The 82,170-nt window shown below is 35.1% G+C and carries 85 protein-coding genes and 3 tRNA genes; 72 read left to right on the plus strand and 16 right to left on the minus strand.

What is annotated here, in order from left to right; translation table 11 throughout:
• Positions 1-312 precede the first annotated feature (312 nt).
• From ABFR62_00005 to ABFR62_00080, 16 genes are all read left to right on the plus strand, one after another.
• Positions 313-1,197, plus strand: a complete 885-nt coding sequence (locus ABFR62_00005; GenBank protein MEN8136800.1) for an NAD kinase — start codon at positions 313-315, stop codon at positions 1,195-1,197.
• A 233-nt stretch (positions 1,198-1,430) separates the two neighbouring features.
• Positions 1,431-2,078, plus strand: a complete 648-nt coding sequence (locus ABFR62_00010; protein ID MEN8136801.1) for a DUF6089 family protein — start codon at positions 1,431-1,433, stop codon at positions 2,076-2,078.
• A 29-nt stretch (positions 2,079-2,107) separates the two neighbouring features.
• Positions 2,108-2,845 carry an isoprenyl transferase gene (locus tag ABFR62_00015; protein ID MEN8136802.1) on the plus strand — a complete coding sequence of 246 codons (738 nt, stop codon included), beginning with the start codon at positions 2,108-2,110 and terminating at the stop codon, positions 2,843-2,845.
• Positions 2,846-2,930: 85 nt separating this feature from the next.
• On the plus strand, positions 2,931-5,426 hold the full coding sequence (bamA, locus tag ABFR62_00020; protein MEN8136803.1) for an outer membrane protein assembly factor BamA: 2,496 nt from the start codon (positions 2,931-2,933) through the stop codon (positions 5,424-5,426).
• A 64-nt stretch (positions 5,427-5,490) separates the two neighbouring features.
• Positions 5,491-6,006 carry an OmpH family outer membrane protein gene (locus tag ABFR62_00025; protein MEN8136804.1) on the plus strand — a complete coding sequence of 172 codons (516 nt, stop codon included), beginning with the start codon at positions 5,491-5,493 and terminating at the stop codon, positions 6,004-6,006.
• A 120-nt stretch (positions 6,007-6,126) separates the two neighbouring features.
• Positions 6,127-6,639 (plus strand): OmpH family outer membrane protein, encoded by a 513-nt coding sequence (locus ABFR62_00030; protein ID MEN8136805.1) that lies wholly within the window; start codon positions 6,127-6,129, stop codon positions 6,637-6,639.
• 268 nt (positions 6,640-6,907) lie between these two features.
• Complete coding sequence (locus tag ABFR62_00035) at positions 6,908-7,423, plus strand: OmpH family outer membrane protein (protein ID MEN8136806.1); 516 nt, start codon at positions 6,908-6,910, stop codon at positions 7,421-7,423.
• A 206-nt stretch (positions 7,424-7,629) separates the two neighbouring features.
• On the plus strand, positions 7,630-8,436 hold the full coding sequence (gene murI, locus ABFR62_00040; GenBank protein ID MEN8136807.1) for a glutamate racemase: 807 nt from the start codon (positions 7,630-7,632) through the stop codon (positions 8,434-8,436).
• 338 nt (positions 8,437-8,774) lie between these two features.
• Positions 8,775-9,119, plus strand: coding sequence for a phage holin family protein (locus ABFR62_00045; GenBank protein ID MEN8136808.1), 345 nt, complete (start codon positions 8,775-8,777; stop codon positions 9,117-9,119).
• A gap of 271 nt (positions 9,120-9,390) precedes the next feature.
• Complete coding sequence (gene tig, locus ABFR62_00050; GenBank protein ID MEN8136809.1) at positions 9,391-10,737, plus strand: trigger factor; 1,347 nt, start codon at positions 9,391-9,393, stop codon at positions 10,735-10,737.
• A 108-nt stretch (positions 10,738-10,845) separates the two neighbouring features.
• Positions 10,846-11,517 carry an ATP-dependent Clp endopeptidase proteolytic subunit ClpP gene (clpP, locus tag ABFR62_00055; GenBank protein MEN8136810.1) on the plus strand — a complete coding sequence of 224 codons (672 nt, stop codon included), beginning with the start codon at positions 10,846-10,848 and terminating at the stop codon, positions 11,515-11,517.
• A gap of 69 nt (positions 11,518-11,586) precedes the next feature.
• A complete protein-coding gene (gene clpX, locus ABFR62_00060; protein ID MEN8136811.1) occupies positions 11,587-12,813 on the plus strand; it encodes an ATP-dependent Clp protease ATP-binding subunit ClpX in 1,227 nt (408 codons plus the stop codon).
• Between the two features lie 178 nt (positions 12,814-12,991).
• On the plus strand, positions 12,992-14,080 hold the full coding sequence (gene mvaD, locus ABFR62_00065; protein MEN8136812.1) for a diphosphomevalonate decarboxylase: 1,089 nt from the start codon (positions 12,992-12,994) through the stop codon (positions 14,078-14,080).
• Positions 14,081-14,144: 64 nt separating this feature from the next.
• Positions 14,145-15,089, plus strand: coding sequence for a mevalonate kinase (locus ABFR62_00070; GenBank protein MEN8136813.1), 945 nt, complete (start codon positions 14,145-14,147; stop codon positions 15,087-15,089).
• A gap of 80 nt (positions 15,090-15,169) precedes the next feature.
• Positions 15,170-16,006, plus strand: coding sequence for a geranylgeranylglycerol-phosphate geranylgeranyltransferase (locus ABFR62_00075; GenBank protein MEN8136814.1), 837 nt, complete (start codon positions 15,170-15,172; stop codon positions 16,004-16,006).
• 220 nt (positions 16,007-16,226) lie between these two features.
• A complete protein-coding gene (locus tag ABFR62_00080) occupies positions 16,227-17,231 on the plus strand; it encodes a pseudouridine synthase (protein MEN8136815.1) in 1,005 nt (334 codons plus the stop codon).
• A gap of 243 nt (positions 17,232-17,474) precedes the next feature.
• Here ABFR62_00080 and pepF read toward each other — a convergent pair whose 3' ends face one another.
• The 4 genes from pepF to ABFR62_00100 all read right to left on the minus strand — a co-directional run bounded on the left by pepF (position 17,475) and on the right by ABFR62_00100 (position 19,967).
• Entirely contained in the window at positions 17,475-19,361 is a 1,887-nt protein-coding gene (gene pepF, locus ABFR62_00085; GenBank protein ID MEN8136816.1) for an oligoendopeptidase F, read from the minus strand.
• Between the two features lie 329 nt (positions 19,362-19,690).
• Positions 19,691-19,763 (minus strand) — tRNA-Phe (locus tag ABFR62_00090).
• A 24-nt stretch (positions 19,764-19,787) separates the two neighbouring features.
• Positions 19,788-19,860 (minus strand) — tRNA-Phe (locus ABFR62_00095).
• A gap of 34 nt (positions 19,861-19,894) precedes the next feature.
• Positions 19,895-19,967 (minus strand) — tRNA-Phe (locus ABFR62_00100).
• A gap of 199 nt (positions 19,968-20,166) precedes the next feature.
• Here ABFR62_00100 and ABFR62_00105 point away from each other — a divergent pair.
• From ABFR62_00105 to ABFR62_00130, 6 genes are all read left to right on the plus strand, one after another.
• Positions 20,167-20,898, plus strand: coding sequence for a type III pantothenate kinase (locus ABFR62_00105; GenBank protein MEN8136817.1), 732 nt, complete (start codon positions 20,167-20,169; stop codon positions 20,896-20,898).
• 97 nt (positions 20,899-20,995) lie between these two features.
• Complete coding sequence (locus ABFR62_00110) at positions 20,996-22,369, plus strand: hypothetical protein (protein ID MEN8136818.1); 1,374 nt, start codon at positions 20,996-20,998, stop codon at positions 22,367-22,369.
• A gap of 51 nt (positions 22,370-22,420) precedes the next feature.
• A complete protein-coding gene (locus ABFR62_00115; GenBank protein MEN8136819.1) occupies positions 22,421-23,836 on the plus strand; it encodes a hypothetical protein in 1,416 nt (471 codons plus the stop codon).
• A 2-nt stretch (positions 23,837-23,838) separates the two neighbouring features.
• Positions 23,839-24,414, plus strand: coding sequence for an LPS export ABC transporter periplasmic protein LptC (gene lptC, locus ABFR62_00120; GenBank protein ID MEN8136820.1), 576 nt, complete (start codon positions 23,839-23,841; stop codon positions 24,412-24,414).
• Positions 24,415-24,532: 118 nt separating this feature from the next.
• Positions 24,533-25,807, plus strand: a complete 1,275-nt coding sequence (locus ABFR62_00125) for a hemolysin family protein (GenBank protein MEN8136821.1) — start codon at positions 24,533-24,535, stop codon at positions 25,805-25,807.
• A 353-nt stretch (positions 25,808-26,160) separates the two neighbouring features.
• Entirely contained in the window at positions 26,161-28,314 is a 2,154-nt protein-coding gene (locus ABFR62_00130; protein ID MEN8136822.1) for a peptidylprolyl isomerase, read from the plus strand.
• A gap of 84 nt (positions 28,315-28,398) precedes the next feature.
• Here the strand turns inward: ABFR62_00130 and ABFR62_00135 are convergent, their stop codons facing one another.
• The 7 genes from ABFR62_00135 to purH all read right to left on the minus strand — a co-directional run bounded on the left by ABFR62_00135 (position 28,399) and on the right by purH (position 36,100).
• Positions 28,399-28,920, minus strand: coding sequence for a DUF4251 domain-containing protein (locus ABFR62_00135; GenBank protein MEN8136823.1), 522 nt, complete (start codon positions 28,918-28,920; stop codon positions 28,399-28,401).
• A 107-nt stretch (positions 28,921-29,027) separates the two neighbouring features.
• Positions 29,028-30,287: a rod shape-determining protein RodA gene (gene rodA / locus ABFR62_00140; GenBank protein MEN8136824.1), complete on the minus strand. Its 1,260-nt coding sequence runs from the start codon at positions 30,285-30,287 to the stop codon at positions 29,028-29,030.
• On the minus strand, positions 30,274-32,115 hold the full coding sequence (gene mrdA, locus ABFR62_00145) for a penicillin-binding protein 2 (protein MEN8136825.1): 1,842 nt from the start codon (positions 32,113-32,115) through the stop codon (positions 30,274-30,276). Before mrdA ends, rodA begins: the two co-directional genes overlap by 14 nt.
• Positions 32,116-32,149: 34 nt before the next feature.
• Positions 32,150-32,596 (minus strand): rod shape-determining protein MreD, encoded by a 447-nt coding sequence (locus tag ABFR62_00150; GenBank protein ID MEN8136826.1) that lies wholly within the window; start codon positions 32,594-32,596, stop codon positions 32,150-32,152.
• A gap of 59 nt (positions 32,597-32,655) precedes the next feature.
• The gene (gene mreC / locus ABFR62_00155; protein ID MEN8136827.1) at positions 32,656-33,495 is read right to left on the minus strand and encodes a rod shape-determining protein MreC; all 840 of its coding nucleotides are present in this window, start codon (positions 33,493-33,495) and stop codon (positions 32,656-32,658) included.
• Positions 33,496-33,519: 24 nt separating this feature from the next.
• The gene (locus ABFR62_00160; protein ID MEN8136828.1) at positions 33,520-34,545 is read right to left on the minus strand and encodes a rod shape-determining protein; all 1,026 of its coding nucleotides are present in this window, start codon (positions 34,543-34,545) and stop codon (positions 33,520-33,522) included.
• Positions 34,546-34,567: 22 nt separating this feature from the next.
• A complete protein-coding gene (purH, locus tag ABFR62_00165) occupies positions 34,568-36,100 on the minus strand; it encodes a bifunctional phosphoribosylaminoimidazolecarboxamide formyltransferase/IMP cyclohydrolase (GenBank protein MEN8136829.1) in 1,533 nt (510 codons plus the stop codon).
• 147 nt (positions 36,101-36,247) lie between these two features.
• Here purH and ABFR62_00170 point away from each other — a divergent pair, with 147 nt between their 5' ends.
• Entirely contained in the window at positions 36,248-37,495 is a 1,248-nt protein-coding gene (locus tag ABFR62_00170; protein ID MEN8136830.1) for an ABC transporter permease, read from the plus strand.
• On the opposite strand, the gene ABFR62_00175 is transcribed toward ABFR62_00170, so the two are convergent.
• On the minus strand, positions 37,476-37,967 hold the full coding sequence (locus ABFR62_00175; GenBank protein ID MEN8136831.1) for a GAF domain-containing protein: 492 nt from the start codon (positions 37,965-37,967) through the stop codon (positions 37,476-37,478). The genes ABFR62_00170 and ABFR62_00175 overlap by 20 nt on opposite strands.
• Positions 37,968-38,456: 489 nt before the next feature.
• Between ABFR62_00175 and ABFR62_00180 the strand changes: the two genes are divergently transcribed.
• The 3 genes from ABFR62_00180 (at position 38,457) to xrtF (ending at position 43,724) form a co-directional block, all read left to right on the plus strand.
• Positions 38,457-41,567, plus strand: coding sequence for a gliding motility-associated C-terminal domain-containing protein (locus tag ABFR62_00180; protein MEN8136832.1), 3,111 nt, complete (start codon positions 38,457-38,459; stop codon positions 41,565-41,567).
• A 59-nt stretch (positions 41,568-41,626) separates the two neighbouring features.
• Positions 41,627-43,039 carry a PorP/SprF family type IX secretion system membrane protein gene (locus ABFR62_00185; protein MEN8136833.1) on the plus strand — a complete coding sequence of 471 codons (1,413 nt, stop codon included), beginning with the start codon at positions 41,627-41,629 and terminating at the stop codon, positions 43,037-43,039.
• Positions 43,040-43,166: 127 nt separating this feature from the next.
• Positions 43,167-43,724 (plus strand): exosortase family protein XrtF, encoded by a 558-nt coding sequence (gene xrtF, locus ABFR62_00190; GenBank protein ID MEN8136834.1) that lies wholly within the window; start codon positions 43,167-43,169, stop codon positions 43,722-43,724.
• Between the two features lie 95 nt (positions 43,725-43,819).
• Here the strand turns inward: xrtF and ABFR62_00195 are convergent, their stop codons facing one another.
• Positions 43,820-45,181, minus strand: a complete 1,362-nt coding sequence (locus ABFR62_00195; GenBank protein ID MEN8136835.1) for a GWxTD domain-containing protein — start codon at positions 45,179-45,181, stop codon at positions 43,820-43,822.
• Positions 45,182-45,780: 599 nt separating this feature from the next.
• On the opposite strand from ABFR62_00195, the gene rpsL reads away from it, so the two are divergent.
• From rpsL to eno, 34 genes are all read left to right on the plus strand, one after another.
• The gene (gene rpsL / locus ABFR62_00200; protein ID MEN8136836.1) at positions 45,781-46,155 is read left to right on the plus strand and encodes a 30S ribosomal protein S12; all 375 of its coding nucleotides are present in this window, start codon (positions 45,781-45,783) and stop codon (positions 46,153-46,155) included.
• 42 nt (positions 46,156-46,197) lie between these two features.
• The gene (gene rpsG / locus ABFR62_00205) at positions 46,198-46,674 is read left to right on the plus strand and encodes a 30S ribosomal protein S7 (GenBank protein ID MEN8136837.1); all 477 of its coding nucleotides are present in this window, start codon (positions 46,198-46,200) and stop codon (positions 46,672-46,674) included.
• Positions 46,675-46,691: 17 nt separating this feature from the next.
• Positions 46,692-48,815 (plus strand): elongation factor G, encoded by a 2,124-nt coding sequence (gene fusA / locus ABFR62_00210; protein MEN8136838.1) that lies wholly within the window; start codon positions 46,692-46,694, stop codon positions 48,813-48,815.
• A gap of 18 nt (positions 48,816-48,833) precedes the next feature.
• Positions 48,834-49,139, plus strand: coding sequence for a 30S ribosomal protein S10 (gene rpsJ, locus ABFR62_00215; protein MEN8136839.1), 306 nt, complete (start codon positions 48,834-48,836; stop codon positions 49,137-49,139).
• A gap of 30 nt (positions 49,140-49,169) precedes the next feature.
• On the plus strand, positions 49,170-49,787 hold the full coding sequence (gene rplC / locus ABFR62_00220; protein ID MEN8136840.1) for a 50S ribosomal protein L3: 618 nt from the start codon (positions 49,170-49,172) through the stop codon (positions 49,785-49,787).
• Entirely contained in the window at positions 49,787-50,416 is a 630-nt protein-coding gene (gene rplD / locus ABFR62_00225; GenBank protein MEN8136841.1) for a 50S ribosomal protein L4, read from the plus strand. The genes rplC and rplD overlap by 1 nt, the downstream gene beginning before the upstream one ends.
• Positions 50,417-50,418: 2 nt before the next feature.
• The gene (rplW, locus tag ABFR62_00230) at positions 50,419-50,709 is read left to right on the plus strand and encodes a 50S ribosomal protein L23 (GenBank protein ID MEN8136842.1); all 291 of its coding nucleotides are present in this window, start codon (positions 50,419-50,421) and stop codon (positions 50,707-50,709) included.
• Between the two features lie 5 nt (positions 50,710-50,714).
• Complete coding sequence (gene rplB / locus ABFR62_00235; protein ID MEN8136843.1) at positions 50,715-51,542, plus strand: 50S ribosomal protein L2; 828 nt, start codon at positions 50,715-50,717, stop codon at positions 51,540-51,542.
• 6 nt (positions 51,543-51,548) lie between these two features.
• The gene (gene rpsS / locus ABFR62_00240) at positions 51,549-51,827 is read left to right on the plus strand and encodes a 30S ribosomal protein S19 (protein MEN8136844.1); all 279 of its coding nucleotides are present in this window, start codon (positions 51,549-51,551) and stop codon (positions 51,825-51,827) included.
• A 12-nt stretch (positions 51,828-51,839) separates the two neighbouring features.
• Complete coding sequence (rplV, locus tag ABFR62_00245) at positions 51,840-52,253, plus strand: 50S ribosomal protein L22 (protein MEN8136845.1); 414 nt, start codon at positions 51,840-51,842, stop codon at positions 52,251-52,253.
• A gap of 1 nt (position 52,254) precedes the next feature.
• The gene (rpsC, locus tag ABFR62_00250) at positions 52,255-52,983 is read left to right on the plus strand and encodes a 30S ribosomal protein S3 (protein MEN8136846.1); all 729 of its coding nucleotides are present in this window, start codon (positions 52,255-52,257) and stop codon (positions 52,981-52,983) included.
• Positions 52,984-53,011: 28 nt separating this feature from the next.
• Positions 53,012-53,434 carry a 50S ribosomal protein L16 gene (gene rplP / locus ABFR62_00255; protein ID MEN8136847.1) on the plus strand — a complete coding sequence of 141 codons (423 nt, stop codon included), beginning with the start codon at positions 53,012-53,014 and terminating at the stop codon, positions 53,432-53,434.
• 11 nt (positions 53,435-53,445) lie between these two features.
• Complete coding sequence (gene rpmC, locus ABFR62_00260) at positions 53,446-53,637, plus strand: 50S ribosomal protein L29 (protein ID MEN8136848.1); 192 nt, start codon at positions 53,446-53,448, stop codon at positions 53,635-53,637.
• A 23-nt stretch (positions 53,638-53,660) separates the two neighbouring features.
• Entirely contained in the window at positions 53,661-53,918 is a 258-nt protein-coding gene (gene rpsQ, locus ABFR62_00265) for a 30S ribosomal protein S17 (GenBank protein MEN8136849.1), read from the plus strand.
• 2 nt (positions 53,919-53,920) lie between these two features.
• Positions 53,921-54,289: a 50S ribosomal protein L14 gene (gene rplN, locus ABFR62_00270; GenBank protein MEN8136850.1), complete on the plus strand. Its 369-nt coding sequence runs from the start codon at positions 53,921-53,923 to the stop codon at positions 54,287-54,289.
• Positions 54,290-54,302: 13 nt separating this feature from the next.
• The gene (gene rplX, locus ABFR62_00275) at positions 54,303-54,620 is read left to right on the plus strand and encodes a 50S ribosomal protein L24 (GenBank protein ID MEN8136851.1); all 318 of its coding nucleotides are present in this window, start codon (positions 54,303-54,305) and stop codon (positions 54,618-54,620) included.
• Between the two features lies 1 nt (position 54,621).
• Entirely contained in the window at positions 54,622-55,173 is a 552-nt protein-coding gene (gene rplE, locus ABFR62_00280; protein MEN8136852.1) for a 50S ribosomal protein L5, read from the plus strand.
• A 2-nt stretch (positions 55,174-55,175) separates the two neighbouring features.
• Complete coding sequence (rpsN, locus tag ABFR62_00285) at positions 55,176-55,445, plus strand: 30S ribosomal protein S14 (GenBank protein ID MEN8136853.1); 270 nt, start codon at positions 55,176-55,178, stop codon at positions 55,443-55,445.
• A gap of 20 nt (positions 55,446-55,465) precedes the next feature.
• Entirely contained in the window at positions 55,466-55,867 is a 402-nt protein-coding gene (rpsH, locus tag ABFR62_00290; GenBank protein ID MEN8136854.1) for a 30S ribosomal protein S8, read from the plus strand.
• Positions 55,868-55,887: 20 nt separating this feature from the next.
• On the plus strand, positions 55,888-56,430 hold the full coding sequence (rplF, locus tag ABFR62_00295; protein ID MEN8136855.1) for a 50S ribosomal protein L6: 543 nt from the start codon (positions 55,888-55,890) through the stop codon (positions 56,428-56,430).
• Positions 56,431-56,442: 12 nt separating this feature from the next.
• A complete protein-coding gene (rplR, locus tag ABFR62_00300) occupies positions 56,443-56,793 on the plus strand; it encodes a 50S ribosomal protein L18 (protein ID MEN8136856.1) in 351 nt (116 codons plus the stop codon).
• A 5-nt stretch (positions 56,794-56,798) separates the two neighbouring features.
• Complete coding sequence (gene rpsE, locus ABFR62_00305; protein MEN8136857.1) at positions 56,799-57,323, plus strand: 30S ribosomal protein S5; 525 nt, start codon at positions 56,799-56,801, stop codon at positions 57,321-57,323.
• A 12-nt stretch (positions 57,324-57,335) separates the two neighbouring features.
• The gene (gene rpmD / locus ABFR62_00310; protein MEN8136858.1) at positions 57,336-57,515 is read left to right on the plus strand and encodes a 50S ribosomal protein L30; all 180 of its coding nucleotides are present in this window, start codon (positions 57,336-57,338) and stop codon (positions 57,513-57,515) included.
• Between the two features lie 4 nt (positions 57,516-57,519).
• Complete coding sequence (gene rplO / locus ABFR62_00315; protein MEN8136859.1) at positions 57,520-57,969, plus strand: 50S ribosomal protein L15; 450 nt, start codon at positions 57,520-57,522, stop codon at positions 57,967-57,969.
• 10 nt (positions 57,970-57,979) lie between these two features.
• Complete coding sequence (secY, locus tag ABFR62_00320; protein MEN8136860.1) at positions 57,980-59,329, plus strand: preprotein translocase subunit SecY; 1,350 nt, start codon at positions 57,980-57,982, stop codon at positions 59,327-59,329.
• Positions 59,330-59,342: 13 nt separating this feature from the next.
• Positions 59,343-59,558, plus strand: a complete 216-nt coding sequence (gene infA, locus ABFR62_00325; protein ID MEN8136861.1) for a translation initiation factor IF-1 — start codon at positions 59,343-59,345, stop codon at positions 59,556-59,558.
• A gap of 17 nt (positions 59,559-59,575) precedes the next feature.
• Positions 59,576-59,692, plus strand: coding sequence for a type B 50S ribosomal protein L36 (ykgO, locus tag ABFR62_00330; protein MEN8136862.1), 117 nt, complete (start codon positions 59,576-59,578; stop codon positions 59,690-59,692).
• Positions 59,693-59,714: 22 nt separating this feature from the next.
• On the plus strand, positions 59,715-60,092 hold the full coding sequence (gene rpsM / locus ABFR62_00335; protein ID MEN8136863.1) for a 30S ribosomal protein S13: 378 nt from the start codon (positions 59,715-59,717) through the stop codon (positions 60,090-60,092).
• Between the two features lie 10 nt (positions 60,093-60,102).
• Positions 60,103-60,492 (plus strand): 30S ribosomal protein S11, encoded by a 390-nt coding sequence (gene rpsK / locus ABFR62_00340; GenBank protein MEN8136864.1) that lies wholly within the window; start codon positions 60,103-60,105, stop codon positions 60,490-60,492.
• Positions 60,493-60,517: 25 nt separating this feature from the next.
• Entirely contained in the window at positions 60,518-61,123 is a 606-nt protein-coding gene (rpsD, locus tag ABFR62_00345) for a 30S ribosomal protein S4 (GenBank protein MEN8136865.1), read from the plus strand.
• Between the two features lie 32 nt (positions 61,124-61,155).
• Positions 61,156-62,148 (plus strand): DNA-directed RNA polymerase subunit alpha, encoded by a 993-nt coding sequence (locus ABFR62_00350; GenBank protein ID MEN8136866.1) that lies wholly within the window; start codon positions 61,156-61,158, stop codon positions 62,146-62,148.
• Positions 62,149-62,177: 29 nt separating this feature from the next.
• Positions 62,178-62,651 (plus strand): 50S ribosomal protein L17, encoded by a 474-nt coding sequence (rplQ, locus tag ABFR62_00355; GenBank protein MEN8136867.1) that lies wholly within the window; start codon positions 62,178-62,180, stop codon positions 62,649-62,651.
• A 98-nt stretch (positions 62,652-62,749) separates the two neighbouring features.
• Positions 62,750-63,859 (plus strand): glutamine-hydrolyzing carbamoyl-phosphate synthase small subunit, encoded by a 1,110-nt coding sequence (gene carA, locus ABFR62_00360; protein MEN8136868.1) that lies wholly within the window; start codon positions 62,750-62,752, stop codon positions 63,857-63,859.
• 4 nt (positions 63,860-63,863) lie between these two features.
• Positions 63,864-65,156 carry a phosphopyruvate hydratase gene (gene eno, locus ABFR62_00365; protein ID MEN8136869.1) on the plus strand — a complete coding sequence of 431 codons (1,293 nt, stop codon included), beginning with the start codon at positions 63,864-63,866 and terminating at the stop codon, positions 65,154-65,156.
• 170 nt (positions 65,157-65,326) lie between these two features.
• Here eno and ABFR62_00370 read toward each other — a convergent pair whose 3' ends face one another.
• Positions 65,327-66,733: a tetratricopeptide repeat protein gene (locus ABFR62_00370; protein ID MEN8136870.1), complete on the minus strand. Its 1,407-nt coding sequence runs from the start codon at positions 66,731-66,733 to the stop codon at positions 65,327-65,329.
• A 179-nt stretch (positions 66,734-66,912) separates the two neighbouring features.
• Here ABFR62_00370 and glmM point away from each other — a divergent pair, with 179 nt between their 5' ends.
• Positions 66,913-68,307 (plus strand): phosphoglucosamine mutase, encoded by a 1,395-nt coding sequence (gene glmM / locus ABFR62_00375; GenBank protein MEN8136871.1) that lies wholly within the window; start codon positions 66,913-66,915, stop codon positions 68,305-68,307.
• A gap of 43 nt (positions 68,308-68,350) precedes the next feature.
• Entirely contained in the window at positions 68,351-69,856 is a 1,506-nt protein-coding gene (locus tag ABFR62_00380) for an aminotransferase class V-fold PLP-dependent enzyme (GenBank protein MEN8136872.1), read from the plus strand.
• An 83-nt stretch (positions 69,857-69,939) separates the two neighbouring features.
• Here the strand turns inward: ABFR62_00380 and ABFR62_00385 are convergent, their stop codons facing one another.
• Positions 69,940-70,806 carry a hypothetical protein gene (locus tag ABFR62_00385; protein ID MEN8136873.1) on the minus strand — a complete coding sequence of 289 codons (867 nt, stop codon included), beginning with the start codon at positions 70,804-70,806 and terminating at the stop codon, positions 69,940-69,942.
• A 350-nt stretch (positions 70,807-71,156) separates the two neighbouring features.
• Between ABFR62_00385 and yaaA the strand changes: the two genes are divergently transcribed.
• Both yaaA and ABFR62_00395 read left to right on the plus strand, forming a co-directional pair.
• On the plus strand, positions 71,157-71,918 hold the full coding sequence (gene yaaA, locus ABFR62_00390) for a peroxide stress protein YaaA (GenBank protein ID MEN8136874.1): 762 nt from the start codon (positions 71,157-71,159) through the stop codon (positions 71,916-71,918).
• Positions 71,919-71,971: 53 nt separating this feature from the next.
• Positions 71,972-72,676: a hypothetical protein gene (locus ABFR62_00395; GenBank protein MEN8136875.1), complete on the plus strand. Its 705-nt coding sequence runs from the start codon at positions 71,972-71,974 to the stop codon at positions 72,674-72,676.
• A 59-nt stretch (positions 72,677-72,735) separates the two neighbouring features.
• Here ABFR62_00395 and ABFR62_00400 read toward each other — a convergent pair whose 3' ends face one another.
• The gene (locus tag ABFR62_00400; protein MEN8136876.1) at positions 72,736-72,870 is read right to left on the minus strand and encodes a 30S ribosomal protein THX; all 135 of its coding nucleotides are present in this window, start codon (positions 72,868-72,870) and stop codon (positions 72,736-72,738) included.
• Positions 72,871-73,375: 505 nt separating this feature from the next.
• On the opposite strand from ABFR62_00400, the gene bshB1 reads away from it, so the two are divergent.
• The 8 genes from bshB1 (at position 73,376) to ABFR62_00440 (ending at position 82,138) form a co-directional block, all read left to right on the plus strand.
• Positions 73,376-74,092 carry a bacillithiol biosynthesis deacetylase BshB1 gene (gene bshB1, locus ABFR62_00405; GenBank protein ID MEN8136877.1) on the plus strand — a complete coding sequence of 239 codons (717 nt, stop codon included), beginning with the start codon at positions 73,376-73,378 and terminating at the stop codon, positions 74,090-74,092.
• A gap of 62 nt (positions 74,093-74,154) precedes the next feature.
• Positions 74,155-75,402 (plus strand): O-antigen ligase family protein, encoded by a 1,248-nt coding sequence (locus tag ABFR62_00410; protein ID MEN8136878.1) that lies wholly within the window; start codon positions 74,155-74,157, stop codon positions 75,400-75,402.
• Positions 75,399-76,430, plus strand: a complete 1,032-nt coding sequence (locus tag ABFR62_00415; protein MEN8136879.1) for a glycosyltransferase — start codon at positions 75,399-75,401, stop codon at positions 76,428-76,430. Before ABFR62_00410 ends, ABFR62_00415 begins: the two co-directional genes overlap by 4 nt.
• A complete protein-coding gene (asnB, locus tag ABFR62_00420) occupies positions 76,430-78,274 on the plus strand; it encodes an asparagine synthase (glutamine-hydrolyzing) (GenBank protein ID MEN8136880.1) in 1,845 nt (614 codons plus the stop codon). The genes ABFR62_00415 and asnB overlap by 1 nt, the downstream gene beginning before the upstream one ends.
• A 113-nt stretch (positions 78,275-78,387) precedes the next feature.
• Positions 78,388-79,626, plus strand: coding sequence for an ATP-binding protein (locus ABFR62_00425; protein ID MEN8136881.1), 1,239 nt, complete (start codon positions 78,388-78,390; stop codon positions 79,624-79,626).
• Entirely contained in the window at positions 79,623-80,756 is a 1,134-nt protein-coding gene (locus ABFR62_00430; protein MEN8136882.1) for a glycosyltransferase, read from the plus strand. The genes ABFR62_00425 and ABFR62_00430 overlap by 4 nt, the downstream gene beginning before the upstream one ends.
• Positions 80,757-80,813: 57 nt before the next feature.
• Positions 80,814-81,368, plus strand: coding sequence for a WcaF family extracellular polysaccharide biosynthesis acetyltransferase (locus ABFR62_00435; GenBank protein ID MEN8136883.1), 555 nt, complete (start codon positions 80,814-80,816; stop codon positions 81,366-81,368).
• Positions 81,369-81,394: 26 nt separating this feature from the next.
• Positions 81,395-82,138 (plus strand): glycosyltransferase family 2 protein, encoded by a 744-nt coding sequence (locus ABFR62_00440; protein MEN8136884.1) that lies wholly within the window; start codon positions 81,395-81,397, stop codon positions 82,136-82,138.
• The last annotated feature ends 32 nt before the right edge of the window (positions 82,139-82,170 follow it).

An 82,170-nucleotide genomic window follows, 5' to 3' on the forward strand; every position in this document is an offset into this window, starting at 1 on the left:
CGCCGAAATATTTAACGCCCCGGATAGCAGCGATAGCTTTTGCTTGCTGTGATACGCGAACAAAGTTTTGTGGCGGCTTTTGCGATAGCGAAAGACCCCACAGAACTATTGTGAGCTGTCACAGCAAGCAAAACTAAAAGCGAAGAGCCGGAAAAGGCGCATAAAATTCATTAAATACACACATGGAAAACTTTGATTAAATATAGTTTTTAAGTTTTCTTGAATAATTCTATCATAAATATACCTTTGTATTGTATTAATATTACCAAAGTGTTATTGCTATTTTAACTTTGGTATAGTAACCTATTTTATATGAAGGTCGGTATTTTTGGGCAAACTCTAAGTGATAAGACAAAAGTTTACGCACGGAAACTTATTGAGTCATTAGAAAAGTATGAAGTGGAAATAATAGTTGAAGCAAATTTCAATAAGTTACTGCTTGATCTGGAGGTGATAAATTCCGAACTGGAATCTTTTACAGAGGATGCCGGGTTAGATTCTACTGTCGATCTGATGTTTACATTGGGTGGTGACGGTACAATATTGCGGGTTATTAGATATATAAAGGATGTTGAAATTCCGATTGTAGGTATAAATACCGGCAGGTTAGGCTTTATGGCAAATATTTCGAAAGAGGATATAGAAAATAAAGTAGATGCCATTATAAAAGGAGATTATAAAGTAGAAGATCGCAGTCTTCTGGAATTGAGTACTTCTGATAAGGTAGAAGGGTTGTTGTTTAATTTTGCACTAAACGAAATAGCCATAAACCGAAAAGAAACTACTTCAATGGTAACGGTTGACGCCTTTCTGGATGGTGAATTTCTTAATTCTTATTGGGGGGACGGAATTTTAATTGCGACCCCAACCGGTTCAACCGGATACTCATTAAGTTGTGGGGGGCCTATAATAATGCCGGGATCAAATAATCTTGTAATTACACCAATAGCACCACATAATTTATATGCAAGACCTTTCGTTATACCAGACCATACCGAAATAGAACTTCAAATTACGGGTAGAGCCGAAAGTTATTTGTTGACCTTAGATTCAACGGCTATTACTGTTCCGCATGGTATAAAGCTAAGAGTAAAAAAATCGGACGTTGCTGTTAAGATGGTTCGTTTCGAAGAATTAAGGTTTTTAAAAACGCTTCGAAAGAAAATGTTGTGGGGCGAAGATTATAGAAATGAATAACAGTTAACTTGTACAGGTTTAATATGTTAGGCTTTAATTGTTTCGTATAGTTGCCCTTTTCTTTGTACAAGTCATATTTGTTGATTGCTGCATCACAATAATCTACTTCCTTCGGTGTTATATAAAGTATCTGTTTATCTTTTATAGGATGAATAAATATTTATATTTGCAGGGTTTAAACAGAAAGATATATAGTCTCCAATTTTTTAAGTATTTAAGTAAAGAATTAATATATGAAGAGGACAATATTGCTTTTGGTATTGATGACACTTTTTAAAGTTTCATATTCCCAACGTTATGAAATCGGTGTTTTTGCCGGTGGAAATAATGTGATAGGAGATATTGGGAGTGATTATTATGTTAATCCGAACGGTATAACCGGAGGGGGGCTTTTTAAATGGAATGTAAACCCAAGGTTGGCTTTGCGGGCTAATATATTTTATTCTATATCAACAGGTAATTACATTGATTCGAACTATCCATATGATAGTTATAGTGATGAGTTTGCCGGTGATGGAGAAAGGTTTGAAAATCATATAGGTAATGGTGAGATTTTGGCCGAGTGGAATTTTTTGGAGTATGACTTAAGGACTGCCAAAAACCATACACCGTATATGTTTCTTGGAATAGGAGGATTGATTTTCGATGGTAGTTCATCAGGAAGAACAATACAAATTCCTTTTGGAGTTGGATATAAGTATGCTCTTTCGTATAAATGGGTTTTGGGGGCTGATTTAGGGTTTAGATATACATTTACAAATAATCTGGATGCCTCGGAAATTAAGTCTGTTGGAAATCTTAATTCGAATGATTGGTTTACAACATTAGGACTTACATTGACCTATGTTTTTGGAAGGGATCCATGTTGCCTGGGGCAATAGTTGGAGGTGGAGATTAGAAGATTTTAATAATGGATTTGATAGATAATATAGATAAAAATAATGTTCCAAAGCATATTGCCATAATAATGGATGGTAATGGCAGATGGGCAAAGAAGCAGGGGAAACTTCGTGTATTCGGACATCGTAATGGTGTTAAAGCCGTACGGGAAGCAGTTGAAGGAGCTGCTGAAATAGGTGTTGAATACCTTACTCTTTACGCTTTTTCTACCGAAAATTGGAATAGACCCAAGTTAGAGGTTGAGGCTTTAATGTCTCTGTTATTAAGCTCATTGAAAGATGAACTGGAAACTCTGACTAAAAATAATATCAGACTAAAAGTTATTGGGGATATAACAAAACTTCCATTAAAGAATCAAAAAGAGTTAGAGAGTGTTGTTGAGAAAACTAAAAACAACAACAGAATGACTTTGACTTTGGCTTTGAGCTACAGCTCTAAAGTTGAGATTATTGATGCAGTTAAGGCGATATCTCAAAAAGTAAAAGATGGAAAGTTGAAATCGTCAGAAATTGATGAAGGAATATTTAGCGATCATTTGTATACTTCTGGAGCACCCGATGTAGATTTGGTGATTCGCACAAGTGGCGAAAGTAGAATTTCAAATTTTTTACTATGGCAAATCGCATATGCAGAGTTATTCTTTCTGGATATTTTATGGCCTGATTTTAGAAAAAAAGATTTATATAACTCTATTTTAGATTATCAGAATAGGGAAAGAAGATTTGGAAAAACAAGCGAACAATTATAATTATAAGATTTTATAGAGATTAAAATCAATTGAAAGAAAGAGAAATTGAGATTTTAGTTTCTAACGATTTAGAATATATAACCACATGAAGAACCACATTTTACTCTACACTATCCTGTTATTATTTTCAGTAAATGTTTTTGGTCAGCTAAATATTAAAGAAGCTACATACGGAAACGAGCAAAAGTTTACTCTTGGAGGTATAACAGTTAAAGGTGCTTACCGATACGATCCTCAAACAATAGTTATGTTTACAGGGTTGAAAAAGGGAGCTAAAGTAGAGATACCGGGCGAAGAGATTTCTAATGCCATTAAAAAACTTTGGAAACAGCACTTGTTTAGTGATATTAACTTCGAAGTAGAAAAGATTGATGGGGATGTTATTTATTTAACATTAAATCTGGTAGAGGTTCCCAACCTGTCAAAAGTTAATATTACCGGGCTTAGCCGATCAAAAACTGAAGATATTGTAAAGGAGGCAAAGCTTACCAGAGGAAAAATGGTTACTGAAGACCTTATTATCAATACGCAAAACTACATAACCGGAAAATTTGTAGATAAAGGTTACCTTGAAACCAAAGTAACTATTAAAACAAAGAAAGATACCGCAGAGGCTAATGCCGTTTTTATGAACATTTTTGTAGATACCGGTGATAAAGTGAAAATCGATGATATCATTTTTATTGGAAATGATAATATTCCTGATTCTAAATTGCGTGGTGCAATGAAAGAGACTAAGCGTAAAAGTTTGTGGAATATTTTTAAGACATCCAAATATATAGAAGATGATTATGAGGCTGATTTGGATCTTGTAGTAGAGTACTATAAGGAGAGAGGGTATCGCGATGCAAGAGTTACAGGCGATTCAATAGCTATAGTGCCTGATAACAACAGAATTGCTTTGTATATAAATGTTGACGAAGGTAATGTATACAGGTTTGGTGAAATTAAATTCGTTGGTAATAGTAAGTTTACTACACAGCAATTAGAAAGTATTTTAACAATTAAAGAAGGGGATGTTTATAATGGCTCTCTTTTGGATCAGAAAATAGGTGCGGATCAAAACAATGCAGATGTGCGTTCGGCTTATATGGATAGCGGATATTTGTTTGCACAGGTTAATCCTGTAGAGGTTGGAGTGAATAATGATTCTATCGATCTGGAAATTAGAATTCATGAAGGTAAACCTGCGCATATAAATAAGATATTCGTAAAAGGGAATACCCGTACTAATGATCATGTAATATATCGTGAGATCAGAACAAAGCCCGGGCAGTTGTTCTCTAAATCTGAATTGATGAGAACTTACAGGGAACTTGCTCAGTTGCAGTTCTTCGATCCTGAAGCTATTGGAGTCGATCCTATACCTCATCCCGAAACAAATACTGTAGATATAAAATATACACTTCAGGAGAAATCAACCAGTCAGATTGAGCTCCAGGGTGGTTGGGGTGGAGGACAATTCATCGGAACTGTTGGGTTGTCGTTTAACAATTTTTCACTGAGAAATTTATTTAATGCCGAAGCATGGCATCCGCTTCCAACCGGTGACGGGCAAAGACTGTCTTTAAGAGCACAGGCTTCTTTCAATTATCAGAGTTATAGTTTCTCATTTACTGAGCCTTGGTGGGGTGGACGTCGTCCAATATCGTTATCAACAAGTTTCTACCATTCGCGTCAGTTTAATTATAACTATCTGACTTATGATGTTGATAAAAGTCAGATCTTAGCAATTACCGGGGCTAGTATAGGTATTACAAAACGTCTGTCATGGCCTGATGATTATTTTACTCTATCACAGGTGTTATCATTGCAACGCTATGATCTAACAAATTATCAGTGGTATTTGTTCGATTTTCAAAATGGTAACTCTAATAATGTTAGTTACGAGGTTACATTGGGTAGAAACTCTTCAGGTCCTAATCCAATTTACCCTATTAGAGGATCTAATTTCTCTGCTTCTTTGAAGTTAACTCCTCCTTTCTCTGCAATTTCAGGAAGAGATTTTACAGGAGAACCTGATAAGGTTAAGTTTAAGTGGTTGGAGTATTATAAAGTTAAATTCTCAGGAGACTGGTATACTGATCTTTGGAATGAAAAACTTGTATTAAGAACTTATGCTGCCTTTGGATTTATTGGAGCTTATAACGAAACCATTGGAGCACCACCTTTCGAGAGATTTTATGTTGGAGGTGATGGTATGGCCAATTTTACTATGGACGGTCGTGAAGTTATTGCTTTAAGAGGTTATGCTAATAATTCACTTTCTCCAAATAACGGAGGAGTGTTGTATAATAAGTTTACGATGGAACTTCGTTTTCCTATTACCCTTAATCCAAGTTCGAGTATCTACGCACTTGGTTTTGCCGAGGCAGGTGGTTCATGGGATGGATTCTCAAATGTTTCTCCATTCGAACTTAGAAGATCAGCAGGTGTAGGACTTAGAATTTTCATGCCTATGTTTGGTATGTTGGGTGTTGATTTCGGTTATGGATTCGATCCTTCCGGATTCCAACTTGATCTGGGGGTTCCAGAAGCGTCAGGATGGCAAACGCACTTTATCATAGGGCAACAATTTTAAACTATAAAATAAATTTTTAACATAGTTTTATTTAAATTGCGATTAAATAATTAGATAATATCTTATGACAGCAAGAAAAATTATTATCCTATTATCCTTTGTTTTTATTGGATTATCGGCCAATGCACAACGTTGGGCTTATGTGGATACAGAATATATTTTGCAAAAGTTACCTAAATATCGCGAAGCTCAAAGTCAGTTAGACAAGATGGCCCGTGATTGGCAAAAAGAAATAGATGCAGAAGTTCGTACCTTAAATAAATTAAAGATTAGTCTGGAGAACGAACGTGTTTTGCTTACAAAAGACCTTATCGAGGAAAGAGAAACCCAAATTGATGAAAAGGTACGGGAGATTGAAAAATTGCAGCAAAAAAGATTTGGGGCAGAGGGAGATTTGATAACTCAGCGAAAGCAATTGGTAAAGCCTATACAGGATCAGGTGTTTAATGCTGTTCAAAGCATAGCTAAAAAGAAACGTTATGATGCTGTGTTCGATAAGTCCAGCGACCTGATAATGTTATATTACAATAAGAAGTACGATATTAGTGATAAAGTTCTTGAGGTAATAAAGGGTATGTAATCATTTTAAACGGTCCTAAGGGGATATTTTTAATAGTTAAAAAGTATTTTTTTTTGATCTTTTTTCTACATGCCTGTCTGTTATAATCTAAAGACTGTTTAATGTAAAGTAAATTAAACTGTGAAAAAAAATGTTGTAAAGTATATTTCAATTGTGATATTGGTCTTTGCATTTAATTTTATAAATGCTCAAACTAATTTTGGATATATAAATACTGATCTCGTTTTATCTCAAATGACCGAGACAAAAGAGGTAGGTGATAGGTTGCAAATGCTTGGTGAGTCATACGATCAGGAGTTTAAAACTATTTACGAGGAGTACGATGCAAAGAAAAAAAAGTATGAATCTGAAGCATCGACAATTAGTGAATCAATAAATAGGGTTAGAGCTCAGGAACTGTTGAGTTTGGAGGAAGGTATGCAGCAGTTTCGACAGAATGCTTCTAACGATATGTCGCTAAAACAAAGGGAGTTTATGGCTCCTGTTATCGAAAAAATGAATAGAGCTATTGAAGAGGTGGCTAAATCAAAAAATATTGATTTTGTATTTGATACTTCACAGAGAAATCTTGCCTATTCAAATGAGGTATATAATTTAATTTCTGCCGTCAAAGAAAAATTAGGTATTAAATAAAATTTCGAAAAATTTCATTAAAAAAAATTTAAGCAATTCAAAACATCTTTTATATTTGCGACTCTCGTACATAGTTTGGTATAGATGTTGTATGTATAAGAACTAATAAATAAATTAATATAATAACTTACGAAGGAGATGTGTTGATCACATTGAATTCTGAAAGGTTAAAAACAAATTAACGAACCTGTGTATAATTATCAGAAATTTGACGTTATATTATGAGTGAGTTATGTTTGGAAATTAAAATAATAACAAAATTTAACAGATGAAAAGACAATTCAAAATTTTCGCATTAGTTGCCGTAATGTTTTTAGGATTTAGCGTAGTTTCTACAGCTCAAGTGAAATTAGGACACATTAATTCTGAACAGCTTATTAGATTAATGCCTGAGAGTGCAAAGATTGAAGGTGAACTTCAAGCACTAGGGAAAACTTTTGATGACGAGTTCAAGGCTATGTACACTGAATTTGAAACTAAAGGTAAAAAATACGAGGCCGAAGCTGCAACTAAAAGTGATGCAATAAACCAGTCACGTGCAAAAGAGATGCAGGATATGCAACAGCGTATGCAAACATATCAGCAAAATGCACAGCAGGAGCTTCAGAAGAAAAGATATGATTTATTACAACCAATCTTAGATAGAGCTCAAAAAGCTATCGATGAAGTTGCAAAAGAAAAAGGTCTTGATTATATCTTCGATGCTTCAAAAGGTCAATTGTTGTTTGCCAAAGAGTCTAAGGATATTTTATCTGAGGTAAAGAAAAAATTAGGTATCCAGTAAGAAAGGAATATCTTAAACAAAAAAAAGTCGCTCATCGAGCGACTTTTTTTTGTTTAAAACTTATCTTAATATATACTGGATCGATTTAGAATATGTTGTAATATTAACCAGAGTTCGACGAGAGAGATTTATACAGCTTTATGTGTGCTTTTCATGGACTACTCAGGTTGCTGGTTTCTTATCTTGATTTTAAATTATACATGCAAATGAATAAACCAATTGGTATTTTTGATTCCGGAATCGGCGGTCTAACGGTGGCCAGGGCGATTAAAAACGTTTTGCCTGATGAGCAAATTATTTACTTTGGAGATACTAAACATCTGCCATATGGCGATAAATCGAAAGAAACTCTGGTGTCTTATTCTTTGGAGATAGCCCGGTTTATGTTGCAACAAGGGGTAAAAGCTATTGTAATAGCCTGTAATTCCGCTTCAGCGATGGCTTATGATGAGGTTAAGGAGTTTGTTGGTGATACCCCCGTTTATAATGTAATAGATCCCGTTGTTGATCATTTGGCCGGGAAAAACACAAGGTCGAAGCATGTAGGTGTGATTGCAACGAAAGCAACTGTGAACTCAAGAGTATATGCTGATAAAATAGCAGGAAGAGATTTAGAAGCTAAAACATCTTCTCTGGCTACGCCATTACTCGTCCCTATGATTGAGGAGGGTTATCATGATGATAAAATTAGTCATGCCATTATAAAAAACTACTTATGCGATAATACACTAAAAGATATCGATACTTTAATCTTGGGATGTACACACTATCCGTTGATTGAAAAAGAGATTGACGGGTTTTACAACGGAGAAGTGAATATACTTAATTCAGCTGATATAGTAGCTGAAGAAGTAAAAAGCCTTTTGAAAAAATCTCACCTTTTAAATGAAAATGAATCTTTGGCTAAAGATCATTTCTATGTGTCTGATTTTACAGAATCTTTTGAGAAAACCGCAAAGATTATTTTTTGTGAAGATATTCATCTTGAAAAAATAGAACTAGGTGGAAAATAAAAAGTCCATCAAAAAAGGGGCGATGGACTTTTAAGTGCGTTGTTTAATGAAAAACTACTATTTGTTCAACAAATATATGATGAGTTTTTCTTTGTGGTTGAGTTTTAATGGAATAGTTTGGTTAAATATGACAAAGCTTTACATTTTAATGACAAACTCGATTTTTGTTTCTGAGAACTGGAGTAATGCAAATGCTTATGTTTGTTTTTGTTCTGTCATGTGTTATTTTTAATGCATGTGAGTTCTTTTGCTTTTCTTCTCCTGTTGAAAATAATATCAATACTCTCCTTTTAGATCAATGTTTGTTTATCTTTGTGTAGAAATAAATAATTATAACTATGAACTGGTTAGTTAAAGTAATTCTTTCGTCTGTAGCAGTGTTGGTTTCAGCCTATTTAATTCCCGGAGTTGAAGTTGATTCATTTTCTACTGCTCTTGTAGTAGCTATAGTCTTATCGGTTATTAATGTTTTTATTCGTCCGATATTCGTGTTTCTGACTATTCCGATAAGCGTAATTACATTTGGTTTGTTTTTATTGGCGATAAATGCATTTATGATAATGTTGGTTGGAAAGCTTGTTGATGATTTTTATGTATCGGGTTTTTGGGCAGCTTTATTCTTTAGTTTTGTATTGTCGCTATTGCAATCTATTTTTAATCAAACAGAGGAAGCCACAAAGTAGTTTTTCATCACTTAACTTTCATTTTTTAATAAATAGGTACAATTTACCGTGTTGTCTTAAGTAGATAATGCAGTTAATTCCTATAATAGTGATTATTAAATGATTATTAATTAGGTGAAAGCGTAAAATATTTATAATTTTGCACCGCTAAAAAAATAAGTAATTCTATTGTAGAAAAAGGCATATCAAATTAACATCAGGTAAAATTCGGATAATCGGGTTTTGAAATTAGTGTTGTTATTAATGTATTGCTTTTAAAAATTAATATTGTATGCAAGCCACAAGAGAGAATAAAGACGCATTAAATGCTGTATTGAATGTGCAAATCGTTGCTGATGATTATAAAGCACAAGTTGATAAAGTTTTAAAAGATTACCGTAAAAATGCAAATATCCCTGGTTTCCGTAAAGGATTAGTTCCAATGGGGTTAATTAAGAAGCAGTACGGTAAAGCAGTATTGATTGATGAAGTAAATAAAATTCTTCAGGATTCCGTTAACAAACATATCCAGGATGAAAAATTGGATATTTTAGGTAATCCACTTCCTGTTGCCCAGGACGATATTAACTGGGATGGTGAAGAGTTCAACTTTCAGTTTGAATTGGGAATAGCTCCCGAATTTACTGTAGGACTTGATAAACTTAAAGGATTAAATTCGTATAAAGTTATTGTTGATGAAGAGTTGGTTCAAAAGCAGGTAGAAGATTTTGCTACTCGTTACGGAAATGTTGTAGGTCAGGAAGAAGTTGTAGAGGCTTCTAATGTTGCCGGAACTATCGTAGAGTTAAACGAAGACGGTAAAACTGTAAAAGAAGGTGGTATTTCTAATGAGAGTACAATTTCTGTTTCCGGTTTAAAAGGAAAAAGAAATCCGAATAAATTAGTAGGAAAGAAAGTTGGTGATGTTGTAACATTCAAAACTAAAGGTCTTTACGAAGATGATGCAAATCTTGCTAGTGCCTTAGGTTTGAAAGTAGAAGAGGTTAAAGATCTTGATACTCAGATCCAATTTACTATCAGCGAAATATCAACAATCGATAACCATGAAATAAATCAGGAGTTGTTCGATAAAATATATGGTGCGGGTACAGTAGAAAATGAAGATGCATTCAGAGCCCGTATTAAGGAAGATGCTGAAAAAGTTTACATTGGAGAAACTGATCGTCATTTCCTGAATCAGGTTACTGATAAACTTATTGAAGAAACTGAAGTAGAGTTGCCAAAAGAATTTTTGACAAAATGGTTGAAGTCAGTTTCTGAAAATCCAATATCTGACGAAGATGCTGCTGCAGAGTACGAAAAATCAGAAAAAGGACTTAAGTATCAGCTTATCGAAGGTAAGGTATTCTCTGAAAGTGGTATTCAAATAACTTTTGAAGATGTTAAAAGTAATGCTGTTCAAATGATAAAAGCTCAAATGGCTCAGTTTGGTCAGGCAAATATGGAGGATAAAGAAGCTGAAGATATAGCTATGAGAGTCCTTCAGAATCAGGAAGAGTATACTAGAATTTCTGAGCAGGTTAAAATGGAAAAACTGTTAGCTGTTTACAAAGAGAAAGTTTCTGCAAAAGTTAAAGAGTTGACATTTGATAAATTTATCGCTGAAATATCTAAATAATTTTAGGATAAAATAGGGAGAGTAGAATCTTCTTGAAAAAATATAACTGGGAATTAAATTTTATTCATAAATTTAATTCCCTTTTCTATAATAAATAATTCTGATATGATGAACTTAGGAGACGAATTTAAAAAGTACGCAACCAAGCATTTAGGGATTTCGAGCATGACTATGCATCAGTTCGAGTCTGTATATAACAGTTATATTTCACCGACAATTATTGAGGAGCGTCAGATGAATGTTGCATCAATGGATGTATTTTCACGTTTGATGATGGATAGAATTATATTTCTGGGAACAGGAATCGATGATCATGTTTCAAATATAATTCAGGGGCAATTGTTATTTTTGGAATCAGTAGATGCTTCAAAAGATATTCAAATATATCTTAACTCGCCTGGAGGTAGTGTTTATGCCGGATTAGGTATTTACGATACTATGCAGCTTGTTCGTCCCGATGTGGCTACAATTTGTACAGGTATGGCTGCATCTATGGGAGCAGTATTGTTAACTGCCGGAGCAAAAGGAAAAAGATCGGCATTGAAGCATTCAAGAGTAATGATTCACCAGCCTTTGGGAGGTGCTCAGGGACAGGCTTCCGATATTGAAATTACGGCACGGGAGATTGCTAAGCTTAAAGAAGAGTTGTATCATATTATAGCTGATCACAGTGGTAAGCCATACAAAACTATTTGGGAAGATGGTGATCGTGATTATTGGATGACTTCGCAAGAAGCTGTTGATTATGGCATGATCGATGAGGTACTTATCAGAAAATAAAATGATTAAGGATATAAATAATTGATGAAGCTACAATAGCACTGTAGCTTTTTTGTGTATTTTTGCATCATGAGTAAACAAGAATTATCATGTTCGTTCTGTGGACGAAAGAAAAGTGAAACTAACTTGCTGATAGCAGGTATGGATGCCCATATCTGTGATAAATGTATTGAGCAGGCTCACGGAATAGTTTTAGAAGAGGTTGCTAATTCGCAGGTTCAGGAAGTAAGTTCAGAAATTACTTTAAAGAAACCCAAAGAAATTAAGGAATTCTTAGATCAGTATGTTATAGGTCAGGATGATGCTAAAAAAGTATTGTCAGTATCCGTATATAACCACTATAAAAGAGTTCTTCAGAAAGATTTTGATGACGATGTTGAGATAGAAAAATCAAATATCGTTATGGTAGGTCCTACAGGTACTGGTAAAACATTACTCGCACGTACTATTGCACGCATGCTTAATGTACCATTCACAATTGTGGATGCAACTGTGCTTACAGAGGCAGGCTATGTAGGTGAAGATGTTGAAAGTATACTTTCAAGATTGTTGCAGGCTGCTGATTATAATGTTCAGAAAGCTGAGCGTGGAATAGTGTTTATTGATGAGATAGATAAGATTGCACGTAAGAGCGATAATCCTTCTATAACACGCGATGTATCGGGTGAGGGAGTGCAACAGGCAATGCTTAAATTGCTTGAAGGTGCCGTAATCAATGTTCCGCCACAGGGAGGAAGAAAACATCCCGATCAAAAATTTGTTGAAGTAAATACAAAAAATATCCTATTTATTGCCGGAGGTGCATTTTCAGGTATCGAACGTAAAATAGGTGATAGATTGAATACTCGTTCTATAGGTTATCAAAAAGACTTTTTGGATCAGGTAGATGAAGAAAATATGTTACAATATGTTCTTCCTATGGATTTGAAGTCTTTCGGATTGATTCCTGAGTTAATTGGGCGTTTGCCTGTATTGACTCATCTGGATCCTTTAGATGAAGAGTCTTTGAGAATGATTCTTACCGAACCAAAAAATGCTATCGTAAAACAATATATTAAGTTGTTCGAAATTGATGGTGTTAAATTGGAGATTGAAGAATCAGCGATTAAGTTTATGGTTGATAAGGCAGTAGAGTTTAAGCTTGGAGCGCGTGGATTAAGATCAATTATAGAGGCAATCTTAACAGATGCTATGTTCGATGCTCCTTCAAATGGAGATGAGAAACTTGTTATCACACACGAATATGCCGAAAGTAAAATGAGTCAGTCAAAACTGAGGAGACTTAAAGCAGTGTAAATGATAAAATTCAAAAAGACTCTAAAAAGTCTATAAAAAACCGTCATTTCGACTAAGCGATAGCGCATGGAGAAATCTCATGATGATTGTAGTGTCATTCAACAGATCTCTCCACTCGTTTCACTCGGTCGGGATGACGTTTTTTTTTTTTTGATATTTTTACTAATTAACAATATAAATGAATACAAAAGTATTTATACCCAGAGACCTCCAAATGGATGGAATTGATGAACACATCGAAAAGTGGAGAAGTCCTTCAAATATTGCTTTAGTTAAATATTGGGGGAAAGTCGGACACCAAATCCCGGCAAACCCATCTATCAGTTTTACCCTGAAAAATAGCTATACCGAAACAGAAATTAAGTTTGTAAAGAAGCCGGTAGAGAGTGAAACTATTGATTTTGAGCTTCTTTTTGAAGGTGAAAAAAATGAATCATTTTCTGTTAAAGTTGCTTCATATCTCGAAAATATTAGGGTTTATACACCGTATTTGAAGTATTACAGACTCGAAATTAATACTTCAAATTCGTTTCCGCACTCAAGTGGAATTGCATCGTCAGCTTCCGGATTTAGTGCATTGTCGGCATGTTTGGTAGCGTTTGAAGAAAAAATAAACCCTGAAATAAAAAATAGAATTGCAAGACAAAAAGTTTCTTTCCTGTCTCGTTTAGGATCAGGAAGTGCTTGTCGTTCAGTAGAAGGGCCGGTAATGATCTGGGGGGAGCACGAAAAATATCGCCTGTCTGACAATGAAGTGGCTGTTGTTCCTGACTTGGAGTTGCATAGCAATTTTTATGAGTTTCAGGATACTATTTTACTTGTCGATAAGGGTAAGAAATCTGTGTCGAGTACAGTTGGTCATGCGTTGATGGAAGGACACCCGTTTGCAGATAAACGATTTGAGCAGGCAAATGAGAATATTACTGAAATAAAAGAAGTTCTTCAAAACGGAGATTTAAAGAGATTTGGAGAGATTGTCGAAAATGAAGCTTTGACACTTCATGCAATGATGATGACTTCAACACCTTCTTATATTTTGATGAAGCCTAATACTCTTTTAGTGCTTGAAGCAGTTAAGAGCTATAGGGAGGCTAGTGGTAATAATTTGTATTTTACTCTCGATGCAGGTGCTAACGTTCACTTGCTTTATCCAAAATCAGAGAAAAAGGAGATCATGTCTTTTGTTGAAAATGAGTTAGTTGTATATTGTGAAAATCAGCAGTATATTTGTGACGAACTCGGTTTAGGAGTTGAGAAAATAAATTAAGAAATAAAAGTGATGCTGATTTCATTGCCTAAAGTTGGCTGGTCAGTTTCCTATTTATAAATATATGGATAAAAAACCTTTATTTTTCGCGAAGGTATTATTGTTTGGAGAGTATGGAATCATTAGAGATTCTATGGGTTTGTCGGTACCTTATAATTTTTATCAGGGAGCGTTGAAACTTCCCGCTTCAGGCGAAATTAGTAGAGATGCGGATAATTCTAACTTTCATCTTCGCAATTATGTTTCTTATCTCGAAAAATTAAATTCTGATAAGGATTTTAATGTCAATTTCAATATCGACGCACTGTTATCTGATATAGATAATGGACTGTATTTTGATTCAAGTATACCACAAGGTTATGGTGTTGGCAGTTCAGGAGCTCTTGTTGCTGCGCTTTACGATAAATATGCCATTGATAAGATTGATACTAATTCTAAACTTTCCAAGGAGAATATTCAGGAGCTGAAAAGGATTTTTGGAGAGATGGAATCTCATTTTCACGGGAAAAGTTCAGGTATCGACCCTTTAATCTGTTATTTGAATATTCCATTGCTCATAAAGTCTAAAAATGAAATAGACCCTGTAGGTATACCTGATATGGTAGAAGGGAAGGGTGCAGTGTTTCTTATAGATTCGGGAATGCCTGGCGAAACGCAGCCTATGGTCAATATTTTCATGGAAAAATGCAAGCAGGAAGGCTTCCGTAATATGTTGAAGGAGCAGTTTGTTAAGTATAATGATGCTTGTATTAAATCGTTTGTGAAAGGTGAGTTTACAACTCTTTTCAAAAATATGAAGGACTTATCCTCGTTGGTTTTAGATAATTTTAAGCCGATGATACCCGACTCTTTTCATAATTTATGGCAAAAAGGGATTGATTCTGATGATTATTATATGAAGCTTTGCGGCTCCGGAGGTGGTGGTTATATTTTAGGTTTTGCCGAGGATTTCCAAAAAGCCGAAGAGTCATTAAAAGATCATAAACTGGAAGTTATTTATCGATTTTAAATTATACACCCCATACCTAATTAAGCTTGTAAATTATCAACTCAGTAACCCTTAAATATAATATCAGGAAAATTATCGGATTGTTATCTGTTGTTCGTGGTTATAATATTTTGGTTATTGTTTTGGCTCAGTACCTTACATCTATATATATTCTTTCGTACGACGATAATGTTTGGGATGTAATTCTAAATCCAACACTGTTCATTTTGGTTTTTAGTTCTTCACTGGTAATTGCTGCCGGATATATTATCAATGCATTTTACGATTTTGAGAAGGACAGAATAAATAAACCCTCTAAAACTGCACTGGATAATCTTGTGAGTCAGCGTACAAAGCTGGGAGTTTATGTGTTGTTTAATTCTGTTGCTATAATTATAAGTTTAGCAGTGTCGGTAAGGGCTGCTTTTTTTATGCTTTCTTACGCTTTTGGGATTTGGATGTATTCTCATAAACTTAAGAAAATAACTTTTATTGGAAATATTGTCGCTTCTTTACTTGCAATTACTCCTTTCTTTGCGATATTTCTCTATTACAGGCATATTTCGGAGTTGATAGTGTTGCATGCTACTTTTTTGTATCTGTTGATCCTGATCAGAGAGTTGGTGAAAGATCTTCTTAATTACAATGGAGATTTAATTTATGGTTATCAGACAATTCCTGTGCGATATACTCTAAATATCTCCCGCTATGTTATTTCTGTATTGGTGTTCCTGACCTTGATTCCAGGCTTTATGCTTACACGATTTTCGGAGGTAGGAGCTATGGAGGTGTATTTTTATTTTAGTATGGGGGTTTTGTTCGTGTTTGTAATTGGACTCTGGTACTTAAAAGGAGTAAAATGGTACTTACTTCAATATAATATTATTAAACTTCTGATACTCGCAGGAGTATTTTCTATTGCTCTTGTTCCTTATTAGTTTGAAATTCATATCTCCAAACTCCAAGTACTCATAATAAAGTTTGGAGTGCCTAGAGTTATAAGTGCCTAGAGTTAAAAGTGCTCATAACTCCAAGTACTCATAACTTCATATAAACGTTTGAATTGTAAATATTTGACTTTGTAAACTATTTCATTATAAGTAGTGCATTTTGTTTGAAATGTAGTACTTTTGCAAAAATTTTTTCGAAATATAATATATGGCAGTAGACAAAAAATCTTCTGGTAAAAGAGAAGGTAAATCAAGGGTTTCGAATACTGATAATAAAAAAGGTCACCGCTCCCAACGTCACAGCGACACAGACAAACGTCGTCGTGATAGAGAAAATAGTGCTGAAAATTTTAGTAAGGTCAGAGCTGAGAGAGCCGGATCGAAACTAAAAAAGAGTTCCGGAGGAAATTCTGAAAGAGATTTTAAGAATTCCAGAGCTAATAAGCCTTTTAAAAGCGGGAAGAAACATGAAACCCAGGCCAGTGTAGAAAAACGAATTGAGAAAGATGGAATCAGACTCAACAAGTTTATCGCAAATGCTGGTATTTGTTCTCGGCGTGATGCCGACAAGCACATTGTTGCTGGATTAGTTACCGTAAATGGTAAAGTTGTAGACTCGATGGGATATCGGGTTAAGAGTACTGATGAAGTTAAGTTTGACGGAACAAGCATACAGGCAGAAAAGAAATTGTATGTATTGTTGAATAAGCCTAAAAACTTTATTACTACTAGAGAAGATACTCACGGTCGTAGAACTGTAATGGATCTTATTAGTGGTATAGGTAATGTAAGGGTTTATCCGGTAGGAAGACTTGACAGAAATACTACAGGAGTACTTTTATTTTCAAATGATGGGGAAATGACAAAGCGTCTTACTCATCCAACTTTTGGAGTGAAAAAGATGTATCATGTTACACTTAATCAGAAGCTGAAACAGGTACACCTCGAGAAAATACTTGACGGGATGCATTTGGAAGATGGTTCGGTGTATGTTGATAGTGTTTCTTATGTAAATAATGCACCAAAAACAGAAGTTGGTATTGAGATCAGTTCAGGAAAAAACCGTATCGTTCGTCGTATTTTTGAATCTTTAGGTTATGAGGTTGTTAAGCTCGATAGAGTTATGTTTGCCGGACTGACTAAAAAGAACATTAAACGAGGGCAGTGGCGTTTCCTTACTCAGGATGAAGTAAACTTTTTGAAGATGATCTAGCGATCAATAATGTAGTTGTAAAAGATGTTAATCCTTTGTGAATTTTTCGCAAAGGATTTTTTTTTGTCCGGGTTGCAATTATGGATATATCAATTACTGTAATTGCGTGAGTTCGATCATAAATTCAAAAAAATATTATATCGGTCATTTTGATGTCATATTGGTATAACTGAGCTTGTTTAAAAAAAAAGCAGGAAATCAGCTGACTAATTTCCTGCTCAAATGTTTTTAATGGATTAAATTTTACATTCCTTTCTTGTCAAGTATCTTCTCAATCTCATCCATAACTTTATTCATGGCACTGATTGTTTTAGTGAAAGCTTCTGGACTTGTCATGTCTACACCTGCTTTCTTTAGCAGTTCGATCTGATATTCTGAGCTTCCTGAGCTTAGAAATGCAAGGTATTTTTCCAAAGCATCTTTTTCTTTATTCATAACTGCTTCTGCCAGTGAATTTGATGCTACAAACGAAGTACTGTACTGGTATACATAGAAGTTGTAATAGAAATGAGGGATAAAGGCCCATTCCGTGTTGATATATTCATCAACATAACATACTCCGGCATCGTGTCCGTAATATTTATGTACAATTTCCTTGTATAGATTAGACAGGTACTCGCCAGTTAAAGGAGTTCCGGCCTGCGCAGCTTCATGAATTTTCATTTCGAATTCGGCAAATTGCGTCTGGCGGAAAAGAGTTCCTTTAAATCCGTTAAGTCTGTCCATTAACAGTGAAAGTTTTACTTCCTCATCTTTTACTTTTTTCAACATGTGGTTAAATAGTAATACTTCGTTGAAAGTTGAAGCTACTTCGGCAACAAATATTCCGTAATCAGAAGTAGGGTAGGGCTGATTTTTGTTCGAATAGTAGCTTTGCATTGTGTGCCCCAGTTCGTGAGCTGTGGTGCTTACGTCGTTGTACAGACCATTGTAATTTAATAAAATGTAAGGGTGTCCGTCGTAAAATGCTCCGTTTGAGTATGCCCCTGAACGTTTTCCCGGTGTAGGGTATACGTCAATCCATCTCTCGTTAAAAGCTTTTTCTACAGTGGCAACATAATCTTTTCCAAGTGGGGCTAAAGATTTTAGTATAATTTCCTGAGCTTCCTCGTATGTGTATTTCAGGTCCACGCCTTTAACCGAAGGAGCATACAGATCCATATATTTTAGAGTGTCAACTCCCATCATACGCTTTTTAATTTTCAGATATCTATGGAATGCAGGAAGATTTTTATTCACGTTGTTTACCAAAGATTTATAAACATCAGTAGGTATATTGTTTGGAAATAACGATGCTTCGAGTGAAGATTCATATTTACGGGCTTTTGAAACGAATAAATCGCTTTTTACATTACCGTATAGCATATCTCCATATGAGGCTTCGTATTTTTTGAAATTGTTCCAGTAACCTTCGAATACTTTTTTCCGGTCAGCGCGATTGGCTGATGCTCTGTATTTTTCATATCCGGCACTGTTAAGTGCAACCACTTCTCCGTTGTCAAGTGTTACTTCCGGGCTTGGCATTTCTGCATCTTTAAATGTTCCGTATATTGATGCAGGTGAGCCGGTAATTAAACCTGATAATGCAAGGATTCTCTCTTCTGCCTCACTTAAAGAATGTTTCTGTTGGCGGAATAAATCTTTTAATCCCATTTCGTATTCTTTCAGCAGGGGTTCTTTGCTTATGTAGTCTTCAATAACCGACCAGTCAACGCTTAGTATTTCAGGTCTTACAAACGCTGCCTTAGCCGAGAAATCAGTGAATATTTGCTGTAATTCCTGTTCCATACCTTTGTAGTGCATGTTACGGGTGTCCAGATCGGCATTCATGCTCGCGTATATGTAGAGTTTAGTCATCTCTTTAGAAACTGTAGATCTGTATACCATAGCATCTAACAGGTTTTGAGGAGACTGGGTTAGTTTTCCTTTGAAGTCGTCAATCCTGTCGAGTTCTCCTGTCAGTTTTTCTTTTGCCTGATTCCATGCTTCTTCAGATGCATAAATATCTGTTAAATCCCATTTGTATTTGTCTTCTATTTCAGCTCGGTCGTTTTGTCCATAGCTTGCTGTTCCTGTTAGCAGCGAAATAAATAGCACAAATAACAGGCTGGTTCTAAGTTTTGTTTTCACAATGTTATAATTTTGTTTTACATAGTTTTATATTTAAATGTAGTGATTTTTTTTGACTCAAATTCATAACTGGTTTTTATTCTGGAGCTTTTGTGTCAGCGTCAGAGGTGTAGATGATTTATTGATAGACGCATTTGGTGTTAGTGCGTAGATTTTCAGAAGAAAGTAAGTTAAATAAAGTAGGGTTTTCACGATGAGAAAAATCAAGCCCATAGTCTAAACTTTAGACTTTCTACCCTAAAATAAATTCAGGATCTACTTTAGACTTTTTGGATAAAAAGAGAATAAAAAAAGCCGCAACAATTAGAGTAATTGTTGCGGCTTTTTTGTGGTACCTCCAGGAATCGAACCAGGGACACATGGATTTTCAGTCCATTGCTCTACCAACTGAGCTAAGGTACCTTACCGTAATTAAAAAAAAGAAAGTGGTACCTCCAGGAATCGAACCAGGGACACATGGATTTTCAGTCCATTGCTCTACCAACTGAGCTAAGGTACCTTCTATTTTTTATTCACTATTTTAAGAACTTGAGTGGTACCTCCAGGAATCGAACCAGGGACACATGGATTTTCAGTCCATTGCTCTACCAACTGAGCTAAGGTACCGTGCTTTTTTTCTTAGCGGGTGCAAATATATGGTATTTGTTTTGAATAATAAAAGCTATTTTTGTAAAAAAAAGAACTTTGTTGATTTTGAGGTCTTAACGACTTGAAATATAAATGAATATTTTCTGATAATAACTTATTTATATGTTAACATATATGCTAAGCTTTTTTATTTTTGCCTGAATTTTATAGATAAACAATGAATTTAATAATTGACATAGGAAATACAAAAGCAAAATTAGCTGTTTATAAAGCTGATGATTTGCTTAGTGATTGTGTGGTTGATTATGAAGAAGTGATTGATAAAATTATAGAACTCCGGAATGATTATGAATTCAGTAAGTCGATCGTGTCTAATGTCGGTACTGATATAGAGGGTTTAAATGAGTTTCTGGATGATAATTTTTTCAATATTGTTTTAGATTCAAAAACAGAATTACCAATAAAAATAAATTATTCTGCTCCCGAAACATTAGGAGTGGACCGTAGAGCCCTTGCTGTTGCTGCCTACGAAGCTAATCCGGAAGGAAACAGTTTGGTAGTAGATATGGGGTCGTGTATAACTTATGATGTTGTAACTGCAGATGGGGTTTATCAGGGAGGTGCTATATCCCCTGGAATGAATATGCGTTTTAAGGCAATGCACAATTTTACAGAATCATTACCGTTAGTTAGTTTTAAAGAATCACATTCAATTATTGGAAAAGATACCGAAATGTCGCTTGTAAATGGTGTTGTTTTTGGAATTTGTTCTGAGATTGATAACTATATTGAGGTGTTAAAGAGCGAATTTGAAAATATTTCTGTTTTTATTAGTGGAGGAGACCATCCTTTCTTTGCAAACAAATTAAAAAATAGCATATTTGCAGACCAAAAAATATTATTGCGAGGATTAAACATAATCTTGAACTATAATTTCAAAATTAGATGAAACGAGCAAGACAAAATTTCAACAATTTTGACCCACGGGGAATGATAAAATTTTTTCTTGCGAACGCCATCTGATCAAAATATAAAATCATTAATAGATGAAAATATTACCAATTAAAATATTAATACTAATAGTATTCCCGAGCTTGTTGTTTGCTCAAAGTATTGAAACATCACCTTATTCGGCTTTTGGACTGGGTGATTCAAAGTATTTGGGGCCTGCAGAATCAGTTAGTATGGGAGGATTAAATAGTGTTTTCTGGGATAATGTACACGTGAACCCGACTAACCCGGCAAGTTATTCCTTTTTAAGTTTAACAACATACTCACTTGGAACGCAGGGTAGATATACTCAATTAGAAACGTCTACTGATTCTGAAAGTAATAGCTATGTAGGCTTAAATCATCTGTTAATCGGAATTCCAATGGGAAAATGGGGTGCAGCAATGGGCTTTATGCCAACATCATCTACTGGTTATAGCTTAAACAGTACGGATACTCAACATGATTCTGAATTAGAGCTTTTTGACGAGAATGGAGAGATGATTTATGATGGGATTTACGACAATATATATAGCTTTAACGGGTTTGGAGGTGTAAATCGTGCCTTTTTGGGGCTTTCTTATAGTCCTTTTAAGGGCTTTTCGATGGGAGTAAATGCGAATTATCAGTTTGGTAATATTAGCAGATCGGTAAGAATGTTTACTCCGGCAGTATTAGCTGATCTTGATGGAGATGTCAATACTCCTGACGATGTTTTATTTGAAGGTAGTCAGTATGGAACGAAAGAAGAGGAGAAGTTAAGGATTAAAGACTGGCAGTTTGATATGGGGTTGTTGTACACCGGAAAATTAAACGAAAAGTTACAATACACGCTTGGTGCAACTTATGGATTGGGTAATGAGAGCGAACTGGAATATACTAAGTATTTGTATACGTTTAAGTTCGTGTCGAATGGAGTTGAGCAGCCTATAGATACATTGCATTATGTTAGTGGTACGTCAAAACTTGACGATATTTCTGTTCCAAGTCGTGGAAGTGCCGGTATTAGTATCGGTAATTATTCAAAATGGATGATAGGTGCTAATTATGAATTTAAAGACCCTATTGATCTGACATTTGGAACTGAAGGTTATAAAGTGAGCTTTAAACAAAGTAAAAAATACTCTGTTGGAGGGTATTTTACACCTAAGTATAATTCACTGATGAGCTATTGGGAGAGAATTACTTACAGAGCCGGATTTAAGTACGAAGAAATGGGAGTTTCCATTAATGGCACGGATATTGTAGATTACAGTGTGAACTTCGGGTTTGGCTTACCAGTTGGAAATGGGGCATCCAATATTAGTATTGGAGGAGCCTTTGGAACAAGAGGAACTACAGATAATGATTTAATAAAGGAAAATTATTTTAATTTTGTAGTTGCTTTTTCACTTAGCGATAAGTGGTTTAAAAAAGTTAAGTACTATTAATAGTAGAATAATAAGAGAATAGTAATATATTAAGGGTAAATTATATAAATTATGAAGAGTAAAGTTTTAGGTTTAATATTGTTTGTTGTTGGTTTGTCGTATTCATTGCCGACTTTAGCGCAGGATACTAACCAGGAAGCAAAGTCAGAGGTAGCGTGTAAAGAAGATCAAAAGGTAAAAGAGAATTTGTCTATTTATTATGAATATTACAAATCGAAAAATTACAAAGACGCTTATGAATCTTGGAACTTTGTTTATGAGAACTGTCCGTCAGCTCATAAGAATATTTATATTCACGGTCCTAAGTTGATAAAGTATAAGTATAAAAATACTACTTCACCAGAGGAGAAGGAAGCTTTATTGGCTAAATTGATGAAGGTTTACGATGATCGATTGGTTTACTTTCCGGGTAAAACAGGATATGTTACCGGAATGAAGGGTTCTGATATGGTAGGCTACAAATATGGTACAACTCAGGAAGCTTTCGATGTTTTGGATAAAGCATATGAATTGGATGGATCAAAATTAAGTGCTTCTACACTTTATTCATATTTCACGGCTTCAACCAGACTGTTTAATGAAAAGGTGTTTACTGATGAGCAGGTTTTTGAGGTTTACGATAACGTAGTTGTGGCTATTGATGAAAACAAGGAGGAAGAAACAGGGATTATTGCTAAGTATGAGCAAATGGAGGAAGACGGAAAAACTCTTAGTAAAAAAGAAGCTAAGAAGTTGAATTCTGCAAAGAACCACCTTGGTGCATACGAAACTGTAGAGGCAAATGTTGAGAAGATAATCGGAAAAATTGCTACTTGTGAACGTTTAGATGTTTTGTACGGGTCTAAATTTGAGGAGCGTAAAGCTGATATAGACTGGGTAAACGGAGGTGTTAAAATGATGACACGAAAAAAATGTTTCGATAGTGATATTTTCTTTAAACTTGTTGATTCTAAAAGTAAATTAGATCCTAGTGCTTCATCTTCACGTGTTGCCGGATTGCTTTCTTTGTCAAATAAAGAATACTCAAAAGCATTAAAATATTACGAAGAAGCTATTAAGCTTGGAGATGATGCAACTAAAAAAGGCGATGATTATTTCAAAGCTGCTCAGGCATTATTTAAATTAGGCAGAAAATCAGAAGCGAGATCATATGCTTATAAAGCTATTGAAAACAGAAAAAACTGGGGAGAGCCTTACATCTTAATTGGTGATATGTACGCTTCAAGTGCTAATTCTTGTGGAACTAACGTATTTGAGAAAAAAGCTGTTTATTGGGCTGCTATTGATAAATATGCAAAGGCAAGATCTGTAGATCCAAAAGTATCTAAAAAAGCAGGGAAGAAAATTAGTCAGTGGGGAACTCAGGTTCCGGATAAAACTATGATTTTCCAATTTGGATATATTGGTAAACCAAAATATACAATTGGTTGTTGGATTAAAGAAACAGTTAGAGTACCTCAGACTTAATGATGAGAACATATATATATAATATTGTTTTAAAAAGCATTGTTGCTCTCTTGGGAGTGACAGTGCTTTTTTCTTGTGAAAACAATATGAAGGAGATCGATAAACTCAACGAAACAAGAATAAATACCGATAACAATATAGAGGGACTTGATATGATATATACAGATTCCGGTATTGTAAAACTTCGGATGAAAGCTCCATTAGCCATCTTTCATGAAGAAAAAGAAGAACCCTTTAAAGAATTTCCAAAAGGAATTGAGGTGTTTTTCTTTAAGGATCGTGATACCCTTGTTCAAAATTATCTGAGAGCGAATTACGGAATTAATTATGAGAAGAAAGATCTCTCGGAAGTTAGGGGAGATGTTGTTGTAATAAATGACAATGGAGATACACTCAAAACTGAAAAAATGTTTTGGGATTCAAAAAAGAAAATTATCTATTCTGATGAACTAGTCCGAATAATCCAGAAAGATCAGGTGATTATAGGAGAGGGGGGATTCGAAGCCGATGAAGATTTTTCATATTATAAGATCAAAAATTCATCTGGTGATATTTCTGTTGATGATAACAAAGAGTAATTGAATTTTATAATCTTAGGTTTTGTTTAGGGGTCAATTCTAGTTTTATGTCTTTAATTGATGTGAATGTATAATAACTTCTTATATTCGTAATAAATTCATCAACTTATTTTTATCAATGATCGATAGTGTTATTGTAATTGTCATATCAATAATTTTCTCTGCTTTCTTTTCAGGAATGGAGATTGCTTTCATTACCTCAAACAGACTACACTTCGAGTTAGAAAAAAAGCAGGGTAATTGGAATTCCACAATAATATCTAAGTTAAATAAGAATCCGAGTGAATTTATCGCAACTATGCTAATCGGAAACAATATAGCTCTGGTTGTTTATGGTATCTTTATGGGAGATCTTATTATTTCTTTTCTGTTTCCCGATTATATTAGTACTAAAGCTTATCCTTTTTGGATATTATTGGTACAAACTTTAATATCTACATTGGTTATTCTGGTTACGGCCGAGTTCATGCCAAAGGCTATATTTCGAATCTATTCTAACGAACTTCTTTCAATATTTGCACTGCCTGTTTATTTGATTTATTTATTGTTTTTTATTGTGTCAAATTTTGTTGTATGGTTGTCTAAATCAGCTCTTACAATATTTACAGGTGAAAAAATTGAGGAAAAGGAGAGTGAGTTTCGCAGGGTAGATCTGGGTAATTATATTTCTGAACAACTTGAAACAGTTGATGAGAAAAAAGAAATGGATGTAGAGATTCAGATGTTTCAAAATGCTTTGGAGTTTAACGAAGTTAAGGCCAGAGAGTGCATGATTCCGCGCACCGAAATATTGAGTATAGAGAGTGATGACACTATATCTAGTTTAAATAAACTATTTGTAAGTTCCGGAAAGTCTAAGATAATTGTCTATAAAGAAGATATTGATGATATTGTCGGTTATGTTCATTCATTTGAAATGTTTAAGAAACCTAATGACATAAAATCTATACTTCTACCTGTTGAATTTGTACCCGAAACCCTTCCGGTAAACGAATTGCTGAATACCCTGATAAAGAAGAGGAAGTCTGTTGCTGTTGTTCTTGATGAATATGGAGGTACCAGTGGCTTGGTAACATTGGAAGATATAGTTGAAGAGCTTTTTGGAGAGATCGAAGATGAACACGACCGCATCGCTATGACTGAAAAAAAATTGAGTGAAAACGAGTATGTTTTTTCTGCACGATTAGAGATCGATCAATTAAATGATACCTATTCATTGGAAATTGAAGAAAATGATGATTATGAAACTATTGGTGGATTTGTATTGTTTCATTTGCAGAATATTCCTGAAAAAAATCAAATTATAGAAATAGATAATTTCGAAATTAAGGTTACTAAAGTTTCTAACAATAAGATTGATGAAATTAAGTTAGTAGTTCATCCGCATGAGTAGTACTTCAGAATGGGATCTGATCCACATCCCGATTTAAGCAGTATATGTCCTCTAGTTGTTTTTATTTTACCGGGTTAAAGCCCTTTCGATTCTCTAGTAGAGCTCAGGCTGTAGTTAGGACTGCCAGTTTTTAATAAAACTTGTCAAGAGAAAAATCATTTTCTAATCTTCTAATCCTCTAGCCATTTAATCAAAAGCATAGTAAATTTCTCGTTGAACTCCCTAGGATGAAATATACAGGAGAAATATTAATTACAAAAATGTTTTACAATTAGCATAATATAATACTTCTAATCTTTGATATTAGTAAATGAAAATGTATTTTCGCCTCCAATTAAATTAAAATAATAATAATGGCAACATTAAACCGTATAAGAGCAAAATCAGGTGTTTTAATTGCAATAATAGGATTTGCATTATTTGCATTTGTTTTGGGTGATTTATTTAAGTCAGGTAGCTCTATTTTAAGAGGAAATCAGTTGGTAGTAGGAGTTATTGACGGAAAAGAGATTTCGTATCAGGATTTTAACCCTGAAGTTCAACGTACTTTAGATGCTTATAAGCGTCAGGGTATTAATTCAGTTACACAGGTTTCAAATATCGTTTGGAATAACCTTGAAAGAAAAACGCTAATCGACAGTGAAGTTGAAAAATTAGGGTTGAACATAGGTGAAGATGAGTTATGGCATCTGGTAATAACGGATCCAAGTATTCAAAATGCACCTGCATTTAAAACAGAGCAAGGGATTTTTGATGAAAATAAGGTAAAAGAATATTTAGCTTATTTACGTGAAAATGCTAATTCTAATGCTCAGGCTGCTCAACTATGGATTGATTGGGGTAATTTCGAAAAGTCTTTGAAAGAGCGTGGTATTGTAAATAGCTATTACAGTCTGATTAGTTCAGGTTTATCTGCTACCGATCAGGATGGGAAAGACGACTATAAATTCCGTAATGATCAGGTAAATGCTAAATATGTTTATTTGCCATTTAGTTCTGTTAAAGATGAAGAAGTAAAGGTAGAAGATAGCGAAATTAGCGCTTATATCAACGATCATGAAGATGAGTTTAAAACTGAGGCAGGTAGAGATATTCAATATGTATTCTTTAAGGTACAGCCATCGTTGTCTGATGAGGCTGGGGTAAAAGAAGATTTGCTGAAAGTAATGCAGGATAGAATAGAGTATGTTAGAGCTACTAACTCTTACGATACTATTCCGGGATTTGCTAATACTGATCAGGATTCATTATTTGTAAATTCTAAGTCTGATGTAAACTTCGATCCAAATTACTATCAAGCGGGTAAATTGCCTGTAGATTTAGAAGATTTTGCATTTAATGCCAATGCAGGTGATGTATATGGACCATATAAAGATGGAGAAACTTTCAAAGTTTCAAAATTAATAGACACAAAAGTTATGCCTGATTCTGTTAAGGCCAGTCATATTTTGATTTCTTTCCAGGGAGCTAATAGTGCTTCTCCTGCCGTAACAAGAACTGATGCACAAGCTAAGATTTTGGCTGATAGCCTTGCTAATGCAATAAACAAAAATAAATCTGATTTTGTAGAGTTGGCGAAAGAGTATTCCGATGGTCCAACAGCTGGTAACGGCGGAGATTTGGGTTGGTTTACTTATGGAAGAATGGTTCCTGAGTTTAATAGCTTCGTATTTAACAATAAAAAAGGTAAGACAGGAGTTGTAAAAACAGTTTTTGGATACCATATTGTTAAAATTGAAGATCAAAAGAATATTGCAAAATCTGTAAAACTAGCTACAATCGTTAGAAGTGTTCTTCCATCTGATGAAAGTGATAATGAAATGTATACTAAGGCTTCAAGTTTCGCAGCTGCTAATAAATCTTTAGAGTCATTCCAGGCGGATGCTTCGGCAAAAGGTTATGAGGCAAGAAATGTAGAAGGTTTAAAAGCTATGGAATTTAATATTCCGGGCGTTGGAGATCAGCGTGATATTGTAAAATGGGCCTTTAATGAGGAAACTCAAATTGGAGATACTAAATTACAAACAGTGGAAGATGGTTATATCGTAGTGTTGCTTTATAATACATCAGAAGCTGGAATTTCTTCTGTAGATGTTGCCAGAAGTGTAGTTGAGCCAATTGTTCTTAATGAGAAGAAAGCTGAATTGCTAAAAGATAAGATTTCAGGATCATCAATAGAGGAAGTAGCAAAAAATACTGAGGAAACTGTTAGAACAGCAAGTAGTATTCACTTTGAGAACCCAGTAATACCGGGAGCAGGTCGTGAGCCTAAGGTAGTTGGTGAGCTTTTCGGAATGAAAAAAGGAGAGCTTTCTGAGCCTATAGTTGGTAACGCAGGAGTATTTGTTGTAGAGGTTGAAGAAACTAAGCAGGCAGTTGAGTTGCCAAATTACTCTACTTATAGTAATAGACTTGACGGACAGATAAAATCAAGAGTTAATTATCAGGTTTTCGATGCTTTGAAGAATTCTGTTCAAATTACAGATAATCGTTCAAGATTCTATTAATAGAATTTAAAATATAAGATATGTAAGAAGGCTGCCAATGGCAGCCTTCTTTTTTTAATTTATTCGGTATTGTATCAGGTTTTGTTATAGATGAGATCCTTTGTATATTCTTGACTCGCTTAGGTCTTTTAAAGGGCCGGAAAATGTAATTCTCTCTCCGAAATTTCCGTCAACGGTAGCTCTTGCTATTCCGCTGGAGTTAACTGTAATATTTACTGTAGCCCATCCTAATGAACCGTTCATGTCGAATTTTACCCGGGGCATTTGATTTTCATTTCCATCTATAACCTTGTAGTTTCTTACATTTCCCTCCAGGGTTATTCCTCCAAGACCATTCCAGCCTATAAGTTGTTCGAACCCGAGCTGTAATGTTCCTTTTCCTTCTTTTAAAAGGACAAAGTTGATAGTTGGATTCACCTGAAAACTTCTTCCTTTTTTAGAGTACACTGTATTTGCTTCAAGTGCGAAAGACTGTTTCTCGAAAATTTCTTTGTATTTCTCTTTTTTTGCATTTAACTCTGCCTGCTTTTCAGGAGATAAAGTTTTTGAAGAACCACAAGAAATGAATGTGGAGATCACTGCTAAATATAGAATGAGTTTTTTCATGATTTGTATATTATTCATCTTCACTAAATTTAATGAAAATATATAACATACAACTTAAGTGTTCTATCTGCTTCTGTTGTTGTTAGGAGTCTGTATAAAAGTTAATACTATAGTATGCTGTGATTTTCTGAATCCAGACGGATAAAAATAAATAATAGTATTGTGAAACCCCATAGAGAAGATCCTCCATAACTGTAAAATGGTAGGGGGATACCAATAACGGGGGCAATTCCTGTAACCATTGCAATGTTGATCGCGAAATGGAAGAAGAATATCATGGCTACCGAATATCCGTAAATTCGACTGAATTTTAATTTCTGTTGTTCTGCCTTGTATAGGATTCTTGCAATGAATCCGGCAAAAAGAATAATAAATAAAGTGCTACCCAAAAATCCCCATTCTTCTCCTACAGTACAAAATATGAAATCTGTACTCTGTTCCGGAACAAAGTCTCCCTTTGTTTGTGTGCCTAATAAAAAACCTTTACCTGTCCATCCTCCCGATCCTATAGCTACCATTGATTGATGTTGATTGTATCCAACACCTGAAGGATCATGTTTTAGTCCTAGTAATATTTCTAATCTGTTTCTGTGTCTGTCTTCCAGTATATTTTCATATACATAGTCAATAGATGTTAGAAAAAGAATTATGTACATTAGGTATAGTACAAGGTGTCGTATGCTTTTTGATTTTTTCTTTCTGTATATTGAATATGCTATGATGAATACAGCCGATACTCCGATAATAATTTCAAAATCAACAACTATACTAAGGATGAATAGAGTAGTTGTAAGAAAGCCCAGAAATATATAATGGCCATTTAGACCTTCTCTGTACATAACAAATAGGAACGAGGCGTAAATTAGTGCTGATCCGGGATCCGGCTGTGGTGTAATAATAATAGCCGGCAGAAATATTATGGCAAAGGCGGTTAATTGTGTTTTAATATTGTTTATGTTGATATTGGGTATGCTGAGATATTTTGCCACAGCTAAAGCCGTTGCAAATTTTGCAAATTCTGACGGTTGAATCGAAAAAGTACCTATTCCGTACCAGGAGGTCGCTCCGGCAACTGTTTTTCCAAATACAAAAAGGCCCAACAGACTCAGTATAGAGATAACATATATGACACTGGCAAAACGTTCGTAAAACTTTCCATCAAGCATCAGTGTAATAAATATGAGTACGATACTTGCCGTTATTAGCATTAATTGTTTACCATATTTTTGAGACATGTCAAAAATACTCATGTGTTCCTGGTCCAGTATGGCAGAGTAAATATTCAACCACCCGGTAATTACAAATAGTCCAAATAGAAGGGCTAATAGCCAGTCAATATTTGATATGATACTTTTATTCCGACTCACTTACAGCTTGTTTTTCGTATTCTTCTAATAAAGAACCGTTAATTATTTTTTCTTCCAATCTCTCTCTGCTCACTTCTCCCTTTAAATATTTTTCAATCATTAAAGAAGCAATAGGTGCAGCCCATCTTGATCCCCAATATCCATTTTCAACAAAAACTGCTATAGCTATTTTGGGGTCTTCAACCGGGCCATAAGCTATAAATATTGAGTGATCCTGTCCATGTGGGTTTTCTGCGGTACCCGTTTTTCCCGCCAGAATTATTCCCGGTAATCTTGAATACCTGGCTGTTCCGCTTTCTGATTCAAACACAGCTACCATTCCTTTGATAACTTTATCGAAATGTTCGCTATCTATGCTTGTATGATTCTTTTTAATGAAATCCGGATTGTTAGTAGGGATATCGTCTATTTTTTTTACGATGTGAGGCGTATAGTAAAATCCGCGATTTGCTATTGTAGCAGTCATATTTGCGAGTTGTATTGGAGTAACCAATATTTCGCCCTGGCCTATTGCATTTGAAATGTTGTATGTAGCTTTCCATCTTCCTTTGCCGTATTGACGATCGTACAATTCAACAGAAGGAACAAGGCCTTTACGGCCTGTTGGTAAATCGTTGTTTAAGAATTTTCCCAGACCAAAACTTTTTACATGTTCACTCCATATTCTAAAACCTTCTTCCGTACTGGAATAGTTTTCTAATGATGCTTTGTAGCTTTGTGAGAAATAGTTGTTGCACGACCTTAATATGGCCGAATGTAAGTTGTGCGGTCTGTCATAAACACCACAGTGACATCTTACCCAAAGACTCCCATGATGAAAACCGTGATGACATGTGTATTTTGAATATTCATTAATTACTCCTTCCTGTAAGGCAATAAGTGCATTTACTACTTTGAATGGTGATCCAGGGGGGTATTCTGCTAATAGTCCTCTGTCGTAAAGAGGTTTTCCTACAGAGTCTAAAAGTAAAGAGTAGTTTTTTGATCTTTTTCTTCCAATCAGCAAGTTCGGATCGTAGCTGGGAGCAGAAATAGATGCCAGTATTTCTCCTGTTTTCGGTTCAATGGCTACTATTCCTCCTCTTTTATTTGTCATTAACTTTTCCCCGTATTGCTGTAATTGAATATCAATGGTTGAAGTGATATCTTTTCCGTTTACTGGAAGTGTGTCATACAAGCTGTTTTTGTATGAGCCTTGTATCCGGTTGTGTACGTCTACAACAAAATATTTTACACCGTTTTTGCCTCTTAATTCTTTTTCGTAAGACTTTTCTATTCCTGCAAATCCGATTTGATCTCCTTGTTTATAGTAGCCGGTAGTATCTTTTTTTAATATCCAGGTCGAAACTTCACTTACATAGCCTAATACGTTTGGAGAAGAGTTTATAGGGTATTTTCGCAATGATTTTTTCTGAATATAAAAACCCGGGAATTTGTACATTTTTTCCTGAAAAAAAGCATAGTTTTCTTTCGATAATTCCTCTACCAATACACTTGGCTTTCTCCAGGAATATACTTTAGCTTTATTCAAACGTTTTATAAAGCTCTCTTTTGTAATGTTTATTAGATTGCAGAATTCTACTGTGTCTATAGTTTTAACATTTCGGGGAACTACCATTAGGTCATAGGCAGTTTGGTTGGTTACCAATAAAACGTTATTTCTGTCGTATATGTAACCCCTGTCCGGGTATTGTATTATTTTTTGTCTTGCATTTTTCTCAGATTCAAACTTAAAAGAATCGTTTACAACTTGCAGAAAGAATAAACGTATAATAAAAATTATCGTCAGAGAAAATAACAGTATAAATGCTAAAATTTTTCTATCCATCTTTACTTATTGTCCAATTTGACAATTAGAGTGTTTAAAGTTTATTTTTTCGTAAAAATAACGAAAGAGAGAGAAGAAGCAATATAGTTGAGTATATTGTACTTAAAATAATTCTAAAAAACATGCTTTTTAGTTCGTCAAAGCTAAAGTTTTCTAACCAAAATAAAGCAATGTGATGAATTAATGTTAATGAAAAAACGTAAGTTAATGATTTTGAAAAGGGTACTTCACGTATAGAATATTTTTCACCTGCTTCCTGATTCCCCATTATGATATTAAATATTTTCTGTCTTAAATATGCTATCAAGGTTATTGAGAAAGCATTTATTCCTCCCGAATTCATGAAGAAATCGATTGATATTCCAAGGAAGAAACTACTGAGAAGAAAATACCCTAAATGTTTGTTGTAGTAAGGGAATAAAAAAACATAAAGAATATATATCTGTGGGTTGATATATCCTCCAAAATTAATGTTATTCATTATTACTACCTGTAAAAGAAGTAATAATATGAATCTTAATATATTTGAAATATTTTTTCTCATTTATCAGATTTATCCTCCTTGATATTGTTTATCTCGCTTTTATGAAGATTTTTAACTATGTATACTGACTTTATATTTGCATAGTCAACAAATGACTTTACTATAATTTCATAATAATTTTGACCTATCGGGATCTCGAAATTTTCGACAGTTCCAATGTTTATTCCGGCAGGGAAGATTGTAGAGAAACCTCCTGTAGTTATTGTGTCGCCTATATTAAATTGTGCCTCTTTGGGTATGTCGCTTAATATAAATGTATTTCTATCGTTCCCGGGCCATGAAAGAGAACCAAAATAGTTAGAGTTTTTTAATTTGGCATTTATTTGTAGGTTTTTATTGAGAACCGATATAATACTTGAATAGTTTTTTCCTACACTTTCAACTATTCCTACAATCCCATTGGTCGAAATGACTCCGTTTTCGGGTTGTATTCCGTGTACTCTTCCTTTATTGAGAGTTATGTGATTATTTCTGTTGCGAAAAGAATTGTTTATGATTTCAGCATCTGTAAAGTTATATTTTTGAATGAATTTAGCAGAACTTGAATCACTGATGTTTATGTAGTTTTTTTCTATTTCAAACATCGAAGATAATAGCATGGAATGTAGTTTTGCATTTTCTTCGAGCAGTTTTTGGTTCTCTTGTTTAAGACCTATATAAGAGTCCCAGTTGTTTGCCAGGCTGTAGATCGATCCAACAAAGTTACCTGTTGAATTCACGAATTTAGCCCTGTGGTAATCCTGGTTTTGGATAGTTAACCAGAGGGTAATCAATTGAATGAAAAGGAACAAAAAAAAGTGTTTCTTCTTTGCAAGAAAAAAAAGCAATTGCTGCATAACAATTAATTACCCTGGTTAATATTATTTTAAAAGAAAATTGAATTTATCGATATTTTTTAGGGCTATACCGGTTCCTCTAACAACCGCTCTCAACGGATCTTCAGCAATAAATACTGGTAATTCGGTTTTTTGAGAGATACGTCTGTCCAGTCCTCGAAGCATAGATCCACCACCGGCTAAATATATGCCGGTGTTGTATATGTCGGCAGATAGTTCGGGTGGAGTTGAAGATAATGCTTCCATAACAGCATCTTCTACTCTTAAAATAGACTTATCAAGTGATTTCGCAATTTCCTGATATGTTATTGTAATTTGCTTAGGTTTTCCGGTAAGTAAGTCTCTACCCTGAACATTCATCGGTTCAGGTGGGTTTTCTAATTCCGGAACTGCAGATCCTATTTCTATTTTAATTTTTTCTGCTGTACGTTCACCAACATAAAGGTTGTGTTGAGTACGCATATAATAACTGATGTCGCCGGTGAAAATATCACCCGCAACTTTTATTGATTTATCCGAAACAATACCTCCAAGAGCAATTACAGCAACTTCGGTAGTACCACCTCCTATATCAATTATCATATTCCCTTTTGGCTGGGTAACGTCAATTCCAATACCAATAGCTGCAGCCATTGGTTCCTGAATCATGTGTATTTCTTTTGCGTTAGCATGTTCTGCAGAATCTCGTACAGCACGTTTTTCTACTTCCGTTATCCCCGAAGGTATACAAATCACCATTCTTAGTGAAGGAGTGAAAAGCTTTTTTCTTATACCCGGTATACTTTTGATCATCTCTCTGATCATGTATTCCGAAGCCTGGAAATCAGCAATAACCCCATCTTTAAGAGGACGTATAGTTTTGATGTCTTCGTGGGTTTTACCCTGCATCTGGCTAGCATCTCTACCAACTGCAATTACTTTATTTGTAGTTCTGTCAATAGCTACAATTGAGGGGCTGTCAACTACTACTTTGTCATTGTGAATGATTAGAGTGTTAGCTGTACCCAGGTCGATGGCTATATCTTCAGTCATGAAATCGAAAAAACCCATGCTATATAAAGTTTATGTTATTTTAGTGTTTAAAATGTCTTGTTCCTGTGAAAACCATTGGCATATCGTTTTCATTACAGTAATCGATCGAAAGCTGATCTTTAATAGAACCGCCAGGTTGGATTACTGAGTGAATTCCGGCTTTGTTTGCTGTTTCCACCGCATCAGGGAATGGGAAAAATGCATCAGAAGCCATGGCTGCTCCATTTAAGTCAAATTCAAATGATTTTGCCTTGTGTATGGCTTGATTTAAAGCATCAATTCGCGATGTTTGTCCCGTTCCCGAAGCTATTAACTGCTTGTTCTTTGCAAGTACTATTGTGTTAGATTTAGTGTGTTTGCAAATTTTAGAAGCAAATAATAAGTCTTCAATATCTTTATCTGTTGGTCTTATGTTAGTAACAGGTTTTAAGTCTTCTTTAGTATCCGTTATACTATCTTTTTCTTGTTCTAAAATACCATTTAGAATAGTTCGAACCTGTTTTGATGGCAGTTCAATATTCTTTTGAACTAGTATAATTCTGTTTTTCTTAGATTTTAGAATATCAAGCGCTTCATTTTTGTATGAAGGAGCTATTACAACTTCACAAAAAAGCTTATTTATTTCTTCGGCAGTTTCTAAATCAATTTCAGAGTTTGATATAAGAACACCTCCAAATGCAGAAACCGGATCGCCCGCTAAGGCATCAATGTATGCCTGCTTTATTGTATTTCGTGTAGCCAGACCACATGCATTGTTGTGTTTTAAAATAGCAAATGTAGGATCGTCGTCCTTAAATTCAGCCATTAAATTAACAGATCCGTCTACATCTAAAAGGTTGTTATACGACAATTCTTTTCCGTGTAGTTTGTCGAACATAGCTTCTAAATCGCCATAGAAAATACCTTTTTGATGTGGGTTTTCTCCATAGCGCAGAACATTAGCGTTCGTTTCGCTGATTTTCAGTACTTCTTTTTTTTCATCTTTATTGAAGTAGTTGAATATTGCACTGTCGTAATGAGAAGATACATTGAATGCTTTAGATGCAAAACTCTTTCTTTGCTCTAGCGAAGTACTTCCATTTTGTTCAGAAAGAATATTGTAAACTTCCCCATACTGTTTCATTTCAGAAACAATGAGTACATCTTTGAAGTTTTTGGCAGCAGCTCTTATAAGGGAAATACCTCCAATATCTATTTTTTCAATAATATCTGCTTCAGAAGCACCTGATTCTACTGTTTTTTCGAATGGATACAGATCAACAATTACAATGTCAATAGATGGAATATTGTATTCTTTTACCTGCTCTACATCACCTTCAAAATCTCTTCTTGATAAAATTCCACCGAAAACTTTTGGGTGAAGAGTTTTCACTCTACCTCCCAAAATTGAAGGGTATGAAGTAAGATCTTCTACCGGAACAACATCGATTCCAAGGTCGTTTATGAATTTTTGTGTACCGCCTGTGGAATATATTGTTACGTTGTTTTCATGCAATTTTCTGACAATTGGCTCTAATCCATCCTTGTGAAATACCGAGATTAGTGCTCCTTTAGCTTTTTTTATGTCGCCCATTCTGTTGTGTAATTAAGCTGCGAATTTAGGTATTTATACCATAAAATCAACATATTGAACCTATTAAATGTTGATGATTTTTTTAACTTTTTTTTGTGAATAAATTAACTGTAAATAGGGATATTTACTTATTCCAAAGTATTGCTTATGATATTGCTTCGAATTTTTAAGGAAAGTGTGCTCTTTGCCCTACATGCATTGGTGACAAATAAGCTTAGAACCTTTTTGTCTTTGCTAGGGGTTACAATAGGTATTTTTGCAATTATTTCTGTGTTGTCGGCAGTTGATTCACTGGAAACTAATATTCGTTCCGAACTTGCAAGTCTTGGAGATGACGTTGTTTATGTGCAAAAATGGCCTTGGGGAGAAGGTGGTGCAGAATGGTGGAAATATATGAATAGGCCTGAAGCTACCTATAAAGATTATCAAAAGTTGACAAGTAATTTTAATAAGGCCGATGCTGTAGCAATGGCTGTTTATCCACCTTCACAAACAGTTAAGTATAAAAATAACTCTGTTAGCGAAGTGCAGGTTATTCCTATTTCTTATACTTTTCAGGACTTTGGGGCAATGGATTTGTCTAGTGGAAGGTATTTTTCACACACTGAATCAAATAACGGGAGTAATGTGGCTTTAATTGGGGCCGAAATATCTAAAGGGCTTTTTGAGAGTAGTGATCCTCTGGGAAAATATATTAAAGTTTTTGGAAGAAAGATAAGAGTGATAGGAGTTTTTGAAAAGGAAGGTTCGTCATTGCTCAATAATTCAAAAGACCAAAGAGTTTATGTGCCGTTGAATTTTATCAGGAAGCAGTATAACCTTAACGAGGGCAGATTGGGAAGTTATATTATGGTTCGACCCAAAGAAGGGATAGGAATTGAGCAGCTTAAGGATGAGTTAACGGGGGCAATGAGATCGATAAGAAGATTGCGTCCAAGAGAAAAGGATAATTTTGCATTGAATGAATTGTCAGTTTTATCAAGTGGTTTAGATGAATTCTTTGGGGTGTTAAATATTGCAGGAATTTTAATTGGAGGTTTTTCAATTTTGGTCGGAGGATTTGGTATAGCCAATATTATGTTTGTTTCGGTTAAGGAGAGAACTAATATTATTGGTATACAAAAGTCGCTTGGAGCAAAAAACTATTTTATTTTATCTCAATTTTTAGTGGAGTCGGTTGTTTTGGCTTTACTGGGTGGTTTATTTGGTCTTGGAATGGTTTTTGGGTTGACATTTATGGCGAGTGAATTTGCAGAGATGGAAATTTTCCTGGGAGTAAAAAATATAATTGTAGGTATCGCTATCTCTGTTAGTATCGGCCTCATAGCGGGAATAATTCCTGCCTGGATGGGTGCAAAAATGAACCCTGTTGATGCTATTCGAACAGGATATTGATATCGGGATACGGTATTGGCTCCATTTGTTTCGAGATTTGTTCACATACGTAACTAAGCAATTCTTCATCTTCTTTGGAAAAAGGATTTAAAATGTGCGAGTCAATATCTATTTGACCAATATTTTCTCCATTAACGAAAATAGGCACTACAATTTCTGATTTCACATCTATACTACATGCTATATAGTTGTCTTGTTCGGCTACATCCTGAACGACAAAAGTGTCATTGCTTAGAGCTACCTGTCCGCAGATTCCTTTTCCGAATGGAATAATTGTATGATCCGTTGGGGCTCCTGAAAATTTAGAAAGTTTTAATTCGTTTTTGTTTCCATTTTTAAAGTAGAAGCCTACCCAGTTATAGTGATCTATTTCGTTTTTAAGAAGATTGCATATATTTTGCAATTTCATTTCAAGCTCTAGATCAGATTCGATGATCTTATTAATTTCAGATTTATAGTTACTCGTATTCATAAAAGTATTTCGTTTTTAGCAATTGCAAAAATAGTAATAACTAATTAGTTTGGAATACAACACATAAGGTTAATGGTTGAGTGATTTATGAATATTGTTGTAAGTAAATACTTTATTAAAAGAGACTGAGGTGTAAGTAAAAAACTTGTTAGGCGATATAGAGAATGTTTTAGATTTAGATTAATATATGAGTTTGTATGAATATTGTGATTAAGATAAGTTGTCTGTATATAACGTAAGGCACTTAAGGTCAAAAAGTTGAAGTTACTGGTTTTTTAATTAAATGTTTAGTAGCTTCATTTATTAGATATGTGGTTTGCTATTTGTAACAAAATAATAAGGTGTTGATATCTAGTGATAATATTGAGAGAATAATTAATGATAATTAGAAAATTATTATTTATTTTGGGGGTTGTCAGTGATTTTAAAAATATTAGATGTTTTTAATGGTTAATTGACAGTAATATGAAAAACCCATAAACCCGATCTATGAAAAGATTTTTACTTTTTGGAGTATTAATTTTGATCTTCAATACAAGTTATTCGCAAACTATTTCTCAGCCAGATTTATGGTTTACAGATGCGTGTACAGGTAACCCTGTAGGTTTTAATTACGACGTTGGTTTTACTATACAAGGTACTTTCAACAGTGGATCTGAATTTGTTATAGAACTATCAGATAAGACGGGTGATTTTAGTTCGCCCACTGAGTTAACAAGAGTAGCTTATGTTGATGGGCAGTCTGATTATCCTGATAATATTGTTGTTTTTGATAATTCTTTGGTTGACGGAAATTCATATAAAATCCGCATAAGATCAACCAGTCCTGAAGTTTTTTCATCCGAGTCAGATAGTATAACTATTGTTTCTTCCGAAGAGCTTGTGATTACAGCCGATGGCGACACTTCTTTTTGTTCGGGTGGTTCGGTTACATTGCGATCGGATGCTAGTGTATTTCTTACCTGGTTCAAGGATGGGGTAGAGATTGTTGGGGAGAATTCATCAACTTTGTTGGTTACGGAATCAGGACAATACAGTATTAGAGCATTTTTGGGGATTTGTTATTCCGAGTCTAATATTATTGAGGTTGTTTCTACTAATGTGCCTACATCTGTGATTGATCCAAATATAAACCCTGAAATATGTTCTTCAGAGGAATTTACATTTAAAGCAAATAGTATAGATATAGATAATCCTGTATATACCTGGTATGATGAATCAAATAATGTTGTAGGTACAGGAGAGGAATTTACAACTGGAATAGCCGGTACTTATTACCTGGAAACTTCAAATCACGGAGCTTGTAGTGATGTTTCGGAACCTGTTACTTTAACTGTGTATGATGGTATAGCAGAAATTGAGCAAAGTAGCCCGATAAAATTGTGTGAGGGGAGTGATGTTGTATTAACATCTAAGGAGAAAAATACTGAATATATATATCATTGGTTTAAAGATGGTATAGAAATAATCCAGGGAATAGGACTTATAGAGTATTCAATACCCGGTTTAGAAATTAATAGGGGTAAATATCATTTAGAGGTAGAAACTCCTGCATGTAATGTGGCTTCTGCTGATGTTGAAGTTATAATAAAGGCAGTTCCTGTATTTTCTATTGTTGAAGGTGATCAGGATGGCTGTAAAGGAGATTGGATTACCCTGACATCATCGTTAGTTGATACGGAATATAATTATCAGTGGTATTATAAAAACAGTCCTCTTGTCGATTCAATCTCTACAAGTATTGATATAAATATTAGCACAGTAACAGAAGGTGATTATAAACTGGAGATGAACTTTGGCGGGGCGTGTCCCGTGATGTCGGATCCCGTTACTGTTGCAATGCACGATTTTGTAGCAGAAATTGAGCAATCAGGACCAATAGCTACTTGCGAAGGAACAGATGTAGTATTGTTGTCGAAAGAGACTAATGCAAGTTATACCTATCACTGGTTTAAGGATGGGGCGGAAGTAGCCCAGGGTGTGGGAATGTTGGAGTATACAGTTGCAGGCTTGGAGGCTAATAGTGGTAAGTACCACTTGGAAGTGGAAAGTCCTGCTTGTATTTATGCTTCAACCGGAGTTGATGTAAAAATTAAGGCAGTTCCTGTATTTTCGATAGTTGAAGGTGATCAGGATGGCTGTAAAGGAGATTGGATTACCCTGACATCATCGTTGGTTGATCCGGACTATGATTATCAATGGTATTTTAAAGGCAGTCCTCTTGTTGATTCAACCTCTACAAGTATTGATGTAAATATTAGCACAGTAACAGAAGGTGATTATAAACTGGAGATGAACTTCGGTGGAGCTTGTTCTGTGATGTCGGATCCTGTAACAATTGTAATGCACGATTTTGTTGCTGAGATAGAGCAAACAGGACCAATAGCTACTTGCGAAGGAACAGATGTGGTATTGTTGTCGAAAGAGACTAATGCAAGTTATACTTATCACTGGTTTAAGGATGGAACGGAAGTAGCTCAGGGCGTTGGAATGCATGAGTATACAGTAACCGGTTTTGAATGGAATAGTGGTAAATATCATCTGGAAGTAGAAAGCCCTTCATGTACATATATTTCAGAAGAAGTAGAAGTTGTGGTTAAGGCGGTTCCTTACTCCAAAATTATAGGTGAATTTGATGAGGAAAAATGTGAGGGAAGCGAAATAACTCTTCAGTCGGAATTAGATGATCCTGATTATACATACGAATGGTATTTTGAAGGCAAGCTGATTAGTGGTGCGAACACATCTGATCTTAATATTGTGGTTTCCGATGAAACTGCCGGAACCTATAATCTCATAGTCTCATATGGTTTGTGTGCCGGCCTTACAGCTCCTGATGAAGTTGTAATCCTGATGGCAAATCTGGAAGCTCAAATCTTGGGAGATGGAGATGTGGAAATGTGTAATGGAAGTAGTGTTGTATTAACTGCAACTGCTATAGGAAATGGATTAGAATTTGAATGGTATAAGGACGATATATTGATTACAGGAGAGAAATCAGAGAATCTTGTCGTTTCCGAAGATGGAGAATATAAGTCGAAAGTTACGTCAGATAAGGGATGTTCTCAAATGACAGATATTGTGAGTGTTTCATATGCTCAGGATAATATGGGTGTTCATGAGGATGTGATTAATATTTCTGTAGGTGAGATTGCTGAGTTTAGAGCATATGGCGGAGTTGAATATGAGTGGTATAGGGATGGAGTTTTAGTATATGATGAAAGTAATACTTATGCGGTTTCTCCACAAAGTAATACAAGCTACCAGCTTAAAATTACTAATGAAACCGGTTGTGAAAAAGTGATCGTTTTAAAGGTTATTGTTGAAGGACTGACAGCAAAAGATATTCGAAATTTGATTACTCCCAATGGCGATGGTAAAAATGATGTTTGGACAATTCCTGAGGGCTTAGCTTACTCTGGAGATGTAGAGGTAACTATCCTGACCCGACAGGGATCAATCGTCCTGCAAACGGTAAATTATCAGAATGACTGGGGAGGGGCATACAACGGTAATCTTTTACCTGCGGCAACTTATTTCTATGTTATAAAGCAAAAGGATAAAGAGCCTATTATGGGGTCGATAACTTTATTAAGATAACTCTATATTTAATTAAGATAAAAATTATTGTTTTTAGACAAATTGAAAATAACCTTACTATGATACGATTTTTACGTAAAAAATTATTAACTGTTATTGCTTTAGTGATGCTTTTTGGAGTTGCTGAGGCTCAACAATTACCGATATACAATCAGTTTAATTATAATCAGTTTGTGTATAATCCTGCATTATCAGGTGTTGATACCGAAATTCCTGTATTTACTATGATGCACCGAAATCAGTGGACGGGAGTTGATGGTGCACCGGAAACATCACTGATCTCTTTCAACGGTATCATGTCCGATAAGAATGTTGGTTATGCAGCCTATCTTTATAATGATATATCCGGGATTCTTCGTACAACATCTGCTTATGGGAATTACTCTTTCAGTTTCGATGTTGTCGATGATTTTAGAATAGCTTTGGGTTTGAGTGCCGGAATAATAAATAAAGGCCTTAATGTAGCCAGGGCAAATGTAGATGATCGGTCAGATCCTGCTTTAGGAGATTATACAGCAGGTAAAACTGTATTCGACTTCAATGCCGGAATAAATCTTTCGTATATGAACTTCGACTTTGGCTTTGCAGTTCCTCAGTTATTTGCCCAACCAATAGATTATGCCCAAAATCTTGGAGATAATTCTGTTGTTTACAAGTTGGATCGTCATTTTGTAGGGTCGTTGAAGTATACCTACGATTTTGAAATTGCTTCATTGGGAAAGCTAGGGAAAGAAGCCAGTTTAGTGCCACAGGTTATAACGCGTGTTGTTTCAAATGTTCCGGTGCAGGTTGATGCTCATTTAATGTTAGAGTTGAGGCAACTGGGATGGATCGGAGCAGGTTACAGAACAGATATGGGGCCAATGGCTAATTTGGGGGTAAATCTTACTGACGACCTTTCAGCAGGATATGCCTATGAGTTTAATGTGTCAAATGTATCCAGTCAGCTTGGATCAACACATGAGTTGTCGTTGATTTATAAACTTGGAGGAGCGAAAAGATTGATGGATAAGGTTCAAATAGAATTGGAGCAATTAAAGAAAGAGGAAATAGAGCTTATGAATCAAATGGAAGAACGTATGATTCGTCGTATGGATTCTATTGCTGAAGCTCTCCGAAATGATATTGTTATAAATGCAAATAAGCTAATTAGTCATAATGAGACGCTGGAATCTGAAGGCCTGGATTATTTAGAAGAGGATGATCTTTCTACTACAGCGAGTAATGTTGTTGCCGGTAGTAAAGGTTTTTATATAGTGGCTGGAGTATTTGCTTATCGAAAAAATGCTGAGGCCATTAATAACAAGCTCGCATCGGAAGGCTATGATGTTGAATATTTCTATAATAAGGCAAACAGATATTACTATGTGTTCCTTCGAAAATATAAAACATATGAGCAGGCTTCAAAGCTGAGAAAGAATAATATTAACGGTACTTATTTCGATGAATTGTGGATAAAGGAAGTTAAATAGTTATTATAATCGATAATTAAATTATTAATACCATATATAATAGGAGTAAGTTAGGGCTTGCTCCTTTTTTTTAGAACATATATTTGTACATTTGGTTTTGTGATGTGAAAATAAATTCTTGCCTGCTATGTTTAAACGTAATAAACCTGCTATAGTATTCTTATTGAAGTTTGTTATTGTATACGCTTCTTTGTCTGCAGTGTATTCATATTATTTGTCGACATATGAACAGGGTGAGATTCCTGAAGTCGATGCATTTACATATGAAGTTGCTGAGGAAAGTTCTGATTTGGCAAAGTTATTCGGTTTCGAAAGTTCAATTGAGATAAATGACGATGAGGCTTCTGTAAAGTTTTTGTTCGATGGCTTTTATCGGGTTAAGATTGTGGAAGGATGTAATGGTTTATCTGTGATGATATTGTTTCTTGCTTTTATAGTAGCTTTTGGTGGCAGGTTAAGAGATAAGTTGTTTTTTATTCCTTTAGGAATAGCCCTCATACATATCTCTAATATAGTGCGCCTTACCTGGCTGACATATATATATGTGTATTACTATGATTATGCACAGGCGTTTCACGATTATGTTTTTCCTTCAATAATTTACGGGATGGTTTTTGTTCTTTGGGTTGTTTGGGTTAATTACTTTGCTTTTAGGGTTAAGAAGGTAAACATATATGAAAAATGATGTTGGCAGAAAAAATCTTTGCATCGCATATCGGCGAAGTGTTTTTAGTGTAGGTGATAAAGTGTAGATAAGAAGGAATAACAATTATTATTGGTTTAATAACCCCTGTAGTACGAAGGGTACCAATAGTTGTTTCTATATCTGTTTTGTCTGTCTATTTCTTCCTGAAGCCTTACAATTTCATTTTGGTCAAATACTTTTCCTTTACGCCAGTACTCTACTGCCTTTTGCCAAATTGTTTTTTTGTCGTCATCTCTTATTAAAATATAGTCATTGTTGGTAAGTGGGTTTATTGCTTTTTCAAATGTAAACTCGAAATCCAGTGTTGAATTTTGTGTTCCGTAAGTCCATTGTTCTCCTTTAGGTGTTTTATATATAGAAGAGGGAGGACCAAATATTGAGTATACTAATCCCCTGTCGGTTCTCCATCCTTCTTTATAAGAAGTGAAGTAAACATTTGCAAACTGTATTCTTTTGTAATAAGTAGTTATCAGGTTTTCGGTTTTTGGAAGATCATTTGACATTGAAGCCCAGATCTTCTCAGTTTTTAGTTTCGAGGCATCGGTACCTACAGCCAGCTCTTCGAATTCTTCGTCAGATGTAATGTATCTCATCGGAGGAGCAATATTTTTTCTTTGCGCAATTAATGGATAGCCTTCATAGAAGTTCAATAGAGTTAAACCGCTAACTTTAGTAGTGTCTACCTGTACGTGGTATATGCCTGGTTTTTCAAATATTATAAAATCATCCGAGTTGAATTGATAGGTAGTATCTTTGGTTATTGACATTTTTTGAACGTCTCTCTCAACATATATTGGCAGAGGATATTCTGATATAGGAAAGTACCTGGTCACGTAAAATTTCGAACTTTTAAGTCTTTCAGATGAAATCTTAACCTTTGAATCAGATGCTACATAATTCATAAACTTTACACTGTTTGTAGAGTCGGTAATTATGAAGTCTTCTGCTGAACCTTTGTTTTTTTTGTCAATCGTTAATAAGTCCTCAAACTGGTGTTTCCTGAATTTATCGTTTAGAACTATACTTGCATAATAAAAATGACCATCAGGGATTTCTACGTCAAAATAGCCTACAATGGCTTCGCTTGGTATTTCGTCATTTTCACGGTCGATTTTTATTACGCCTTTTTTTATGGTCGTAGTTGTTTTGTTTTCCGGTTTTATGATATGATAATTGATTTGCGCTGAAGCTTCAAATTTTCTGCTTTGAGGATTTCTTACAAAAAGAATATCTCCCGGGGGTATTATAAAATAAAAGCGCGTGGTTTTAGCTGAGGTGTGGTATACTCTGTATGATGGGTTCCACATTTGCTCCTCATCATCGTATGCTGATGCACCGGCTAGATATCCTTTATTTGGACCACATGAATTTATTACTATAAGTGATAATATACCTATAATATATAGAAGAGTTGTTTTTTTTGATAGTAGAAGCATCTGCTTGTTATTTTAGCCTTAGCTAAAGTAGTTTTTTTCAGGGAAAGCTCAAAGCAGGAAAGTTTATTTGAATATGATTTCCGGATTTATGCGCTTTCTTTATAAGTTGTTTCTATACGTGTCCTTAAAATTTTGTTTTCTCTTTCTAAAGATTCCACTCTCTTCTTCATACTCCTGAATTTAAGAATGAAGTTCAGGATGACATAGATTTTAAAAATTACCAGTATAGCAGTTATTATATGTTTTGGTTCTATAGTCATAGTTCTTATTGTTGGGTAGCAAATATATGATTTCTAAATGGAAATAATCTTTGTTGAAACATGTTTTGATAATTATAAAGAAGGAAAATAATTACATATTTAAATATGTAATACATATACGGGATAGGAGTGTTAGTTTGATAGTAAATTTGATGTTGAGATTTTATAATAAAGCTTTGTAAAGACAGACGTTAAACTTCGTTGAAAATAAATTAGTTACAGTTTTGTCAGATTAGAAAATATCCATACATTTGCAAACCGAAAAAGTAGCGTCTTGTTGTAAGCGCTTGTTTTGGAGTGAATTAAATGTTAAATAATTATTAATCAATTTAAACTAATATGCCTACTATACAGCAATTAGTAAGAAAAGGAAGAGTGTCGTTGACTAAGAAGTCTAAATCGGCTGCACTTGATTCTTGTCCTCAACGTAGAGGGGTTTGTACACGTGTGTACACTACTACGCCTAAGAAACCAAACTCAGCAATGCGTAAAGTTGCAAGGGTAAGGTTGACTAACGGTAAGGAAGTGAACGCGTACATCCCTGGTGAAGGACATAATCTTCAGGAGCACTCGATAGTATTAGTTAGAGGCGGGAGAGTTAAAGATTTACCTGGTGTAAGATACCACATCGTTCGTGGTGCCTTAGATACAGCCGGTGTTGAAGGTAGAACTCAACGTCGTTCTAAGTACGGAACAAAACGTCCTAAGAAGTAATTAACGCCTTAAAGAGGTAAATTTTTAAACTTATTTGTCGAAATGAGAAAGAATAAAGCTAAAAAAAGACAAATTTTACCGGATCCAAAGTTTAACGACGCATTAGTAACGCGTTTCGTTAACATGATGATGTTGGACGGTAAAAAAAGTTTAGCATTCAGACTATTCTATGATGCATTAGAAATAGTTGAAGCTAAAAAACAAGATGAAGAGAAAAGTGCAGTTGAGGTATGGAAAGACGCTTTGTCAAATGTAATGCCACACGTTGAGGTTCGTAGCCGTCGTGTAGGTGGAGCTACATTCCAAATACCAATGCAGATTCGTCCTGATCGTAAAGTTTCATTAGCAATGAAGTGGATGATTTCTTATACTCGTAAAAGAAATGATAAATCATTTGCTCAAAAATTAGCTGCTGAAATTCTTGCTGCTGCAAAAGAAGAAGGAGCTGCTGTTAAGAAAAGAGTTGATACTCACAAGATGGCAGAAGCAAACAAAGCATTCTCACATTTTAGATTTTAATATAAGCAATTAGAAAAATGGCTAAAAGAGATTTAAAATATACTCGTAACCTTGGTATTATGGCACACATTGATGCCGGGAAAACGACTACGACTGAACGTGTACTTTATTATACAGGTTTAAGTCATAAGATCGGTGAGGTGCACGATGGTGCTGCTACTATGGACTGGATGGAGCAGGAGCAGGAAAGAGGTATTACAATTACTTCTGCTGCTACTACTGTATTCTGGAAATACCCTACTGTGCAAGGTCAGCCTGTAAAAGGTGAAACCAAAGATTACAAAATCAACATTATCGATACTCCGGGCCACGTTGACTTTACTGTAGAAGTAGAGCGTTCATTACGTGTACTTGACGGTGCTGTTGCTTTGTTCTGTGCTGTTGGTGGTGTAGAGCCACAGTCTGAAACTGTTTGGCGTCAGGCAGATAAATACAATGTTCCTCGTATTGGATTTGTAAATAAAATGGACCGTTCAGGTGCTGACTTCTTTAATGTAGTTGCACAAGTGAAAGAACGTTTAGGAGCTAATCCTGTTCCATTACAGGTGCCAATAGGATCTGAAGAAGATTTTAAAGGAGTAGTTGATCTTATCGAGATGAAAGGAATTATCTGGAACGAAGATGATATGGGTATGACATATCAGGAAGTTGCTATTCCGGAAGACCTTAAAGACGATGTGGAAACTTGGAGAGCTCACCTTATCGAATCTGTTGCTGAAACAAACGATGAGTTGATGGAGAAATTCTTCGAAGATCCTAATTCAATTACTCGTGAAGAATTAATGGATGCTATCCGTGTAGCTACATTAAATATGACAATTACACCAATGCTTGCAGGTTCTGCCTTTAAAAATAAAGGAGTTCAGACTGTGCTTGATGCTGTAATGTCTTACCTTCCTTCGCCTGATGACTCAGAAGGTATTGAAGGAATAAACCCTGATACAGAAAAGACTGAAATGCGTTTGCCAGATCCTGAGCAACCATTTTCTGCTTTAGCATTTAAGATTGCAACTGACCCATTCGTAGGTCGTTTGTGTTTCTTCCGTGTTTATTCAGGTACTTTACCAGCTGGTTCTTACGTTAGGAATCAACGTACTGGTAAAAAAGAACGTATTTCTCGTATTTTCCAAATGCACTCTAATAAGCAAAATGCTATCGATCAAATCGAAGCAGGAGATATTGGAGCTGGAGTTGGATTTAAAGACATCCGCACCGGAGATACTTTAACTGACGAGAAAAATCCAATCGTTCTTGAATCAATGACTTTCCCTGATCCAGTAATTGGGGTAGCTGTTGAACCTAAATCTCAGGCAGATGTTGACAAGATGGGAGTTGCTCTTGGAAAATTATCTGAAGAGGATCCTACATTTACTGTTAAAACAAACGACGATACTGGTCAGACTATTATCTCTGGAATGGGTGAGTTGCACCTTGAGATTCTTATCGATCGTATGAGACGTGAGTTTAAAGTAGAGCTTAATCAGGGTCAACCACAAGTTGAGTACCGCGAATCTATTACTCAAGAGTTTCAACACCGTGAGGTTTATAAGAAACAATCAGGTGGTCGTGGTAAATTCGCTGATATCGTATTTACGATAGGACCTGCTGATGAGGGTAAAGAAGAATTCCAGTTTGAATCTAAAATTAAAGGTGGTAACGTTCCTAAGGAATTTGTTCCATCTATTGAAAAAGGATTCAAAGAAGCAATGAAAAACGGTACTCTAGCCGGATTTGAAGTTGTTGGAATGAAAGTTACTTTGCTTGATGGATCTTTCCACCCTGTGGATTCTGATCAATTATCATTTGAGTTGGCTGCAAAACTAGGATTTAAAGCTGCTGCAAAATCTGCAGGGCCAAAAATTCTTGAACCACTTATGAAGTTAGAAGTTGTTACTCCTGAAGAAAACATGGGTGATGTTGTTGGTGATCTTAACCGTCGTCGTGGACAAGTAAACGGTATGGATGCTAAAAACGGAGCTCAGGTTATAAAGGCAGATGTTCCATTATCGGAGATGTTTGGATATGTTACTTCATTGAGAACAATTTCATCTGGTCGTGCTACTTCTTCAATGGAATTCTCTCACTATTCAGAGACTCCTGCGAATATTTCAGAAGCAGTTATAGCAGAAGTAAAAGGATAATCATTAAGATTTAGGAAAATGAGTCAAAAAATTAGAATAAAATTAAAGTCTTACGATCATATGTTGGTTGATAAATCAGCAGAGAAGATCGTAAAATCTGTTAAGTCAACAGGAGCTGTAGTAAATGGACCAATTCCATTACCTACAAATAAAAAAATCTTCACGGTTCTTCGTTCTCCTCACGTGAACAAGAAATCAAGAGAGCAATTTCAATTGAGCACATTTAAACGTCTTTTAGATATTTATAGCTCATCATCAAAAACAATTGATGCTTTGATGAAGTTAGAATTGCCTAGTGGTGTTGAAGTAGAGATCAAAGTCTGATTTTAATAATAAATAAATTCAAATTCCAAAATGTCTGGATTAATTGGAAAAAAAGTTGGGATGACTAGCATCTACAATGAAGCAGGTAAATCGTTTCCTTGTACAGTGATCGAATGCGGTCCTTGTGTTGTTACCCAAGTCAGAACCGAAGAAGTTGATGGATATGTATCTGTACAACTTGGTTTCGATGACGCTAAAGAAAAGAATGTAAGCAAGGCATTGTTAGGACATTTTAATAAAGCGGGTGTTTCTCCAAAAAAGAAACTAGTCGAATTTAAAGGTTTTGACTCTGAAGTGAAAATTGGCGATTCAATTGCTGTAGATCACTTCGTAGAGGGAGAATATGTTGATGTTACCGGTATTTCTAAAGGTAAAGGTTTCCAGGGTGTTGTGAAACGCCACGGATTTAGAGGTGTAGGTGATGCAACGCACGGTCAACACAACCGTTTAAGAGCACCCGGGTCAATCGGTGCGGCATCCTATCCTGCACGTGTATTCAAAGGAATGCGCATGGCAGGTCAAATGGGAAATGAGCAGGTAACTGTTGAGAACTTACAGGTTCTTAAAGTTGATGCTGAAAAAAATCTATTAGTTGTAAAAGGATCTGTACCAGGACCTAAAAACGCTTACTTAATCATAAGAAAGTAATGGAAGTAGCAGTATTAGATATCAACGGAAAAGAAACTGGTAGAAAAGTAGAGCTATCAGATTCTATCTTCGCTGTAGAACCTCACACTCACGCTATTTACCTAGACGTTAAGCAATATCTTGCCAATCAACGTCAGGGTACGCATAAAACAAAAGAGAGAGCTGAGATTACAGGAAGTACTCGTAAGATTAAGAAACAAAAAGGAACAGGTACAGCTCGTGCGGGTAGTATCAAATCACCATTGTTCCGTGGAGGAGGTCGAGTATTCGGACCACGTCCTAGAAGTTATTCTTTCAAGCTTAATAAAGGGTTGAAAAGATTGGCAAGAAAATCAGCTTTAAGTATGAAAGTTGCCGAAAAACAACTTTTTGTAGTTGAGGATTTCAATTTTGAAGCACCAAAAACTAAAGACTTTATCAATGTTTTAAAGGCTTTCGGACTAGAATCTAAAAGATCACTAGTGGTGTTGAGCGAAACAAATAAAAATGTATATTTGTCGGCGCGAAATTTGAAAGGGACAAACGTCGTGAATTTCAATGAATTAAACACTTATTCAATTATGAATAATAAAGGTGTTCTTCTAAGTGAAGGTTCAGTGAAAGAAATTGAGAACATTTTAAGTAAATAGGCATGGGGATTATCATTAGACCAATCATTACAGAAAAGATGACAGCTGAAAGCGAAAAGTTTAATCGCTACGGTTTCATTGTTGATCCTAAAGCTAACAAGCTGCAAATTGCAGAAGCTGTTAAGGAGATGTACGGGGTTAGTGTTGAGAGAGTTAACACTATGAACTATGCCGGAAAAAAGAAAAGTCGTTACACTAAAGCCGGAGTAATTAGCGGAAAGACGAATGCTTATAAAAAAGCTATCGTTGAAGTAGCAGAAGGCGAGAGTATTGATTTTTATAACAATATCTAAGAAGGATGTCAGTTAGAAAATTAAAACCAACAACACCAGGACAACGTTTCAAAGTAGTAAGTGACTTTGATATGTTAACGATGGGTAATGCTCCCGAGAAAGCATTAGTAAAAGGTAAGCACAGATCTGGTGGTCGTAACAACACAGGACGTATGACTATGCGCTACATTGGTGGTGGTCATAAGAGGCGTTACAGACAAATTGATTTCAAAAGAAATAAATTTGGAGTACCTGCTACTGTGAAGTCGATCGAATATGATCCAAACCGTACAGCATTTATCGCTTTATTGTGGTATGCTGATGGTGAGAAGCGCTATATCATTGCACCAGCAGGCCTAGAAGTAGGTCAAACTGTAGTTTCTGGAGAGAGTGTTGCTCCCGAAGTAGGAAATGCAATGAAATTGGCTAACATTCCTTTAGGTACTATTATTTCTGCAATCGAGATGCGCCCTGGGCAGGGAGCTGTTATAGCACGTAGTGCCGGAACATTTGCTCAGCTTGTAGCTCGTGAAGGGAAATATGCAACTGTAAAGATGCCCTCAGGCGAAACCAGAATGATACTTGTAGACTGTATGGCTGCTATAGGAGTTGTTTCAAACTCTGATAATCAGTTGTTAGTTTCAGGTAAAGCCGGTAGAAGCCGTTGGTTAGGACGTCGTCCTAGAACTAGACCAGTAGCTATGAACCCAGTCGATCACCCAATGGGTGGTGGTGAAGGTCGTGCTTCAGGAGGTCACCCACGTTCTAGAAACGGTATTCCTGCAAAAGGATTTAAGACTAGATCTAAGAAGAAGGCTAGTAATAAGTATATTATTGAAAGAAGAAAGAAATAATAGATTATGGCTCGTTCATTAAAAAAAGGACCATACGTTCACTACAAGCTTGACAAAAAAGTTCAAGCCAATGTAGAATCAGGAAAGAAAAGCGTTATTAAGACTTGGTCTCGCGCTTCATTGATTACACCTGATTTTGTAGGGCAAACAATTGCTGTACACAACGGAAGACAATTTATTCCTGTGTACGTTACAGAGAACATGGTTGGTCATAAATTAGGCGAATTTGCACCCACACGTACGTATCGTGGTCATGGAGGCGCAAAAAATAAAGGTAAAAGATAATAAAGGATTATCATGGGAGTTCGTAAAAAACAAAGAGCTGAGGCGATTAAAGCTGAGAAAAAGTCAGTTGCATTTGCTAAGCTAAATAACGTACCAACTTCTCCTCGTAAGATGAGATTGGTAGCAGATTTAGTTCGTGGAGTTGAAGTTGATAAAGCACTTCAAATCCTGAAATTCAACACAAAAGAAGCTTCTGGGAGACTGGAAAAACTTCTTTTGTCTGCAATTGCAAATTGGCAAGCTAAAAACGAAGACGCAAGTTTAGAAGATAGCCAATTGTTCGTGAAAGAAATTTATGTTGATAGTGCTAGAATGTTGAAACGTTTACGTCCCGCTCCACAAGGGCGTGCACACAGAATCAGAAAACGTTCTAACCACGTAACATTGGTAATTGGTAGTAACCAAAATACTGAAATTAATTTATAGTATGGGACAGAAAACAAATCCAATCGGTAATCGTTTAGGAATCATCAGAGGATGGGATTCTAACTGGTACGGTGGACGTAACTACGGAGACAAGATTGCTGAAGATAGTAAAATTCGAAAGTATGTATATGCTCGTTTAGCTAAAGCAAGTGTTTCTCGAGTTATTATAGAACGTACACTTAAATTAGTTACTGTTACTATCACTACTGCCAGACCTGGTATCATTATTGGTAAAGGTGGGCAAGAAGTAGATAAGTTAAAAGAAGAGTTAAAGAAAATAACTGGCAAGGAAGTTCAGATCAATATCTATGAGATCAAACGTCCTGAGCTTGATGCTAATTTAGTTGCTGCGAGTATCGCTCGTCAGATCGAAGGAAGAATTTCTTTCCGTCGTGCAATAAAAATGGCTATCGCAGGTACCATGAGAATGGGTGCTGAAGGTATTAAAGTTCAGGTTTCTGGTAGATTGAACGGAGCTGAGATGGCACGTAGTGAGGGTTATAAAGATGGACGTATTCCTCTATCAACTTTTAGAGCTGATATTGATTACTCATTGAAAGAAGCTCATACTACTTATGGTCGTCTTGGAATTAAAGTCTGGATCATGAAAGGAGAGTTATACGGAAAACGCGACTTGTCGCCATTAGCAGGAATGAGCAAAAAGCAAAGTTCTAAAGGTGGAGCAAGAGGTGGTAAATTCTCTGGACGTAAAGGACCTAAAAGAAAATAAGGAATTTCCTAGTTAAAAGTATTTAAACATGTTACAGCCAAAAAGAACAAAGTTCCGCAAAATGCAGAAAGGCCGTATGAAAGGACTGTCTCAAAGAGGTAGTACACTTTCGAACGGAATGTTTGGTATCAAAGCCTTACAAGGATCCTGGATGACTGCGAGACAAATCGAAGCAGCACGTATTGCTGCCACTCGTCATATGAAGAGGGAAGGGCAATTGTGGATTAAAATCTTCCCAGACAAACCTGTTACCAAAAAACCATTAGAAGTACGTATGGGTAAAGGTAAAGGTAATCCTGAATTATTCGTTGCTGTTGTAAAACCAGGACGAATTTTATTTGAAGTAGGAGGTGTGCCAATGGAAGTAGCAAAAGAGGCTTTACGTCTTGCTGCTCAAAAATTGCCGGTTACTACTAAGTTTGTTGTAGCAAGAGATTACGTTGAAGCTTAATTCAAAGACAGATGAAACAATCAGAAATCAGAGAACTATCTACAGCTGAATTACAAGAAAAACTTGGAGAAGTAAAGGCTGAGTACACTAAAATGAAGATTAATCATTCAGTGACTCCATTGGAAAACCCAATGCAGCTTCGTAAGCTACGTCGTGATGTTGCACGTGTAGCTACAGAGCTTACAAAAAGAGAACTTCAATAACAAGGATGTAATATCTGCTGAAGATGGAAAAAAGAAATTTAAGAAAAGAAAGAATAGGTGTTGTTGCCAGTAACAAAATGGACAAGTCAATTGTTGTTACTGTTGAGAAAAAGGTAAAGCACCCATTGTACGGTAAATTCGTTTTAAAAACGAAAAAATTTACTGCACACGACGAAGAAAACACCTGCAACGAGGGAGATACTGTTCGTATAATGGAGACACGTCCATTGAGCAAGTCAAAACGTTGGAGATTAGTTGAAATTTTAGAAAGAGCTAAATAATTATGGTTCAACAAGAGTCGAGATTAAAAGTCGCAGATAATACCGGAGCAAAGGAAGTCCTTGTAATCCGAGTATTAGGAGGTACGAAGAGGAGATACGCCTCAGTTGGAGATAAAGTAGTTGTTACTGTTAAACAAGCTACTCCAACTTCTTCTGTAAAGAAGGGGACTGTATCTACCGGAGTCGTAGTTCGTACAAAAAAAGAAGTAAGACGTCCTGATGGTTCTTACATTCGTTTTGATGAAAACGCCGTTGTGTTGTTAACTGCACAAGGAGAGATGAGAGGTACTCGTGTATTCGGTCCTGTAGCCAGAGAGTTACGTGACAAGCAATACATGAAAATTGTTTCACTAGCACCCGAGGTGCTTTAATTCCTGTTGAGAAATGGCAAAATTAAAGATCAGAAAAGGAGATACTGTTAAAGTTATCGCCGGTGAATCAAAAGGTGTTGAAGGGAAAGTTTTAGAAGTTTTCCGTGACACAAACAAGGCTTTAGTAGAAGGTGTTAATATGATTAAAAAACACAACAAGCCTAGCGCTCAGAATCCTCAAGGTGGGATCGAAGAAAAAGAAGCCCCAATTCAAATTTCTAACTTATCTTTGTTGGATCCTAAATCAGGAGAGACAACAAAAGTTGGAATTAGATTTGAGGATGGTAAGAAAGTGAGATATTCAAAAAAATCAGGCGAAGTAATTAAGTAATATGGCTTATTCACCAAGATTAAAAGAGCAGTACAAGAATAAGATTGTTGACGCTCTTATGAAGGAGTTCGGTTACAAGTCTATCATGCAGGTGCCACGTTTAGAGAAAATTGTTATTTCTCAAGGTGTTGGTGCAGCTGTTGCCGACAAGAAACTTGTCGATCATGCAGTTGAAGAAATGACTAAGATTGCCGGACAAAAAGCAGTTCCTACGATATCAAAGAAGGATGTTGCTAGTTTTAAACTTCGTAAAGGGATGCCTATCGGAGCAAGAGTTACATTACGTAATGAAAATATGTATGAATTTCTTGATCGTTTAACTGCAGCTGCTTTACCACGTATACGTGATTTTAAAGGAGTTAAAGCAGATGGATTCGACGGTAGAGGAAATTATAACCTAGGGATAACTGAACAAATTATCTACCCTGAAATTAATATTGATAAAATCAATAGGATTACAGGTATGGATATTACATTTGTAACTTCTGCTAACACCGATAAGGAAGCAAAAGCATTATTAACAGGATTCGGATTCCCATTTAAAAAGAATTAAGGATGGCTAAAGAATCAATGAAAGCCCGCGAGGTTAAAAGACAAAAACTTGTTGACCGTTACGCTGAGAAAAGAGCTGCTTTATTAGAGGCAGGAGATTACGAAGGATTACAAAAACTTCCTAAAAACGCATCTCCGGTTCGTTTACACAACCGTTGTAAATTAACTGGACGTCCAAAAGGATATATGCGTCAGTTTGGAATTTCACGTGTAACATTCCGTGAAATGGCAAACGAGGGGTTGATCCCGGGAGTAAAGAAAGCAAGTTGGTAAAATAGAAAATTTAAGCAAAGATGGTTACAGATCCAATAGCAGATTATTTGACACGTGTACGTAATGCCATTATGGCAGGACATCGCGTTGTGGAGATCCCAGCCTCAAATATGAAAAAAGAAATAACTAAAATCCTTATGGACCAGGGTTATATCTTAAATTATAAATTTGAGAATGAAGACACTCCAAAAGCGTCAATCAAAATTGCATTAAAATACGATAAACTTACCAAAACTCCTGCAATCAAGAAACTGGAAAGAGTTTCTACTCCTGGACTTAGAAATTACTCAAGTGCAAAAGAGATGCCTAGAGTGATGAATGGTCTTGGTATTGCAATTGTTTCTACTTCACAAGGTGTTATGACGAACAAAAAAGCTCGTCAAAACAACATCGGAGGAGAGGTGTTGTGTATCGTTTATTAATATATTAAGACTCGTAAGAAATGTCAAGAATAGGAAAAAATCCAGTCGTTATCCCAGCCGGAGTAACAGTAGATTTAAAAGACGGCGTTGTTACAGTAAAAGGGAAATTGGGCGAATTGAGTCAGGAAATTAAAGACATCGACGCAAAAATCGAAGATGGTCGTGTAGTTTTCAATCGTTCTTCTGATAAAACCGATGTTAGAGCTAAGCATGGTCTTTATAGAGCATTAGTTGCTAACATGATTCAGGGAGTTACTGAAGGATTCAGTACTGCACTTGAATTGGTAGGTGTAGGTTATAGAGCTACATCTCAGGGACAAAAATTAGATTTGTCTTTAGGTTTCTCTCACAATATTGTAATCGAACTTCCAAAAGAGGTTAAAGTTGAAGCTGATACACAGAAAGGGAAAAACCCTATCATTAAGTTATCTTCAATTGACAAACAATTGTTAGGTTCGGTAGCAGCTAAAATTAGAGGCTTCCGTAAACCTGAGCCTTACAAAGGAAAAGGAGTTAAGTTTGTTGGAGAACAAATTAGAAGAAAAGCTGGTAAAACTGCATAATTTAAATAAGTTATGGCAATAACAAAAGAACAAAGAAGACAGACGATAAGATATAGAGTTCGTAGTACCGTGTCAGGTACGGTTTCTCGCCCACGCTTGTCAGTTTTCAGAAGTAACAAAGAAATTTACGCACAGTTGATTGATGACGTAAAAGGTGTTACATTAGTGGCCGCTTCATCTAACGTAAAAGATTTAGCAGGTAAAACTAAAATGGAACAAGCAAATGCAGTAGGGAAACTTATTGCAGAGAAAGCATTAGCTGCCGGTTTGGAGGCAGTTGTTTTCGACAGAGGCGGATATTTATATCACGGAAGAGTTAAATCATTGGCGGAAGGCGCCAGAGAAGGCGGTCTTAAATTCTAATAATTATGTTTGAAGAATATAAAAACGTAGAAAAAGTTAAGCCAAGTGGTTTAGATTTAAAAGACCGATTGGTTAGTATTCAACGTGTTACTAAAGTAACAAAAGGTGGTAGAAACTTCGGTTTTTCTGCAATTGTTGTAGTAGGTGACGAAAACGGTGTAGTTGGATACGGTTTAGGTAAGTCAAAAGAAGTTGCAGAAGCAATTTCTAAAGGAGTTGAAGAGGCTAAGAAAAACTTAGTTCGTATTCCTTTACTTGATGGTACATTACCTCATGAGCAGTATGGTAAGTTTGGTGGAGCGCACGTATTTATACGTCCTGCATCACACGGTACCGGAGTTATTGCAGGTGGTGCTGTACGTGCGGTATTAGAAACAGTAGGTGTGAAAGACGTACTTTCTAAGAATAAAGGTTCAAATAACCCTCACAATGTTGTGAAAGGTACATTCGATGCTTTATTGAACCTTAGAAGTGCTGAAACTGTTGCAAAACAAAGAGGTATCTCTTTGAGTAAAGTGTTTAAAGGATAAAAACCGATTAAGATGGCAAAAGTAAAAATTAAGCAAGTACGAAGTAAAATTCGTCGTCCGGGTAATCAGAAGAAGACCCTTGAAGCTCTTGGTTTGCGTAGAATCGGTCAAGTTGTTGAACACGAAAGCACACCAGCTATCATGGGAATGATAAAAACTGTAGAACATTTAATCTCTGTTGAGGAAATTTAATAATATGGATTTAAGTAAATTAAAACCAGCCGAAGGTTCTGTAAAATCTCGTAAGCGTATTGGACGTGGACAAGGTTCAGGATACGGTGGTACCTCTACAAGAGGTCATAAAGGAGCTAAGTCTCGTTCTGGTTACTCTCGTAAGATTGGTTTCGAGGGGGGTCAAATGCCACTTCAAAGACGTGTTCCTAAATTTGGTTTCAAAAACATCAATCGTGTTGAGTACCAGGGTATAAACCTTGATACACTACAATCATTGGTAGAAAGCGGAAAAGTCACTGATACGGTAACTCAGGATATCCTTATTCAGGAAGGAGTTATTGGTAAAAATGATCTAATAAAAATATTAGGTCGTGGTGAGCTTAAAGCAAAACTAAATATAACTGTTCATAAATTTACTGCTTCTGCTAAGGCGGCTATCGAAGCTGCAGGTGGAGAAGCAATTACTCTATAAGCCAAGATAAATGAAGAACTTGATTGAAACTCTGAAAAATATCTGGAAGATTGAAGATTTACGCCAAAGGATCCTAATTACTGTAGGATTCCTTTTGGTGTATCGTTTTGGATCTTATATTCCACTTCCCGGAATCAATCCAGGAGAATTAAGTGCGTTACACGCACAAACTTCTGATGGGTTACTGGGATTATTGAATGCCTTCACAGGAGGTGCATTTGCTAATGCTTCTATTTTAGCATTAGGTATTATGCCATACATTTCTGCATCTATTGTAGTGCAGTTGATGGGAATGGCAGTACCTTATCTTGCTAAACTTCAAAAAGAAGGAGAAAGTGGAAGAAAGAAAATCAACCAGATTACTAGATGGTTAACCATCGGAATTACATTGGTACAAGCACCGGGTTATATAACTAACTTAAAAGCACAACTTCCTCCGCAGGCATTTTTGCTTAACGATGGTTTGTTTTGGTTTTCCGGGATTGTAATTTTAGTAGCCGGTACTGTGTTTACAATGTGGCTAGGTGAAAAGATTACAGATAAAGGTATCGGGAATGGTATATCGCTGATCATTATGGTTGGTATTATGGCTCGTTTCCCACAATCAATTGCTCAGGAATTTGTTGATAAAGTTGAAGCAGCAGGTGGAGGATTAGTAATCCTTTTAGTTGAAGCAGTTTTTTGGATGTTAGTAATTCTGGTTTCTATACTACTAGTTCAGGGTACTAGAAGAATACCGGTTCAGTATGCTAGAAGATCGGTAGCAAGTTCATCAAAGTTTAATATGGGAGGTGCTGTTGGCGCACGCCAATATATCCCATTAAAAGTAAACGCGGCTGGGGTTATGCCAATTATCTTTGCTCAAGCAATTATGTTTATTCCGGTAAGCTTATTTGGATTGGTGCAAAGTGATTCAATGCAGGGAATGGTGGCTATATTCTCTAACATTAACGGATTATGGTATAATCTTGTTTTCGGTTTATTAATCGTACTGTTTACTTATTTTTATACAGCAATCACTGTGCCGACTAATCAAATGGCAGATGACATCAAGAGAAACGGTGGTTTTGTTCCGGGAATTAAACCTGGAAAAGATACTTCAGATTACCTGGATACAATTATGTCACGTATCACACTTCCAGGTTCTCTATTTTTAGCATTAATTGCTGTATTACCTGCTTTAGCTTACCAAGCTGGAGTTAATCAATCTTTTGCATTGTTCTTTGGTGGAACGTCTTTGCTTATTATGGTTGGAGTTGTATTAGATACTCTTCAACAGGTAAATTCTCACTTATTAAATCGTCATTATGATGGTTTGATGAAAAGTGGTAAATTAAGAGGAAAAGCTGAAATAGCTTAATTAATTAGAATATATGGCAAAGCAAGCAGCAATAGAACAAGATGGAACAATCATAGAGGCATTATCTAATGCTATGTTTCGCGTAGAGCTTCAAAATGGTCACATTGTGACAGCTCATATCTCAGGGAAAATGCGTATGCATTATATTAAGTTACTTCCCGGTGATAAAGTGAAATTAGAAATGTCTCCTTACGATTTGTCTAAAGCAAGAATTACTTATAGATACTAAGAACATTTTAGAATAAGATGAAAGTTAGAGCGTCAGTAAAAAAGAGAAGTCCTGAGTGTAAAATAGTGCGCAGAAAAGGACGTTTGTATGTTATTAACAAAAAGAATCCTCGTTTTAAACAACGTCAGGGATAATTTAAATTAGAAACAAAAGTCTATGGCACGTATTGCAGGGGTAGATTTACCTAAACATAAAAGAGGTGTAATAGGTCTTACTTATATCTATGGATTAGGTAGGAGTAATGCGAAAAGTATCTTAGCAGCTGCTGAAATCAGTGAAGATACTAAGGTTCAGGATTGGTCGGATGAGGAATTGTCAAAGATTCGTACACTAATTCAAACTGAGTATAAAGTTGAGGGAGAATTAAGATCAGAAGTTCAGTTGAATATCAAACGTCTTATGGATATAGGATGTTACAGAGGTATTCGTCACAGATCCGGTCTTCCATTAAGAGGACAGCATACGAAGAACAATTCAAGGACTCGAAAAGGTAAGAGAAAAACAGTTGCTAACAAAAAGAAAGCAACTAAATAATTATTAGGATATGGCGAAGTCTAATAAAGGCGCTAAGAAGCGTAAAGTTAAGGTTGAAACAGTTGGAGAAGCTCACGTTAGTTCTTCATTCAACAATATAATCATATCTTTAACGAATAAGAATGGTCAAGTGATATCTTGGTCGTCTGCAGGTAAGATGGGATTTAGAGGTTCGAAAAAGAATACTCCTTATGCAGCTCAGGTTGCAGCTGAAGATTGTGCAAAAATTGCTCATGAAGCTGGCTTGAGAAAAGTAAAAGTTTATGTTAAAGGACCTGGAAATGGGCGTGAGTCAGCAATCCGTTCTCTACACAACAGTGGAGTAGAAGTTATGGAGATTGTTGATGTTACTCCATTACCACACAATGGATGTCGTCCTCCAAAGCGCAGAAGAGTATAACTTTAAAGAATTAAAAGAAAAAGAAATGGCTAGATATAGAGGTCCAAAAACAAAAATTGCACGTAAATTTGGCGAAGCGATTTTTGGTGACGATAAGTCGTTTGAGAAAAGAAATTATCCTCCAGGACAGCATGGAGCTTCTAAGCGTAGAGGTAAGAAATCTGAATATGCTATCCAGTTGGAAGAAAAGCAAAAAGCTAAATATACTTACGGTATTTTAGAGAGACAATTCTCTAATTTATTTAAGAAAGCTTCTGCAAGTAAAGGAATTACCGGTGAGGTTCTTCTTCAACTTTGTGAAGCCAGATTAGATAACGTAGTGTATCGTTTAGGAATTGCTCCAAGTCGAAGAGCAGCACGTCAGCTGGTTTCTCACCGTCACATTACTGTAAACGGAGAGCTAGTTAACATTCCATCGTACAGCCTTAAGGCCGGAGATGAAGTTGCAGTTAGAGAGAAATCAAAATCTCTTGTGGTAGTTGATGATTCAATTGCCCAAAGACAAGATTCATATGAGTGGATGACTTGGAATTCTGAAACTAAATCAGGAAGGTTTGTTACTGTTCCTGAAAGAAGTCAGATTCCTGAAAACATTAAGGAGCATTTAATCGTTGAATTGTATTCTAAGTAATTGTAACTTTCAGACTAAATTAATTTATACTTATGGCAATTTTGAATTTCCAAAAGCCTGACAAGGTAATTTTGATTGAATCAAGTGAATTTGAAGGTCGATTTGAATTTCGCCCTTTAGAACCAGGTTTCGGTCTTACAGTAGGTAATGCACTAAGAAGAGTTCTTCTTTCTTCTCTTGAAGGATATGCTATTGCATCTGTGAAAATTGAAGGGGTAGAACATGAATTTTCTACAATCAAGGGAATTGTTGAAGATGTAACAGAAATCATCCTCAACCTAAAACAAATTCGTTTTAAACAACAAATAGAAGATGTAGATTCTGAAAATGTTTCTATTTCTATCTCAGGTCAGGATAAGATAGTTGCCGGGGATTTCCAAAGATTTATTTCTGGTTTCCAAGTACTAAATCCAGATTTAGTTATTTGTAACATGGATAAATCAGTGAAGTTCGATATGGAGCTGACTATCGAAAAAGGACGTGGATTTGTCCCTGCTGAGGAGAATAAAAGATCTTCTGCGGCAATAGGAACAATATTTGTTGATTCGATATTCACACCTATTCGTAACGTTAAATACGGAATCGAAAACTATCGTGTAGAGCAAAAAACCGATTACGAAAAATTGGTTCTTGACATTAAAACCGATGGTTCTATCTTACCTAAAGATGCTTTGACAGAAGCAGCTAAGATTTTGATTCACCATTTCATGTTATTTTCTGATGAAAGAATTACATTGGAAGCTGAGGAAATTGCGAAGACAGAAAATTACGATGAAGAATCGTTACACATGCGTCAACTTCTAAAAACGAAGTTGATTGATATGGATCTTTCTGTAAGAGCATTAAATTGTTTAAAAGCTGCTGAAGTTGATACTTTAGGAGAATTGGTTGCTTATAATAAATCTGATTTGATGAAATTCAGAAACTTTGGTAAAAAATCATTAACTGAACTTGAAGAGTTAGTTAATGTCAAAGGATTGAATTTCGGAATGGACTTAGCTAAGTATAAGTTAGAGAAAGAATAGTCGAGCAATCGACAAATATCATTTGATAGATGAGACACGGAAAGAAATTTAATCATTTAGGTAGAAAAACCGGACATAGAAAAGCTATGTTGTCAAACATGGCATGTTCACTGGTTGAGCACAAAAGAATTACTACCACTGTTGCAAAGGCAAGAGAGCTTAGAAAGTACGTTGAGCCTTTAATCACTAAATCAAAAGAAGATACTACTCACTCAAGACGTGTAGTGTTCTCATATTTGAAAAATAAATATGCAGTTGCTGAGTTATTTCGCGAGGTAGCAGCAAAAGTAGGTGATAGACCGGGTGGATATACGCGTATTATCAAGCTTGGAAATCGTCAGGGAGATAACGCTGAAATGGCGATGATCGAACTAGTTGATTTCAATGAGTTGTACAACGCAAAACAACCAGCTAAAAAAGCTAAATCTACAAGACGTGGTCGTAAAAAAGCTGAGAAAAGCGAAGAGCCGACTACAGAAGTAGAAAATAATGAAGAGAACTAGTGAAAATCTAGAGATATAATTAAAAAAGGATACCCTTATGTAAGGTTATCCTTTTTTTTGTGATTATATTTGCCAAACTTATTTTCAAAAGGAAAGAAATGAAGCTTAAGGATCGAAAAAAAGCAATCTTACTGTTAGAGGATGGTACTGTTTTTTACGGTAAATCTATTGGAATTGAAGGAACTGCAACCGGAGAAATCTGTTTTAATACAGGTATGACAGGTTATCAGGAAATCTTTACAGACCCTTCATATTTCGGTCAACTTATGGTTGCAACAAATGCTCATATAGGAAACTATGGAGTAAATAAAGAAGAAGTAGAGTCCGGTGACATGAAAATTGCCGGTTTAATATGCAAGAATTTTAGTGATGATTATTCTCGCCCGGCAGCAGATGGTTCAATAACGAATTATTTTGAAGAAGAAAATAAGGTAGCTATATCGGATGTAGATACCCGTGCATTAGTTCGTCATATTAGAGATAAGGGTGCTATGAATGCGATCATCTCAACTGATTGCGATAATATCACCGAATTAAAATCTAAATTGGAGTCGGTTCCTAGTATGGACGGTTTGGAATTAGCATCTAAAGTTTCTACTAAAGAACCTTATTTCTTTGGAGAAGAGGATGCTGCTTACAAAGTTGCTGTACTTGACTTAGGAGTAAAGAAAAATATTTTAAGAAACCTTGCATCACGCGATTGTTACTTGAAAGTTTTCCCTTATGATACTCCTTTGGAGGAAATGAAGAAGTGGAATCCCGATGGATATTTCCTTTCAAACGGACCCGGTGATCCGGAGCCACTGGCTAAAAGCCGTCAGGTAGCAACCGATGTATTGGATAATGATTATCCGTTATTCGGAATTTGTTTAGGTCACCAAATTATTTCTTTGGCCAATGGCGTTAGTACATATAAGATGCATAATGGCCACAGAGGAATTAATCATCCGGTGAAAAACTTAGCTACGGGAAAAGGAGAAATTACTTCTCAAAATCACGGTTTTGTTATTAAAAGAGAGGATGTAGATAAGAACGATAATATCGAGATTACTCACTTGCATTTGAATGACGATACCGTAGCAGGAATACGAATCAAGGATAAAAACTGTTTCTCAGTTCAATATCACCCGGAGGCAGCTCCTGGACCAAATGATTCTACTTACCTGTTTGATCAATTTGTGGAAAATATACGTAAACATAAAAATTAGAAAAATGAGTATTATTTCAAGTATTCATGCGAGACAAATCCTTGATTCCAGAGGGAATCCTACAATCGAAGTAGATGTAGTTACTGAGAATGGAGTATTAGGACGCGCTGCTGTACCATCTGGTGCATCAACAGGAGAGTCTGAAGCTGTTGAGCTTCGCGATGGTGGTGATTTATACATGGGAAAAGGCGTAATGAATGCCGTTAAGAATGTAAATGAAATCATTGCAGAGGAATTAGTTGGATTCTCAATATTCGAGCAAAATTTGATCGATAAGATCATGATCGAAATTGATGGAACTCACAATAAAGCTAAATTAGGGGCAAATGCTATTTTAGGTGTTTCTTTAGCAGTTGCTAAAGCTGCTGCAAATGAGCTTGGTTTGCCATTGTTCCGTTATGTTGGAGGGGTTAGTGCAAACACACTTCCCGTTCCAATGATGAACATAATCAACGGTGGATCTCACTCTGATGCTCCTATTGCATTTCAGGAGTTTATGATTATGCCGGTTGTTGCTGATTCTTTCTCTACGGCTATACGTATGGGAACTGAAATTTTCCATAACCTTAAGAAGCTACTTCACAATCGTGGTTTAAGTACTGCAGTTGGTGATGAAGGTGGATTTGCTCCAAATCTTGATGGGACTGAAGATGCTATTGAAAGTATTATGAAAGCTATCGAAATGGCTGGTTATAAGCCTGGAGAAGAAGTTAAGATAGCAATGGATGCTGCTGCTTCAGAATTCTTTAAAGATGGAGTATATGATTATGCATTGTTCGAAGGAGATAAAGGAGTTAAGCGTACTTCAAAAGAGCAGGCTGAATACCTTGATCAATTAGTAGATAAATATCCTATCATTTCTATCGAAGATGGTATGGATGAGAAAGATTGGGATGGTTGGAAAATGCATACTGAACTTTCTGGTAAGAAAACTCAAATTGTTGGTGATGATTTATTCGTAACTAATGTTGAGCTTCTTGAAAAAGGAATTAATGCAGATACTGCAAATTCTATTTTGATTAAAGTTAACCAGATAGGTACTTTAACTGAAACTATCGCTGCTGTTGAGATGGCTCACCGTGCAGGTTATACTTCAGTGATGAGTCACCGTTCAGGAGAAACTGAAGATAATACAATTGCTGATTTAGCTGTAGCATTAAATTGTGGTCAGATTAAGACAGGATCTGCTTCAAGATCTGATCGTATGGCTAAATACAATCAATTAATTAGAATTGAGGAAATGTTAGGCGAAACTGCTTATTTCCCCGGATTAAAAGCATTCAAAGCTAAAAACTAGTTATTGAATAAATATATTTAAAAAACCATCTCATTTTGAGATGGTTTTTTTACGTGTATATTTTTTATATCAACCTGTATTCAAATATAAGGTTAGGTGGTTAGATAGGTTAGGTGTACTTATTAGTTTTGGTGAAAATCTGCAATAACAAAGGTCATTATTGAGTATTTTCACAAAAATTTTCTTTGAAACTTATGTGCAAATATCATATCCTGTACTATTTCACTATTAAATATTATAGGATAGTTAAGTTTTAGTATATCCTTTTTATTGAAGTCGAGTTTTAATGCTTCACGTAATAAATCAATAGCCTCTAAATCTTTGTCCTTTTTGAATAAACAGCCGGTTAACCTATATAGTATTTCTGCATTTTTTGGGAAGTAAGCCAAAGACTTTAGTAATAACTCAATGGCATCATCTTCATAGCCTAATGTTTTTAATAATATGGCATATTCTATCCATATTTCAGAATCTTCTACTTCTAAGGATATCAGGTTTTCATAGATGTTTTCTGCAGCTTCATAATTAGAAAGTTTTAGAAATAATCTGGCCAGTAAACTATTAAAATCTTTATTGTCGAACTCTATTTCTACAGCTTTTTCTGCGAATTCCAACGCTTGTTCCGGCTGTGAGTTATTATTGTAAGTTACAGCTATTTTATGCCATGCTTTTCCGTACATAGGATCTTCATGAATGGCTTTAAAATAGTTTGTCAATGCATTTTCACTATCACCAATCTTAGCATAAGCATCCCCCAGTCTGTAGTAGGCCCATGCTGTAGGATCAGCTATTTTAAGCGACATTTTATAGATGTCTATTGCCTCGTGGTGTCTGTCAGTCGCTTCCAAACAGGTTGCTTTTTCGAAAAATGCACCTAAAAAGGCATCATCAACTAAAGTAGCATAATCAAAAGCCCAAATAGCATTTTCGTACTTTTCAAGGGCTTTATATTGTATTCCTAACTGGTGCCATGCAATTTGACTGTAAGGATTTTTGTCGATATACTTATTCAGAAACTGTATAGCCTTATCGGGCTGATTCAATAATTCATAACAATATGTACTGTTGTATAGAGCAGCCTCATCATAAACGTCCTCGTCTAATATTTTTAGAAAAAATTGTAGGGCTTTGTTAAGTTGGTCAATTTGGATTAATTCTACACCAATCTTAGAAAGTAATTCTAATTTTTCGTCTGTGTAAACAAGAGCTTTTTGTAGATGTAATATTCCTTCAACAGGATTTTCCTGATGTATTAATATGTCTCCTTTTAACTCGTTAGCCTCAGAGTTATTTGTGTCTATTTCCAGTATATAGTCAATCTCTTTTTCTGCTTCTTCAAAGTTATTGGTTTCAAATAGCCAGTCTGCTTTTCTAATACTGATAGAGGTAGAGTTAGGATGCTGGATTAGAGCATTGTTAATTGCTTTTTCAGCCTTTTGAGTCTCGTTTTGGTCTAAGAAAAAATCAATGATTTCGATAAATTCATGAGTGTCGAAATACTTTAAATTACCGGAAGAAAAGCTAGACTCAAATTCATCTGCTAAACTCTTTCTTTCATCGTCCATATTATATCCCATATTCTCTAAATTCTAAATTTTTCTCAATTATAAAAATAGGACAAACTAACACTTGTACTAAATTTGTCGCAATTTATTATCAACATAGTAATTAACAAATTCTATATGATAAAAGTGAGTTTTTTATTATTAGCAAAAGGTTATCTTTGCTCTCTTAACATTATTTGAAAAGATATAATATGGCACTTATAAAATCTATTTCTGGAATAAGGGGAACAATAGGAGGAGAAGTTGGAGAAAACCTTACACCCGTTGATGTCGTTAAATTTGCGGCTTCGTATGCAACATGGTTAAAACGAAATTCCGATAAAACGGAATTGCGTGTAGCTGTAGGTAGGGATGCCAGAATTTCGGGCGAAATTGTTCAGAATCTGGTTGTATCTACTTTACAAAGTGTCGGGTTAGATGTTCTTGATCTGGGGTTATCAACAACGCCGACAGTTGAAATGGCAGTTATTTTAGAAAAGACTGATGGAGGAATTATCCTTACGGCATCTCATAATCCTAAAGAATGGAATGCTCTAAAATTACTCAATGAAAAAGGTGAGTTTTTAAGTGGTAGTGATGGTCAGAAAATTCTTGAAATTGCCGAAAATGACGATTTCGATTTTGTTTCAGTCGACAATTTAGGTTCAATTGAAAAAGATGATTCATATATCCAAAAACATATAGATGAAATTCTAAAGTTAGGATTAGTGAATAAAAAGGCTATTGAGAAAGCTAATTTTAAAGTAGTAGTTGATGGAGTAAATTCTACCGGAGGAATTTCAATACCACAAACATTAAGAGCTTTGGGGGTTAAAGATGTTGTTGAATTATATTGTACGCCTAATGGGCATTTCCCTCATAACCCTGAGCCTTTAAAAGAAAATCTGACTGAAATTTCGGAACTGGTAATAAAAGAAAAGGCTGATATAGGAATAGTAGTTGATCCTGATGTTGACCGTTTAGCTGTTGTTTCTGAAGATGGATCTATGTTTGGTGAAGAATACACTTTAGTAGCAGTAGCAGATTATATACTTTCTAAGACAAATGGAAATACTGTTTCAAATTTATCATCATCAAGAGCATTGAGAGATGTGACTAAAAATCATGGTTCTTTGCATAATGCTTCGGCTGTAGGCGAAGTAAATGTAGTGGAACTAATGAAAAGTACTGATGCGGTAATTGGAGGAGAAGGTAATGGTGGTATTATTTATCCTGAATTACACTACGGAAGAGATTCTTTAGTAGGAGTAGCACTTTTTCTTTCTCATTTAGCAGAGAAAAATATTTCCTGTACTGAATTGAAGTCTGAATATCCCGAATATTTTATGAGTAAAAATAAAATACAGCTTACACCCGAAATAGATGTGGATAATATCTTAATGAAGATTGAAGGTAAATATAAGTCGGAGGAAGTAAGTACTGTTGATGGGGTGAAGATTGATTTTGATAATCAGTGGGTGCACATGCGTAAATCAAATACAGAACCAATTATTAGAATATATACTGAAGCAAAATCTCAGGAAAAAGCAGATAAATTAGCTGAACGTTTTTTAGGAGAACTTGCTACCATAGCAGGAATTCTCTAATTATATATTTCACAATACTTTACAATTTTACAAAAATTATTAAATGAACGACAATAATACTAAGCTGGAGCATTATTTTGGGGAGTTTCGAGAAAAGATAATCGGAATTGATCAAAAATTTAAATCTCCGTTCGGAGAAAAGGAAATAATTTATGCCGACTGGACTGCAAGCGGAAGGCTGTATTCGGATATTGAAGATAAAATTAAAGATACTTTTGGGCCTTTTGTTGGTAATACCCATACAGAAACAAGTATCACCGGTACATCTATGACGATTGCTTATCACAAAGCAAGGGATATTATAAAAAAGCATATAAATGCTGATGAGAATGATATTCTGATCTCTACCGGAAATGGTATGACCGGTGTTATCAATAAATTCCAAAGGATTTTAGGTTTGAAGGTAGCAGAAAATTTATCTAAATATACTGATATACCTGAAGATTTAAGGCCGGTGGTTTTTATTACTCATATGGAACATCATTCTAATCAAACTTCATGGTTAGAAACGATTGCAAGGGTAGAAGTAATAAAAGCAACTGATGATGGACTGGTTGATTTAGAGGACTTAAAAGTACTGGTAGAAAAGCATAAGGATAAACCATTAAAAATTGCATCTGTTTCGGCATGTTCCAATGTAACGGGGATTCAACCCCCTGTTCATGAAATAGCCAGAATAATGCATCAAAATGGCGGACTTTGTTTTGCTGACTATGCGTGTTCTGCCCCTTATGTTTCTATAGATATGCATCCCGATGAGGAGTCACACCTGGATGCGGTTATGATTTCTCCGCATAAATTTCTGGGAGGTCCCGGAACTTCGGGAATATTGGTTTTCAATAAAAATTTATACAAAAATGCTGTGCCTGATGTACCCGGAGGTGGAACTGTAAGTTGGACTAATCCCTGGGGAGAGCACAAGTATCACGATAATATCGAGGATAGAGAAGATGGCGGAACTCCGGGTTTTTTACAAACAATAAGAACTGCTCTGTCGGTTAAGCTAAAAGAGCAGATGGGAGTTGATAATATTTTAAAACGTGAACACGAGATTTTGGATATTATCTATAAAGAATTTGAAACTATTCCGGGAATGGTATTGTTGGCTGGTCAGCACAAAGACAGACTAGGGGTATTATCGTTCTACATCGAAGATATGCATTATAATTTTGGTGTGAAGGTTTTAAATGACAAGTTTGGTATTCAGGTTCGCGGAGGATGTTCGTGCGCAGGTACTTATGGACATTACCTCCTTAATGTTACAAAGGAAAAATCAAATTCAATTACCTGTGAAATTGATAGTGGAGACCTAACACATAAGCCGGGTTGGATTAGAATGTCGATTCATCCAACAATGACTAATGACGAAGTGAAATATATCTGTGACTCTATCAGAGATGTTGCGGAAAATCATTCTGAGTTAATCAAAGATTATGAGTTCGATCCCCATACTAATGAATTTGATTTCAAAGGTTACAAAAGATATGAGAATGAAATGGTAGATGAATGGTTTGAGCCGGCAAAAAAGGTGAGAGACATTGTATTATAAGATCATATATAAAATAACAATAGCGTAGAACAAAAAAACTCCCAAGTAAAATTGGGAGTTTTTTGTTTATTATTGGAAGTAATTTAATTAAAAACTATTTCCTTTTTCAAACCATAAAAATCTAAGGTAGCTTTATTATCACATTCACTATTTTCGAATGAGTAATCAAGTGCGAATTTAATTCCCTTGATGGTAAAGTTGCTAATACCTGAATTCGGGTATTTACATGATGTGGCCTTACTTAAAGGAGTATCAGCCGAAATTGACATTGTGTACTCTAGTTCTTCGGTAGTTTTTCCACCTATAACCCCGTAAAGCTCCCATACATCATCAGTAATATCCATTTTAGTATCAGAACCTTCGGCCCAATTCATATATGTGTCAGAATTTCTTTCTGCAATTTTTCCTTCCGGTGATGTAACTTTACCATTGATTATTGTTAGATGGTATAAATTACCTCCTTCATAAGTAAATGCTGTTTCACCTTCAATTTTATAGTCATTGAAATAATAATCTTTAAACTCTATGGTTATTGTAGAGCTTGGTTCAGACCAATAATTACTTAATCGGGCAATCATCATCCCTCTTCTGTTAAATCCATCATCGCCTTTCTTGTTTGTGGCTCCCCAATCAATTTTAATTGTGGCCGGAAGGTTAGGCTGACCATCTTCAGTTAAAATTGACATTTCTCCACCAAGAATATCCTCTATAGCGGTGTTATTCATTTTTGCCATTTTTTTAAGTTCTTCATCTGCAAAAGCACCGGCCCTTATAGCAGTATTGAATACATCAATATATGATAAATTCAACATAGCTTCAGTTAGCATCACTGATTTTGCTTCTTCAAGACTTACATCATAGCTTTCTAACGGATCCTTGTCGCAAGATGAGTTTAGGAGAGGAAATGTCGCTATTAAGGCAACAACAATAATTTTGGTTATATTTTTCATAATAGGTTGTTTTACAGTTTATAACAGGAAAACTGTTTTATAGAGTTTTTTTTTAGCATAAATGTAATTGAGATAATTTTTTAGCTACAGTTTTCAAAATAAAAATAATGATGCATCGTATAACTTTGAAATTAATTCTGTGCAATTATCCTGACGAATATATAGTATTTTACTTATTATTGCTGTAGTAATGCTCTATATTGTACCATCTTTTATTTTAAATAAATATGAATTTATGAAATCCCCATCTCGGCTTAGCCGAGACCAAGCGTGATGAATATAAATGGGGATACCACCTGCCTGCATGATGCAGTCAGGCAGGTATGACCAAAACATAAAATTATATACATATGAAAATATTAATATCGCCTGCAAAAAGTTTGAATTTTGAAAAATTTCCGAATGATTATGCAAAAACAGACATAAAGTTTAAAGACGAAGCCTGGCAAATTGCTAAAGTTCTAAAGGATTTATCGCCAAAGGAGCTTTCTGAACTGATGAATATTTCTGATAAATTATCCGAATTAAACTGGGGTAGAAATCAGGAGTATATTAAAGATTTTGTTGAGGAAAATACAAAACAGGCACTATTTGCTTTTGATGGGGATGTATATTCCGGAATTGATGCAAAATCACTTAATAGTAGTCAAATAAGTTATTTGCAAAATAATTTAAGAATATTGTCCGGTCAATACGGAATTCTCAGGCCTTTGGACATGATTATGCCTTATAGACTGGAAATGGGAACAAAACTTTCGGTAAGCGGAAGTAAAAATTTATATGATTTTTGGGGTAGTACAATAACTGAAGAATTGAATTCTGAGTTAAAGAAGGATGATGTTATAATCAACCTTGCGAGTAACGAATATTTTAAATCGGTGGATAAAAAAATGCTGAAAGCAGAGATAGTTACCCCGGTATTCAAAGATTATAAAAATGGAAAGTTAAAAACAATATCATTTTTTGCTAAAAAGGCCAGGGGTATGATGGTGAGGTACCTGGCTGAAAGAGAAATTGATAAGAATCTAGAGAATATAAAAGCATTTGATTATGGAGGCTATAGGTACGATTCTGTAATTTCTGATGAAAAAACTTTTATCTTTACTAGATAATATTGTATTTTAGCTTATTGAAATAAACTAATTCAATCCAAAATAATAATCACGTGAAAAAATTTAGAAACCTATTCTTTGTATTTATTCTATCGATATTTGCAAATCACTCTTATGCACAGTTTAGCACTTATCATGAGATTGGAGGTACAATAGGACCAACTTTATTTAATGGTGATTGGGGTAAAGAAGCCAATTATCAGTACTACCTGAATGTATCAGGAGTAGAGGCAAATATCTTCCATAATATGCAGTTTATCCGTACCCGTCTTGCTATTAGAAATAATTTAGGATATTCATATATTAAAAGTGCTCATAAAAACTGGGATGAGGTTGAAGGAGTAGAGGATGCGTTTGATGCAATGACCGGAACAACACAGATGATTACTCTGGGTTCACAGGGTGAAGTGTCGTTCAGGGACTTTGGAATTTATTATCCCCGTAGTACCTGGACTCCTTATGTATCCGCCGGATTTAATGTTCATTATTATATGCCAACGGTAGAGTCTGATATGGCCTTCCCCGCATATTATAATCCGAGAGACGGGCATGAAGGAATTATTAATGATTCAGGATTTGCCTTTGCTTTAAAGGGTTCTGTCGGTGCCAGATTTAAACTTACCAGATTTGTATATGTGTTTGGTGAATTTACTGTACAAAGATCGTTTAGTGATAAAATTGATGGATTGGAAACAGCTTCCGGTTATACCGACTATGTTAATAGCTTTAATATTGGGATAATGTATAATCTATACTAGAAGAAAATATATATTCATAAAAAAAAGACAGGTTTGAATTTTCAAACCTGTCTTTTTTTTTATTCCTCAGGAGGGGCATAACTTGTTGGGTGCTTTCTGGGATCCTTTATATCCTGATTTTTAGGACGTCTTCTGGTACCATAAGTACCTTTTGTGATTTTTCCTTTTTTTGTTCGTTTATCACCTTTACCCATAATATATGTTTTTAAGGATTAGTTGTTTAAATATATATAATATTATTAACTAATTGAATTAATATTGGTGATTTTTAGCTTCAATAATGTATGACAGAGCTTATAATGCCTGTGAGGAGTTATTATATCTTGATATGTAATGTTGAGTTAATTAATGAGGATGATTGTCAGAGGGTCGAAATCTTATTGGTAGTAACTATAATAAAGGACATTTTTTGCAATATTTACCTTTTTTACCAAGGTATTTTTCGCAGCACTTAAGCTTTTTTGCCTTTTCTTTTTTTGATTTTTTAACCTTCATTATTGTTTATTTAATCTAAATAAGCGCAAATGTACATTAAAAATTATATTATTAGGTAGAGATGCAGGTAATAGATGATTAACATTATAATAATGTGATAACTAATCAATCTTTTTTGAAAATAAATGGATTAAGTCTGTATATTTAATTGTTGTAATTTAGTATTAGCAGAAGTGTATTTGTCAGAATAAATAATACGTGTAAATGAAACTTGATATTTTAGCAATTGGTGCGCATCCCGATGATGTAGAATTAGGAGCCGGAGCAACATTGGCAAAAGAAATAGAAGCCGGAAAGAAGGTTGGGATATTAGATCTAACAAGAGGTGAATTAGGAACCAGGGGGAGTGCTGAAATTCGTGATGTAGAATCTCAGAAGTCGGCAGAAGTTTTGGGGATACAGGTAAGGGAGAATTTGTTGTTAGAGGACGGTTTTTTTGAAAACACAAAAGAAAACCAGTTAAAAATTGTTGAAGTAATTAGAAAATACAGACCTGAGGTAGTACTCATAAATGCAATAGACGACAGGCATCCCGACCATCCAAAAGCGTCGCAACTTGCATCTGCTTCCTGTTTTTTATCGGGCCTTGTTAAAGTAAAAACATATAGAGATAATAAGGAGCAGGAAAAATGGAAGCCTAAGCATGTATACAGCTATATCCAGTGGAAATATTTGGATCCTGATTTTGTTGTTGATGTTAGTGAATTTATGGATAAGAAGATGCAAGCTATTCAACAATACAAGTCTCAGTTTTTTGACCCAAATTCTAAAGAACCTGAGACACCAATTTCGGGGAAACAATTTTTAGACGGATTAAAACATATAGCCTCAGAATTAGGAAGAGTATCGGGGGTTAAATATGCGGAGGGTTTTAAAGTTGAAAGATATCCGGTGGTTGATTCATTTTTCGATTTGAAATAATGTAATTATAGGATTTCAATTTTTTTTAATAGAAGTCAATAAGTACATTTACCCGCTAAATCATGGAGAGAGAAATAAAACAAAAAATAAATATCAGGGTAAAGTCGGCTGAAAGTAAGATTCTGGAAAAAAAAATATCCTTAATTGCTTTATTTTTTGTTGTAGTTCAATTTTTAAATAACTCCATATTTCTCATGATGTTTCCATTTTTGAATGTAATTATTCAGGTTGCATTATATGGAAGTATGGGCTTAATATTAGTTTCTTCGTATCCAAAATTCTCCTTTCAGTCGAAAACGGCACTATTAATTTTAGGAACAGCAATAAGCTTAACCGTTAATAATGTTGATGCAAAATATGGCTCAGGAATACGATGGGTTTTATGGTTGTTACTATTAGCCAGTATTGGTCCAATGTTTTCCGGAAAACTATTATTAAAGATAAGATATAAGGTTTTACAATATTTTTTGAAGAGTTTTGTGATAATTACGCTTCTCTCATTTCTGTATAAGTTATTTGGCTTGCCGGCTATAGGTAGGGGGAATTTCGCAGGGTTAATGAATCAAAGTATGGTATTGGGCCCTATTGCTGCAATTGCAGGTATTTATTCTTTTTACAATTACCTTTCTGCCGGAAACAAAAAGTTAAGCTTATACTACTTAGTTATTTCCTTAATATCGGGATTAGTAGTTGTATTCGCTTCATCGCGATTGGCATTTGCAGGATATATTGCCGGAATGATGTTTTTATTTGTCAAGCCTTTTAAATTTCGGATTATTTATTCGATGACTATTATACTTATTGGACTAAGTATATTTTCGAGAATAGATGATGGTATTGAAAAAGTTGAACGTTCAATAGATAAAGGCTTAGTGGAGAAGGGGATGAATAATTCCCGGGAAATGCTGTGGGAGGATAGAATTAGGGAATTTAAAGAGAATCCGGTTTTTGGGGTGGGTTTTTCTGCTCAGAACGACTTGTTAATTAAATCCGAAAATTCATTAGGAGGAAGGATCGAACCCGGTTCAGGGTATTTAATGATATTATCTATGACAGGTGTTTTCGGGTTATTAATGTTTATTTGGTATTTCTATTTTTTATTCAATAACCGAAAGTTCTGGAAAGAGATATATAAAAGTGAAATATATAAACTATCAATCTTTGCTTTCTTTGCTATACATTTTATTGGCGAAGGGTATGTGTATTCTGCGGGTTCCATGATGGCAGCATTTTTTTGGTTATTGGTTGGAATTACCTTTCCATACGAAAACATCAAAAAGTATAACATTGTTCAAAAAAGGGGTAAGTGAAGAAAATACTAGTACTTTATACCGAATTGGCCGATTATATTTATAATAGTTTTGCGTATTTCGCAGATAACTATAATGCGGAGTTTCATATTATTCATTGGCCAATAAACTCTGAAGCGCCATTTGCGTTCTCAAAAAATGAAAGTATCAGGCTTTATAGTAAAGAATCGTTCAATAATAAATCGCTGACAGAATTTACTCTAAATCTCACACCTGATGCAGTTATTTGTGCCGGTTGGATGGATAAGGATTATATCAGGATTTCAAAAAATTACGCAAAAAAAATCCCGACTATACTTACGATGGATAACCATTGGGAAGGAAGTATTAAACAATATATTTTAAGGATTGTTGGCTCTGTATATCTTAAAGGAGTATTCTCCAATATTTGGGTGCCCGGAAGTCCCCAAAAACATTATGCTGAGAAAATAGGCTTTTCAAAAGAGCAAATACTTACCGGTTTCTATGTTGCTAATTTCAACATTTTTAAGGAAGTGAATTATGTGCCTGAAAAGAGTTTTATTTATGTAGGGCGATACATTGAACACAAGGGAATAAAAGATTTATGGACTGCATTTGTTCAGTTAAAAAAGGAGTACCCCAACGATTGGAAATTAAAATGTATCGGGACAGGCGATTTATGGGATGAGAGGGTGATAGATGAAGATATTGAACATTTTGGATTCCTTCAACCCGGCGATATAGCAAAAGAAATCAAAGGAGGTGTTTTTGTTTTGCCAAGTCATTTTGAACCCTGGGGGGTTGTTGTACATGAGTTTGCAACGGCAGGATTTCCAATGATTTTGTCAAATAAAGTAGGTGCAGGTACAGAGTTTCTCGATGAAAATGGATACCTGTTTGAAGGAGGGAATATTTATGACCTTAAAGAAAAGATGAAGAAGTTTATGTTACCCGATGGAGATAATATGAAAAAAATGAGTCTCCAAAGTGAAAAATTATCTAAGAATATTTCTAATGAATATTGGTCTGAACAGTTGAATAAAGTACTAAGCAAAAAGGGTAATTGATGTGTGGCATTAACGGAATATATTCATTTAATAATAGGGTTTCAGATGCCGCTATTCGTCTAAAAAAGATGAATGATTCTATAGTTCATAGAGGTCCGGATGCAGAAGGGATCTTTATTGAAAAGAATATTGCTTTAGGCCATAGACGACTTTCTATAATTGATGTTTCGAAAAATGCCAATCAACCATTATACGGTTTAAATAGCAGGTATGTGCTTGTTTTTAACGGAGAGATTTACAACTTCAAAGAGCTGAAAACTAAACTGGACTACCCATTTGAAACAAATTCCGATTCAGAAGTGATAATTGCAGCATATCATAAATGGGGAGAAAAATGTGTAGACCACTTCAACGGAATGTTTGCCTTTGCAATTTGGGACAGTGTAAAAGAAAAGTTATTTATTGCCCGTGACAGACTTGGTATAAAGCCTCTGTATTTCTACCGTGATAATGAGATGTTTATTTTTTCATCTCAGATTAAAGGAATCCTGTCTTCGGGGCTGGTAGAGGCTAAACTTAATAGAAAACAGCTTTCAAATTATCTTAAATTTCAGACAATTTATTCGCCTGATACTATTTTAAAGGATGTTAATCTACTGGAATCCGGCTCATGTATATGTATAGATAAAAACGGTATTAGGAAAGAAAAATATTGGAAGATAAATAGCAGTACGAAAAACCTAAGTACGGAAAGCTATCCTGCAATAAAGAAAAATATTAAAGAGTTATTGAGTAATTCCGTTGATAAAAGAATGGTATCTGATGTGCCTTTCGGGGCTTTCCTTTCCGGAGGTATTGATTCCGGTTTAATGGTTGCTTTAATGTCAGAAGTAAGTTCGGGGCCTGTAAATACTTTTAATATTAACTTTTTGGAGAAAGATTTTAGTGAGTCTGTTTATGCCGAAAATATTGCTAAAAGGTATAATACAAATCACACTGAAATTAAATTATCGCCTAATGACCTCTTAGCAGAAATTGACGATGCCTTATCGTTTATGGATTCTCCTTCTGCGGATGGAATAAATACTTATGTAGTTTCTAAACATACAAGAGAGCATGGGATAAAAATGGCTGTTTCAGGACTTGGAGGTGATGAGCTTTTTGCAGGATATCCCCAGTTTAAGCAGGCACATTTTCTTGATAAAATTAAGTATGTAGATAAAATTCCTCTTTCGCTAAGAAGAATTATATCAAAAACAATTTCATCATCATCAAAAACAGAATTAAATAAAGTTTCTAAGTGGCTGCAAACACAAAATTGGAATATCAATGAACTTTATCCCACTTTTCGACAACAGGCAACAGATGATGAGATTAGTAAATTACTTAATACTTCATTTGAAAGTAAGATTACTTACTATGATAAATCGTCTTTGTTAAATAATTTGTCGGTAAACGAAATAGATACATATTTACAGCACATTCTTTTGAGAGACAGCGATCAGATGAGTATGGCTTCTTCGCTGGAAGTCAGGGTTCCGTTTATGGATCACGAGCTTGTAGAATATGTTTTGTCTATACCCGATAAACATAAATATCCTTCAAGTCCAAAAAAGCTTTTAACAGATTCATTTCCCGGTATTTTAACACCCGATATTGTTAATCGAAAAAAGATGGGCTTTGTTTTTCCCTGGGATAATTGGCTGAGAAATGAACTGCGAAATTTCGTAGAAGAAAATTTAAGAGAACTTGAAAACTTTGAAGAGTTCAACTATGCAGAGGTCTATGATTTGTGGATTAGATTTTTAAAAGGTGATAGAAGCGTTTATTGGACCCGTATTTGGGGTCTGGTAGTATTGGCTTATTGGTTAAAAAACATCAACAAACAAGACTTTAAATTATAAATATCGCGATATTTTTCAAACACCACTTAATAATATCGCGATATTTTTCATTAAACTCGTAAAAATATCGCGATATTTTTTATATATTTGATATTGTTTAGAAAAAATATACCATGTTTCAACGCACATATTATACAAATCAAATTTATGAATCAATAGACATTGTTGCTATTACTGTCCTTATTGGTGCAAGGCAGGTTGGTAAGACTACAATAATGGAAGGCCTGTCATTGGGTAAAGCAAAAGTGACTCTATATGGTCAAAGCGATAGTGATTCAAATTTATTTTCTCAATTAATTTTAATTGAGCAATATCTTAAAACAAATTTAAATCCGGAAATGGATGGTTTTTTACTGATTGATGAATTTCAATATATAAAAGACATATCAGTTACGCTTAAAGTACTTACCGATAAACACAAAAAACTAAAGGTTATCGTAACAGGCAGTTCCAGTGTAGACATAATTCAAAAGGTTGAAGAATCATTGGCGGGAAGGGTGAGAATGATTGATGTATACTCTTTATCATTCGAGGAGTATCTTATGTTTAAAGATGAAGAATTACATCGGGAGTTTTTGAAATATGACATAAGTACTCAGTCTGAAGTAATAAACCCCGCTATAAAGGATTATTTAAAACAATATTTAATATATGGAGGGTTGCCAAAAGTTGCTTTAGCAAAGAAAACACGGCAGAAAATAGATATTTTAAACGATATCTATAAAACATATTTAATGCGCGACGTAAAACAGTTTGTTGAGCTTAAAGAATCAGTTGCATTTAACAAGTTGTTGAGGTTTCTGGCAGCGCAGACAGCTAATCTTACCAATATTAATGAGCTGAGTAAATTAACCCGTATTCCGTACGCTAAAGTTGAAGAGTATATATACTTACTGGAGCAGATGTATATTATTAAGGCACTTGAGCCTTATCATAGCAACAGAAAGGGGACAATTTTAAAAATGAATAAAACGTTCTTTTTCGATTTGGGTATGCGAAATTTAATATACAATAGTTTCAATGATATTGATATCAGGGTAGATAATGGTGCATTATTTGAAAACTTTGTGTATCTCGAAATACTAAAAAGCCTGAGACCATATAATATCAATTTTTTTAGGACAAAAGACGGAGCCGAAGTTGATTTTGTTGTGGATGATCCATTTCATAAAATTAGTTTTGAAGCTAAATACAGAGAGCTGGACAAAGAAATTAATACCCGAAGTATTAAGAACTTTAACAAAGAGCATGGTTTTGACGAATCGTATTTGATAAACCTTGATTTAAACAAGTCCGGTAAAGATGATATTCGTTATTTACCGGCGCATTTAATTGCAAAAATCGGATTATGAGTAAACGCCTTTTAATTTTTACGGAATATTTCCTTCCTGCAAAACGAGGGGGTGGTCCGGTAACTTCAATAAGAAATCTGGTAGAACTTTTACATTCCGAATACGAAATTGGAATTGTATGTTTCAATCACGATATGAATTCAGAAGATGAACTTCCCGGGATTATATCTGATGACTGGAATAATTGGGAAGAAAAAGCAAGAGTTTTTTACGCGGGAAAAAAATCACTAAAAAAGAATAAAATAGAAGGGCTGATAGATGAATTTAGTCCTGAAGTAATATATATCAATTCTATTTTTGTTCCTCAATTTCTTTTATATCCAATTTGGAAGGCCGAAAAAATTAAGTCTAAGGTGATTGTAGCTCCGAGAGGAATGCTTCAGGATGGAGCAATTGAGAACAAGCCGATAAAGAAAAAACTATATTTTTCCTTATTAAAAGCTATAGGGTTATTTAAGAATATTTATTGGCATGCTACCGATAATCAGGAAGAAATAGATATTAAGAAACTATTTCATTCAGGAAATATTTTAGAAGTAAAGAATGTACCTGTTAGTCCGACAAATAAATTACAACAAACGGAAGAAAGAAGTACTTTAAGGCTGTTATACCTCTCATTAATTTCGGAAAAGAAAAATTTACATTTTCTACTGAATATTTTGAAGGAAAATATCAGCAGGCAAATTGAGTTGGATATTTATGGGCCTATAAAAGATAAAGCTTATTGGGCAGAGTGTTTAAATATAATTGAAACATTGCCCGAGAATGTAAAAGTGAAATATCAGGGGGAGGTAGCTCCTGAAAATATCTCTGATATATTTCCAAAATATCATCTTTTTATTCTGCCAACCCTGGGTGAAAATTTCGGACATGCAATATTTGAAGCGCTGGCAAATGGAATACCTGTTATAATTTCTGATAAAACTCCGTGGAAGAATTTAGAAGAAAGGAATGTTGGTTTTGATCTGCCATTGGAAGATAGAAGATGGGTAGAAATATTAAATTCAATAAAGACAGAAGAATTGATCTCTATGAGACAGGACTCACTCGATTTTGCCAAAGATTATTTTGAAATGGGCAATTTTAAAGAGAAATACAGATATTTGTTTAATATTGACCCGGTAAATTAAAATCTTCAGATTGTTTACTTAATATGCGTATGTTGCAGGTTTAAATGTTTAATGTAAATGAGAAATAAAACTAATTTAGAGAGCTATACAACAGGAACCTTTAAAATAGGAAAAGGTAAAATCATTCAGATACTATGGTATATTGTTAATGTTTTATTTTTTATAAACCCCTTAAACCCAATATCTTCATTAAAAGTATTCTTGTTGAGGTTATTTGGTGCTCAAATAGGAAGAGGAGTTGTAATTAAGCCGGGAGTAAATATTAAATATCCATGGAAATTAAAGGCGGGTAATTTTGTTTGGCTTGGCGAGAATGTGTGGATCGACAATTTGGAGTTTGTGGAAATTGGAGATAATTCAGTATTATCGCAGGGAGCAATGTTGCTTTGTGGCAATCATGATTATAAAAAGATCGGTTTTGATCTTATCACCGATCCAATAAGAGTTGAGGAAGGAGTCTGGATAGGGGCAAAGTCTGTAGTTGCCGGAGGAGTTGTTTGCAGATCCCACTCAGTTTTAGCTGTGAACTCAGTAGCAAGTAATGATTTAAACGAATATTCAATTTATCGTGGTAACCCCGCAGTTTTTATAAAAGAAAGAGAAATAAATTAGCAGCTATCAAAAATACGGATACAAATATCAGGGTTTCTATAATAACCGGTTCTTTCAATAGTGCCGATACAATTATGGATACTATAAAATCGGTGAATGATCAGACATATCACAATATCGATCATGTTTTTATTGATGGAGGTTCTACTGATTCTACACTCGAAAAAATAGAAAAACATTCTTTAAGAGAAAAAGCAGTAATTTCTGAGAAGGATAATGGTATTTATGATGCCATGAATAAAGGACTGAATAAAGCCAGCGGGGATGTTATTGCTATATTAAACTCCGATGATTTTTATGCCGATGAAAATGTTGTTTCTGAAGTTGTAAACCTTTTTGAAAACGGTGGAGCGGATGCCGTTTATGCTGATTTGGATTATATTTCACAAACAGATTCATCAAAAGTTATCAGGGAATGGCGTTCCGGTAAATATGATGATGATAAGTTTAAATGGGGGTGGATGCCACCTCATCCTACTCTTTTTGTGAAAAAGGAAGTTTATAAGCGGTACGGAAAGTTTAATACTGATTTTAAAAGTGCGGCCGACTATGAGATTATGCTGCGCTTTATTCACAAAAATAAAATTAAGCTGGGCTATTTGCCAAGGGTAACGGTGAAAATGAGGGTTGGAGGACTAAGTAATTCTTCTTTTAAACACAGATTGTTTGCGAATATGGAGGACAGAAAAGCCTGGAAGGTAAATAACATAAAGCCATATTTTTTCACTCTGATATTCAAGCCTCTTAGAAAGCTTTCTCAATATTTGTAGTTTGTTGATTTTGTTCCGCTTCTATGGAGCTT

The sequence above is a fragment of the Bacteroidota bacterium genome (assembly GCA_039714315.1).
Classification (GTDB): domain Bacteria; phylum Bacteroidota; class Bacteroidia; order Flavobacteriales; family JADGDT01; genus JADGDT01.

Coding starts and splice junctions, on each gene's coding strand:
- rpsQ (MEN8136849.1), top strand. CDS start 53,661: ATGGAAAAAAGAAATTTAAGAAAAGAAAGAATAGGTGTTGTTGCCAGT.
- ABFR62_00080 (MEN8136815.1), top strand. CDS start 16,227: ATGGCAGTAGACAAAAAATCTTCTGGTAAAAGAGAAGGTAAATCAAGG.
- ykgO (MEN8136862.1), top strand. CDS start 59,576: ATGAAAGTTAGAGCGTCAGTAAAAAAGAGAAGTCCTGAGTGTAAAATA.
- ABFR62_00430 (MEN8136882.1), top strand. CDS start 79,623: ATGAGTAAACGCCTTTTAATTTTTACGGAATATTTCCTTCCTGCAAAA.
- eno (MEN8136869.1), top strand. CDS start 63,864: ATGAGTATTATTTCAAGTATTCATGCGAGACAAATCCTTGATTCCAGA.
- rplV (MEN8136845.1), top strand. CDS start 51,840: ATGGGAGTTCGTAAAAAACAAAGAGCTGAGGCGATTAAAGCTGAGAAA.
- rpsH (MEN8136854.1), top strand. CDS start 55,466: ATGGTTACAGATCCAATAGCAGATTATTTGACACGTGTACGTAATGCC.
- rpsS (MEN8136844.1), top strand. CDS start 51,549: ATGGCTCGTTCATTAAAAAAAGGACCATACGTTCACTACAAGCTTGAC.
- mrdA (MEN8136825.1), bottom strand. CDS start 32,115: ATGGATAGAAAAATTTTAGCATTTATACTGTTATTTTCTCTGACGATA.
- rplO (MEN8136859.1), top strand. CDS start 57,520: ATGGATTTAAGTAAATTAAAACCAGCCGAAGGTTCTGTAAAATCTCGT.
- rplP (MEN8136847.1), top strand. CDS start 53,012: ATGTTACAGCCAAAAAGAACAAAGTTCCGCAAAATGCAGAAAGGCCGT.
- ABFR62_00115 (MEN8136819.1), top strand. CDS start 22,421: ATGAAGAGTAAAGTTTTAGGTTTAATATTGTTTGTTGTTGGTTTGTCG.
- rplE (MEN8136852.1), top strand. CDS start 54,622: ATGGCTTATTCACCAAGATTAAAAGAGCAGTACAAGAATAAGATTGTT.
- rpmD (MEN8136858.1), top strand. CDS start 57,336: ATGGCAAAAGTAAAAATTAAGCAAGTACGAAGTAAAATTCGTCGTCCG.
- rplQ (MEN8136867.1), top strand. CDS start 62,178: ATGAGACACGGAAAGAAATTTAATCATTTAGGTAGAAAAACCGGACAT.
- rpsN (MEN8136853.1), top strand. CDS start 55,176: ATGGCTAAAGAATCAATGAAAGCCCGCGAGGTTAAAAGACAAAAACTT.
- tig (MEN8136809.1), top strand. CDS start 9,391: ATGCAAGCCACAAGAGAGAATAAAGACGCATTAAATGCTGTATTGAAT.
- ABFR62_00110 (MEN8136818.1), top strand. CDS start 20,996: ATGAAAATATTACCAATTAAAATATTAATACTAATAGTATTCCCGAGC.
- ABFR62_00195 (MEN8136835.1), bottom strand. CDS start 45,181: ATGCTTCTACTATCAAAAAAAACAACTCTTCTATATATTATAGGTATA.
- ABFR62_00130 (MEN8136822.1), top strand. CDS start 26,161: ATGGCAACATTAAACCGTATAAGAGCAAAATCAGGTGTTTTAATTGCA.
- ABFR62_00175 (MEN8136831.1), bottom strand. CDS start 37,967: ATGAATACGAGTAACTATAAATCTGAAATTAATAAGATCATCGAATCT.
- rpsK (MEN8136864.1), top strand. CDS start 60,103: ATGGCGAAGTCTAATAAAGGCGCTAAGAAGCGTAAAGTTAAGGTTGAA.
- rpmC (MEN8136848.1), top strand. CDS start 53,446: ATGAAACAATCAGAAATCAGAGAACTATCTACAGCTGAATTACAAGAA.
- ABFR62_00185 (MEN8136833.1), top strand. CDS start 41,627: ATGATACGATTTTTACGTAAAAAATTATTAACTGTTATTGCTTTAGTG.
- ABFR62_00150 (MEN8136826.1), bottom strand. CDS start 32,596: ATGAATAACATTAATTTTGGAGGATATATCAACCCACAGATATATATT.
- ABFR62_00350 (MEN8136866.1), top strand. CDS start 61,156: ATGGCAATTTTGAATTTCCAAAAGCCTGACAAGGTAATTTTGATTGAA.
- ABFR62_00160 (MEN8136828.1), bottom strand. CDS start 34,545: ATGGGTTTTTTCGATTTCATGACTGAAGATATAGCCATCGACCTGGGT.
- rpsC (MEN8136846.1), top strand. CDS start 52,255: ATGGGACAGAAAACAAATCCAATCGGTAATCGTTTAGGAATCATCAGA.
- glmM (MEN8136871.1), top strand. CDS start 66,913: ATGGCACTTATAAAATCTATTTCTGGAATAAGGGGAACAATAGGAGGA.
- asnB (MEN8136880.1), top strand. CDS start 76,430: ATGTGTGGCATTAACGGAATATATTCATTTAATAATAGGGTTTCAGAT.
- mvaD (MEN8136812.1), top strand. CDS start 12,992: ATGAATACAAAAGTATTTATACCCAGAGACCTCCAAATGGATGGAATT.
- ABFR62_00385 (MEN8136873.1), bottom strand. CDS start 70,806: ATGAAAAATATAACCAAAATTATTGTTGTTGCCTTAATAGCGACATTT.
- rplN (MEN8136850.1), top strand. CDS start 53,921: ATGGTTCAACAAGAGTCGAGATTAAAAGTCGCAGATAATACCGGAGCA.
- ABFR62_00010 (MEN8136801.1), top strand. CDS start 1,431: ATGAAGAGGACAATATTGCTTTTGGTATTGATGACACTTTTTAAAGTT.
- rplF (MEN8136855.1), top strand. CDS start 55,888: ATGTCAAGAATAGGAAAAAATCCAGTCGTTATCCCAGCCGGAGTAACA.
- rplR (MEN8136856.1), top strand. CDS start 56,443: ATGGCAATAACAAAAGAACAAAGAAGACAGACGATAAGATATAGAGTT.
- clpX (MEN8136811.1), top strand. CDS start 11,587: ATGAGTAAACAAGAATTATCATGTTCGTTCTGTGGACGAAAGAAAAGT.
- ABFR62_00045 (MEN8136808.1), top strand. CDS start 8,775: ATGAACTGGTTAGTTAAAGTAATTCTTTCGTCTGTAGCAGTGTTGGTT.
- mreC (MEN8136827.1), bottom strand. CDS start 33,495: ATGCAGCAATTGCTTTTTTTTCTTGCAAAGAAGAAACACTTTTTTTTG.
- ABFR62_00400 (MEN8136876.1), bottom strand. CDS start 72,870: ATGGGTAAAGGTGATAAACGAACAAAAAAAGGAAAAATCACAAAAGGT.
- rplC (MEN8136840.1), top strand. CDS start 49,170: ATGTCTGGATTAATTGGAAAAAAAGTTGGGATGACTAGCATCTACAAT.
- fusA (MEN8136838.1), top strand. CDS start 46,692: ATGGCTAAAAGAGATTTAAAATATACTCGTAACCTTGGTATTATGGCA.
- rpsJ (MEN8136839.1), top strand. CDS start 48,834: ATGAGTCAAAAAATTAGAATAAAATTAAAGTCTTACGATCATATGTTG.
- rplX (MEN8136851.1), top strand. CDS start 54,303: ATGGCAAAATTAAAGATCAGAAAAGGAGATACTGTTAAAGTTATCGCC.
- rpsM (MEN8136863.1), top strand. CDS start 59,715: ATGGCACGTATTGCAGGGGTAGATTTACCTAAACATAAAAGAGGTGTA.
- bshB1 (MEN8136877.1), top strand. CDS start 73,376: ATGAAACTTGATATTTTAGCAATTGGTGCGCATCCCGATGATGTAGAA.
- purH (MEN8136829.1), bottom strand. CDS start 36,100: ATGGGCGACATAAAAAAAGCTAAAGGAGCACTAATCTCGGTATTTCAC.
- infA (MEN8136861.1), top strand. CDS start 59,343: ATGGCAAAGCAAGCAGCAATAGAACAAGATGGAACAATCATAGAGGCA.
- ABFR62_00410 (MEN8136878.1), top strand. CDS start 74,155: ATGGAGAGAGAAATAAAACAAAAAATAAATATCAGGGTAAAGTCGGCT.
- lptC (MEN8136820.1), top strand. CDS start 23,839: ATGAGAACATATATATATAATATTGTTTTAAAAAGCATTGTTGCTCTC.
- rpsL (MEN8136836.1), top strand. CDS start 45,781: ATGCCTACTATACAGCAATTAGTAAGAAAAGGAAGAGTGTCGTTGACT.
- yaaA (MEN8136874.1), top strand. CDS start 71,157: ATGAAAATATTAATATCGCCTGCAAAAAGTTTGAATTTTGAAAAATTT.
- ABFR62_00125 (MEN8136821.1), top strand. CDS start 24,533: ATGATCGATAGTGTTATTGTAATTGTCATATCAATAATTTTCTCTGCT.
- murI (MEN8136807.1), top strand. CDS start 7,630: ATGAATAAACCAATTGGTATTTTTGATTCCGGAATCGGCGGTCTAACG.
- ABFR62_00070 (MEN8136813.1), top strand. CDS start 14,145: ATGGATAAAAAACCTTTATTTTTCGCGAAGGTATTATTGTTTGGAGAG.
- ABFR62_00180 (MEN8136832.1), top strand. CDS start 38,457: ATGAAAAGATTTTTACTTTTTGGAGTATTAATTTTGATCTTCAATACA.
- ABFR62_00170 (MEN8136830.1), top strand. CDS start 36,248: ATGATATTGCTTCGAATTTTTAAGGAAAGTGTGCTCTTTGCCCTACAT.
- rplW (MEN8136842.1), top strand. CDS start 50,419: ATGGGGATTATCATTAGACCAATCATTACAGAAAAGATGACAGCTGAA.
- ABFR62_00135 (MEN8136823.1), bottom strand. CDS start 28,920: ATGAAAAAACTCATTCTATATTTAGCAGTGATCTCCACATTCATTTCT.
- ABFR62_00425 (MEN8136881.1), top strand. CDS start 78,388: ATGTTTCAACGCACATATTATACAAATCAAATTTATGAATCAATAGAC.
- rpsE (MEN8136857.1), top strand. CDS start 56,799: ATGTTTGAAGAATATAAAAACGTAGAAAAAGTTAAGCCAAGTGGTTTA.
- ABFR62_00025 (MEN8136804.1), top strand. CDS start 5,491: ATGACAGCAAGAAAAATTATTATCCTATTATCCTTTGTTTTTATTGGA.
- rpsD (MEN8136865.1), top strand. CDS start 60,518: ATGGCTAGATATAGAGGTCCAAAAACAAAAATTGCACGTAAATTTGGC.
- ABFR62_00435 (MEN8136883.1), top strand. CDS start 80,814: ATGAGAAATAAAACTAATTTAGAGAGCTATACAACAGGAACCTTTAAA.
- ABFR62_00380 (MEN8136872.1), top strand. CDS start 68,351: ATGAACGACAATAATACTAAGCTGGAGCATTATTTTGGGGAGTTTCGA.
- rplB (MEN8136843.1), top strand. CDS start 50,715: ATGTCAGTTAGAAAATTAAAACCAACAACACCAGGACAACGTTTCAAA.
- rplD (MEN8136841.1), top strand. CDS start 49,787: ATGGAAGTAGCAGTATTAGATATCAACGGAAAAGAAACTGGTAGAAAA.
- ABFR62_00005 (MEN8136800.1), top strand. CDS start 313: ATGAAGGTCGGTATTTTTGGGCAAACTCTAAGTGATAAGACAAAAGTT.
- secY (MEN8136860.1), top strand. CDS start 57,980: ATGAAGAACTTGATTGAAACTCTGAAAAATATCTGGAAGATTGAAGAT.
- ABFR62_00015 (MEN8136802.1), top strand. CDS start 2,108: ATGGATTTGATAGATAATATAGATAAAAATAATGTTCCAAAGCATATT.
- clpP (MEN8136810.1), top strand. CDS start 10,846: ATGAACTTAGGAGACGAATTTAAAAAGTACGCAACCAAGCATTTAGGG.
- ABFR62_00035 (MEN8136806.1), top strand. CDS start 6,908: ATGAAAAGACAATTCAAAATTTTCGCATTAGTTGCCGTAATGTTTTTA.
- carA (MEN8136868.1), top strand. CDS start 62,750: ATGAAGCTTAAGGATCGAAAAAAAGCAATCTTACTGTTAGAGGATGGT.
- bamA (MEN8136803.1), top strand. CDS start 2,931: ATGAAGAACCACATTTTACTCTACACTATCCTGTTATTATTTTCAGTA.
- ABFR62_00370 (MEN8136870.1), bottom strand. CDS start 66,733: ATGGGATATAATATGGACGATGAAAGAAAGAGTTTAGCAGATGAATTT.
- rpsG (MEN8136837.1), top strand. CDS start 46,198: ATGAGAAAGAATAAAGCTAAAAAAAGACAAATTTTACCGGATCCAAAG.
- xrtF (MEN8136834.1), top strand. CDS start 43,167: ATGTTTAAACGTAATAAACCTGCTATAGTATTCTTATTGAAGTTTGTT.
- ABFR62_00105 (MEN8136817.1), top strand. CDS start 20,167: ATGAATTTAATAATTGACATAGGAAATACAAAAGCAAAATTAGCTGTT.